Annotated in this window: 93 protein-coding genes, 1 other RNA gene and 2 pseudogenes (2 of these 96 cut by a window edge); 45 read left to right on the top strand and 51 right to left on the bottom strand. The window is 59.4% G+C overall.

The genetic code is table 11. The features are described 5' to 3' along the window. Positions 1 to 106, bottom strand: partial view of a ferric iron uptake transcriptional regulator gene (fur, locus tag T3A99_RS18730; protein WP_076383526.1) — the 5' portion only. The gene continues 305 nt to the left of window position 1, outside the view; the window shows 106 of its 411 coding nt (coding positions 1–106); it begins with the start codon at positions 104 to 106; its stop codon lies off the left edge, out of view. A gap of 97 nt (positions 107 to 203) precedes the next feature. On the opposite strand from fur, the gene T3A99_RS18735 reads away from it, so the two are divergent. Next, complete coding sequence (locus tag T3A99_RS18735) at positions 204 to 731, top strand: outer membrane protein assembly factor BamE (RefSeq protein ID WP_047229070.1); 528 nt, start codon at positions 204 to 206, stop codon at positions 729 to 731. Between the two features lie 58 nt (positions 732 to 789). On the opposite strand, the gene T3A99_RS18740 is transcribed toward T3A99_RS18735, so the two are convergent. The 3 genes from T3A99_RS18740 to T3A99_RS18750 are packed head-to-tail and all read right to left on the bottom strand — an operon-like array spanning position 790 to position 2943. Next, positions 790 to 1092, bottom strand: coding sequence for an RnfH family protein (locus tag T3A99_RS18740; RefSeq protein ID WP_107321859.1), 303 nt, complete (start codon positions 1090 to 1092; stop codon positions 790 to 792). Continuing rightward, complete coding sequence (locus T3A99_RS18745) at positions 1089 to 1532, bottom strand: type II toxin-antitoxin system RatA family toxin (RefSeq protein WP_047229072.1); 444 nt, start codon at positions 1530 to 1532, stop codon at positions 1089 to 1091. Before T3A99_RS18745 ends, T3A99_RS18740 begins: the two co-directional genes overlap by 4 nt. Before the next feature lie 7 nt (positions 1533 to 1539). Continuing rightward, positions 1540 to 2943, bottom strand: coding sequence for a sodium-dependent transporter (locus tag T3A99_RS18750; protein WP_047229088.1), 1404 nt, complete (start codon positions 2941 to 2943; stop codon positions 1540 to 1542). A gap of 118 nt (positions 2944 to 3061) precedes the next feature. Between T3A99_RS18750 and smpB the strand changes: the two genes are divergently transcribed. After that, complete coding sequence (smpB, locus tag T3A99_RS18755; protein ID WP_047229073.1) at positions 3062 to 3544, top strand: SsrA-binding protein SmpB; 483 nt, start codon at positions 3062 to 3064, stop codon at positions 3542 to 3544. A gap of 154 nt (positions 3545 to 3698) precedes the next feature. On the opposite strand, the gene T3A99_RS18760 is transcribed toward smpB, so the two are convergent. Beyond that, positions 3699 to 4466, bottom strand: a complete 768-nt coding sequence (locus tag T3A99_RS18760) for an FCD domain-containing protein (RefSeq protein ID WP_047229074.1) — start codon at positions 4464 to 4466, stop codon at positions 3699 to 3701. A gap of 263 nt (positions 4467 to 4729) precedes the next feature. On the opposite strand from T3A99_RS18760, the gene T3A99_RS18765 reads away from it, so the two are divergent. The 10 genes from T3A99_RS18765 to T3A99_RS18810 all read left to right on the top strand — a co-directional run bounded on the left by T3A99_RS18765 (position 4730) and on the right by T3A99_RS18810 (position 16584). Further along, positions 4730 to 6424: a lactate permease LctP family transporter gene (locus tag T3A99_RS18765; protein WP_107321858.1), complete on the top strand. Its 1695-nt coding sequence runs from the start codon at positions 4730 to 4732 to the stop codon at positions 6422 to 6424. A 151-nt stretch (positions 6425 to 6575) separates the two neighbouring features. Beyond that, positions 6576 to 7400 carry a (Fe-S)-binding protein gene (locus T3A99_RS18770; protein WP_107321857.1) on the top strand — a complete coding sequence of 275 codons (825 nt, stop codon included), beginning with the start codon at positions 6576 to 6578 and terminating at the stop codon, positions 7398 to 7400. Next, the gene (locus T3A99_RS18775; RefSeq protein ID WP_047229077.1) at positions 7397 to 8854 is read left to right on the top strand and encodes a LutB/LldF family L-lactate oxidation iron-sulfur protein; all 1458 of its coding nucleotides are present in this window, start codon (positions 7397 to 7399) and stop codon (positions 8852 to 8854) included. The genes T3A99_RS18770 and T3A99_RS18775 overlap by 4 nt, the downstream gene beginning before the upstream one ends. Further along, positions 8851 to 9522: a LutC/YkgG family protein gene (locus T3A99_RS18780; RefSeq protein WP_076383522.1), complete on the top strand. Its 672-nt coding sequence runs from the start codon at positions 8851 to 8853 to the stop codon at positions 9520 to 9522. The genes T3A99_RS18775 and T3A99_RS18780 overlap by 4 nt, the downstream gene beginning before the upstream one ends. Next, positions 9519 to 12386: an FAD-binding and (Fe-S)-binding domain-containing protein gene (locus T3A99_RS18785; protein ID WP_322834677.1), complete on the top strand. Its 2868-nt coding sequence runs from the start codon at positions 9519 to 9521 to the stop codon at positions 12384 to 12386. Before T3A99_RS18780 ends, T3A99_RS18785 begins: the two co-directional genes overlap by 4 nt. A 96-nt stretch (positions 12387 to 12482) precedes the next feature. Next, positions 12483 to 12770 carry a hypothetical protein gene (locus T3A99_RS18790; protein WP_047229080.1) on the top strand — a complete coding sequence of 96 codons (288 nt, stop codon included), beginning with the start codon at positions 12483 to 12485 and terminating at the stop codon, positions 12768 to 12770. 99 nt (positions 12771 to 12869) lie between these two features. Further along, positions 12870 to 13263, top strand: a transfer-messenger RNA (tmRNA) gene (gene ssrA, locus T3A99_RS18795). Between the two features lie 183 nt (positions 13264 to 13446). Continuing rightward, positions 13447 to 14703, top strand: a complete 1257-nt coding sequence (locus T3A99_RS18800; RefSeq protein WP_322834678.1) for an integrase domain-containing protein — start codon at positions 13447 to 13449, stop codon at positions 14701 to 14703. Positions 14704 to 14868: 165 nt separating this feature from the next. Further along, a complete protein-coding gene (locus T3A99_RS18805; RefSeq protein WP_322834679.1) occupies positions 14869 to 16029 on the top strand; it encodes an STY4528 family pathogenicity island replication protein in 1161 nt (386 codons plus the stop codon). A gap of 309 nt (positions 16030 to 16338) precedes the next feature. Continuing rightward, positions 16339 to 16584: a hypothetical protein gene (locus tag T3A99_RS18810; RefSeq protein WP_322834680.1), complete on the top strand. Its 246-nt coding sequence runs from the start codon at positions 16339 to 16341 to the stop codon at positions 16582 to 16584. 230 nt (positions 16585 to 16814) lie between these two features. On the opposite strand, the gene T3A99_RS18815 is transcribed toward T3A99_RS18810, so the two are convergent. Further along, positions 16815 to 17816 carry a GIY-YIG nuclease family protein gene (locus T3A99_RS18815; protein ID WP_322834681.1) on the bottom strand — a complete coding sequence of 334 codons (1002 nt, stop codon included), beginning with the start codon at positions 17814 to 17816 and terminating at the stop codon, positions 16815 to 16817. 356 nt (positions 17817 to 18172) lie between these two features. Next, positions 18173 to 21898 carry a hypothetical protein gene (locus T3A99_RS18820; protein ID WP_322834682.1) on the bottom strand — a complete coding sequence of 1242 codons (3726 nt, stop codon included), beginning with the start codon at positions 21896 to 21898 and terminating at the stop codon, positions 18173 to 18175. Between the two features lie 676 nt (positions 21899 to 22574). Between T3A99_RS18820 and T3A99_RS18825 the strand changes: the two genes are divergently transcribed. From T3A99_RS18825 to T3A99_RS18840, 4 genes are all read left to right on the top strand, one after another. Further along, positions 22575 to 26318, top strand: a complete 3744-nt coding sequence (locus tag T3A99_RS18825; RefSeq protein ID WP_322834683.1) for a hypothetical protein — start codon at positions 22575 to 22577, stop codon at positions 26316 to 26318. Positions 26319 to 27584: 1266 nt separating this feature from the next. Next, positions 27585 to 28448: an integrase domain-containing protein gene (locus tag T3A99_RS18830; RefSeq protein WP_281459819.1), complete on the top strand. Its 864-nt coding sequence runs from the start codon at positions 27585 to 27587 to the stop codon at positions 28446 to 28448. Positions 28449 to 28796: 348 nt separating this feature from the next. Further along, the gene (locus T3A99_RS18835; RefSeq protein WP_024617742.1) at positions 28797 to 29090 is read left to right on the top strand and encodes a hypothetical protein; all 294 of its coding nucleotides are present in this window, start codon (positions 28797 to 28799) and stop codon (positions 29088 to 29090) included. A 593-nt stretch (positions 29091 to 29683) separates the two neighbouring features. After that, positions 29684 to 31042 (top strand): DUF4041 domain-containing protein, encoded by a 1359-nt coding sequence (locus tag T3A99_RS18840; protein ID WP_092394384.1) that lies wholly within the window; start codon positions 29684 to 29686, stop codon positions 31040 to 31042. A 345-nt stretch (positions 31043 to 31387) separates the two neighbouring features. Here the strand turns inward: T3A99_RS18840 and T3A99_RS18845 are convergent, their stop codons facing one another. From T3A99_RS18845 to T3A99_RS18855, 3 genes are read right to left on the bottom strand one after another with little or no spacing between them, the layout of a single operon-like run. Further along, positions 31388 to 32230 (bottom strand): hypothetical protein, encoded by an 843-nt coding sequence (locus T3A99_RS18845; protein WP_281459818.1) that lies wholly within the window; start codon positions 32228 to 32230, stop codon positions 31388 to 31390. Continuing rightward, on the bottom strand, positions 32227 to 32742 hold the full coding sequence (locus T3A99_RS18850) for a hypothetical protein (RefSeq protein WP_092394390.1): 516 nt from the start codon (positions 32740 to 32742) through the stop codon (positions 32227 to 32229). Before T3A99_RS18850 ends, T3A99_RS18845 begins: the two co-directional genes overlap by 4 nt. After that, positions 32739 to 33416 (bottom strand): GTPase domain-containing protein, encoded by a 678-nt coding sequence (locus tag T3A99_RS18855; protein ID WP_092394393.1) that lies wholly within the window; start codon positions 33414 to 33416, stop codon positions 32739 to 32741. The genes T3A99_RS18850 and T3A99_RS18855 overlap by 4 nt, the downstream gene beginning before the upstream one ends. Positions 33417 to 33970: 554 nt before the next feature. Between T3A99_RS18855 and T3A99_RS18860 the strand changes: the two genes are divergently transcribed. Genes T3A99_RS18860 through T3A99_RS18870 form a run of 3 tightly spaced genes read left to right on the top strand, consistent with a single transcriptional unit; the run spans position 33971 to position 37105 of the window. Next, entirely contained in the window at positions 33971 to 35149 is a 1179-nt protein-coding gene (locus T3A99_RS18860; protein ID WP_092394396.1) for a DUF262 domain-containing protein, read from the top strand. Beyond that, positions 35142 to 36215: an AAA family ATPase gene (locus T3A99_RS18865; protein ID WP_092394399.1), complete on the top strand. Its 1074-nt coding sequence runs from the start codon at positions 35142 to 35144 to the stop codon at positions 36213 to 36215. Before T3A99_RS18860 ends, T3A99_RS18865 begins: the two co-directional genes overlap by 8 nt. Continuing rightward, the gene (locus T3A99_RS18870; protein WP_281459817.1) at positions 36215 to 37105 is read left to right on the top strand and encodes a hypothetical protein; all 891 of its coding nucleotides are present in this window, start codon (positions 36215 to 36217) and stop codon (positions 37103 to 37105) included. The genes T3A99_RS18865 and T3A99_RS18870 overlap by 1 nt, the downstream gene beginning before the upstream one ends. A 636-nt stretch (positions 37106 to 37741) precedes the next feature. On the opposite strand, the gene T3A99_RS18875 is transcribed toward T3A99_RS18870, so the two are convergent. From T3A99_RS18875 to T3A99_RS18920, 10 genes and pseudogenes are all read right to left on the bottom strand, one after another. After that, a complete protein-coding gene (locus T3A99_RS18875; protein ID WP_107321834.1) occupies positions 37742 to 38356 on the bottom strand; it encodes a helix-turn-helix transcriptional regulator in 615 nt (204 codons plus the stop codon). A 108-nt stretch (positions 38357 to 38464) separates the two neighbouring features. Continuing rightward, positions 38465 to 39076 carry a response regulator transcription factor gene (locus T3A99_RS18880; protein WP_416221560.1) on the bottom strand — a complete coding sequence of 204 codons (612 nt, stop codon included), beginning with the start codon at positions 39074 to 39076 and terminating at the stop codon, positions 38465 to 38467. Positions 39077 to 39099: 23 nt separating this feature from the next. After that, positions 39100 to 42273, bottom strand: a complete 3174-nt coding sequence (locus T3A99_RS18885; RefSeq protein ID WP_322834684.1) for a two-component regulator propeller domain-containing protein — start codon at positions 42271 to 42273, stop codon at positions 39100 to 39102. Then, positions 42239 to 43021 carry an alpha/beta hydrolase gene (locus tag T3A99_RS18890; RefSeq protein WP_047230231.1) on the bottom strand — a complete coding sequence of 261 codons (783 nt, stop codon included), beginning with the start codon at positions 43019 to 43021 and terminating at the stop codon, positions 42239 to 42241. The genes T3A99_RS18885 and T3A99_RS18890 overlap by 35 nt, the downstream gene beginning before the upstream one ends. A gap of 11 nt (positions 43022 to 43032) precedes the next feature. Further along, positions 43033 to 43137: pseudogene (locus tag T3A99_RS18895) on the bottom strand (LysR family transcriptional regulator); the annotation flags it as partial. Positions 43138 to 43161: 24 nt separating this feature from the next. Next, on the bottom strand, positions 43162 to 44760 hold the full coding sequence (locus T3A99_RS18900; protein ID WP_322834685.1) for an MFS transporter: 1599 nt from the start codon (positions 44758 to 44760) through the stop codon (positions 43162 to 43164). 2 nt (positions 44761 to 44762) lie between these two features. Continuing rightward, on the bottom strand, positions 44763 to 46601 hold the full coding sequence (locus tag T3A99_RS18905) for an amidohydrolase (RefSeq protein ID WP_322834686.1): 1839 nt from the start codon (positions 46599 to 46601) through the stop codon (positions 44763 to 44765). 272 nt (positions 46602 to 46873) lie between these two features. Continuing rightward, positions 46874 to 47560: a hydrolase gene (locus tag T3A99_RS18910; protein WP_047230248.1), complete on the bottom strand. Its 687-nt coding sequence runs from the start codon at positions 47558 to 47560 to the stop codon at positions 46874 to 46876. 399 nt (positions 47561 to 47959) lie between these two features. After that, positions 47960 to 48988: a homoserine dehydrogenase gene (locus tag T3A99_RS18915; protein WP_322834687.1), complete on the bottom strand. Its 1029-nt coding sequence runs from the start codon at positions 48986 to 48988 to the stop codon at positions 47960 to 47962. 117 nt (positions 48989 to 49105) lie between these two features. Then, positions 49106 to 49696, bottom strand: coding sequence for a hypothetical protein (locus T3A99_RS18920; protein ID WP_274090051.1), 591 nt, complete (start codon positions 49694 to 49696; stop codon positions 49106 to 49108). 362 nt (positions 49697 to 50058) lie between these two features. Between T3A99_RS18920 and katG the strand changes: the two genes are divergently transcribed. The 3 genes and pseudogenes from katG to T3A99_RS27955 all read left to right on the top strand — a co-directional run bounded on the left by katG (position 50059) and on the right by T3A99_RS27955 (position 54609). Further along, positions 50059 to 52323 (top strand): catalase/peroxidase HPI, encoded by a 2265-nt coding sequence (gene katG / locus T3A99_RS18925; protein WP_076383515.1) that lies wholly within the window; start codon positions 50059 to 50061, stop codon positions 52321 to 52323. A 501-nt stretch (positions 52324 to 52824) separates the two neighbouring features. Then, a pseudogene (locus T3A99_RS27950) lies at positions 52825 to 53703 on the top strand (methyl-accepting chemotaxis protein); the annotation flags it as partial. A gap of 201 nt (positions 53704 to 53904) precedes the next feature. After that, the gene (locus T3A99_RS27955) at positions 53905 to 54609 is read left to right on the top strand and encodes a methyl-accepting chemotaxis protein (protein ID WP_371264159.1); all 705 of its coding nucleotides are present in this window, start codon (positions 53905 to 53907) and stop codon (positions 54607 to 54609) included. A 150-nt stretch (positions 54610 to 54759) separates the two neighbouring features. Here the strand turns inward: T3A99_RS27955 and T3A99_RS18935 are convergent, their stop codons facing one another. From T3A99_RS18935 to T3A99_RS18950, 4 genes are all read right to left on the bottom strand, one after another. Then, entirely contained in the window at positions 54760 to 55128 is a 369-nt protein-coding gene (locus tag T3A99_RS18935; RefSeq protein ID WP_047230238.1) for a glyoxalase superfamily protein, read from the bottom strand. A 136-nt stretch (positions 55129 to 55264) separates the two neighbouring features. After that, positions 55265 to 56737, bottom strand: coding sequence for a D-aminoacylase (locus T3A99_RS18940; RefSeq protein ID WP_322834689.1), 1473 nt, complete (start codon positions 56735 to 56737; stop codon positions 55265 to 55267). Between the two features lies 1 nt (position 56738). After that, on the bottom strand, positions 56739 to 57599 hold the full coding sequence (locus T3A99_RS18945; RefSeq protein WP_047230240.1) for a MurR/RpiR family transcriptional regulator: 861 nt from the start codon (positions 57597 to 57599) through the stop codon (positions 56739 to 56741). 27 nt (positions 57600 to 57626) lie between these two features. Next, the gene (locus tag T3A99_RS18950; RefSeq protein ID WP_107321826.1) at positions 57627 to 58976 is read right to left on the bottom strand and encodes a gluconate:H+ symporter; all 1350 of its coding nucleotides are present in this window, start codon (positions 58974 to 58976) and stop codon (positions 57627 to 57629) included. 345 nt (positions 58977 to 59321) lie between these two features. On the opposite strand from T3A99_RS18950, the gene T3A99_RS18955 reads away from it, so the two are divergent. Continuing rightward, positions 59322 to 60767 (top strand): SulP family inorganic anion transporter, encoded by a 1446-nt coding sequence (locus tag T3A99_RS18955; protein WP_173406528.1) that lies wholly within the window; start codon positions 59322 to 59324, stop codon positions 60765 to 60767. Positions 60768 to 60896: 129 nt separating this feature from the next. Next, positions 60897 to 61106 carry a DUF2788 domain-containing protein gene (locus T3A99_RS18960; RefSeq protein WP_047230243.1) on the top strand — a complete coding sequence of 70 codons (210 nt, stop codon included), beginning with the start codon at positions 60897 to 60899 and terminating at the stop codon, positions 61104 to 61106. Here T3A99_RS18960 and T3A99_RS18965 read toward each other — a convergent pair. From T3A99_RS18965 to T3A99_RS18980, 4 genes are all read right to left on the bottom strand, one after another. Next, a complete protein-coding gene (locus tag T3A99_RS18965; protein ID WP_160893474.1) occupies positions 61101 to 61667 on the bottom strand; it encodes a pseudouridine synthase in 567 nt (188 codons plus the stop codon). The genes T3A99_RS18960 and T3A99_RS18965 overlap by 6 nt on opposite strands. 157 nt (positions 61668 to 61824) lie before the next feature. Continuing rightward, a complete protein-coding gene (gene amn / locus T3A99_RS18970) occupies positions 61825 to 63324 on the bottom strand; it encodes an AMP nucleosidase (RefSeq protein ID WP_160893475.1) in 1500 nt (499 codons plus the stop codon). Positions 63325 to 64708: 1384 nt separating this feature from the next. Then, a complete protein-coding gene (locus T3A99_RS18975; protein ID WP_047229515.1) occupies positions 64709 to 66358 on the bottom strand; it encodes an acyl-CoA dehydrogenase family protein in 1650 nt (549 codons plus the stop codon). A gap of 74 nt (positions 66359 to 66432) precedes the next feature. Beyond that, on the bottom strand, positions 66433 to 68817 hold the full coding sequence (locus T3A99_RS18980) for a hybrid sensor histidine kinase/response regulator (protein ID WP_047229514.1): 2385 nt from the start codon (positions 68815 to 68817) through the stop codon (positions 66433 to 66435). 313 nt (positions 68818 to 69130) lie between these two features. Between T3A99_RS18980 and T3A99_RS18985 the strand changes: the two genes are divergently transcribed. The 4 genes from T3A99_RS18985 (at position 69131) to T3A99_RS19000 (ending at position 72652) form a co-directional block, all read left to right on the top strand. Beyond that, positions 69131 to 69928, top strand: coding sequence for a hydroxymethylpyrimidine/phosphomethylpyrimidine kinase (locus tag T3A99_RS18985; RefSeq protein WP_076383510.1), 798 nt, complete (start codon positions 69131 to 69133; stop codon positions 69926 to 69928). Positions 69929 to 69944: 16 nt separating this feature from the next. Further along, the gene (gene thiE / locus T3A99_RS18990; protein ID WP_047229512.1) at positions 69945 to 70571 is read left to right on the top strand and encodes a thiamine phosphate synthase; all 627 of its coding nucleotides are present in this window, start codon (positions 69945 to 69947) and stop codon (positions 70569 to 70571) included. Positions 70572 to 70595: 24 nt separating this feature from the next. Next, entirely contained in the window at positions 70596 to 71879 is a 1284-nt protein-coding gene (gene hemL, locus T3A99_RS18995; protein ID WP_160893615.1) for a glutamate-1-semialdehyde 2,1-aminomutase, read from the top strand. 218 nt (positions 71880 to 72097) lie between these two features. Next, the gene (locus T3A99_RS19000; protein ID WP_047229510.1) at positions 72098 to 72652 is read left to right on the top strand and encodes a tetratricopeptide repeat protein; all 555 of its coding nucleotides are present in this window, start codon (positions 72098 to 72100) and stop codon (positions 72650 to 72652) included. Between the two features lie 140 nt (positions 72653 to 72792). Here the strand turns inward: T3A99_RS19000 and T3A99_RS19005 are convergent, their stop codons facing one another. Then, a complete protein-coding gene (locus T3A99_RS19005; RefSeq protein ID WP_016773045.1) occupies positions 72793 to 73122 on the bottom strand; it encodes a DUF1820 family protein in 330 nt (109 codons plus the stop codon). Positions 73123 to 73255: 133 nt separating this feature from the next. Between T3A99_RS19005 and miaB the strand changes: the two genes are divergently transcribed. The 5 genes from miaB (at position 73256) to lnt (ending at position 78692) form a co-directional block, all read left to right on the top strand. After that, on the top strand, positions 73256 to 74584 hold the full coding sequence (gene miaB, locus T3A99_RS19010) for a tRNA (N6-isopentenyl adenosine(37)-C2)-methylthiotransferase MiaB (protein WP_316912254.1): 1329 nt from the start codon (positions 73256 to 73258) through the stop codon (positions 74582 to 74584). Between the two features lie 215 nt (positions 74585 to 74799). After that, the gene (locus T3A99_RS19015) at positions 74800 to 75810 is read left to right on the top strand and encodes a PhoH family protein (protein ID WP_047229508.1); all 1011 of its coding nucleotides are present in this window, start codon (positions 74800 to 74802) and stop codon (positions 75808 to 75810) included. Next, complete coding sequence (gene ybeY / locus T3A99_RS19020) at positions 75803 to 76261, top strand: rRNA maturation RNase YbeY (RefSeq protein WP_047229507.1); 459 nt, start codon at positions 75803 to 75805, stop codon at positions 76259 to 76261. The genes T3A99_RS19015 and ybeY overlap by 8 nt, the downstream gene beginning before the upstream one ends. Positions 76262 to 76301: 40 nt before the next feature. After that, positions 76302 to 77141 carry an HlyC/CorC family transporter gene (locus tag T3A99_RS19025; protein WP_025215634.1) on the top strand — a complete coding sequence of 280 codons (840 nt, stop codon included), beginning with the start codon at positions 76302 to 76304 and terminating at the stop codon, positions 77139 to 77141. Between the two features lie 27 nt (positions 77142 to 77168). Beyond that, positions 77169 to 78692: an apolipoprotein N-acyltransferase gene (gene lnt / locus T3A99_RS19030; RefSeq protein ID WP_139049087.1), complete on the top strand. Its 1524-nt coding sequence runs from the start codon at positions 77169 to 77171 to the stop codon at positions 78690 to 78692. 140 nt (positions 78693 to 78832) lie between these two features. On the opposite strand, the gene T3A99_RS19035 is transcribed toward lnt, so the two are convergent. Both T3A99_RS19035 and T3A99_RS19040 read right to left on the bottom strand, forming a co-directional pair. Further along, on the bottom strand, positions 78833 to 79594 hold the full coding sequence (locus T3A99_RS19035) for a YdcF family protein (RefSeq protein WP_322834690.1): 762 nt from the start codon (positions 79592 to 79594) through the stop codon (positions 78833 to 78835). A 103-nt stretch (positions 79595 to 79697) separates the two neighbouring features. Further along, positions 79698 to 80018 carry a hypothetical protein gene (locus T3A99_RS19040; RefSeq protein WP_047229504.1) on the bottom strand — a complete coding sequence of 107 codons (321 nt, stop codon included), beginning with the start codon at positions 80016 to 80018 and terminating at the stop codon, positions 79698 to 79700. 293 nt (positions 80019 to 80311) lie between these two features. Here T3A99_RS19040 and leuS point away from each other — a divergent pair, with 293 nt between their 5' ends. The 5 genes from leuS to T3A99_RS19065 all read left to right on the top strand — a co-directional run bounded on the left by leuS (position 80312) and on the right by T3A99_RS19065 (position 86530). Next, a complete protein-coding gene (leuS, locus tag T3A99_RS19045; protein WP_047229503.1) occupies positions 80312 to 82918 on the top strand; it encodes a leucine--tRNA ligase in 2607 nt (868 codons plus the stop codon). A gap of 88 nt (positions 82919 to 83006) precedes the next feature. Then, a complete protein-coding gene (gene lptE / locus T3A99_RS19050) occupies positions 83007 to 83612 on the top strand; it encodes an LPS assembly lipoprotein LptE (protein WP_107321820.1) in 606 nt (201 codons plus the stop codon). A 39-nt stretch (positions 83613 to 83651) separates the two neighbouring features. Next, entirely contained in the window at positions 83652 to 84689 is a 1038-nt protein-coding gene (gene holA, locus T3A99_RS19055) for a DNA polymerase III subunit delta (protein ID WP_139049085.1), read from the top strand. A 280-nt stretch (positions 84690 to 84969) separates the two neighbouring features. Further along, the gene (gene arfA / locus T3A99_RS19060) at positions 84970 to 85134 is read left to right on the top strand and encodes an alternative ribosome rescue factor ArfA (protein WP_047229500.1); all 165 of its coding nucleotides are present in this window, start codon (positions 84970 to 84972) and stop codon (positions 85132 to 85134) included. A 73-nt stretch (positions 85135 to 85207) separates the two neighbouring features. Continuing rightward, positions 85208 to 86530, top strand: coding sequence for a lytic murein transglycosylase (locus T3A99_RS19065; RefSeq protein WP_107321819.1), 1323 nt, complete (start codon positions 85208 to 85210; stop codon positions 86528 to 86530). 130 nt (positions 86531 to 86660) lie between these two features. Here T3A99_RS19065 and T3A99_RS19070 read toward each other — a convergent pair whose 3' ends face one another. The 13 genes from T3A99_RS19070 to T3A99_RS19130 all read right to left on the bottom strand — a co-directional run bounded on the left by T3A99_RS19070 (position 86661) and on the right by T3A99_RS19130 (position 100020). Beyond that, a complete protein-coding gene (locus T3A99_RS19070) occupies positions 86661 to 87605 on the bottom strand; it encodes a S66 peptidase family protein (protein WP_274090057.1) in 945 nt (314 codons plus the stop codon). Between the two features lie 959 nt (positions 87606 to 88564). After that, positions 88565 to 89587 carry a lipoyl synthase gene (lipA, locus tag T3A99_RS19075; RefSeq protein WP_047229497.1) on the bottom strand — a complete coding sequence of 341 codons (1023 nt, stop codon included), beginning with the start codon at positions 89585 to 89587 and terminating at the stop codon, positions 88565 to 88567. A gap of 1 nt (position 89588) precedes the next feature. After that, positions 89589 to 90236: a lipoyl(octanoyl) transferase LipB gene (gene lipB / locus T3A99_RS19080; protein ID WP_107321818.1), complete on the bottom strand. Its 648-nt coding sequence runs from the start codon at positions 90234 to 90236 to the stop codon at positions 89589 to 89591. Continuing rightward, on the bottom strand, positions 90236 to 90511 hold the full coding sequence (locus T3A99_RS19085; RefSeq protein ID WP_047229495.1) for a DUF493 domain-containing protein: 276 nt from the start codon (positions 90509 to 90511) through the stop codon (positions 90236 to 90238). The genes lipB and T3A99_RS19085 overlap by 1 nt, the downstream gene beginning before the upstream one ends. Positions 90512 to 90592: 81 nt before the next feature. After that, complete coding sequence (locus T3A99_RS19090) at positions 90593 to 91750, bottom strand: D-alanyl-D-alanine carboxypeptidase family protein (protein ID WP_107321817.1); 1158 nt, start codon at positions 91748 to 91750, stop codon at positions 90593 to 90595. Positions 91751 to 91921: 171 nt separating this feature from the next. Further along, a complete protein-coding gene (locus T3A99_RS19095; RefSeq protein ID WP_316912257.1) occupies positions 91922 to 92947 on the bottom strand; it encodes a septal ring lytic transglycosylase RlpA family protein in 1026 nt (341 codons plus the stop codon). After that, entirely contained in the window at positions 92947 to 93957 is a 1011-nt protein-coding gene (gene mltB / locus T3A99_RS19100) for a lytic murein transglycosylase B (RefSeq protein ID WP_047229492.1), read from the bottom strand. Before mltB ends, T3A99_RS19095 begins: the two co-directional genes overlap by 1 nt. Positions 93958 to 93974: 17 nt before the next feature. Next, complete coding sequence (gene rodA, locus T3A99_RS19105; protein ID WP_047229517.1) at positions 93975 to 95078, bottom strand: rod shape-determining protein RodA; 1104 nt, start codon at positions 95076 to 95078, stop codon at positions 93975 to 93977. Positions 95079 to 95109: 31 nt separating this feature from the next. Next, entirely contained in the window at positions 95110 to 97005 is a 1896-nt protein-coding gene (mrdA, locus tag T3A99_RS19110) for a penicillin-binding protein 2 (protein WP_047229491.1), read from the bottom strand. A 10-nt stretch (positions 97006 to 97015) separates the two neighbouring features. Beyond that, positions 97016 to 97483: a 23S rRNA (pseudouridine(1915)-N(3))-methyltransferase RlmH gene (rlmH, locus tag T3A99_RS19115; RefSeq protein WP_047229490.1), complete on the bottom strand. Its 468-nt coding sequence runs from the start codon at positions 97481 to 97483 to the stop codon at positions 97016 to 97018. A 9-nt stretch (positions 97484 to 97492) separates the two neighbouring features. Next, on the bottom strand, positions 97493 to 97987 hold the full coding sequence (gene rsfS / locus T3A99_RS19120; RefSeq protein ID WP_014340379.1) for a ribosome silencing factor: 495 nt from the start codon (positions 97985 to 97987) through the stop codon (positions 97493 to 97495). A 73-nt stretch (positions 97988 to 98060) separates the two neighbouring features. Next, positions 98061 to 98747: a nicotinate-nucleotide adenylyltransferase gene (nadD, locus tag T3A99_RS19125; RefSeq protein ID WP_047229489.1), complete on the bottom strand. Its 687-nt coding sequence runs from the start codon at positions 98745 to 98747 to the stop codon at positions 98061 to 98063. A 1-nt stretch (position 98748) separates the two neighbouring features. After that, positions 98749 to 100020, bottom strand: a complete 1272-nt coding sequence (locus tag T3A99_RS19130) for a glutamate-5-semialdehyde dehydrogenase (protein WP_047229488.1) — start codon at positions 100018 to 100020, stop codon at positions 98749 to 98751. 186 nt (positions 100021 to 100206) lie between these two features. On the opposite strand from T3A99_RS19130, the gene T3A99_RS19135 reads away from it, so the two are divergent. Further along, positions 100207 to 100887, top strand: a complete 681-nt coding sequence (locus tag T3A99_RS19135; protein ID WP_047229487.1) for a DNA-3-methyladenine glycosylase — start codon at positions 100207 to 100209, stop codon at positions 100885 to 100887. A 157-nt stretch (positions 100888 to 101044) separates the two neighbouring features. After that, positions 101045 to 102361: a bifunctional DedA family/phosphatase PAP2 family protein gene (locus T3A99_RS19140; protein WP_107321814.1), complete on the top strand. Its 1317-nt coding sequence runs from the start codon at positions 101045 to 101047 to the stop codon at positions 102359 to 102361. Positions 102362 to 102564: 203 nt separating this feature from the next. Here T3A99_RS19140 and T3A99_RS19145 read toward each other — a convergent pair whose 3' ends face one another. From T3A99_RS19145 to T3A99_RS19155, 3 genes are read right to left on the bottom strand one after another with little or no spacing between them, the layout of a single operon-like run. Beyond that, positions 102565 to 103155 (bottom strand): LON peptidase substrate-binding domain-containing protein, encoded by a 591-nt coding sequence (locus T3A99_RS19145; RefSeq protein WP_047229485.1) that lies wholly within the window; start codon positions 103153 to 103155, stop codon positions 102565 to 102567. 10 nt (positions 103156 to 103165) lie between these two features. Further along, on the bottom strand, positions 103166 to 103882 hold the full coding sequence (locus tag T3A99_RS19150; protein ID WP_047229484.1) for an LrgB family protein: 717 nt from the start codon (positions 103880 to 103882) through the stop codon (positions 103166 to 103168). Next, positions 103879 to 104244 carry a CidA/LrgA family protein gene (locus tag T3A99_RS19155; protein ID WP_047229483.1) on the bottom strand — a complete coding sequence of 122 codons (366 nt, stop codon included), beginning with the start codon at positions 104242 to 104244 and terminating at the stop codon, positions 103879 to 103881. The genes T3A99_RS19150 and T3A99_RS19155 overlap by 4 nt, the downstream gene beginning before the upstream one ends. A gap of 193 nt (positions 104245 to 104437) precedes the next feature. On the opposite strand from T3A99_RS19155, the gene T3A99_RS19160 reads away from it, so the two are divergent. From T3A99_RS19160 to T3A99_RS19170, 3 genes are all read left to right on the top strand, one after another. Next, on the top strand, positions 104438 to 104893 hold the full coding sequence (locus tag T3A99_RS19160; protein WP_047229482.1) for a MaoC family dehydratase: 456 nt from the start codon (positions 104438 to 104440) through the stop codon (positions 104891 to 104893). 97 nt (positions 104894 to 104990) lie between these two features. Further along, complete coding sequence (locus T3A99_RS19165; protein ID WP_076383498.1) at positions 104991 to 106709, top strand: C13 family peptidase; 1719 nt, start codon at positions 104991 to 104993, stop codon at positions 106707 to 106709. Positions 106710 to 106736: 27 nt separating this feature from the next. Then, complete coding sequence (locus T3A99_RS19170) at positions 106737 to 107378, top strand: oxidoreductase (protein ID WP_047229480.1); 642 nt, start codon at positions 106737 to 106739, stop codon at positions 107376 to 107378. A gap of 146 nt (positions 107379 to 107524) precedes the next feature. Here T3A99_RS19170 and T3A99_RS19175 read toward each other — a convergent pair whose 3' ends face one another. The 4 genes from T3A99_RS19175 to T3A99_RS19190 form a co-directional block, all read right to left on the bottom strand. Then, positions 107525 to 107809 (bottom strand): YceK/YidQ family lipoprotein, encoded by a 285-nt coding sequence (locus T3A99_RS19175; RefSeq protein WP_322834691.1) that lies wholly within the window; start codon positions 107807 to 107809, stop codon positions 107525 to 107527. Next, positions 107802 to 108449 carry a flavin prenyltransferase UbiX gene (gene ubiX, locus T3A99_RS19180; protein WP_047229478.1) on the bottom strand — a complete coding sequence of 216 codons (648 nt, stop codon included), beginning with the start codon at positions 108447 to 108449 and terminating at the stop codon, positions 107802 to 107804. The genes T3A99_RS19175 and ubiX overlap by 8 nt, the downstream gene beginning before the upstream one ends. Continuing rightward, a complete protein-coding gene (gene mpl, locus T3A99_RS19185; protein WP_288914979.1) occupies positions 108446 to 109795 on the bottom strand; it encodes a UDP-N-acetylmuramate:L-alanyl-gamma-D-glutamyl-meso-diaminopimelate ligase in 1350 nt (449 codons plus the stop codon). The genes ubiX and mpl overlap by 4 nt, the downstream gene beginning before the upstream one ends. 260 nt (positions 109796 to 110055) lie before the next feature. Next, positions 110056 to 111960: a sigma-54-dependent Fis family transcriptional regulator gene (locus T3A99_RS19190; protein WP_047229476.1), complete on the bottom strand. Its 1905-nt coding sequence runs from the start codon at positions 111958 to 111960 to the stop codon at positions 110056 to 110058. A 498-nt stretch (positions 111961 to 112458) separates the two neighbouring features. On the opposite strand from T3A99_RS19190, the gene T3A99_RS19195 reads away from it, so the two are divergent. Both T3A99_RS19195 and eat read left to right on the top strand, forming a co-directional pair. Then, a complete protein-coding gene (locus tag T3A99_RS19195; RefSeq protein ID WP_076383493.1) occupies positions 112459 to 113979 on the top strand; it encodes an aldehyde dehydrogenase family protein in 1521 nt (506 codons plus the stop codon). A gap of 224 nt (positions 113980 to 114203) precedes the next feature. Further along, positions 114204 to 115343, top strand: partial view of an ethanolamine permease gene (gene eat, locus T3A99_RS19200; protein WP_047229474.1) — the 5' portion only. It continues 309 nt past the right edge of the window; 1140 of the gene's 1449 nt are visible here — the first part of the coding sequence; it begins with the start codon at positions 114204 to 114206; its stop codon lies beyond the right edge, outside the window.

Below are 115343 nucleotides of genomic sequence, written 5' to 3' on the forward strand. Positions count from 1 at the left end.
CGGCACTCATGTGGCGTTGCTCGGCGGAATCGAGCATCTGCAGAATTTTGACCCGTGGCAGGGTCACTTTGAGGCCGGCTTTGCGTAGTTCGCTATTTTCAACCATGGTCAGCTTTCTCGCGATGCTGCTTCGCAGCTTCTCTTAATGCGGGTATGATCGGCGTTTACGTTGTCCCAGCCAAGATAGTGGAAGTCGCCCACCGATGCAAAACACCAAGCTCTTGCTAACCAGTTTCACCTTTGTGGGACTGCTCGCACTCGCCGGTTGTTCATTCCCCGGGGTTTACAAAATCGACATCCAGCAGGGCAATGTCGTCACGCAGGACATGATAGACCAGTTACGCCCGGGAATGACCCGTCGGCAAGTACGGTTTATCATGGGCAACCCTCTGCTGACCGACACGTTCCATGCCGATCGCTGGGATTATTTGTACAGCCTGCAACCAGGTGGTGGTGAACGCCAACAGGAACGCATCAGCGTTATCTTCAACGCCAATGACCAACTTGTCAGCCTGTCTGGCGATTTCATGCCCGGCGTGAGCCGCGACGAGGCCATTATGGGCCAGGACAGCGGCACTACGGTGACCGACCCAACCCAGAATGCCGAGCAGCCGAAACCGGAAAAACCGGTCAAGCCAGGCTCGTTGCTCGATCAGATCCAGAAGGACGTGGACAACGTCGAGACCGTACCGGTCCCGACGCCAGAACCACTGGATACTTCGCCGCAATAAATTGCTCAATAAAAAACCCGGCTTACCGGGTTTTTTATTGCCTGCAATTCAGAGCTGACTATTGATCAGCTTGGCGCGCCTGGGCGGCCTTGGCGGCACGCAGCCGCCGAATCTCTTTTGGATCTGCCAATAACGGTCGATAAATTTCAAGTCGATCAGCCGCCCGCACCACCTGGCGATCCGGATCGGCAACCACCTTGCCAAAAATCCCCACCGGGCAAGTGGCCAGATCCAGTTGCGGAAACTCAGCAGCAATGCCGGACGCCTCTAACGCCGCCCGAACACTGGTGCCTTCCGGCACGGAAAATACGCGCAAGACCTGACGATCGACGCCGGCATACACCACTTCCAGCTCAATCAACGGGCAAGCTCGGCGTTTTGCTTGGCGCGCTGGCAGAACGCGTCGACCAGGGTATTGGCCGCCTGATTGAACAACGGCCCCAGCGTGGCTCGCACCAACGGACCTGCATAGTCGAACGACAGATCCAGGCTGATCTTGCAGGCCTTCTCTCCCAGCGCCTTGAACACCCAGACGCCGTGGAGCTGATTGAAAGGCCCCTCTTCCAGGTTCATTTCAATGGACTGTCCAGGCACCAGGGTGTTGCGCGTGACAAAGTGCTGGCTCAATCCGCCCTTGGCGACATTGAGCCTGGCGCGCATATGGGCTTCAGAGCTTTCGAGCACTTCGGCGGACGAGCACCAAGGCAAAAATTGCGGGTAACTTGCCACATCGTTGACCAGGTCGTACAACGCCTGCGCCGGATAGGGCAGCAAGGCCGAGCGTTGAATATGTGTCGTCATGTAAGCGTCACTTCCACAGCTGGGCGGCAAACACTACAAGAATGCCGATGGGCGCTACATAGCGCATCAAGAACAGGCTCAAGGTAAACAGTACAGGGCTGCGCAACGACAATTCGTCACGCACCGCCTCACGCCCCATGACCCATCCTGCAAACACCACGAAACACAAACCACCCAGCGGCAGCATGATCCGTGATGTGAAGAAATCAATCACGCCGAAGAAATCCAGCCCTCCGGTTGCTCCCCACTGGTAGAGATGGAACATCCCGCCTTCGTTCACGAAAAACTTCGCTTGCTTCCATATATTGAAGGAAAACACCGTCCCCAGGCCAACGAACCAACAGGTAAAGGCCAGCCAGAACGTCACCCAGGCGCGACTGAGCCGGGTTCGCTCCACCAGATAAGCGACCATGGGTTCCAGCAGGGAAATGGCCGAACTCCAGGCAGCAATGGCCACCAGGAGAAAAAATACCACCCCCATGAATTGACCAAATGCCATGTTGCCGAAAGCGAATGGCAGGCTGACGAACATCAGCCCCGGCCCTTCGCTGGGGTTCAGGCCGGCGGCGAAGACAATCGGAAACAACGCCAGCCCGGCCAGCAACGATACAAAGGTATCCAGCAGCGCGACACCTACAACGGTCTTGGTCAGCGAGGCGCTCTTGGGCATGTAGGCACCATAGATCATGATCGAGCCCACCCCCACGCTCAGGGAGAAAAACGCATGCCCCATGGCCGGCAGCAGGCCATCCATGACTTTCTCCGGCTGGAAATCGAACATGAAGTGAACGCCTTCCATGAAGTGCCCGGTGGTCATGCTGTAGCCCAGCAATACCAGGATCATCACGAACAGCAGCGGCATCATTATTCGCAGGCTGCGCTCAAGCCCCGCAACCACCCCGCGGGCAATCACTACCGCAGAAAGCAGCATGAAAATCGTATGCCAAAGTGTCAGCCGCCAGGGATCGGAGATCACATCACCAAAGTAGGCGCCGACCTGATCGGGTGTCACCCCCTGAAAGTCCCCACGCCCCATATCGATGATGTAGTCCAGCGACCAACCGCCGACCACACTGTAGAAAGACAGGATCAGCAGCGCCGTGATCATTCCGGCAAACGCGCCCCACGACCACTTGGCCGAGTGCCCGGCCTCCACTGCCAGCACCTTCAGGGCATTGGCCGGGCTTTGCCGGGCGCGACGACCGATGAGGGTTTCGGCCAGCATCACCGGCGCGCCGATGAGCGCGATACACGCCAGAAACATCAATACAAAGGCACCGCCACCATAGACGCCGACCATGTAGGGAAATTTCCAGATACTGCCCAACCCCACGGCCGAACCGGTTGCGGCAAATATGAAGACCCAGCGGCTAGCCCAACTGCCGTGGACAGAAACCTTGTCTGTCGACATCGTGATCACGCCCAAGCGTTCGAAAAAGAGGCCGCATTGTCCGGGATTCATTCAACCTGCTCAAGCACGTAGCTTCACCGTAGCCGACACGCCCGCAACTGCCTATAATGCCGCCCCTATGGCTAAACAGAAGAAACACCCCACAGGGACCATCGCGCAAAATAAAAAAGCGCGACACGACTACTTCATCGAACAACGTTTCGAGGCTGGCATGGTCCTGGCCGGCTGGGAAGTAAAGAGCTTACGTGCAGGCAAGGCGCAACTGGTCGACAGTTATGTGCTGCTCAAGGACGGCGAGGCCTGGCTGCTGGGCAGCCATATCACGCCCCTGACCACCGCCAGCACCCACGTGATCGCCGATCCGACACGCTCGCGCAAGCTGCTGCTCAACAAGCGCGAGCTGGAAAAGCTCTTCGCGTCCGTGCAGCAAAAAGGCTATGCCTGCGTCTGCACGTCGTTGTACTGGAGCAAGCATTTGATCAAATGCGAAATTGCACTGGGCAAAGGCAAGAAGGAATACGACAAGCGTGATACCGAGCGCGAACGCGACGCCGGTCGCGAGCTGCAACGCGCGGTACGCAACAAGGGCAAGGAAGACTGATTCTTTCGCCTGGGTTATGCGTTCGCTGAAGATCCAATGTGGGAGCGAGCCTGCTCGCGATGACGGAGGCACATGCAACCTTGATGTGTCAGACAGACCGCTTTCGCGAGCAGGCTCGCTCCCACAGGGGTCCAATCACTATAGAACCCACTGACTACATCCCCTTGCGCCGCTCTGCCCGCGCCACCCGCTGCACTTCCTGACGCACCTCTTCCAACACCTCCTGCACATACAGAATATGCCGGCTGGAGACTTCCCGCGCCTGCTCGGCGTGCCCGCCCATAATGGCCTGGTACAACTCCCGATGCTGACTGATCAGCATGTCTCGGGTTTCGCTGCGCTGTTTGTACATGCCGCCAATGTTGGTGACGACGTTGCGCCTGAGCAGATCGAACAGACCCCGAATCGTATGCAGCAACACTGCATTGTGACTGGCTTCGGCGATGGCCAGGTGAAACCGCGCATCCGCCGCGCCCTCCTCAGCCCGACTCACATTTTCATGGCGTGAATAGCAATCCTGAAGCTCCTCGAACGCCGCCGTCAGCCGCTCGCGGTCCACGTCCGTGGCCCGCTGTGCCGCGTAGTAAGCGCAGGAAGCTTCCAGCGTATGGCGAAACTCCAGCAAATCACGTTGCGCTTCAGGATTGCTTTCCAACAACTGCAACAGGGGATCACTGAAGGTTGAGCCCAGCGACTCCACCACATAGTTGCCACCGCCCTGGCGGCTGACCAGCAAGCCCTTGGCCGCCAGTTTCTGAATCGCTTCGCGCAACGAAGGGCGTGACACGCCGAACTGCTCGGCCAAGGCACGCTCGGCGGGCAGGCGTTCGCCGGACTTCAGCGTGCCTTCAAGGATCATTCCTTCAAGCCGCTCGACAATATCGTCAGACAAACGGCGCTGACGAATCTGATCAAACCCCATAACTCGACTCTCCACGATCCCGACGGCTCGCCGGGCTCTCTATTCTCGCCTATCCGCGCCCCGCCGACACCCTCCACAAGCCACTTCGACCCACAGATCAGATGCCATCGGCCGCACTCATTCGACGAAAGTTTCAGAGCGGCAAATTGACATGCGACAACCAAGGCTTTTACCCTAGCCGACAGCGCTTGTAAATTGGTCTTACCAATTATCCAAAATCGCTGACCAGTGCCTGACCAACAACAATTAGGGGCCCACCCACTATGCAAACCTGGCAACAGCTCTACAGCCCGCTCGGCAGCCTCGGCTTGTCCGCACTTGCGGCCGTCATCCCCATCGTATTTTTCTTCCTGGCCCTGGCGGTGTTTCGCCTCAAGGGACATGTGGCCGGCAGCATCACCCTGGCCTTGGCGATTGCCGTGGCGATCTTCGCGTTTCAAATGCCGGCGGACATGGCGTTCGCTGCTGCCGGTTATGGTTTTGCCTATGGCCTGTGGCCTATCGCCTGGATCATCGTCGCGGCGGTGTTTCTGTACAAACTGACCGTCAAGAGCGGCCAGTTCGAAGTGATCCGCAGCTCGGTGCTGTCGATCACCGATGACCAGCGCCTTCAGGTGCTGTTGATCGGCTTTTGCTTCGGGGCATTTCTGGAAGGTGCCGCCGGCTTCGGCGCGCCGGTAGCGATTACCGCGGCGCTGCTGGTCGGCCTGGGCTTCAATCCCCTGTACGCCGCCGGCCTTTGCTTGATCGCCAACACCGCCCCCGTGGCCTTCGGCGCCCTGGGCATTCCGATTATCGTGGCCGGCCAGGTCACCGGGATCGACGCGTTCAAGATCGGCGCCATGACGGGCCGTCAATTGCCATTGCTGTCGCTGTTTGTACCGTTCTGGCTGGTGTTCATGATGGATGGCCTGCGCGGCGTTCGGGAAACCTGGCCGGCGGCGCTAGTGGCAGGCTTGAGCTTCGCCATCACCCAATACTTCACCTCCAACTTCATCGGCCCGGAACTGCCGGACATCACATCTGCCCTGGCCAGCCTGGTTTCCCTGACTCTGTTCCTGAAAATCTGGCAGCCAAAACGCACCGCAGGTGCCCAGATTGCCGGCGCCACCTCCAGCGCAACCATTACCGCCAGCGTCGGCGGTTTCGGCCAGCCACGCAGCACCGTGGCGTCCCCTTACAGCCTGGGAGAAATCCTCAAGGCCTGGTCACCGTTCCTGATCCTCACCGTGCTGGTGACGATCTGGACGCTCAAACCGTTCAAGGCGATGTTCGCCCCGGGCGGATCGATGTACGGCTGGGTGTTCAATTTCGCCATCCCACACCTGGATCAGATGGTGATCAAGGTCGCGCCGATCGTGACCAATCCAACAGCCATCCCGGCGATCTTCAAACTTGATCCGATTTCCGCCACCGGTACGGCGATTTTCTTTTCCGCATTGATCTCGATGCTGGTGCTGAAGATCAACCTCAGAACTGGTCTTACCACTTTAAAAGAAACCTTCTACGAGCTGCGTTGGCCTATCCTGTCCATTGGCATGGTGTTGGCGTTCGCCTTCGTCACCAACTTCTCGGGCATGTCGTCCACCATGGCCCTGGTGTTGGCCGGCACGGGCGCGGCGTTCCCGTTCTTCTCGCCCTTCCTGGGGTGGCTGGGAGTATTCCTGACCGGTTCCGACACCTCCTCCAACGCGCTGTTCGGCTCGCTGCAAGCCACCACCGCGCACCAGATCGGCGTCAACGACACATTGCTGGTGGCAGCCAATACCAGCGGCGGCGTGACCGGCAAAATGATTTCGCCACAGTCCATTGCCGTGGCCTGCGCTGCGACCGGCCTGGTGGGCAAGGAATCGGATCTGTTCCGTTTCACCCTGAAACACAGCCTATTCTTTGCAACGATCGTAGGCTTGATCACCTTGGCCCAGGCCTACTGGTTCACCGGCATGCTGGTGCACTAAGCACAACAGCTAACACCGAAAAAGAACGACGCCGAACCACGATTCGGCGTCTGCTATTGATAACCGGGTCTGCAAGGCTGCTGAAAGATTCCTTATCTATATTCAGCAGCCTCAGCGGACGGATAACCGGGACCACCCGGAGACACGCCTGATGAGCGAGCTTTTTTACAACGCCGTGCCGAATGCGACCCGTGTCGCCCCGCCATTGCCCGAGCCTCGGCAGTACCCCAGCAACAAGCCCGAACGGGTTTACCTGTTCGGAACCTGCGTGGTGGACCTGTTCTATCCCGAAGCCGGGATGGATGCGATTCATCTTCTGGAGCGCGAAGGGATCCGGGTGGACTACCCGCAAGGGCAGACCTGTTGCGGGCAACCGGCATACACCTCCGGTTACACCGAGCAGGCCCGGACGGTAGCGCGGGCGCAATTGGCGTTGTTTGCCGGAGATTATCCGGTGGTGGTGCCGTCGGGCTCCTGTGCCGGCATGCTGCGCGAGCATTATGCCGACCTGTTCAAGGACGAGCCCGATACGCTCAAACAGGTCCAGGCCCTGGCGGCCAGAACCTATGAATTGGCCGAGTTTCTGCTGTTTGTCTGCAAGGTGCAGTTGAACGACAGTGGCGAACCGGTGAAGGTCGCGCTGCACACCTCCTGCTCGGCACGACGGGAAATGAACACCCACCTGCATGGCCGCGCCTTGCTGGCGCAGCTGGACAACGTGGAGCGCGTCGAACACAGCCATGAAAGTGAATGCTGTGGGTTTGGTGGGACGTTCAGCGTTCGCATGCCGGATATTTCCGGCGCGATGGTGGCCGACAAGACCCGCGCGCTGAAGGAATCCGGCGCGCACCAGGTCGTCAGTGCCGACTGCGGTTGCCTGATGAATATCAATGGCGCCCTGGAGAAACAGCAGCAAGCATTACGCGGGCAGCACCTGGCGAGCTTCCTCTGGCAGCGCACCGGGGGTGTCGTATGAGCACACCGACGCTGATTCCAACCGTTGAGGTGCAGGAAGATTTTCGCGCCCGGGCCCACAAGGCGCTGGACGACACGCAACTGCGAAACAACTTTCGCACAGCGATGGATTCACTGATGACCAAGCGGGCAGCGTCCTTCAGCGATGCCCACGAAAGAGAACATCTGCGAGTGCTGGGCAATGCCGTCCGCGCTCGTGCGTTATCGAAGTTGCCCGACCTGCTCGAGCAGCTTGAAACCAACCTGACCCGCAACGGTGTGAAAGTACACTGGGCGGAAACGGTGGACGAAGCCAATGGCATCGTCCTCTCGATCATCCGCGCTCACGAGGCGCGGCAAGTGATCAAGGGCAAATCGATGGTCAGCGAAGAGATGGAGATGAACCATTTCCTCGAGGGTCGGGACATCGAATGTCTCGAGTCCGACATGGGGGAATACATCGTCCAGCTCGACCACGAGAAGCCTTCACACATCATTATGCCGGCGATCCACAAGAACGCCGGTCAGGTCGCGTCCTTGTTCCACGACAAACTTGGCGTGGAGTACACCAAGGACGTTGACCAACTCATTCAGATCGGTCGCAAGGTCTTGCGGCAGAAATTCTTCGAGGCTGACATCGGCGTATCCGGCGTCAACTTCGCCGTGGCCGAAACCGGCACGTTGCTGCTGGTGGAAAACGAAGGCAACGGGCGGATGTCCACCACCGTGCCACCGGTTCACATTGCCGTGACCGGCATCGAAAAAGTCGTGGAGAACCTGCGGGACGTGGTGCCGCTGCTCTCGCTGCTGACCCGCTCGGCCCTCGGCCAGCCGATCACCACCTACGTCAACATGATCTCCGGCCCACGCAAGGCCGACGAACTGGACGGCCCCCAGCAAGTGCACCTGGTCCTGCTGGACAACGGGCGCAGCCAGGCATTTGCCGACAGCGAACTGCGCCAGACCCTGAACTGCATTCGTTGCGGCGCCTGCATGAATCATTGCCCGGTCTACACCCGCATCGGTGGTCATGCCTATGGCGAGGTTTACCCGGGGCCTATCGGAAAAATCATCACGCCGCACATGGTGGGCCTGGCCAAAGTGCCGGACCACCCAAGCGCCTCTTCACTGTGCGGTGCCTGCGGCGAAGTGTGCCCGGTGAAGATTCCAATTCCGGCGCTGTTGCGGCGCCTGCGCGAAGAAAACGTCAAGGCACCGGACAGTCCGAACCCGGTGATGCGTGGCCAGGGCAGTAAGTATTCGCCCAAGGAGCGCTTCATCTGGAATGCCTGGGCCCGACTCAACAGTTCGCCGCGCCTGTATCGGCTGTTCGCTTTCCTCGCCACGCGCCTGCGCGCCCTGACGCCCGACAACGTCGGCCCATGGACGCAGAACCACAGCGCCCCCAAACCCGCCGCCCGCTCATTGCATGACCTGGCCCGCGAACACCTGAACCAGCAGGGAGACCGTCGATGAGCGCCAAGGACAATATCCTCGCCAAGCTGCGTAAAAGTCTGACCGGCACCACACCAGTGGCCGACAACTTCGATGTCGACCTGGTGACGAAAACCTATCGCTACGCCCCCGAGGAGCGCATCGCTCAACTGCGCAAACTGATGGAAGCGGTGCACACCGAGATCCATCTGACGTCTGGCGAAGGTTGGCCGGCGCTGCTGGCGCAGTTGCTGCGCGACCGTCAATTACCCAGCCTGCTCATCGCCCCGACGACGCCTCACGGGCAAAAAATCACACAGTTCTGGGCGAACAATCCCGAGCTGCCAACGCTCAAGGCCTACGACCGGCCTGTCGAGCAATGGAAAGCCGAACTGTTCAACGACACCCCCGCCAGCCTGACCGGGACCCTGGGTGCCATCGCGGCAACCGGCAGCCTGATTCTCTGGCCGACGCGGGAAGAACCGCGGTTGATGAGCCTCGTTCCGCCGGTGCATTTCGCTTTGCTCAAGGCCAGCGAAATCCGCGACAACTTCTATGAAGTGCAACAGGAATTCGCCTGGGCCCAGGGCATGCCCACCAACGCGCTGCTGGTCTCGGGTCCCTCCAAGACGGCCGACATCGAACAGGTGCTGGCCTATGGCGCCCATGGTCCGAAGGATCTGGTGGTTCTGATTCTGGAGGACCAATGACGCTTCCGGCCCCTTTCCTGCGCGACGTACAGCAGCTGATCCCGCAAAAGCGCCGTTTCGACGACCCGCTGTCGACCTTGGCCTTCGGCACCGACGCCAGTTTCTATCGGCTGATTCCGAAACTGGTGGTACGCGTCGAATCCGAAGATGAAGTGGTAGCACTGCTGCAACTGGCCCAACGCGACCAGGTCCCAGTCACCTTCCGCGCCGCCGGCACCAGCCTGTCCGGGCAAGCCATCAGCGACTCGGTACTGATCGTGCTGGGGGATAACTGGAACGCTCGCGAAATTCGCGGCGAGGGCATGCAGATCCGCTTGCAGCCCGGCGTGATCGGCGCCCAGGCCAATGCCTGGCTGGCACCGTTCGGCCGCAAGATCGGTCCCGATCCGGCATCGATCAACGCCTGCAAAATCGGCGGCATCGTCGCCAACAATGCCAGCGGCATGTGCTGCGGCACAGCGCAAAACACCTATCACACCCTCGCCGGCATCCGCCTGGTACTGGCCGATGGCACCCGTCTGGACACTGAAGATGAAACCAGCGTGGCGGCCTTTCGTACAAGCCATGGCGAACTGCTGGAACGTCTGGCAACCCTTGGCCGCGAGACCCGCGCCAACACCGAGCTGGCGGCTCGAATTCGCCACAAATACCGTCTGAAAAATACCACTGGCCTGTCGCTCAATGCCTTGGTGGATTACGACGAGCCTGTGGATATCTTGAGCCACCTGTTGGTGGGTTCCGAAGGCACGCTCGGCTTCATCAGCGCGGTGACCTACAACACCGTCATCGATCACCCGAACAAAGCCTCGGCGCTGATCGTCTTCCCGGACGTGGAAACCTGCTGCAACGCGGTCACGGTGTTGAAAAGCCAGCCGGTATCGGCGGTGGAGTTGCTGGACCGGCGCAGCTTGCGTTCGGTGCAGGACAAACCGGGCATGCCGGATTTCGTACAGCATCTGTCGACAAATGCCTGCGCCCTGCTGATTGAATCCCGCGCGGCTTCGTCATCTTTGCTGCAAGAGCAACTGGCCCGGATCATGGCATCGCTGGCCGGTTTCCCTGTGGAAAAACAGGTCGACTTCACCGAAGACCCGCGAGAAAACGCGCGACTCTGGGCCATCCGCAAAGACACTTTCCCTGCGGTGGGCGCGGTACGCAAAACCGGGACCACGGTGATCATCGAAGACGTGACCTTCCCGGTCGAGCAACTGGCCCTTGGCGTGAACCGCCTGATCGAGTTGTTCGACAAACATCACTACGACGAGGCGATTCTTTTCGGACACGCCCTGGAAGGCAATCTGCATTTCGTCTTCACCCAAGGCTTCAACAACGCCGAAGAAGTTGCGCGCTATCAAGCATTCATGGATGACGTGGCGCAGTTGGTGGCGGTGGAGTTCGGCGGTTCGTTGAAGGCCGAACACGGCACCGGCCGCAACATGGCGCCATTCGTCGAACTGGAGTGGGGCAGCGACGCCTACCAGTTGATGTGGCAACTCAAACGCCTGCTCGACCCTAACGGCATCCTCAACCCGGACGTGGTGCTCAGCGAAGATCCACAAATCCACCTCAAGCACCTCAAGCCGCTGCCGGCGGCCGACGAGATAGTGGACAAGTGCATCGAGTGCGGCTTCTGCGAGCCGGTCTGTCCGTCCAAAGACCTGACCTTAAGCCCGCGCCAGCGCATCGTGATCTGGCGGGACATCCAGGCGAAAAAGCGCGCAGGCATCGACACTTCAGCGCTGGAAACGGCCTACCAATATCACGGCATCGACACCTGCGCTGCCACCGGGTTATGCGCACAACGTTGCCCGGTCGGCATCAACACCGGCGAGTTGGTGAAAAAACTCCGTAGCCGCAGCGCAACGCGTACGAAAACCGCCGATTGGCTGGCAAGCAATTTCGCCATCGCCCTGCAAGGCGCACGCTTTACCCTGCACGTCGCCAACGGTGCCCGAATGCTGCTGGGCGCGCCGCGACTGGCCCGCCTGTCAGCCGGCCTGACCCGGCTGTCGAAGGGTCAGGTTCCCCAGTGGGACAACGCCATGCCGCAGCCGGAAAAAGCCATCCGCTTCAGCCCGGCCGTCTGCGACGAACGCCCGCGCGTGGTCTATCTGGCCGCGTGTGTGTCGCGCGCCATGGCGCCGGCGGCGGGTGACAAAGAACAGATGTCGCTGTACGAAAAAACCCAACGACTGCTGGAAAAAGCCGGTTATCAAGTGGTCTTTCCAGACAACGTGGACAGCCTGTGCTGCGGCCAGCCTTTCGCATCCAAAGGCTACGCGGAACAGGCCGAGCACAAGCGCCAGGAGTTGATCGGCGCCCTGCTCCACGCCAGCCGTGGCGGGATCGACCCGATCTACTGCGACACCAGCCCTTGCACGCTGCGCCTGGTCCAGGACCTGGGAAATGTTCGACTGGACCTGTACGACCCGGTGCGTTTCATTCGTACGCACTTAATGGACCGTCTCGAATTCACCCCGCAGGATGCACCGATTGCCGTACACGTCACCTGCAGCACCCAGCACCTGGGCGAGAGCCAGGCGCTGATCGACTTGGCGCGCAAATGCAGCAAGCAAGTCGTGATCCCCGAAGGCATCCACTGCTGTGGTTTTGCCGGAGACAAAGGCTTCACCACACCCGAGCTCAATGCCCACTCACTGCGAACCCTCAAGGATGCGGTGCAGTATTGCAGCGAAGGCGTCTCCACCAGCCGCACCTGCGAGATCGGTCTGACGCGCCATGGCGAAATCGACTACCACAGCCTGGTGTATCTGGTGGATCGCGTCACCCGGCCCAAATTCGCCGACGCTGAGGGGCTCCCCATCGCACCCGAAGAAAAATCGAATTCCTGCGTTTCGCTGTAGTCACTTGAATAGGCCCGACGCCGTCGGGCCCTTTATTGACTCGGGCCTGGCGGCGATGTCCGGCAGCACCGAGACCAAACGTTCAAGGAGATACACATGAAGCACACTGCATTTGCTGGCTTGTTCATTTCCGCTGCGCTGTTGGCCTCTCCGGTGTTCGCAGATAACCAGGCAGACCTTTGCCAGATCAATCTGCAGAAAATCAAAGACGCCCAGGTCAGCACCGAGCAGATGAGCGAAGGCATGAAAACCGAAATTGACGCCACCGTCGGACAAGCCACGGCGGAACAGGCCAAAGGCACCGAGGAAGGCACCAAGAACTGCATCTCGCTGACCACTCAGGCCATTCAGAAATTGCAGAACAACACCAAAGGCGATCAGTAGTAACCTCGCGTCAGGCCAACCTTCGGGTTGGCCTCAGCCGCGTATTGGCGTACACTGCACAGGCTTGTCGCTCCAGCTGATTCACGGAGCTACAGGCTCGGGGCCGTTTAGGATTCGACGCCGGTTGCGAAACTTTAGGTGCATGCCGAGTTGGTAACAGAACTCGTAAATCCACTGTTGCAACTTCCTATAGTTGCCAATGACGAAACCTACGGGGAATACGCTCTCGCTGCGTAAGCAGCCTTAGCCCTTCCCTTCTGGTACCTTCGGGTCCAGCAATCATCAGGGGATGTCCGTAAACCCAAAGTGATTGTCATATAGAACGGAATCGCCGTGCAGTACGTTGTGGACGAATCGGCTAAAACTTACACAACTCGCCCAAAGCACCCTGCCCGTCGGGTCGCTGAGGGTTAACTTAATAGACACGGCTAAGCATGTAGTACCGACAGCGGAGTACTGGCGGACGGGGGTTCAAATCCCCCCGGCTCCACCACTTCATCATCTAAAGACGTCCACGGACGTCTTTTTTTGTGCCTGAAATCCAGTAAATACGGGGGTTTCAGCGCCATTGAGCTCCACAGCGCTTCAGGCAGATCCATTTTGAAATGTATTCCAAGGCGTATTCCAAGCCCGTGACTGGTAAATTTTGGAATACACAAACAGCGTTGGAGTACCCATGGGAGCCCGAGCCACACGCCTTTCAGACCTGAAAATCAAAGCCGCCAAGCCCAAGGACAAGGACTACACATTGACCGACGGCGACGGCCTTCAGTTACGAGTCCGAACCAACGGTTCGAGGCTTTGGAATTTCAACTACATCCATCCCGTGACCAAGAAACGGATCAACATGGGACTGGGGACGTTCCCGGAACTCAGCCTGGCTCATGCGCGAAAACGCACGGTTGAGGCCAGAGAGCTGGTTGCCCAAGGACTGGACCCGAAAGAGCAACGCGATGCAGATCGCCAAGCGAAAAAAGCTGCGACAGAGCACACCTTTCAAAACGTGGCGACGGCATGGTTTGAACTGAAGAAAGATTCAGTGACAACCGCCTACGCTGAAGACATTTGGCGATCACTCACGCTTCACGTCTTCCCCGATTTGCACGCGACCCCAATTTCTGAAATCAGCGCTCCTCAGGTCATCAAATTGCTTAAGCCACTTGAGACCAAAGGCAGCTTGGAAACGGTCAAGCGCCTGACCCAACGCCTCAACGAAATCATGACTTACGGGGTGAACTACGGACTCATTCATGCCAACCCCCTGAGCGGAATACGATCGGTCTTCAAAAAACCAAAGAAGAAAAACATGGCGGCACTGCCCCCCGATGAGCTCAATGAACTCATGATGGCGATTGCCAACGCCAGCATCAAAAGAACCACCCGATGCCTCATCGAGTGGCAGCTCCACACAATGACTCGGCCAGCAGAAGCTGCGACCACCCGATGGGCTGACATCGACCTCAAGAAGAAGATCTGGACGATTCCACCTGAGCGAATGAAGAAACGTCGCACACACATCATCCCGCTCACGGAGCACGCTTTGGCGCTCCTGGAGACCATCAAGCCCTATAGCGGACACAGGGAGTACGTGTTTCCCTCCGACCGTAATCCGCGCACCCATTGCAACAGCCAGACCGCCAACATGGCGCTGAAACGGATGGGCTTCGAAGGGCGCCTGGTCAGTCATGGAATGCGCTCAATGGCGAGCACTATCCTCAATGAAAAGGGTTGGGACCCTGAGCTGATTGAGGTTGCACTTGCCCACGTCGATAAGGATGAGGTGCGTAGCGCCTATAACCGAGCGGACTACATTGAGCGCAGACGGCCTATGATGAAATGGTGGAGTGAGCACATACAGGGAGCAGCTACCGGCAATCTCTCGGTATCAGCAACCATCGAGAGCAGCGACCGGAAAGTAGTTGCCATACGCTGATGAAGGAGTGCCATCGGCTGATACGGAATAGCTTTTCACAATCGAACTGTCAGCCCTCAAACAAAACGGTGGTGATGCAAATCGCATTGTCGACTTACACGCAGGGTGATCCGCGATGAGATGTAGGGGAACGGGCCGTCGTGGTCCATACCTCGGAGTCATCTCATGGCAGACCAACGCACTCACCAGAACTCGCAAGACCAAGATGCTCTGCGCACCACCTTGACGGCGCTAATGCTCGATGTGCGCCTCACCCCCTTGGAGCGCAATGGCTGGCAGGTCTTGCACATGCTTCGCACTGCAGATGGCCTCAGCCCACTAGTGAACATGGGGCAACTGCGCCGTTACCTCACATGCACTCCCTGTGGGCAGCGCGCTGGCGCTGCAACGGCTTGGCGCGCTTTAGCGGTGCTGCGACTTACAGGATGGGTCAGCTTCGTGAGGCAACATTGCGATCTCCTGACTGGCAATGTTCAAAGCGTGTTGTATCGGGTCAATGAGCGCGCTCTAAGCTTCCATGAAGCTTGTGCTCTCGACGACAGCCTGGAGGAACTGATGGCTACCTGCATCGGCCATGAGAACAAACAGATCAAGCATCTTGCCGAGCACATTCTGGCGACCTCTGAGAACACGCCTGAACATCTCCCCATTGCCATCCGGGAGCAACGGAACAAAGACGATGAACCACCGCCCTCCGCGCCATCGCGGAAGCGTCCAACGGTCAATCGAACATCCACACCTAGTACTTTCACAGACAGATCGACCGTTACGCAGCAGACCAAACAGACTCGCCAGATACCTCGGGAGCAAGACCGTACGTATAAGCCGTATTTGTATAAAAAAGAACGTACGTACCGCGCGCATACGCGTGAGGAAAGCGATTCACCATCAGAGCCGCTGGCATTGCCGCCATGCCTGGCCAGCGCCAAAGCAGACCAGCAACGAGACGTGCTGGCGGCCTTGAAACGGTTGCCGTCACACCATCGCCAGGACGTGCTGGATGAACTACAAGCACGCAGCCAAAGCGGCACAGTACGCAATGTCGTCGCCTATTTCTTCGCCCTGGTGAAGCGTGTGTTGATCGGCGAGTTTCGCTTGTGGGCTGGCCGCAAAAAACAGGACCCGGCTGGCGAACCCGTCGTGATTCAGCCCGCACCTCGCGTTTACACAGATGTCCGCAAGAAGCCACCAGCGCACTCGGCATGGCGCGAAATTGGCCGGCCACACATTGCCAACATGCGCAAAATCCTGGCCGGTCCGAGGAACGCTGGAGATTTGGCTGCACAGGTGATGAAAAGCAAAGAGTGGCAGCCGTGCCCTGCCTAGAGGGCGCGTATTCAACGCCTGTAAACTCATGAATGCCCGGTGCTATTACCCAACATCAGGTAACACTCGATAGCCGGTTTGTGGATTGACAGCAAAACGTCCGCGGATGCATTTTTACAAGCGCATACCAGCCGTCAGGATCATCAAGACGGCGCTGCGGTTTTCCGCAGGATCCTCCCCATGACCGCATCGCTTCCGGCTACGCGGACAGTCGACTTGAGTGTCGATGGAAGCACGCTATTCCCACCCCACCCACGACGGGCCTTTCCCCGTCCGGGGGCAGGCCTTTCTTTGTTTTTGGAGGCCTTAATGAAAATTCGACTGGCAATGTATGAAGCACTGAAAGCGATTGACGTGCCTGAGCCGAAAATCGAAGCAGTAATCCAAGCCATGGAGCCGGCTCTGCCCCCATCTCCGGCAGTTAAATTCGATTCCGACATTGCACAATTTCGGGCAGCGTTATCTCAGATTGAGGTGAGTCTTACTATGAATATTGGCGTGATGATTTTCCTCGCGGTGGCGATTCTGTTCGCCGCAGTCGCGTTTATTCGTTAACGAGACCATCTTCTCCGTTGGTACCAGGAGCCACCTGTTCTAGGGCAGGTGGTTTTTTCTTGTGTACCAGTCGCTGGATTGCGTAGGCCATGTTTTCTAGGTGCTGGCGTTAGACCAGGTACAGACCTTCGGCCAAGGGCGGCTATCCGCCAGAAGCAGCCATTGCCGATTGGCAGACTTCGATTCAGAGTGAGCGGTAATGACATCTGTAAAACCGGAGCCGATTCAATTCAGTCACCGTTCAAGGGGCTCAGTTCAGTCAGCCCAGCTTCACGGTGAGCCTGCATCAAGCGCTCTGCTGCAAGTTCGCTTTCCTCTCCCTTTAAATCGGTGTCGTGCAGGAATTCAATTGGAAAAATCGCATCCAGCCAAACCTCGGGAATCTCCCGCAAATTCCATATCCAGGTGAGTTCGTCTTGAAAAACATGATAAATGACACGATCCGTACTGAAGGGGGAATCCTCTTGCAGTTCCAGTCGAGGCATAGAGACGATGCAGATCGTTCCTTCCGATCGGGCCAGCTGCTTGTAGCCAGTAATTAGTGAGCCCCCACCATAGTGATACTTGTACTGAGTATCCTGAAGCTCGAGTCGCCACAACACCTCTTTAGTTGGAAGAGACTTTGCGTTAGCCAGCACTAAGAACGGGCCATAGCGGCCGTGGCAGACGCCTACGACGTTGCGCTCCCGTCGATGATGCTCAAGCTCCTCAACCAGTTTTGCCCGGACCAAGCGCAAGCTTTGCTCTAACGCAACCATTTGCTCGCGGCGGAAGGCGAGTAGTGCTTCTTGGCGCTCGATGCGACGGGCTTCCTTTGCCTTCTTCAACTGCGCTCGGGCAAGAGCGGCTTCTGTAGGCTGCAAGAGTTTATTCACGAGAAGTGCAAGTGACTTACCACTGACGATCTCATGCGGATGCAAGTCGCGGTTATCTTCTAAATAGCGCATGAGACGCGACCAGCAACTGACGTCAAACCATTCGCTTGCGCCATCACGACTACCTCCACTTGCAATTACTTGGCCTACGTCCACGCTGGCGTGTCGGAAGATGCGCTGTAATATTTTCTCTAAAGCATACGCATCCATCTCCGATGCTACCGAAAGACCAAGTGAGTTCGAGAAGTCGATTGCCTCCAAGCGGAAATTACGTGCTCGATCAATGATGTTGTTGGCCTTGCCGATCTTGAAGCGTGGATGTTGAACATGACGGAGGATGTAGACATGCGATGTCAATTGTTGCTCCTGGGCATTGGTTGATTTCTTCGAAGCTTATCGCGATCCATCACTTGATCAGTTACTCGAGCAGCACTCCTCCTGTTCACACAAAATTTAGTGTATTGCATCGACCGGCAGGTTTGGGTCGACTACTGCCGGTCGTGACGGATCGGAGTCGATCCGAGGTGGCCGGTTGCGACAGGCTATAACCGGCCAGGAGCAGTCCTCCAGTGCAGCCTTCCTGACGACAGCTTTAGGCGATAAGGCGGAAGTTCAGCAATGGCTGCTTTGCAGCAGATCAGTCCTGGGCAGGAATCCAAAGGGCTCCGCCGCGCCAGAACCCACCTTGGGCACGAGGGTGTAGGTCATGGTTGTCATTGCTGAATTTGTGCACTGCGCTCACCTGTGCGCTGACAGTCGAACAAAGTAAGCCCTAGGACGAATGACTCGATGATATCGATAGTCTGGGTCCGCTCGCCGTGCAACAGCCTTGAGGCGGCATTCGCAATCGGGAACTCGCCTTGAAGAGCGGCATCCACGAGCTGCAGGCCAACCCCCTTGATGTCATCCGTGAGCGCCAAGTTGCTCCAAGCCTCCCTCGCTTCGTCGAGAGTCTCGGAGACCGCCCGATAGATGCGCTCCTCCCCGGGCGTCCTGGTTCCCTTGCTGCTCCAGTACGCATCAATGCCCTGGAGCTCTGCCAACGGGTTGGTGAGACGAGTAAATACGTTTAGCGAATCCAGCGGAGCTGCCTCGAGTCCTGCGACGGCGCACCAGGGTTGCGCCAGGTCATTTGGTAGAACCGGGAGTAGCCTGTCGAAGCCATATGTAGCGAGGTTCGTCAATCCGAGCCTGTTCATGACGGGCAGGACGCAAATCTTGCGCCCGTCTTCAACGAGAGCACGCCAGGCTGGCCAGCCACTCGCCAAGTCCACGCCTGTTCCATCGGAGTTCACAGGCAAGGTGACCAGCACATCCGCAGGCGGCCACACCACGGGAATGGTGGCCTCAGCCAGCAGATGAACGCCGATGCCAGGGCTAATTGCGGTCAGCTCGGTCCTTAGCCTAGCTTCCAAGTTGTTGAACTCGGCTTCGCGATATCGGCGCGCGGCGAGTGCCGCCTTGCCAAGCGCACTCCCCTTTGGTGCCGTCCGATAACGGTGGGTGAGGAACGGCTGCCGCCCTCTTTTCTCAGACTCACCGGCCATCGTCTGCAATATTTCTACGAGGCGCCGTAGCTCATCCAACTCTTTCGGAGCCTCGATTGACAATACATCCCATGACTCCTCGGACGCCGCAGTCACGATGCTCTTCTGTATGTCGGCAAGCCAGCCCATGTAGGCCGGAGCACCCTGCGGCAGCGCAAGAAACCTCCGGACGAGATCCGTGGAGCAACTGGACAGGATCGATGGCAGCCTCGACCACCTCTGGACCCCAGCAGTTGGCTGCTCTTCCTTTGGCGCCACCAAGCTGATAGCTGCGTCGTATACGCGCCCCAAGACTTTGAGCGCCGTGGCATCTGTCTTCCCTCTGAACTGCCCGTCAAGAAGCGCTCTGAGGTTCGGGACGAGCAGATTGAGCAGATCCAAGCATTGCGCTAGATAGGCGGTGTAACTCTCAGTAGCCAAGTACGCGTTGAGTATGGCCAGCCAAGCACGATTGCGGGCGACCTGCTCGGGCGCGGGAACGTTCGCCCTGGGCATGCGTTTGCGCGCAAGCGGGTAGTCTTCGACTGTGGACGGGACGATGGCCCCGTCAGATCCGAGCGCGTTGCTGGACACAATATCTGCTGCAGGTGTCAGCGCCAGCAAGGTCTCACAAGTCTGATACACGTCGTGGTTAAGGTCGGTCTGCACGGAGGTTGCTACAAACCAGATGTCTGAGCGAACCTCCTGACCTTCCTCACATGGGCCCAGACTCGGTGCCTCAGCCCAGGCCACATTGTCGGAGAAGCGCTGGAACAATGCGTCTTGCCCGACTGCATTGACCCAGCTGATCGCCAGCGCCCTGTCGACCCTTGCTGTGACTTGGAGTAGCGAAACTACGGCTTGAAAGTCCGCGTCGACGAGCGGGGGGGAAAAAGTGGCCAGCTCACCCAAGTGCGAAGTCGGGATGACTTGACCGAGTAGCGAAGCCATGAGCCGGGTCAAGTCTCCCACGCTGCTCGCCGCCTGGAGCACGCGGCGTAGATCGCTTGGAGCTAACCGAGCCAAAAAGCGAGCGGTCAAACCTGAAGCGATAACGTCAGTCCTGATTTCAGTGAAGCGTCGGGATGCAGGTATCGTCGGACCGATATCCGGTGGTTCGATGTCGCCAATCGCGAGTCCAGCAGGCGTTCCCTGCAACGACTTCGCCATCGCTTGTGCTTCGGCGGTCTGGAGCCAGAGTCTGATCACCCGATGCGCGTTCGTACGGTCCAGCCCCGTCAGAATCGAGCTCAGGAGCGCCGGTGTCGGTGCTGCCTTCAATCTAAGCGCCAGACTTTCAATTACTTCATCATCGCATCCCTCGTGCCTAGAGAGAGTGCGCTCGAGGAACCGAGACATCTCGGATGCCGGCACCAGCCAAACCGCAGTTGCGGCCGTAGTCGACAACAAGGGCGGTGGGAACTCGTGAGACAGGCGAAGGAGCTCTGCAGATCTCAACTCATGCAGCCCCACCATCCTGCCGTCATGTGCGTCTTGAACTAGGTGCTCATCCTTGAGTCTGGTCAGCGCGAGCGAGACCGTGGTCGCGGGCTTGGACAAGACGCGAGGCAGCTCTGACACCTCGGCACTGCAACCAGCTGCGTTCACACAAGCCACCGTTCTCAAGACATCCAGCTCGTCGTGTCGAGTGACGTCGTTAATACGCGCCGCAACCTGCGCGTGCAGCGTCTCGCTCAGTCGATGCCCCTGGGTAAGAACGTGGGTGTACTCAAGCAGGTGGCCAGCCGCTAGACTCCAAGGTTCTCGCCATCCTTGCCAAGCGGTTTGCCCTCTATCCCTCAGCTCTCGCCACACTCGTTCAGCCAGAGTGTCGTCGCCCTGAACCTTGACCTGGGCAGCACGACGGCTATCTACCAGCGGGTAGCGATCCTCCTCTCGTACAGATGCCAAGAGCAGCAGCCCGGGAGTGCGATTTACCTCCGCAGTCAACGCGGTCCAACCCTCCGAGAACCCTCGGCCCACGTCATCGATAATGAAGCCGACGGGGGCATCTGCAGTCGCTCGTCTGGAGCGCGCAAGTTGGACAAGTGACGCAATGGCTGCCGGCGGCAGGCGCTGAACCTGAAACCAACGCACTGCGTGGCGACTGGCGTACGCGGCTTCCCAAAGGACTGCTGACTTTCCTGAGCCGGAAGCGCCGTGAATGAGCGCGTTTCTGCGGCTCTCCAGTCCTTCTAGAACGGCTGCACGGAGCTCAGGGCGTTCCACAACGAGTCCTGCGGCTACGTGCGATGCCTGCGCATCGACACCCAGGTAGAACAGCGGATCCTCATCGGGCGTCAGGAAATCCACAGCTGAACAAAACCCCTCGGTTAGCGCTGCCTCGACTACCGTTGATGTCATAAGCGGCTGTAGCGCGTCGAACCGCCGCTGAATATCAGACACGGCAAGCCCGAGATAGGCGTTCGCCGCGCGAGTGCCGTTTTCATCAGAAAGATGCCCCAGCACGCCCAGGAGGTCCGCGAAGTACATCTCGGCTTCGACGGAGGTGCAGGCCTGCCTGGCCGAAATCTGGGCTACTGCGCTTCCGCGAGGGTCAGGCAGCACAAGCACCTTGGTTCGCGCAATGAGGCCAGCCAGCCCCTTGCGTCCCTTCAGCTCGACTACGACGGTCGGATAGGCGGAAAGGTCCTGCAGCTGGCGGACGGCAGCGCGGCGTTCACCAACATTGCTCTCGAGCACCAGCAAAAATTGGTCGTCCGGTTGAAGCCCCTTTCCGTCCCACATTTTCATGACGAAGCCCGCCACTGAGCGAGCTGAAAACGGGCCCATGTGGTCGCGTCGTGACTTGACCTGCGCGAGCGTTCTAGCGCTGGCCGTTCGGAGCTCAAGATCGTCGCCCCCTTCAGGGACGATGCTGCCGTAACCAAACTGGCCGACAAAGCCTTCCACGGCAAGGCTTGCCGCAACCGCATCTTGATATCGGAACCCACGCCCCGCATGAGAGCCAGCTCTTGTCGCCAAAGCAAACCTCCCTTTTCGATGGCCAAACAAATTCGTCGCGCGCTCGTTCCAAGCGGCGGCTAGAGGACGATATCTCGTGAAGACGTTACCCCAGGACGTGCAAGTTCTGGAACAGGGAACGCGGGGAACATGATGCCTTTTAGCCCTTCATCGAGCGGTAATCCACACAGCGAGCCGGCTCCGTCTACTCATGTCAAGCATTGAACGGGAGTTTACAGGCTCTAGTTTGAACAGGTGAGAGGCCACTCCCGCTGCAAAGCAGATGTCAGCAACCTGAGGATGAACGTCCGCTATGGGTCGACTGCAGCCATTCGCAAGAGGCAGCAATCGGCCAAAAGCAGCCACTCGTGACCGGTATAGATCAACCTGTAACGTCAATTGAAAAATCCTATTCGAGCATCGAAACCGCCTGTCCTCAACCATGGAAACTGCCGAACCGTGAGATCGCTAGACGCGCCACCTACAAGAAAGGGCGAGCGATTTACTATTAAATCGACGTCTTTCTTAAGGACTTTTACTTCCAAGTATCTCAGGCATAATCGGATTAAATATGCTCGGTGATTGAGTTTTTAAGTCTGTTCGTCATGTGAAAAAGGATTGCGACATGCAGTGGATCGATGAGGCGCGTTTGGCTGAATGGGCTAAGAGGATTGATGCTCGCGCACGTCTTCCTGACCTGATAGCTGACTTGATAAGGGCGTCCATCACCGATGCCAGTCGATTTCGGTTTCCAGGAGGGGACGCGGGACAAGTTCGAGGCTGGGATGGTGTGCTGGAGACGGTCGAAGCGTCAGAGTTTGTGCCTGCTGGTAAATCCAAATGGGAGTTTGGGGCCGGGGCGGGGGCAGCGAAAGCGACCGCTGACTACAACAAGCGTACAGCTAAAACGGATCCTGCCGAGATGGCCGAAAGCACTCTGGTGCTGGTTAATCTAGAAAAATGGGATACACCCCGACACCTTCTCATCCAGTGGGAAAACGACAGAACTAACGAGGAAAAATGGAAAAAGGTCATATACCTCGACGCCGTCGAGCTGGTCCACTGGCTTGATCTCCATCCCGCGGTTGCTGCGTTGTACGCCAGAGAGGTCTTGGGTTCGGCCCCTCGAAATGGTGCGCTAAGCACGGATGAGTTCTGGGATATTTATAGCTCGCGCTTTAAGCCTCGTCTCCACGAGAAGGTTGTTCTGGGAGACCGTAACGAAGTTGCCGACGAGTTGCTGCGTAGCCTCACCGGGCCAGCCCAACCAATCATGCTTGGCGCGGAGACGGCCATTGAAGTCGTGGCTTTTGCAGTCGCGGCGATCCGTATGGCGCCTCCTGAGATCAAAAGGGCCTTAGAGGTCAAAACTCTCATTGTTGAGACTGAGTCCGCAGCACGGTTTCTGAGCAGGCACACAAACCTGACATTCATCACCACTCAAGAGGGGAGCGACGTATCAGGTATTCTTGCCAGCGTGGGACCCACTCTATCTGCAGTAACAGGGGTTCAGGCCAGAAGGCACACTACCCTTAAACGATCTTCAGCTACAGGCATGGTTGAAGGCTTTATGGCGATGGGAATTGAGCGCGAAGTAGGTTATGAACTGGCGCACAGGTGTGGGCGTAGTCTCACGATCCTCGAACGACTCATACCGAATCAAGCTTATCGCCCGCCTGAGTGGGTAAGGGATGCAGGGATTATAAAAGCAGCATTCCTAGCTGGTGGCTGGTCTGTAAAGCAGGATCTTGACAGGCTTTTGGTTGCGGATCTTTCCGGGCTTGGAAACTACACTGAAGTGGAGGAAAAACTGCTTCCAACGATCATGTTGGCTGACCCTCCATTTGATCGCGTTGGCGAATTTTGGCAAGTGCGAGCCCCTGTTGATGCATTCAGTTTCTATGGGCATCTGGTAGGAGAGCAAGACTTACAGCGTCTTAAAGCTGCGGTGTTGAAGGTTTTCAGCCATATCGTGGAAGAGCCATCCCGTGATGAAAAATTCAGCCTCCACTACGTCTCACCTGCGGATTATAGCCGGTGGCTAAGAGAAGGGCTTGCGCTGACACTACTGATCATTGCGACTATGGATAAAGTTGGCGGGCTGCATATGAATCAGGCATCCCCCCAGCAATTCGTTGACGAAGTAATCAGTTCATTACCTGAGTGGGGGAAAAACCATCGAGCCCTTATAGGGCTATCAGATCAGACAGCACTACTAGCGGAGGCTGCGCCTAGCCCTTTTTTGAAGGCCCTCGAATGTATGTTCGAGGGCGAGCAGAGTGGGATCGTTGGGCTGTTTACTGACAGAGATGATTGGTCGTTTTCGGCATCAGGTCCGTATATTCAAATTCTATGGGCGCTTGAGGTTTTGGCTTGGGATCCGAAGCTACTAAATCGAACTGCGATAATTTTGGCAAAGCTCGCCGAACTGGATCCGACACCTGACTCAAACAAAGTCAACCGCCCTATTAACAGCTTAAGAGACATTCTGCTCACCTGGTCGCCTAACACTCATGCGAATCTTCGCCAGCGTATCGCTTGTATTGATATTGTTCTTTCTGAGGTTCCAGCGGTAGGCTGGCAGCTCTTGGTCAAGCTACTTCCCCGATCGCATGACTCTTTCTCACCCACTCAAAAACCCAAGCTTCGTGATGTGGCATCTGTACATCAAGAAGAGCTTACATTCGGAGTAGTTTGGGACGCACAGCATGCAGTGGTCAGCCGTGCGATTGCACTGGCTGCTGATAATGAAGAAAGAGCGATAGTGTTGGTTAACTCTTTCTCAGCCTTCAGGCCGAACGATCGAGAGTTGGTGCTTGAGTATATTGATTCGTATTTGATCGCACATCGATCGGATGAAGCCGATCCAGTCTGGGGTGCGCTTCAAGCGATGGCAGCCAAACACGAATTCTATGCGGACAGTGAATGGGCAATGCAGGGCGAGGAACTCCAGAGGATTCGAGACCTTCTCGATAGACATCGTCCTGCCGACCCGCTTTATGAGGATAAGCAGCTGTTTGATGAATGGTTGCCACACGTTGGGCGATACAACGAGAGTGTAGATATAGAACCCGAAGCACTTCGAAAAGAAGCTTTGGCTCGTGTGTTGGAGCGTGATGGTCCTCTTGGTATATTGGAACTCTCAAAAAAGGCCGCCATTCCTTCCCTGGTCGCTCAAGCAATCGACATTGAGCAGATCACTCAAGAACATTTGATTACGCTTCTTGAAGCGGCTGCGCAGCGGCCTCCCATTGGAGATTTAGCTCTTTATGCGTCAGCATTAGGAGCTCGGCGATATGGAGACGTTTGGAGTCATCTGATAAAGGAAAAGATATTTCCTTTGATCCCTGACGCTGGAGAGAGATGTTATTTACTCCTTGGCTGGCCGGTTAATAGCCGGACTTGGGATTTTGTAGAACTTCAGGGGGAAGAGATTCATGCGCAGTACTGGCGACGTCTCAACATATTTCCCCAAGGAGATTCACATGACGAACTAATGAGAGCGGTTAAGGAGTTTCGTACTTTTGGACGTAGCATTGAAGCTTTGTATCTAGGGCACCGACGACTAGCTGAATTTTCCTCCGAGATCATCATAACTTTGCTTTCGGAAGGGTTACAACAGCCTGAAAGCAAACAAAGTGGGACGATGCAGTCTTATTACTTGGAGTCCGCTTTCAAGGAACTTGACGGGCGTGGTGACGTTGAACGTTTTGATATTGCGCGACTGGAGTACTCATATCTGCCCGTCATTCAAGATCAACAACGCCCGTTGGTTATCTATGAGCAAATTGCCGAAGATCCACTTCTTTTTGTGGAAATTCTGTCTCACGTATTCCGAGGTAAAAACTCACCTGCTAGGGAGAATGTAACAGATCGAGAAAAGAATATTGCGAACATTTCATTCAGGTTGCTTTCTTCCTTCAAGAAGTTGCCAGGAGCTAGCGAAGAAAGTGTTGATTTGGCGAAGCTTGAATCTTGGATTGCTGATGTCCGTATGGCGGCGGCTGAACGAGACCTTGCAGAAATTGCAGATCAGTATATAGGGCAGACTCTCGCGCACTCCCCTCGATTTGAGGCAGGGGCAATCTGGCCTCCGACTGAGGTGTGTGTGGTTATAGAGAACTTCGCATCTGAGCAGATCGAGACGGGGTTTGAGGTGGAATGCTTCAACAAGCGAGGGGCTTACATGAAGTCGATGGGGGAAGGAGGAGCCCAGGAGCGTGCGCTTGCTGAGGAATACTCATACTGGGCTGCGCAGGTTGTGGAATTCGGCCGAACGTCCGCCATGCTTGAGAGGATTTCAGAATCGTGGAATAGAATGGCAGAGCGGGAAGATCTTCGTGCGGAGATCGATAAGTTAAAGCGATGATTGCTGAGATGGTATGTGCTTCTAGCAATTTAGGTTTGCTGCCATACAGCTATTCCCCCACGTTCAGATGAGCGCAGCGGTGAGCCGGTCGGAGTGTTTAAATAACTCCGTTTCCGAGCGGCAGCAAATGGCCGTTTTCTGCCTTTGGTAAACGTCAGATACAGATCGATTGCTGCCCAACGCAATGGATCGTAACCGACCCATTGCGGCTGTTAATTATCAGCCACTTCAAACCTCCGACAGAAAGCTCTCGGTCAACCCAGATACCAACGTCGCCGACCTGCTCGCCCATGCCTGCAAGCCACTGGCATTGGCTAATGTTATGCATGGAATCTGGTAGATCAGTTGGAGGATATCAGTCGCAATACCCTGCCGGGCATTTGCGCAGATCATCAAGCTGCGCGAGTTGGCGCTGAACCGCACGCGGGGCCAGCTCGACCCGACATCGTCGATACGGCTCGGTGACAAGCGACATACTGTGCCGCTCACATGGCGCACATGGACGACGTAGTTCCTCGCCCCACTTTTCACACAAGCTCCCTGCGCAGGCGTGGCATGGGGACCATGCCGCACCTACGTAGGGAGCCGACAAGGCCGAAGGCCGCGTCAGTGCCAAAGGCAATGGATAAATATGCACCTGCCGTAGAGCCCCTCTCTGCCCGGATGCACACAAGTCATGAGCCGGGCCGTCACTGCAATCCGCAGTGACGGCCCAGCCGACGCCCCAACATCACGGGCAAATCCTGAACCCTAAAGAGTGCGGCATACATGATGATGCCCCCATACACTGGCCCAGCAAAAACCTAAGACGACAGGTTCGAACGTCGTTATCCCAACAGCGCAAGACTCCTGCAAGCGCTGATCCAGCAGGATGGAGTTAGCCAGGTAAGCAAGGCTCCAAAAGCATACCGACCCATACCCGATGGGGCGGAGCCACTTTTGTTCTATAGGATTTATTCCGTGATGTGCCGCTACTGCACCGTCCTAGGCAGCGGTCCTTTGTGCAACGCCGACTGCTTCCATTTAACTATCCCATCCATTTCTTTGGAGTACTCATCGACGCTAAAAACTCGTTCATCCCGCTCCATCTCCGTATGACCTTCCAGCAGGAAGAAAGACGGACGTTTCAGTCGAGACACCGGTGTTTCCTGAACACCATGCCCCTGCCCTTCGGGGATCTCGCCTAGCGAGTTGGCACCAACACTTACCAATGATTTTCAGGACAGAACAACAACACAAATCAAAGCCCGTGAGCGTAAATGGGATATGGACGATTTGACCTACACCCTGCGACAACTTTGCCGACGCAATCGCGATGGCAGTCACAACACTCAGGCCGACCGTATCCGCTCACTGGGACTGATCGCCCGCCAACTGCGCGAGTCTGGTTTCCGGCAGATGAAAGCGCCCTCGCTCAAGGGCAAACACGTACTGGCACTGCTGGATCGCTGGCAAGGCGAAGGCCTGTCACCTGGCACCATCAAAAATCGCCTTGCGCACCTTCGATGGTGGGCTGAAAAAATCGGCAAGGCTGGCATTCTCCCCGCGGACAACGCGCAACTGGGAGTGGCCGACCGGCGCTTCGTCACTAACGTCAGCAAAGCCCAGGAACTGGGAACAGGCCTTGGCAAGATCACCGACGCTCATGTGCACATGAGCCTCCAGCTTCAGTCGGCGTTTGGACTACGCCGTGAGGAAGCGATCAAATTTCAGCCTAAGTATGCGGATCAAGGAGATCACATTCTCCTTAAGGGCTCATGGACGAAGGGTGGGCGTGATCGCTCTGTGCCGGTCACCACTTCGCTACAGCGCGAGGTATTGAACGCGGCGCATCGTCTAGCGGGAGCCGGCTCATTAATCCCAGCTCAGAAAACGTATATCCAGCAGAGAAACACTTACGACGGTCAGTGCAAGGCAGCAGGCCTGAGCCACATGCATGGGCTACGTCATCATTATGCACAAAGCCGTTACGTTGCTTTGACAGGGTGGAAGGCACCGGCGGCAGGAGGAATCTCTTCCAGGGAACTGAGTTCAGTGCAGCGCTCTCAAGACAGTGTCGCTCGACAAATTATCAGCCGTGAACTTGGGCATGAGAGAACACAAATTACTGCGACTTACCTCGGGCGATAATTCAGGGCGTTCGACGTCGATCCTCAACAATCCGAATCTGAAGGTGGTGGTGACCACAGGCAGTGAGACGCCTCACACAACATTAGGAAACAGTCGAAAACCGATTTCCGGATTGACAGCAAAAGGCCTCAGGGGCATTTTTGCTATGCATCTAGCTGATTCGTTCAGCACCCCAGCCGCCAGGATCTTCAAGACGGCGCTGCGGCTCTCCGCAGGATCCACCATATGACCGCATAGCTTCCGGCAGCGCGGACAGTCGACTTGAATGTCGATGGAAGCATGACTTTCCCACCCACGACGGGCCTTTCCCGTCGTGGGGAAGGCCTTTTTTTGTTTTTGGAGGCCTTAATGAAAATGGAACTGGCGATGTATCAGGCACTGCGCGCAATCGACGTGCCTGAGCTCAAAGCCGAAGCTGTTATCCAAGCATTGGAATCTGACATGCTCACACTACTCGCGACGAAAAGTGATCTCGCAAGTCTCGCTGCTGAAATCGGCAAGGCGACTGCTGAAATCGCTAATACTAATCATCGGCTGACTGCAGAGATCGCTAAATCTGATCTCAAGTTGTCCATTCGTATGGCTTCCATGCTCGCCGTGACGATCGGCATCTTGATCGGGGCGATGAAAGTCTTCTTATAGTTTTCTTAGCGATTACTGAAGCCACTAAAATCACCTGTCCTTCGACAGGTGATTTTTTTTGCGGTTCTTGGCAACGGGCAAGACAGCTCACTTGCCCCTCCCACAGCGGACGTCAACCAGCAAATTTCCGACCCCTTCCCTGCCTTTGATCGGACGCCGCTTTTTTGGTGTACCTCCTACCTCTTCTGCATCCGCATCCCATGCGTTATCTACCAATTTTTTAAGAGCTTCTCCTGCCGTTGAGTAATTTGGGCTGGGCAACGTTCCCGGTCGGGAGTCAACCTGAAAACTTGCTTGCTGCGTCGCGCATTCAATCATGGAAGTCGGTCAGCCCCGAGCACATCAACGATTTGCACGAATGACTGTTTCAGCTCATTCTAGCCAGGGATGGCCTAATAATGGCTCACTACACAAGGAAAGAAGTCTCTGCATTTTCGCCTTCCTTCCTAGCGAGCCCCACCCCGACCCGATGCATATCAACGCTGAAAGCGATTGAATCACTACGCAGCCGGCCTTCACGCTTTGCGCTTTAAAGGCGCCTGCGTTGGTTTGGAACTGAACGACCATTTGATTCAGGAACGAGGAAGGAACCCGTGTCCCTTAGCGACTATTGGAAAGGCCCCGCCCACCGGCAACGCGCGGATGATTTGGAAGCCCGGCTTTCGGATCTCCAAACGCATTATGCGCAGCTCCAAGCGCTCACTACGAAGATCGGCGCCATGGACGTCTTGGAAGTTCAGAAACTAATCGAACAAGAGAAAGAGAAGCTTGCTGCCGCCCGCCAAGAAACTCAGCGCTCTGAGCGGGAGGTGGCTGCGCTAGCGCAACGCTCCTCTGATCTGCAGGGGCAGATACTCGTATGGGAGGAGACGTTACTGCTGGAAAGCTTTGCTCTCTATGAACCCAAGTTCAAGCTAACCACCAGCCAAGAATACAAGTCCCGACTGGAAAGTGTCCGCGAGCGTCAGAAAGCGATGATTAAGGGCGGGGAGGCAGCGACCGGGAACATGGACTGGACAGTCAACGACAGCAAGGCTCAAGGTCGGAAGCTCGTTAACGACATGATCAAGCTGGTGATTCGCTCGTTCAACAACGAAGCCGATGTCTGTGTGGACAACGTTAAATTTGACAACGTCGAACTGGGCGAGAAACGAATTCTCAAATCGTTCGAAACCTGCAACCGCCTTGGCAAGATTATGAGCGTAGAGATATCGCGCGCTTATCTGAGCCTCAAGCTCGATGAACTGCACCTTGCCCAAGAGTTTCAGATCAAGAAGCAAGAGGAAAAGGAAGAAGCAAAGCGCGCCCGAGAAGAGTTGCGAGAACAACAGAAGCTGGAGCAGGAGATTCGCGCAGCCCGGGAGAAGATAGCCAAGGAGCGCAAACACTTTACGACCGCCATGCGCGACCTCCAGGCTCGCCTGGACAAAGTAGAATCTGAAGAAGAGCGTGCCGCCTTGCTGGCGAAGCTAGCCGAGGTCGAAGCGGGCCGAGCCGAGCTAGAGAGCGAAGAAAAGCTCATTGACTATCGCGAACAGAATGCTAAGGCCGGCTATGTGTACGTGATCTCCAACCTAGGGGCATTCGGGGAAGGAATTTACAAGATCGGTATGACGCGCCGCTTAGAGCCCATGGATCGAGTTGATGAGCTGGGTGATGCGTCGGTACCGTTTTGGTTTGACGTGCATGCGATGGTCTTCTCGAATAACGCTCCCGCATTGGAAGCAAAACTGCACGAACGCTTTGCCGTAGGTCGCCTCAACAAGGTTAACGGGCGCAAGGAGTTCTTCCGCGCGGATATTGCTGAGATTGAGTCGGTCATTCGAGAAAATTACGATTCTGTTGTCGAGGTTACCCACGAAGCGCCGGCGGAACAGTATCGCGAAAGCCTGCGCATGGCATTGCCAAAACCCGCAATCCAGCAATCGGAACGACTTGCGGCACAAAGCTGAAATTACCGATTGGAAGCACGTTTGTCGGGTTCGGATTGCGATGGGCCCATCCAACAAGCACAAAGACGGAAACGTGCCCTTTCGGCCAAAGCGGCCCGTGGCGAGCTAACAGTTAGCTGCGTAGAAATTATCTGCGCGCCTTGGACCGCATCATCTTCTGAAGGGCTGCTGCCGGACGCACAACGGCTTAGTAAATCTCCGGATCACCTCAAGCAGTCCTGCGACACCAAACAGCGATAATATCTGTTTTACACCGCCAACATCATAAAAAGCCCCACTAATGCATGGCTCGTCAGTCCAATTCCAGTACTGCTAACTTATCTCGGAGACTTTGGCGGCATGTCTCTACAATCTATCGGTTTCAGGGGCGTCAAACTTCACCGTCAAGGTCAGAAGGTACTCTACGCTGGACTGAGCGCTGGCCAAATAGCTTGCCGTCAGTCCAAGTCCCTTGGCTGGCAGGTGGAGCTTGGCCACTACGCCTAAGGTACGCTTCGACTCGCTCGACAGGCTGATAGTCACCTTCTGTTCAAGGATCTGGTTGTCTTCATCAGCGCACTGCTCGACCAGGCTGCGCATCACCACGTCGCCCCAGAGCTGTTTGCCGCGTAAGTAATTTTCGGCGGCATCGGTGTTGGGCCTGCCTCCGCGAAATGCGGTATTGATAGAAAACTTTCTGGCCAGTGAACTGCTCGCCTTGTTTTCGACCTTGAAATCGAGGTTGGCAACAGGTGCTTTACCGTTCAACTCGTACACTTCGGACGATGAGTCCTTGCTGACCTCGACTTGCTCAACGGTTACGTCCCGAGCCCCCAGGTATTGGCAGAGCCGCGAAAAATGCCGGAGCTTCTCTATTGCGAACTGATCGGTTGCCTGGCTCAGGTCCACGTAGGCGTTGCGGTCATACGGGCTCTGCAAGAGCACCGCGCCTGGCCGCAGCAAGTCGGCATCGATAATGTTCTGCAGCGCCTGACTATCCGGCTCATCGGCCGCCAGGGGGAACTGTACGATGTGAGACTGGGGATCGAATAGAAACCCTCTGGCCTCTGGCTCAAGGTCGTACAAGCACTCATTGATTGTGTTTTCATCCAACACCAGCATGACCCTGCGCGCGCTATGGTCCAGCGGAATCCTACCTGTTGTCACATTGCTCCCCTTGCGCGCGATGCGCGTGTTCTGTTCGTTCACTTGCCGAAATTCTTCAATGCCGCCAGCACGCGTTTGAGCCACGCTGCCCATTCGCGCTGCAGAAGTGCTATCGCCAGAGCTATCAAGCTCTGGCTCGGCTGCTTTTTTGCGAGTAGCTCAAGCGCCTCCCGCGCGGCCAACCGTTTGGGCTCGGAAAAGCTGCGCCCGATGGCGGTAGCGAACTGCTCAAGCGACGCCCACACCGCATCGACACCACCTGCTTCTGAACCCTGTTCAGTATCATGCTCGACCCAGCACACGACTGGCGCCAACCGGCCCGCATGGTCGCGTTCCTCGGCGACAACTTGCAATACAGCTGCGTTGCCTTTGACGAACAGCTTCACGCCATCCTGTGCGAACAGGACGGTGCCTTGGGCACTGATGCTGGCCATTCCGGAATATGTCTGCTCTCGGATCGGGCTGCGAAGCTCGACGCTATGCTCCGCCAAGCGCAAATGGTCCGAAGAGCTGTTGTCCAGCGCTTGAGCCTGAAAAACCTTCGCGTGCATCATGCCGTCACCGTCTTGATCAACGTCGCGACGAGTTTGGCCGCCTGGTCTCGATTCACCAGACTGCCGAGAATGATTGGCGGCCTATGGCTGAGTTTCGACAGGCCCGCGTCAAGGTTGAGTTTGACAAAGCGATCACGGAAATGCCCAAGACCGGACGCCGGTGTGGCGACGTACGTCGGGTCGAGATCCATATGCGTGACGATCACGACCAGTGTGGGCTGGGGCGCCCGTGCCTTGCTCCAGCTTTCAAGCTTTTCGAGGTCGCGCCTGATGCGTTGCTGATTCACCTGTTGAGCATTGACCAGATAAACGACGATGTCAGCTTCATCGTGCAGTGCTTTCCATTCCTCGATTGCATCATGCCCACCGGAAACGTCTCGTGTCTCTTTCAGATCCAGCTTCAGGTCACCCATCGCAAACCGTTTTCGTTCGACTTTCTCGGTCAACATGGTTTGCTCGGGGTGCATGTATTCGTCGGGAACCTCGCCACTGGCAAGGAACCTCAATAGGACTGTCTTGCCGACATTCCGCTCTCCCAACACCGCCACGCGCTTGCCTTTGAGGCTGATGATCAGGCTCTCCCAGACATCTTTGATTTCGTCACGTTTCCAGTAAGCAACACTAGCCGCGACCGCAGCTGCGGCTCCAGCAACGATCAGTTTCTCCCAACCCATACGAGCAATCCTTGTGTGTGGTGTTCTCGAGTGGCCAGCGTTGCGGCCCACTTACTCATTGCGTGTGCGTAATCATGGAGAGGCTATCGGCCACCAAGTGCCGTACTTAAGTAAGCTTCCGGGGTGCGCTTTGCGAAGGTCATACGGGAGACCATTGATGCGGTAGCAATTGGCCGATTTCTACCCGTCGCGTGAGGTAGAAAATGGCCAGAACCTTTCCGACACGCAGTCCGCGTTTGGAGGGAGGGGTCTACAAATGCGAGAACCGTGATTAAATTGGTCGCCAATTAATCGCTGTGGTATACGGCCTGGACGGCGATAGCAAAGGCTTCTCGTTCGGTTCAACCGTGTGTAAGGTTAACCGAGTTACTTTCGAGTTACGTTGAAGCTCATCGCAGACAACTCATGGGCTGCATCATTGCGGAGTTTTAATGGCTTTAGGGGTGCCAAAGCGTCCCTGCCGAGGGGACGAGCGCTTCGTATGAGGCGGCTGATGCTTAGACTCCACAAAATGTGGCGAACTGGAGAAATTACCGCGATGCAAGGACATATTAATGGCCGTTGATATTCAAGAGGATCTGGCGGACGAAGGAGTTGGGTCCGGCGTTGAGAGGGAACTAGAGGGAAATCAATTTGACGCGGGAGAACCATTTGATCCGGCATCCATCTCGCTATCGTCAAAGGTTGTGGCTCTAGATACTGTTCTAAGAAGAATCCGCAATAACACTATAAAGCTAGCTCCAAATTTTCAACGGAATTTCGTCTGGGATGTTAAACGAAAGAGCCTGCTTATAGAGTCTATGATGCTAAGGATTCCGTTGCCGATGTTTTATGTGTCCGAGGATAAGGATGGAAGGTGGGAAGTAGTTGATGGGCTGCAGCGATTAACTACTATAAAGGATTTTGTCTTAGGAGAAGATGACGACGGCAAAGGCTTTAAGCTTAGAGGCTTGGAGTTTTGGAGTGGGCCATTTGATGGGAAAGACTTCTACACAATCGACCGAAAGCTTAACGCGGCGCGCATTGTAAACAATATTATGGAGGCTGAGCTTTCCTTTACGATTATAAATCCAGACACCCCAGAAAAAGTTAAAAGAAACATCTTCAAAAGAATTAATACTGGTGGGATGAGGCTGTCCACTCAGGAAATCAGGCACGCCCTTTACCAAGGTGAAGCATCAGACTTACTGAAAGAATTAGTTGAAAGCCCAACCTACTTAAAGGTCGTTGGCAAAACAGTTAAAGATGACCGAATGGCTGGCCGAGAACTGGTCTTACGATTTATGTCTTTTTACTTAAGAAAAAGAGCTGACTTTAAAGGCGATATGGATGGGTTTCTAGCAGATACCATGAGGCACATAAATAGAGAACACACGGTACCTGTTAGGGTAACCTACAATAAGGCCATGTTAGCTGAGGCATTCAAGCGTGCGCTTCTCAGAAGTTATTCGTTGTTTGGCGAGCATGCATTTAGAAGGTCGCATGATAACCGCAGAAAGACTCCGATAAATAAATCGCTATTTGAGATGTGGACTGTATTACTTGCGCGAATCTCCCAGTCAACATATGAAACCATTATTGCGAACAAAGAAGAATTCTTGCAGCAGTACTATGAAATTTTAGATGATGATGCGTTCTCTGATGCTATCGGTAAGTACGGCAGCGAACCTGCCGGCGTGCGAGACAGGTACTCAAGGGTGATTTCGCTACTTAAGGAATACCAACGTGCTTAAAAGTATAGATATAAAAAAATTTAAGTCTTTCGAACTCCAGACTCTTGAACTAAAAAAATTAACGGTTTTTACCGGATTGAATAACACAGGGAAAAGCACTGCCATTCAAGCACTCAGAATGTGCTTATCAGAGCATGTTGTCGGCGGACCATATATAAATGGGCTTGGCGGCTATTCCGAACTTCGCTCTCGGCTGGCCGGAGCCAATGATTCAATAGAAATTGAGGTAGCAAAGTTAGACGGCACTGATATCTCGTTAAACATATCAAAAAACTCTTTTTCTCATGTGCGGAAAACCCCTCCGCCTTTAATCCAATTTATATCTGCGGATAGGTTTGGTCCTCGCGTCGGCCTTCCTACATTGGGGGATGATGTATCTTCTTTATCCATAGGTCAAAATGGTGAGTACTCAGCTCATTTCACTGCGCTCATGGAGGGATGCATCATACCGGAGCCCCTGAGGCACCCGAGTGCTCCGGGGAATACGCTTAAGACTCAATTGAGCTGGTGGATGAGTGATATTGCTCCAGGTGTCAGATTAGATTATGGCGTGCAAGAAAAATTTGATATGTCACATCTTTCAATTGATGGTTACAGGCCAACGAACTCTGGGTATGGGATAAGCTATGCACTGCCTATTGTGCTTTCGCTTCTTACTATGCCTGCCAGTGTAGTTGATGATTCCGATCCAAGAGTGGTGCATTGGTTCGAGCGAATTAAAAAATCCGGCGCTTTCCTAATCCTAGAAAATCCGGAGGCTCATTTGCATCCTCGCGGTCAAACCAGCCTAGGCATTCTAGCGGCGATGGCTTCGTTTTCTGGTGTTCAGGTGTTAATTGAAACCCACAGTGATCACGTGCTGGATGGGATCAGATTGGCCGTTAAACTAAGAGAGAATGTTCTTGCTGAAGACATCCAGCTTTATTTCTTTACCAAGCATTCAAACGAGTCAACACACGCCGAACAAGTGGTGATTCGAGCTGATGGTAAGCTTGACAGATGGCCTGAGGGGTTCTTTGACCAGCACTCTAAAAATCTCCGAGCCTTAGCAACTGGAAAATTATAATGAACTTCTTCATGGACGAAAGTTTCGTTGCTGGATGTCTCGATAATTTAACCGATCGCCTGTCGACATTTGAACGATTTGTAGATGCCCTGGACAAGATTGCATCTTCAGAATTCACCAAGTTGTATTACATCCGCGATCTGCATTCTTTAGAGTTCGATGGGGTATTATTTGCAGACCTTTTGTATGCACATTGCGCCGATGGCGACTATCGAGATCTAATTCTTCGTTTTGACATGGCAATCGAAAGAAGCGAGAGCGAATTTATCGAATGTGGTAGGTCTCTTGATTCTGGTGTCATTGAACTGGCGAGACTTGGAGTTGGCGGATGTGTAACTGGATTAGATTATAGCGCCGAAGGTTGGTGGCGTAGCGGCAAAATGTGTACCGTGTTTGATTTGACGAGTTTTCAACTGGCGCTCCGCTTCCTGTTCAATGCATTGGAGATGCAACCAGAACATTTAGATAGATTTAGTGAGCTTATGTTTCCTAACATCTACTTTCATGCGGACCCTAGTGATCTTAAACGGATGGGGATAGGTTATAGGGAATATTCCAGCGCTATTATTTGTCATCTGTCTTACTTGAATGATTTTGCTATACTTGATTTTGAAGAAAATCTTCCCACTCAAATCATTCAGCTGGCTGCCAGCAGAGGAGTAGAAATTTCTCCTGAGAGCGCCAATACGCACGGCAATAGACGTGCTATGGCGAGAAGACGTATTGAGATTAATGACAGCCCGCTAGTTTGCGAGTGGCATACAAAATTTACCTTCAATCGTGGTAGAATTCATTTTCATGCTCGCCCCAGCGTTTATCATGATGATATTAAACAAGTGACAGGCTCAAAAGTAATTATTGGTATTATCGCAGAGCATTTGCCAACTTAATTAGTTATTGTTATTTGCTCTTAAAGCATATTCGTTCCGTGAAGGCTCTTGGTATAGGCATCACCTGTAAGGTATAGGTATTTTCAAAGAGAGATGCTGGCAGACGCTTCAAAATTCGAGTTTACTCTCGATATTTCATGTCCCTTAAAGAGATGAACAGTCTCCTTAAATCGCCGCAAAGTTCCTAAACGCTTCCAATTTTCAGTTTTCGGTTGTAAATCTCCTCCTACGAAGGACCGCTTCTGACCGTTTTCTACCTTTGGCAAACGTCAGATACGGATCGGTTGCTGCCGACAACGGGTCCTTCTAGGCGACGTACCTTGGGAGATAATGGTGCCCTCTTGCGAGCATGCCATCGTAGCCATTATTAGTTACACAACCACAGCGCGCTCAGTGGTATTCCATAACGTATTCCATCAAAAAAATCTTACCCAATTTTTTACTCAAAATCAGATAGATACACGATCAGTTCAGATTACCCCGGCCATACTCACCCTGATGGCATACGATTTCCAACTCACAGTCATCCGCCTGCCGCAGCGAAGGCCTCTAGGCTCATTGTTTCGAACTCCGCAATTTGAATGAGCGCTGGCGGCAAGCCCCTGCGCTTCGATATCCGAGGGCGATAGCCCTGCGCTATGCGTTGCACGCTGAGGCCCTGACAATGGCCAGTGTTCTGGGGGTGGAACTGGTCTGTTCCTCGTATAACCCGGCATCGCACAAACGTCGCCAGGCCTGAGGTGTAACCCCGATCTGGCGGCGGAAGGTACGGATGAAATGGGATTGGTCACAGAATCCGTGGCTGTGGGCGATGTCGGTCAGCGAGGAGTCGGTCGTGAGCATGATCTGACGCGCAGATTCGATGCGACGACGTGCGACGTAGACCAGCGGCGTTACACCAAAGGTATTTTTGAAAGCATGCGAGAAGTAACTGACACTCAAGCTGAGAACAGCGGCCAACTGATTTGTGCGTATTGATGAGTCGAGGTTAGCGTCGATGTAGTCAACCACCCGTTTGGCTTGCCAACTGGATAGGCAGCCATGACGGCTTTTTAACTGACTATCGCTCTTTTGCAACATGACCAGGGCGCGGGTCAGGCATAGGCAGGCTGAGTCACGGTCAATGCTCAGGTGCGCTTGAGCATCTCTAAGCAATTGCATGACGCCGTCATAAGCCTCGTCGGAAATACAGCGCTGAGTCTGGCTGTCTACTGCAGTTGCCGGGGTAACGGCATGCAAGGTGGCACGCATGGCGGTGCTCCACTGTGGATCTTTATGTCCATGGCACCATGCTACGCCGTGCTCTGATCGCACATAAGACAACAATGGGGGGCGCGCGCCCCCCTCAAAAGTGGGGTATTACACAGTGATGATGCCGCGCTGAATGCCGAGAGTGACCGCATGGGTGCGATTGCTGGCACCCAACTTGTCCATGATATTTCTTAAATGCCCCTTGATGGTGTCTTCCGTGATCATGAGTTCCACGGCGATTTGCTTGTTGGGTTTACCCATTGCCACACATTGCAGAACCTGGATTTCACGAGCGGTCAGGCAGTCGTGGCTTAGGTGATCAGCCAGTTCAACAGCTATCTCTGCCGGGAAATGGTTGTTGCCTGCAGCAATAGAGCGGATGGCATCCAGCAACTCCTTGCGTAGACTACTTTTCAATAAGTAGCCGATAGCTCCCGCCTTGATCGCATGTAATGCCCGTACATCACCCCGATAGGTGGTCAGAATGGCAATGCGTGCGCAAGGAAACTCGGCGCGAATGGCATGAATCGCCTCGATGCCATCCATCTCGGGCATTTGTAGATCCATCAGGGTGACGTCCGGGCGCAGCGAGCGAAATAGCTGAAGCGCTTCGTGCCCATTGGTCGCCTCCCCGACCAGCGCTATGTCTGATTGGGCTTCAAGGACGGCGGCTATACCCTCGCGCAGCAGAGGGTGGTCATCGACGACCAGCACGCGTATCTGTTCATTCTCTGGGTGCACACTCAGGGCCTCAATTGGGTCAATACACGTAGCCACTGGCTAAGTCGTCGCGGGATACGTCGATAGGCCGTTGCCGCGGGTACAGTCAGTTGAATTTCAGTGCCACTGTGGGCTCCTCTTTGAATAGACAGCCGTCCGCCGATTTTTTCGGCCCGCTCCAGCATGCCGTGTAAGCCCCAGTGATTGGGGCGGATATTGGGCGGCAGATACTGTGGGTTGATGCCGCTACCATTATCGCCAACGCTCAGCTGAAATGCGTGTTTGGTGTAGACGATCTGGATTTCCACGTTCTGCGCATTGGCATGTCGAAAGGCGTTCATGATCGCTTCACAGCCTATCCGGTAGCTTTCTTCACCGACTATAGGGTGCAGCGGCAGTGGCGTGCCGTGGCTGCTCAGGGTAAAGCGCGTACTGCCTTCTAGTTGCAACTCACTCGTGACAGCGACAAATGCATCGATCAGGTTCAGAGCCGGCTCGTTCAGATCACGCAGATTATTCACCCGCTCTCGTGCCTCCACCAAAACCTGATCTGCACGGTCTAGCGCTCTCTCCATTCTGCCTCGAGCCGGATGAGTACTGGGTATTTGCTCAGTGGCGGCTTGGAAACTCAACATAAGGCCCTGCACACCCTGAAGTAGGGTGTCATGCAGTTCACGGGCGATTCGCTCGCGCTCGGCGTGTCGCTCCTCAAGGCGGTCCCGCAGATTCTGGGCCGAACGGCGAATATTGAAGCGATGCAGCATCCACAAAACGCTTACCACTGCTAGACCGCTCAATACGATAAACAGTGGGGTGTGGTAGAAAACGGGTCGAATACTGAAGCTCAGCACGGCCTCTTCGGTGCTCAGTAGCCCATCCTGATTGGAGGCTAATACGCGGAACCTGTAATCTCCGGGGCCGAGCCCCGTGTAGATGGCGCTACGTTTTGAACCCGCCTGCTGCCAGTCTGTGTCGAACCCCTCCAACAAATAGCGAAAGTGCAAGCCTTGCATGCCTGAGAGACTGAGCGCTGTGTAAGAGATTTCGATGCTTCTTGGCTCTGCTCCCAGCCGCGACAACTCACTGGGTGGGGGTTCCTTACCATCGACATTGAATGATTGGATAACTACCTTGGGGGCGGCTTTACTCTGCACGTAGCGAGTTGGATCGATCCAGGTCACGCCCTTACTGGTGCTAAACCATAGACGTCCATCCGTACTACGCACTGCAGTGGGTAATGGGAGTACTTGGTGGGGGTCGTTGGCCAGGCCACCAATCACCTCATAGCTGCGGTAACCTATCTGGTATAGCGGGTCAGCGATGGCGCGCTTTAATTCACGAGCGGTCAACTGATAGACCCCGGCTTTGCCGTGGAGCCAGAGATCATAGCTACCGTCACCTTCAGGTTCTCTGGGAGGTACGGCTAGAATCGCGTAGATATTGTCGAACAGTCCATTGTCCGGTAGGTGAAGGCTGTGGAAGCGCTCACCATCGAAGAAGGCCACTCCACGCTGGCCACCAACCCAGGTGAGATGGCCCTGATGTAGCATCGCGGTGACATGACCAACCTTTAAGCCTTCGTCCGCCCCCCAGTGTCGTTGTACCTTGCCGTCGTGAGTCACAATCAGGTTATTGCGGTAGCCGAACCAGAGCCTGCCAAGAGGATCAGTGGTAGCGCTGACAGGCATTAACTGGCTTGGATCAGCATTAGGCGGGGCAACGATTGACCAACGTCCGTCTCGAAGAACGAACAACCCTTTGCGGTTGATCGAAACCCACAGGTCGCCCGCCTGATCGAGAGTCATCGCGCGTACGGCTGAGTCAAGCGCATCCTGAGTTGGTAATGAGGCAACTCGCTCGATTTTGTCTCCTTGCGCACGCCAGATACCATTGCTGCCAGCCATCCAGATATCACCGTTAGCATCACCAAAGGCATTACTAATCGGTGCCGGTATATCCAGAGTGGTCAGCCCCGTACTGCTCAGGCGCATTGCAGGTAGGTTGCTGGTACCTGCCCAGACACTGCCTGCCGCACCGGCAACCAATGCGAAATTCTGGGCGTTGTGTGGAAATGCGGCCGAGACCATAGCACTTGGCCGAAAACGGTCTAGTCCGGCGCTAGTGCCCACCCAAATATTGCCGTCGACATCTTCGAGTATTGGAAGAACGTTATCTGCACTCAAGCCATCCTTGGCCATAAACGCTTCTTGGTGATCGAAGGCGTCAGTTATCGATAGCGCGTTGAGGCTGGCAGAGGCTGGCACATAGCGAACGCCCTTACCGCTGGTACCCACCCATATCGCCCCGGCGCTGTCGAATAACAAACCATTAGCACCGTCGATTACGGTCACCTGGGTCGCCGCATCGCCTTCGCTTGGCACGATTCGGCGCAGCGAACCGCCATATCGTTCGGCCATCCAGATGGCCCCATCTGGAGCCTGAGCCATTTGACTCACCCAACCCACCGCAATGCCTGCATCGACAAACGCTCGGGCACCCGACGGCAGGTAGAACAGGCGATCTTCATTGGCTGCCCATAGCGTCCCATCGCGGTCGAGGAGTACCGCGCGAGCATGTCGTCCCGGAAAGTTCCAGTCGGTACCGATACGTTGCCAGGCGTTACCGTCAAACCGTGCCAAGCCATCATTTGCGGCGATCCAGACTGCGCCACTGTGATCCTTGGCGATGCTATAGACCACTCCGCCAGGCAACCCAGCGCTGACTGGGTAAGTGGTTATGCCCGTGTCGGTGATCAGGCTTATGCCCCCAGTACGGAGACCGGCCCACAGGCCCTCATCCTCCGCCTTGAGTACGGAAATGATGCCAAGCGGGTTACCGTCTGGCGGGGTATAGCGCGCGAAGTCCAGACCATCAAAGCGATAGAGCGAATCGTTGGTTCCGAGCCAGAGATAACCGTCTCGGGTCTGGGCCAAAGCCCCTACCTGGCTAGGTCCCTCATCAGCGACGGTCCAACGGTGGTGCTCCAGCGTGTCCAGTAAGTAGTCGGAGGCCGTTGCCGTCGTACTGAACCATGGCAGGCAAACCAACAGCATATGGATTGCCAACGCCGTGCATGTGCGCCAGCGATTTCCTGGGGTGAACATCTGCTGTTTGGTTGGGTAAGATCCCAATACGCTAATCACCGCGCGAACCTGAAAAAAATCAAAAACGACCCAGCTGAGTTTGCGCCCATTCAATTGTGTAGTCAGCTACTTGCTCCCAACCTGGTTCGGTGATGAGCCAATGGCTGTACCCGGCAAAGCACTTGAGCGAGGTGCTGGCCGCAGACCGGTTGTAGTGCCGATAGTTCGACGTCACCACGCATGGCCGTACGCTGTGATCGTTCTCGGCGGCGATCAACAGCAGCGGTGCTCTGCGGTCATTGGCAAAATCGACATAGGTGCCAATACCGAAAGCCGCTTCAAAGAAAATCCGCCCCGGTGCTGGCACGATATGGTTTGCATATAGCAGCGCAATATCCTGGATCGCCATAGCCTGGGTAAATTGTTGGGTAAATTCTGGTAGCGGAAAATACATGACTCGCTTCCAACTGCCCCAAGCCATGCGCATGGGTATCGCCCTGGAGAGAACGCTCAAGCGCGGTATTACCCCGCGAGGGGGTATCGCTGCAATCGAAATGCCGGCACAGCCAAGACCACGATCCAACAGCATCTGAACGAGCAGACCGCCCAGCGAGTGGCCAATCAGCAAGGGCGGCTGAGGCATGCGCCGAATCAGCGCTGCATAGTGCTCAATAATTTGTCTGATCCCAAGCCGTGGGAAATCGGTATGTGGCGCGCTGCGCAGCCTCTCTGGCGGCCCCTCCGATAAGGGCCAAGGTGGCGCAATACAGGTGTAGCCGCATGCCCGATAGCGACTGGAGAAATTATCCCAGGCGGCGGCAGACAGCCATTCGCCATGTATGAATAGCACGGTTGTATTCATCCCTGATCCCATAAGAAGCGTTTTTCCGAGGCGCGAGTGAGATTGCGCTCGTGCATCAACGCCTCAATAAGAATCAGCAGATTGAGATCCACCTTGCGCATGTCACTGCGGCTCATGCGTTGACTCCTTTGTGAATGCGCTCAGGTGTGGGACTTAGCGGGGGCCAGGTAGTGATGAATGCGTATGGCGACCCCGACCGCTTGGAACTGGCGAGCCGCAGCCTCGACGCGTTGTTCGGCACGGGTTACCCGGCCGTGGTGGCGCAGATGTTCAAGCCAGGACTCATCAAAGAAAAACTCCAGCCAACGTTGCGGATGCTCACTGTCCTGGACCAGCCCCCAGGAAAAGGCACCATTGCGCATTCGCATGCTGCGTACATCCTGCATGGCAAGGCGAAACTGTTCTGCCTGCGACGGATAGACTTGGTATTCAAGAGTGACCATTACTGGACCGCGTTCCTGGTCCTGGTCATCGGCAAGGATCGGTGCAGGCCAGTGCAGGGACGGGGCCAGGTCTTCGGTCTCGGTGACCGGCAAATGGAAGTGCAGGGTCAGTACGATGCCCACCAGCAGAACCCCGCCTGCGATCAGCAGGGTGAGGCTGATCGACAGGTGGCTGGCGACGAAGCCCCACAGCGCGCCGCCGGCCGCCATGCTGCCGAAGAACACCAGGATGTATACCGACAGTGCCCGCGCCCGCACCCAGTTGGGTACGGAAGTCTGTGCTGCCATTTGCAGGCTCGACAACACGGCGATCCAGGCCGCGCCACTGATCATCATCACCGGTATCAGCCAGTACAGGTTGCGCACCCCGGCCAGCGCGCAAAGCACCAGGGCGTAGAGCAGGCTGGAGCCGGCCACCAGGTGATCGGGGTTCACCGCATCACGGATGCGCGGCAGTAAAGTAGCGCCGAGCACTGCACCGACGCCGACACTGCCGAGCAGCAGACCGAAATCGCTGGCGCTGCCGTTCAGTTCAGCGCGTACGATCAGCGGCAGCAGCGACATGCCGGCACTGGCACCGACGAAGAACGCCGCCGACCGCACCAGCACCGCTTGCAACGGCTGGGAGCTGCGGCTGTAGCGCCAGCCTGCGCGCATGGCACCGAGCAGCCGTTCCGCCGGGAACAACGCAGGTGTCTGCTCGCGCTTCCAGGTATACAGCACCGCCATCACCGCGAGGAACGATACGGCGTTCAGCGCGAAGGTGGCCCAGGGGCCGGTGAGGCTGACCAGTACCCCGGCAATCGCCGGTCCGATGGCCCGGGCGACGTTGATGCCAAGGCTGGACAGGGCGATGGCCGAACCGAGGTCGCGCTTGTCGACCAGTTCGGGCGTCAAAGCTGACCAGGCCGGCATCATCAGAGCAGTCCCCACACCCATGCTCAGGGTCAGGAGGAGCAGCAGCGCGACGGTCATCATGCCGTTTAGCGTGAGCAGAGCCAGGAGCATCGCCACCGCCGCCATCCACACTTGCACCATAAGCAGGTAGCGACGCTTGTCGACGATGTCGGCCATGGCTCCCGCTGGAAGAGCAAGAAAGAACATCGGCGCGGAGCCTGCAACCTGCACCAAGGCAACGTGCATGGGGCTGGCTGACAGCGTCGTCATCAACCAGCCGGCCCCTACTTCGTGCATCCAAGTGCCGATGTTGGAGGCAATGCTGGCCAGCCATAGCCAGCGGAAAGTGCTATGGCGCAGCGCGCTCCAGGGGGAGCGCTTTTCGATAGTCGTGTCCATGTTCAGAAAGCGAAACAGGAGCAGCCGAAGGCACCCCAGAAACCTTGGTAGTTACTGACGGGGACGGATGACCGACGCACCTTGTCATGGCTATGCGCATGCACCGCGCAAGGGCCTGAGCATTGATGCACCTGAGTCAGCAGCGGTGAAGCGGGACGCCAGTGGCCGGGGACCTTGGCAACCGGTGACCAGTCCGGCATGACCGGCAGGCTCGGCGGCGACAGCTGGTCGAATTCCGCAGCGCCGTAGACCACTTTGCCGTCGACGACGGTCAGCACCGACTCGATCCACTTGATCGCCTCTTCCTCGACACTGAAGAAGTCCGCCGACAGGGCCGTGAGGTCAGCCAGTTGCCCGACCTTGATCTGGCCCTTCTTGCCTTGCTCTGACGAAAACCAGGCACTGCCATGGGTAAAGAGCTGCAGGGCGGTGTCACGCGAAAGACCGTTGGGGTACAGCTCCAGCCCTCCAACGGTTCGGCCGCTGACCAGCCAATAAAGCGAGGTCCAGGGGTTGTAGCTGGAGACGCGAGTTGCATCAGTCCCTGCACCAACTGGTACGCCTTCAGCCAGCATGCGTTGAATTGGCGGGGTCTGTTCGGCGGCCTTGCTGCCGTAGCGGTCGACGAAATACTCGCCTTGGAAGGCCATGCGGTCCTGAATGGCAATGCCACCGCCAAGGGCGCGTACCCGCTCGATGTTCTTCGGACTGATGGTTTCAGCATGATCGAAGAACCATGGCAGGCCATTGAACGGAATGTCGCGATTGACTCGCTCGAACACATCGAGCATTCGCGAAATGGATTCGTCGTAGGTCGCGTGCAGCCGGAACGGCCAGCGCTGCTCGACCAAGTGACGGACCACGGGTTCCAGGTCCTGCTCCATAGTCGGCGCAAGGTCTGGCCGAGGTTCGAGGAAGTCTTCGAAGTCTGCGGCAGAGAACACCAGCATTTCACCGGCACCGTTGTGCCGGAAGAAGTTATCGCCATCGCCAGGCTTGACCATGGCGCTCCAGTTCTTGAAGTCGGCCAGCTCTTCCTTGGGTTTCTGGGTGAACAGGTTGTAGGCGATGCGCACGCTCAACTGGTTGTGCTTGGCCAGCTCGCGGACCACTTCATAGTCGTCCGGATAGTTCTGAAAACCACCACCAGCATCGATGGCACTGGTCACGCCAAGGCGGTTGAGTTCGCGCATGAACTGGCGTGTCGAGTTGACCTGGTATTCCAGCGGCAGCTTTGGCCCCTTGGCCAGGGTCGAATAGAGAATCATCGCGTTGGGTTTGGCTACCAGCATGCCGGTGGGTTCGCCATTGCTGTCGCGGACAATCTCTCCGCCTGGCGGATTAGGCGTATCGCGGGTATAGCCGACAACGCGCAGTGCCGCCCGATTCAGGAGGGCGCGGTCATAAAGGTGCAGAACGAATACCGGCGTATCTGGTGCGGCCTTGTTCAATTCGTCCAGAGTAGGCAGGCGGCGCTCGGCAAACTGGAATTCATTCCAGCCCCCCACGACCCGAACCCACTGCGGAGCAGGCGTGCGATCAGCCTGATCCTTGAGCATCCGCAACGCGTCAGCGAGAGATGGAACACCCTCCCAGCGCAGTTCCAGGTTGTAATTCAGGCCACCACGGATCAGGTGCAGGTGCGAGTCATTGAGACCTGGGATCACCGTACGCTTTTGCAAGTCGACAACCTGGGTCGCATCACCTCGGACCGCCATGGCCTCTGCGTCGCTGCCCACGGCGATGAACTTTCCGTCCTTAATGGCCACAGCTGTTGCTTGCGGCTTTTCACGATCCACGGTGTGCAGACGGCCGTTGTAAAGAATCAGATCGGCTTCCATGGAACCTCCCGCAGGGTTGGCGAAAGAGCTGCCGGCGGAGCCGGCAAAAGGCAGGGCAGACCAGAGTGCTCCCGCGGCTCCGAGAACGGAGCTGGTAGCGAGAAACCGGCGACGGCCTTTGTCTGACAGATCTTCACTCATGATCATTCCTCGTGGCGTTGTGGGTTGAGCCAGGCGCCTGGCGATCACTCGAATCCAGCCAGCTCCGTTACGGCGGGTAGACCCGAACTGATTTGAAGTCGGGTCGACCTATAGTGCCGACCCGACAGAGGTCAGATCTTCGCCGCAACAGGCTCCAGCGTCGGCCCGTGTGTTACCCGCTCAGGAGCCTTGTGCACCATGGTGTAGGCGTAGTCGACGCCCATGCCATATGCGCCAGAGTGCTCTTTGACCAATGCCATAACGGCGTCGTAGGTATCGCGATTCTTCCAGTCACGCTGCCACTCCAGCAGAACTTGCTGCCAGGTCACTGGGACAACTCCAGCCTGAATCATGCGTTGCATGGAGTAATCGTGCGCAGCTTGGCTGGTACCGCCAGAGGCATCGGCCACCATATAAATTTCATAGCCGGCATCATGCATCGCGGACAGTGCGAAAGTCGTATTGCAGACTTCGGTCCACAAGCCAGAGACGATCACCTTGTTACGGCCATTCTTTTTCAGCGCATCGCGTACTTTCTGGTCGTCCCAGGAGTTCATCGAGGTACGCTCAAGGATCGGTGCCTCAGGAAAAACGGCCAGTAATTCCGGATAGGTATGACCCGAAAAGCTTTCTGTTTCGACCGTGGTGATGATGGTTGGAATAGAGAAAATCTTCGCGGCCTTGGCCAGGCCCACGGTGTTGTTCTTCAATGTCTGCCGATCAATGCTTTGTACCCCAAATGCCATTTGCGGCTGTTGATCGATGAAGATCACTTGGCAATTGCTTGGTGTCAGCACTTCGAGTTTTGGATTGGTCATTTCAATCACCTGGTGTGTTCGTGCGTGAATGCTGATGATCGCCATGGCGTAAACGCAGTGCTGCAGTCATGGCGATGTCGTAGATAGGCCAATTTTTAGTAGGCCCTCAGTCCCTCAATCTTGCTGAAAGCCATGGGTACTATCTCCAGAGCGGCTGTCTGCGAATTGGACAGGCTTACGGTTCTGGAACATTTATGCGGTGAATGTGTGGCTTTAGGGCCGTTGGTTTCTACGGGCCCTTCTTGACAGGGTCGATGCCTGACGTGGCCAGCTCACTCGCATGCCCCAGTAACCAGTGCTCGAATCGTGCGCCACGGACTTCGTGATGAAACTGCAGACCGATTACGCTTGGCCCACGGGAGAAGGCCTGATTGCGGCATAGTGGCAAGGTACGCAGGGTCAGGATGGTGGTTGCGAAAGAGATGAGTACCGAGCAGTCCTGGCCATGAGGATGTGTTCGAGGTCCTTCAGCGCGGCCGCTGCGGTGGCGATCGGCTCAGCGCCACAGCCGATTGCCAGCGTCTCGCCCATTGCGTCGCTGCTGATACGGATCGCTTTGCTCTTTGCGCTGACGTGGGCGAACGGGTCGGACAGCGGATAGGCCTTGATGCCGACGCTGGCGCGGATAACACCGTCTGCGCAGGTGAGGCTGGCGATCAGCTTGGGAACGAGCCCCCTCTCGCGCCACGCCTCGATGCGCTCTGCCGTGACCGACTGAATACCTTCGACCACCAGGTCGTCCATCGTCAGATCGGCACCAAGACCGAAGTTGGCCAGTAGCAGGAGCTTGCACGCGGTATCCCAGCCTTCCGTGTCGTTGCGCGGGTCAGCTTCGGCGAACCCTCCTGCCTGCGCTTCACGCAACGCCGCATCGAAGCTGAGGCCCTGTGTGCCCATGGCGTCAAGCAGGTAGTTGGTCGTGGCGTTGAGGATGCCCTCGAGGGCGAGCACCTTGCAGCCGGCCAGGCTATGGTCGAGAAGATCGAGTGTCGGCAGGGCGGCAGCGGCTGCACCACTGAGTTTGAGCATCGCCCCCGAGGCCTGCGCGAGTTCGCGCAATTGTCGCCCGCTGTGGACCAGAGCGCCCTTCGATATAACGATGCAGTCCAGACCGGCCGACAGCGCCGTACGAAGGTAGGCAAGACCCGGCTCGCCGCTGCGAAAATCGCTCGGCCCTGCCTCGATAAGAACGTCTGCGCCGCTCGCCATCACGAAATCCGGCCCTGAAAGACCCGCCTGCAGTGCATTCAACTGATGCGGGTGCAGGCCGTTCGCGTCAGCCAGGCCTGCACGTGATCCGCACACCGCGACCAGGCTAACGTCCACGCCGTAAACCTGGCGATAGCGCTCGTGTCGGGACAGGAGCAGGTCGGCTGTGGCACGTCCGACGCCGCCGAATCCGGCGATTGCAACTTTGAGCGTTTGCATGAGTTCGCTCCCTTGGCCTCTGCTTGGCATGGTAAGCCGCTCGGTTGGCGCTTGCCACAGCCAACGCTTCCCCCACAAACCCCGGCATCACCAAGCTTTTGCATCATCCGCTACAACTCAAGCATCAAGGCTCCTCACCTCATTCCCCAACCGCACCGGCGCCTCCCCAGTAATCTCGTGCAGCAGTGCGGTGACGGTCTCTCCCTCGATCGCCCCCTGCTCCTGCAAAAGGTCCGCCACCGCGCGGACGGCAAACCAGTAACGATGCACAAGGCAACTGCTACGGGCGATGGCTCGGGATTCGGCGTTGAGCAACAGGCGTGGGGGCAGCAGGCTGATCAGTTCATGCCCGCGGACGAGGTCTGCGCGGCCACTGCTTCGGAACAGCCGGTCGGATTGGCGATGTCGGTAGATCGCTTCGGCCACAGGCCCTGAAAAGCAATGGATCAGGTCGCGCTCAATAAAGTCGACCATCGATGGCAAATATTCAGCAATTCCCCGGGCGGTGAAGGCCGGGCGCAGGACGAGGTAATCGGCCTCCACTAACCCTTCGGCGTGTTGCGGGTGACCGAGCAGGTCGAACATCGGTCCCGCGCGGGCTTCAGCCCGGGTGCGTACGGTGACGCGTTTTATAGGCTGGCCGTTCCACCAAAAAGCCAAGGCGTGGCCGGCTTCGTGGATGGCCGTGCTGCGGGGGCGTTCGTTCATGGTCCGGTCCTCTCCCGTAACCAAGCGCTGGCCCTATCATCTGCCTCGACCGGCAAGCCGGGTAAAAGAATCTGCCTATTAACCATTAATACTGCGGCTATTAGCGATCTGCCACAGAAGGACTAGCCTTGATTCAGCGCCAGCGTAAGCTGGCCGGATCAGACCTGATAAGAGATACGAAAGCGTTCGAAACGTACTGGGCTTGCCGTGGGCCACGATGCGGGCAATCGACGTCGATTGCCGGAAGGCCGAACGATCAATGAGCGAACTGTGAGCCCTGCATCTACGTATTGATTTTCACCTGTCGCTATAGAGCCCGCTCGGGCTGGATAGCTGGATGAATACGACCAAGGTAGCTCCTCATGGCAAACGAATCGAAATGCCCGTTCAATCATGCTGCGGGTGGTGGCACCACGAACCGTGACTGGTGGCCCAACCAGCTGAATCTGAAAATCCTGCACCAACACTCCCCGCTGTCCGACCCCATGGGCGAGGATTTCAACTACGCCGAAGCATTCAAAAGCCTGGATTTCCAGGCCCTGAAAAATGACCTGAATGCGTTGATGACCGACTCCCAGGACTGGTGGCCGGCGGACTTCGGGCACTACGGCCCGCTCTTTGTCCGTATGGCCTGGCACAGCGCCGGCACTTACCGCACCGGCGACGGGCGCGGTGGCGCAGGCTCCGGCCAACAGCGTTTTGCGCCCCTCAACAGCTGGCCGGACAACGTCAGCCTCGACAAGGCGCGCCGGCTGTTATGGCCGATCAAGCAGAAGTACGGTCGCAACATATCCTGGGCCGACCTGATCGTGCTCACCGGCAACGTCGCGCTGGAATCCATGGGCTTCAAGACCTTCGGTTTTTCCGGCGGTCGTCCCGACGTCTGGGAGCCGGACGAAGACGTCTACTGGGGTTCCGAAAACAAATGGTTGGGCGGCGACACCCGCTACGGCAAGCCGGATAAAGCCGCGATGCAAGATCCCGGCGAAGGACAACTGGTGGCCGAGCCGGGCAATGAAGAAAGCCGTACCGATCTGGGGCGCAATCTGGAGAACCCGCTGGCCGCCGTGCAGATGGGGCTGATCTACGTCAACCCGGAAGGCCCCGAGGGTCAACCTGACCCGGTCGCTGCCGGGCTGGATATCCGCGAAACCTTTGGCCGCATGGCGATGAACGATGAAGAGACCGTGGCCCTGATTGCCGGCGGCCATGCCTTTGGCAAGACCCACGGCGCAGGGCCTGCGGACAATGTCGGCGCCGAGCCTGAAGCCGCCGGCCTGGAACAACAGGGCCTGGGCTGGAAGAACGCATTCGGCACCGGCAAAGGCCCCGATACCATCACCAGTGGTCTGGAAGTGACCTGGACCACCACACCCACCCGCTGGAGCAACAATTATCTGGAGAACCTGTTCGGGTTTGAGTGGGAGCTGACCAAGAGCCCGGCCGGTGCCCATCAGTGGACCCCGAAAAACGGTGCTGGCGCGGGTATCATTCCAGACGCCCATGATCCGTCCAAGCGTCGCAATCCAACCATGCTGACCACCGACCTGGCGCTGCGCTTCGACCCGATCTACGAAAAAATCTCACGGCGCTTCCTGGAGAACCCGGACCAATTGGCCGACGCCTTCGCCCGGGCCTGGTTCAAGCTGATCCACCGCGATATGGGCCCGCTCTCGCGCTACCTCGGCCCGGAACTGCCCAACGAAGAGCTGCTCTGGCAGGACCCTATCCCGGCAGTGGACCATGCCCTGGTCAACGACAGCGACATCGCATCCCTCAAAGGCAAGCTGTTGGCCTCGGGCCTGTCGGTTTCACAACTGGTGTCCACCGCCTGGGCGGCCGCGTCCAGTTTCCGTGGCTCCGACAAGCGCGGCGGTGCCAACGGTGGCCGGCTGCGTCTGGCCCCGCAGAAAGATTGGCCGGCCAACCAGCCGGAACAATTGGCGCAGGTGCTGGCGACTCTCGAAAAAATCCGGGACGAGTTCAACGGGGCCCAGTCCGGTGGTAAAAAAATCTCCCTGGCGGACCTGATCGTGCTGGCTGGCAGCGCCGGCATTGAACAGGCGGCGAAGAATGCCGGGCTCAGCGTGACGGTGCCTTTCTCGCCGGGGCGTATGGACGCCAGCCAAGAGCAGACCGACGTCGAGTCGTTCGGCTTTCTTGAACCCATCGCCGATGGCTTTCGCAACTACCTAAAGGGCAGGTATCGCGTATCCGCCGAGGCACTGCTGATCGACAAGGCGCAACTGCTGACCCTCAGTGCACCGGAAATGACCGCACTGATCGGCGGCCTGCGCGTACTCGATACCAATGTCGGCCAAACCCGGCATGGGGTTTTCACCCAACGGCCAGGTGCGTTGACCAACGACTTCTTCGTCAACCTGCTGGACATGGGCGTGGAATGGAAACCGCTCTCAGACGACCAGCAAACGTTCGAAGCCCGCGACCGCAAGACCGGTCAGGTCAAATGGACCGGCACTCGTGTCGATCTGGTCTTCGGCTCCAACGCCCAACTACGGGCCCTGGCCGAAGTGTATGCCAGCGCAGATGCGCAGGAGCAGTTCGTCAGCGACTTCATCGCGGCGTGGGTCAAGGTGATGAACCTGGATCGGTTTGATCTGAGGTGAGGTTGTCAGGCGCAGAGAAGCCCTCAGTCTGATCCAGGTTGAGGGCTTCGTTCTCTGCTCATTGCCACCCGCCTCTCATGAACTTTTCTTCACCCCACGCGTTCGCGTGATTGGGTAAAGTCCCCTCGCTCATTCAAGAAACTAAGGTTTTAGCCCGCCCTCCCGCGGGCTTTTTTTTGCCTGGAATTCAGGATAACCCTGAGGCGCGCAGCAAGTTCTCCAGCCAATGCCTGACACTCCAAAAAAATCCTTTCAGATCCAGAGTCGGCAGCCGATACAGCCCTGTTACACGTTTTAGCTGGCTCAAAAACAACAATCTTCCAGCGTACCGACGATCAAGCAGCACAACGTTCCTGGAGGAATATGATGAATAGCTGGTTTGGCAACATTAGCGTCAACATGAAACTGGGCCTGGGCTTTGGCCTGGTGCTGGTACTGACCTGCGTCCTGGCACTGACCAGTTGGACCAGCCTGGGAGGGCTGATCGACCGCAGCAACTGGATGAGCGACATCACCAAGCTCAATGCCGGCTTGACCAAGCTTCGGGTCGTGCGCCTGCAATACATGCTCACCAATGGCGACGAGACCGCCGCACAGAATGTGCAAACCACCCTCGATAGTTTCGTTGCGCAACAGAACGCGCTGCTGAGCAGCTTCAAGAGCCCGGAAAACGTCAAGCTGCTCAAGGAGCAGAGCGCGACGATCAGCGCCTATCAGGCGTCCCTGAACAAAATGCGCAACGCCTACCGCAGCGCCAACACCGCCCGCGACGCGATGACTGCCAACGCCGGGACCGCTTACCAGCTGATCGAGACGATCAATACCGACGTTCAGCAAATGCTCTCGAGCGACCAGCGCCTGGAACAGTACCAGGCAATCACCGAGGCCAAGCAGGCGTTCATGTTGGCCCGCTATGAAGTGCGCGGCTACACCGCCAACAGCAACCCCGAAAACGAACGCAAGGCCGTCGCCCAACTGGATGCCGCCCTCGCTTCGCTCCAACCGCTGAATGCGTATTTCGCCAGCACCCGGCAAGGTGAGCTGCGTCAGCTCGAAGCTGCCCTGACTCAATACCGCAGCTCCGTCCAGGCTTTCACCCTGGCCATTGCCGAGGCGGCGCAGGCCCGCAAGGAAATGACCGACCAGGGCACGACCATCGTCTCCCTGAGCGAACAGCTGTATCAGATCCAGCTCGACCGTCGCGATGCCGAAAGCGCCCAGGCCCGCACCCTGCAACTGGTCAGCACGTTGTTGGCGTTGCTGGTAGGCATCATCGCGGCGGTCATCATCACTCGCCAGATCACCCGACCGCTGCGCGAAACCCTGGCCGTGGTCGATCGCATTGCCAGTGGCGACCTCTCGCACAACCTCATCGTTACCCGTCGCGATGAGCTGGGCGTACTGCAACAGGGCATCGCACGCATGGGCGTGACCCTGCGCGATTTGATCAGCGGCATCCGTGATGGCGTGACCCAGATCGCCAGTGCTGCCGAACAATTGTCCGCAGTAACCGAGCAGACCAGCGCCGGCGTCAACAGCCAGAAAGTCGAGACCGATCAGGTGGCGACCGCCATGCACGAGATGACCGCCACGGTTCAGGAAGTTGCCCGCAACGCCGAAGAGGCATCCCAGGCAGCCGCCGCGGCAGACGGTGAAGCCCGTGCCGGCGACCAGGTGGTCAACGAAGCCATCGCCCAGATCGAGCGCCTGGCCAGTGAAGTGGAGCGCTCCACCGACGCCATGACCGTGCTGCAACAGGAAAGCGACAAGATCGGCAGTGTCATGGACGTGATCAAGGCCGTCGCCGAACAAACCAACCTGTTGGCCCTGAACGCGGCAATCGAAGCGGCGCGCGCCGGTGAAGCCGGTCGTGGCTTCGCGGTGGTTGCCGACGAAGTCCGTGGCCTGGCCCAGCGCACACAAAAGTCCACCGAGGAAATCGAAGGCCTGGTGGCCGGTCTGCAGAACGGCACCCAACAAGTGGCCGCCGTGATGAACAACAGCCGCAGCCTTACCGACAGCAGCGTAGCCCTGACCCGCAAGGCCGGTGTATCACTGGAAAACATCACCCGCACGGTGTCGAACATCCAGTCGATGAACCAGCAGATCGCCGCCGCCGCCGAAGAGCAAAGCGCCGTGGCCGAGGAGATCAGCCGCAGCATCATCAACGTACGCGACGTGTCCGAACAGACCGCCGCCGCCAGCGAAGAAACCGCAGCGTCCAGTGTTGAACTGGCCCGCTTGGGTAATCAGTTGCAGATGATGGTGAGTCACTTCCGGGTTTGATCATGACAAGCGCCCATTTCCCGGAAGAAATGGGCGCTTTGCGCAATGTCATTACAATCAGTCAAAAAGATCCATCACCTTGGCTCTTTCGTCACGTGGCGGCAGATCTAGCCCAACGCCCCCGCTCGCCCATCAATGTATCCAACCTCGTTACACACTAATCCCATTGGTAAACACCAACCGATTGCCAAACGGATCGACCACCGTCATGTCCTGGCTACCCCACGGCATGGCCTGAATCTGAGGGCGGGCGAAGGGGTATTGCTTGGCCAGCAGTTGCGCCTGGAAAGCTTCCAGTTCATCCGTTTCGATACGCAGTGCCGAGCCCGGGGTGCAGTCGCCATGATGTTCGGACAGGTGCAGCACGCATCCGTCGCGAGAGACTTGCAGGTACAGCGGAAAATCGTCACCAAAGCGATGTTGCCAGTCGACGGTAAATCCCAGGAAGTCGACATAGAACGCCAATGCCTTGGTTTCATCGAAGATCCGCAGGATCGGGGTGGTTTTACCGAAGCTCATGGGTTGCTCCCTGGCTGAAAAGACCCAGTTTAGATGGGTTGAACTCATTGCTTCGGCTATATCACCGGCTTCTTTAATATCGCAATGCCACCACTGAGAAGCAGATCACAAGGGCATTCCATTGTGTTTCCACCTCTCAAGCGCCGGGTGACGAACTGAATCCACGGCGTAGATCCCCTTCTCGCGCCAGAAACCGCCCGTGCCTGCGCCCATTCGCCCGGCCCTCGCGGTAGCTCAAGACGCCGTTGACCCAAACCCCATCGATACCTTCGGCGGCCCGTTGCGGCTCGTTGAAATCGGCGACATCCCTGATGGTATGAGGATCGAACAACACCAGATCCGCCCAATGCCCTTCCCGAATTTCCCCACGGTCCTTCAGGCCGAAGCGCGCCGCCGACAGGCCGGTCATCTTGTGCACGGCGGTGTGCAACGCAAACAGCCCGATGTCTCGGCTGAAATGCCCCAGCACCCGCGGGAAAGCCCCCCACAAGCGCGGATGCGGAAACGGATCCTCCGGCAAACCGTCGGAGCCGACCATGGACAACGGGTGGGCGAGGATTCGTCGTACGTCGCTTTCGTCCATGCCGTAGTACACCGCGCCGGCCGGTTGCAGGCGCCGCGCGGCCTCCAGCAGCGGCACATCCCATTCGGCGGCGATGTCAGCCAGATCGCGCCCTCCCATGTGCGGATGAGGCGTCGACCAGGTGATGGTGATGCGATGGGCATCGGTCACCTGCTTGAGATCCAGGGTCGAGGAGCTGGCCGCATAGGGGTAGCAATCACAACCGACCGGATGGGTTTTCGCCGCATTCTCCAGCGCCGCGAGCACCTGCGGACTGCGCCCCCAATTACCGGCACCCGCACATTTGAGGTGGGAAATGATCACCGGGCTGCGGGCGTGACGGCCGATCTGGAACGCTTCGTCCATGGCCTCAAGCACCGGTTCGAATTCGCTGCGCAGATGGGTGGTGTAGACCGCATCGAATGCGCTCAGCTCTTGGGTCAGTTGCATGACTTCGTCGGTGGAGGCCGAAAAGGCGTTGGCGTAGGCCAGGCCTGTGGATAACCCCAGTGCGCCGGCCTCCAGGCTTTCGCGCAGTTGCTGACGCATGGCGGCGATTTCTCTCACACTGGCGGTGCGCAACAAATCATCCATGTGGTTGCTGCGCAGCGCCGTGTGCCCCACCAGCGCCGCCACGTTGACCGCCGGCGTGGCTGCTTCCACCGCCGAACGATAATCATCGAAACGCGGATAGACGAACGCTTGGGCCGTGCCGAGCAAATTCATCGGGTCCGGCGGCTCGCCCCGCAAACTCACCGGCGAAGCGCTGATACCGCAATTGCCGACAATCACCGTGGTCACGCCCTGGCTGAGTTTGGGCAGCATCTGCGGCTGGCGAATGACCACCGTGTCGTCGTGGGTGTGCACATCGATGAACCCTGGAGCCAGCACCCGGCCGGCGGCGTCTATTTCTTCGATTGCCCGGGCATCGCGCAGGTCGGCGATGCGCTCGATGCGACCGGCACGGATCGCCACGTCGGCGCTGTAACCGGGGGTGTTGCTGCCATCGATGACCCGTGCGTTGCGGATAAGCGTGTCGTACAGCATCTCAGTCTCCCAGCGGCAAGTGATCGTCGCCGCCGCGGTAATCGTCCAGGGCGAGTTTGACTCGCCGCAGACGCTCTTGATTGTCTTCGGGGTGGGCCAGCGCAAGCTCGGTGGCGAGCACATCGATGGCCAGCAACATGCCGTAGCGCGCCGCCGTGGGCTTATAAATGAACGAGGTTTCCGCGCCTTGCAGCGGCAACACTACATCGGCCAGTCGGGCCAACGGTGAGTCGGCGCGGGTGATGGCCAGGATGGGCGCACCATAACTGCGCGCCAGTTCAACCGCGCCGAGCAGTTCCGGAGTGATGCCGGTGAGTGAACAGGCGATGACCAAGTGCTCCTGGCTCAATGAGGTGGCGGTGATGCGCATCATCACCGGATCCCGGCAGGCGGCAATCGAGTAGCCGAAACGCACCAGCCGTACCTGCAACTCCTCGCCGCACAACGCCGACCAACCGCCGAGCCCGAACGCGTGAATCATCCGCGCCTTGCCGAGCATCCGCACCGCGTCGCTGAACCGAGACTCTTCGAATGCCGACAGGTGCTGACGCAGGGTCGTCTCGATATCGCCGACGATCTGCCCATAAAACGCCGACTGCTCGGGCGCGCCGGCGGGGTCGAGAAACCGGCTGCCGACGCCACTGGCCTGGGCCAGTTGCAGGCGCAAGTCCCGCAGGTCGCGGCAGCCAACGGTACGGGCAAACCGTGACAGCGTGGCGCTGCTCACTTCGGCCCGCTGGGCCAGTTCATCCAGGCTGGCCGAGGCGGCGAACCCTACGTCGTCGAGCATCAGCCGGGCGATTCTTCCTTCGCCGGCGCTGAAGGAATCCTGACGGGAGCGAATCTGGTAAAGGATGTCCATGACGGCACCTGTGTTGGAGCGCTGCGATTAAAGCAAGCGCGCAAGTCCTAGGGTCAGGCCGAACGCAACCAGGGAGATCAGCGTTTCGAGTACGGTCCAGGTCTTGAAAGTTTGAGTGACGGTCATATTGAAGTATTCCTTGATCAGCCAGAAGCCGCCGTCGTTGACGTGGGAAAAGATCACCGACCCGGCGCCGGTGGCCAGCACTAGCAGCTCGGGATGGGGATAGCCCAGACCGATCGCCACGGGGGCGACGATACCGGAGGCCGTGGTCATCGCCACCGTGGCCGAGCCGGTGGCGACACGCATCAGGGCGGCGAACAGCCAGCCCATGACCAGTGGTGATAGTTGAAATTCCTGGGCCAGGCCGACGATTTGTTGAGTGACCCCGGCGTCCACCAGGATCCGGTTCAAACCACCGCCAGCGCCCACCAGCAACGTAATACTGGCCGTTGGCGCCAGGCATTCATTGGTGAACTTGAGGATCGACTCACGGTTGAAGCCCTGGGCAAGGCCCAGCGTCCAGAAGCTGAGAAGGGTCGCCAGCAGCAAGGCAATCACCGAGTTGCCGATGAACAGCAGGAACTGATTGAAGCCGCTACCCGGCTCGGAGATCAGGTTGGCCCAACCGCCGATCAACATCAGCACCACCGGCAACAGGATGGTCCCCAGGGTTATCCCGAAACCTGGCAGATTGGCGCGGGGTTCGCGGTCGAGGAATTGTCGCGCCAGCGGGTTATCGTCCGGCAGTTGGATGCGCGGCACGATGAACTTGGCATACACAGGGCCGGCAATGATCGCGGTAGGAATACCGATCAGGATCGCGTACAGCAAGGTCTGCCCCACCGAGGCCTGGAACGCCTGCACCGCCAGCATCGCTGCCGGGTGCGGCGGCACCAGGGCATGCACCACCGAGAGACCGGCGACCATCGGCAACCCCACCATCAGGATCGACACGCCCACGCGCCGGGCAATGGTGAACGCGATGGGCACCAGCAGCACGAAGCCGACTTCGAAAAACAACGGCAGCCCCACCAGGAAGGCAATACACACCATCGCCCAATGGGCGTTGCGCTCGCCGAAGCGCTCGATCAGCGTTTGCGCCATGCGCTCGGCCCCGCCGGACTCGGCCATCATCTTGCCGAGCATCGTGCCCAAGGCCACCACCAGCGCGATGTGCCCCAGGGTCTTGCCCACGCCCGCCTCATACGCCCCGACCACACTGGACGGCGGCATCCCGGCCAGCAGCGCCAGGCCAATGGACACCAGCGTAATGACAATGAACGGATTAAGCCGATATCGGGCGATCAAAACGATCAGCGCAATGATGGCGATGGCCGCGTAGACCAACAGCCAATAACCGAATGCAGGGGCCATGCGTTACTCCTCGAATGGGGTCACGTCGTTGTGTTTGTGAAACTCATAAATCATTTCGAGGAGCAATCTTCAAACGTACTGAAAGTAATTTTCGTACACAGACAAGAAATGTCGCTGACGGACATCGCTCACCACCTGCCATGTAAATTCAGCGCAGGATTTTCATCCCTGGCCGTCTCCCGTGGCGAGGAAGCGTGCGCCTTGCGCACTGCGAAGCCGCCCCGAAATCATCCACACGACGACCAACCACTGGCCGCACCGCACTCAATTCCGTACCATCCCCACCCTGTTTTTGCACCACGCCCACGGCAGTCGACTCTCAGGCGCTGCCCCGCCAGGACAATCATGAAACCAGCACGTCTTCGCGCCGACGCCCTCGCCGGCCTCACCACTTCTTTTGCCTTGCTGCCCGAATGCATCGCGTTCGCCCTGGTGGCTCATCTCAACCCACTGATGGGGTTGTACGGCGCTTTCATCATCTGCACGCTGACCGCGCTGTTCGGCGGGCGGCCAGGCATGGTGTCTGGCGCGGCGGGATCGATGGCCGTGGTGATTGTCGCGCTGGTGGTGCAACACGGCGTGCAATACCTGCTGGCGACTGTGCTGCTGGGCGGGTTGATCATGATGGCGTTCGGGCTGTTGCGGCTGGGCAAACTGGTGCGCATGGTGCCGCACCCGGTGATGCTCGGTTTCGTCAACGGCCTGGCGATCATCATCGCCCTGGCGCAACTGGAGCACTTCAAGAGCGGCGAGACCTGGCTCAGCGGCGGCCCGTTGTACCTGATGATCGGCCTGGTGGCGCTGACCATGGCCATCGTCTACCTGTTGCCACGCCTGACCCGCAGTGTTCCGCCGGCCCTGGTGGCGATCCTGGGGGTTGGCCTGGCGGTGTACTTTTTCGGGCTGCCGACCCGCACCCTGGGTGATATGGCGCATATCGCTGGCGGCCTGCCGGCTTTTGTCTGGCCGGACATTCCCTGGAACCTGGATACCTTACGGATCATCGCGCCCTATGCGGTGGTGATGGCGATGGTCGGCCTGCTGGAAACCCTGCTGACCCTGAACCTGACCGACGAGATCACCGAGAGCCGCGGCTACCCGGACCGCGAGTGCGTAGCGTTGGGCGCGGCCAACATGGCCTCCGGACTGTTCGGCGGCATGGGCGGTTGCGCAATGATCGGCCAGACCGTGATCAACCTGAGTTCGGGCGGGCGCGGCCGGTTATCCGGCGTGGTGGCCGGGGTGATGGTTCTGCTGTTCGTGTTGTTTCTGTCGCCGTTGATCGAACGCATCCCATTGGCCGCGCTGGTAGGCGTGATGTTCGTGGTGTCCCAGCAGACCTTTGCCTGGGCCTCGCTGCGGGTGATCAACAAAGTGCCCGTCAATGACGTGTTGGTGATCATCGCGGTGACGACCATCACGGTATTCACTGATCTGGCCACCGCCGTGCTGTGCGGCATTATCATTGCGGCGCTCAACTTTGCCTGGCAACAGGCCCGGGAACTGTATGCCGATGCGCATCTGGAAGCGGACGGCAGCAAGCTCTATCGCCTGCACGGCACCCTGTTCTTCGCCTCGACCACGCCGTTTCTCAACCAGTTCGACCCGGCCAACGATCCGTCCCAGGTGACCCTGGACTGCCGTCACTTGAGCTTTGTCGACTATTCGGCCATCGCGGCGCTCAAGACCCTGCGTGAACGCTATAGCAAGGCCGGCAAGCACCTGCGGGTGTTTCACTTGTCCGAACGCTGCAAACAGATGCTCAAGCGGGCCGGTGTCCACCACGACTGAAGAGAACACCGCTGCGTCAGCCCAGGCGATGAATAGCTGCGACACACCGTCGCAGCCCAATCCTTCGCCCTCTTTCCATGCCGTATACTCGCCCCGCCTTTTCAACCTCGCCCACGCCGGAGTGTTTCGATGGATCCTGTGGTTTTCGAAGAGTGGATGATGACTGGCCTTGTCAGCATCCTGATCATTTTCATGGGTTTCATCGTCTGGGATCTGGCGAAGAAGTCCAAGGCCGGGCGTTTTGGCTCGTTCATCCTGTTTTTTGTGCTGGGACTGGGCGTGGCGGCATTCGTCATCAAGAGCGTGGTGATCGGCCTGATCGAGACGGGCACCTTATAAACGCGCCGGCACTTCCTTCCACTGTCCCTGATCCAGCCCTTCAAGCGTCCAGTCACCGATCCTGACCCGCACCAGACGCAATGTCGGCAAGCCCACCGCGGCGGTCATGCGCCGTACCTGACGGTTGCGCCCTTCGCGAATCACCAGTTCCAGCCAACTGGTCGGCACGCTTTTACGAAAGCGCACCGGCGGGTTGCGCGGCCATAGCTGCGGCTCATCCAGTTGCCGCGCTTGTGCGGGCAAGGTCATGCCGTCGTTCAGTTCCACGCCAGCGCACAGTCGCTGTAATTGCTCGGCACTGGGCTCACCTTCTACTTGCACCCAATAGGTCTTGGCCAGTTTGTGTCGGGGGTCGGCGATGCGGGCCTGCAACTGCCCGTCGTTGGTGAGCAGCAGCAACCCTTCGCTGTCGCGATCCAGCCTCCCGGCGGGATAAATGCCGGGCACGTCGATAAAGTCCTTGAGCGTCGCCCGCCCTTGATCGTCACTGAACTGCGTCAGCACATCGAAGGGTTTGTTGAACAGGATCAGCCTCGGCTCGGCCGGCGGGGCCTTGGCCACACGACGCGGGGCGGATGCGGGAGGTTTCGCGCCAGGGCGGCGGGAAGCGGGACGTGGCGGACGAGGCATGGCAAACACAACATCTAACGGTCTGGGCCGACCATGCTAGTGGCCCGACCGTTAAATAACCACTGCCCCTTCAACCGGGATCAGTTCATCAGCGGAACGGCGGCTCGTCGAAGCTGCGCAACTTGCGCGAGTGCAGCGAGTTGAGTTCGTTGCGCAACAGGTCCAGCGCCGCGATGCCGATCTTCAGGTGCTGGTTGACCGCCCGTTCGTAAAACGCGTTGGCCGAACCCGGCAATTTGATCTCGCTGTGCAGCGGTTTGTCCGAGACACAAAGCAACGTGCCGTACGGCACACGCAAGCGGTATCCCTGAGCGGCGATGGTGCCGCTTTCCATGTCCACCGCCACGGCGCGGGACAGGTTGATCAACGGACGCTCCTGAGCCCAGCGCAATTCCCAGTTGCGGTCGTCGTAGGTCAGCACAGTGCCGGTGCGCAGGCGTTTCTTCAGCTCGTCGCCCTTTTCACCGGTGACATTGGCCGCCGCTTGCTGCAAGGCCATCTGCACTTCAGCCAGGGCCGGGATCGGAATATTCGGCGGCACGACCCGGTCGAGGATGCCGTCGCGACGCATGTAAGCGTGGGCCAGCACGTAGTCGCCGATGGTCTGGGACTGCCGCAGCCCACCGCAGTGACCGATCATCAGCCAGCAGTGGGGGCGCAGCACGGCCAGGTGGTCGGTGATGTTCTTGGCGTTGGACGGCCCGACGCCGATGTTCACCAGCGTCACGCCGTGGCCGTCGCTGGCCTGCAGGTGATAGGCCGGCATCTGGTAGCGGTGCCAGACCACGCCCGCGGCGATCGCCGAGGCTTCACCGTGGTCCATGCTCTTTTCGATGATCACGTTGCCCGGCAGGACCATGCGCACAAAACGCGGGTCACTGCGCAGTTGCTCCAAGCCATGGACAATGAACTGATCCACATAACGGTGATAGTTGGTCAGCAGGATCCACGGCTGCACATGGCGCCAGTCGCTGCCGGTGTAATGCACCAGCCGACGCAGGGAAAAGTCCACCCGCGCCGCGTCAAACAACGCCAGCGGCAGCGGGTCGGTGTTTTCCCAGTCGTAGAGGCCGTCGGCAATGCCATCGGTGGCGGCCGACAGGTCGGTACTGGGGAACACTCGGGCCAGCACCGCGGCAGTCACACCGGAGCCGGCCAGTTCATCACCCTGCTCCACCACGTAGGGATAGGGAATGTTCTGCTCGCTGACACCCACTTCGACGGTGACGGTAAAGTCGTGCATCAGCGGGACCAACTGCTCCAGCAGGTATTTACGGAACGCAGCCGGATGGGTGACGGTGACACTGTAGGTGCCCGGCAACTGGACCTTGGCGTAGGCGCGGGTGGTTTGCGGGACTTCGCCATGGCAGTGATAGGTCAGGCGCAGGGCGGGATAGCGAAACAACGCCCGCTGTTCGGCATCCGGCTCGATACGATCCTTGAGGTACCGCTTGAGCGCCTGGTTCAGCGCAGTGGTCGCACGCTCGTGCAGGGCCGCCAAACGATCCACGGCTTGTTCGGCGGTTTGAACGACAATAAACGCTTCGGTCACGATCAGCTTCCTGTGTTCTGACTTGCAGGCCTTCATCTTGCCTGCATCGTCGGCCGACGGGAACAGTGGCGTATTGGGCGCGATCGATCATCCACCACAAATCCCCATGTAGGAGCGAGCCTGCTCGCGATAGCGCTGTATCAGTCACCAGAGATGTGAATGTGCCGCCGCCATCGCGAGCAAGCTCGCTCCCACCCTTGATCACCACCAGCCGCAGATTCTTCACTCGCCGCAGATCCCCTGTGGGAGCGAGCTTGCTCGCGATAGCGCTGTGTCAGTCAGCAAAGCTGTTGAATGTGCCGACGCCTTCGCGAGCAGGCTCGCTCCCACCCTTGATCACCACCAGCCGCAGGTTCTTCATTCACCGCAGATCCCCTGTGGGAGCGAGCCTGCTCGCGATAGCGGTGTATCAGTCAGCAAAGATGTTGAATGTGCCGACGCCATCGCGAGCAAGCTCGCTCCCACCCTTGATCACCACCAGCCGCAGATTCTTCATTCACCGCAGATCCCTGTGGGAGCGAGCCTGCTCGCGATAGCGGTGTATCAGTCACCAGAGATGTTGGATGTGCCTACGCCTTCGCGAGCAGGCTCGCTCCCACCCTTGATCACCACCAGCCGCAGATTCTTCATTCACCGCAGCTTCCCTGTGGGAGCGGGCTTGCTCGCGATAGCGGTGTATCAGTCAGCAAAGATGTTGGATGTGCCTACGCCATCGCGAGCAAGCTCGCTCCCACCCTTGATCACCACCAGCCGCAGATTCTTCACTCGCCGCAGATCCCCTGCGGGAGCGAGCCTGCTCGCGATAGCGCTGTGTCAGTCAGCAAAGATGTTGGATGTGCCGCCGCCATCGCGAGCAAGCTCGCTCCCACCCTTGATCACCACCAGTCGCAGATTCTTCATTCACCGCAGATCCCCTGTGGGAGCGGGCTTGCTCGCGATAGCGGTGTATCCGTCAGCAAAGATGTTGGATGTGCCGCCGCCATCGCGAGCAAGCTCGCTCCCACCCTTGATCGCCGCCAGCCGCAGATTCTTCATTCACCGCAGATCCCCTGTGGGAGCGAGCTTGCTCGCGATAGCGGTGTATCAGTCAGCAAAGATGTTGAATGTGCCGCCGCCATCGCGAGCAAGCTCGCTCCCACCCTTGATCGCCGCCAGCCGCAGATTCTTCATTCACCACAGATCCCCTGTGGGAGCGAGCTTGCTCGCGATAGCGGTGTATCAGTCAGCAAAGATGTTGAATGTACCTACGCCATCGCGAGCAAGCTCGCTCCCACCCTTGATCACCACCAGTCGCAGATTCTTCACTCGTCACAGATCCCCTGTGGGAGCGAGCCTGCTCGCGATAGCGGTGTACCAGTCACCAGAGATGTTGGATGTGCCTACGCCTTCGCGAGCAAGCTCGCTCCCACAGGTTCGGCGTTTAGAAACCTTGGGGCGTGGAGCGTGTCACGATGGCCTCGACATTCAGGCCTCGGGGCAAGGCGCCGTATGCCCGGCCAGCCGAACCCAGGCGGCTGGCGATGAAGGCATCGCTGACGTCGCTGTTGCCCGCTTCCAGCAGCAGCTTGGCTTGCAGGCCGATGGCGATCTCTTCAGTCAATTGCCGGGCGCGGTACTGGATGTCAGCGGTATCCTTGAACGCCGCCTGCAACCGATCGATGTGGGCAGCCAGGCGTTTGTCGCCGTGGCCGTCACCCAGCTCGGTGAACAGCACTTCAAGCACGCCCGGTTCCTTGGACAGGGCCCGCAACACATCCAGGCACTGTACATTGCCGGAGCCTTCCCAGGTCGAGTTCACCGGTGCTTCACGATAGAGGCGCGGCAGGATGCTGTCTTCGACATAACCCGCGCCGCCCATGCATTCGGCGGCTTCGTTGATCATCGCGGGGGCGCGTTTGCAGATCCAGTATTTGCCCACCGCAGTCACCAGCCGCGCGAACTTGGCCTCGTGTTCGTCACTCAAGTGGTCCAGCGCCCGGCCCATGCGCAGGCTCAGGGCCAGGGCGGCTTCGCTTTCCAGCGCCAGGTCGGCCAGCACGTTTTGCATCAGTGGCTGTTCGCTCAACAACTTGCCACCGACCTGGCGATGCGCGCAGTGATGGCTGGCCTGGGTCAGGGCCTGGCGCATCAGAGCACTGGAACCGACCATGCAATCGAAGCGGGTCATGGCGACCATCTCGATGATGGTCGGCACGCCTCGCCCTTCCTCACCGACCATCCAGGCCAGTGCACCACGGAATTCAACTTCGCTGGAGGCGTTGGAACAGTTGCCCAGCTTGTTCTTCAGCCGCTGGATATAGAACTGATTACGGGTGTCGTCCGGGCGATGGCGCGGCAGCAGGAAACAGCTCAGGCCCTTGTCGGTCTGGGCCAGGGTCAGGAAGGCATCGCACATCGGCGCCGAGCAGAACCACTTGTGGCCCACCAGCTCATAGGCCTGGCCCGGACCGCTGGCGCCCACCGGATAAGCCTTGGTGGTGTTGGCCCGCACGTCGGTGCCGCCCTGCTTTTCAGTCATCGCCATGCCGAGGGTCACCCCGGCCTTGTGGGCCATGCCGACGTTTCGCGGGTCGTACTCGGTGGCGAGCGCTTTGGGCACCCAGAGCTCGGCCAGGTCCGGTTGCAAACGCAACGCCGGGACGCTGGCGAAGGTCATGGTCAGCGGACAACCGGTGCCGGCTTCAGCCTGGCTGTGCAGATAAGTCATCGAGGCTCGGGCGACGTGGGCGCCGGGTTGCGGCTGGGCCCATGGCAGGCTGGGCAAGCCATGCTCGACGGCGGTGCGCATCAACTGGTGGTAAGCGGGATGGAATTCCACCAGATCGATGCGATGGCCGTAGCGGTCGTGGCTGGAAAACACCGGCTTGTTCTGGTTCGCCAGAAACCCCGCTTCCATCAGCGGCCCGCCGGCCAGTGCGCCATACGCATCGATCCGCCCTTGCGCCCAACCCGCACCAAAACGCTGCGACCACTGTTGCAGCGGCAGGTCGATGCGATAGAGGTTGGCGCCATCCAGGGACGGTGGCTGATTGGTGACCTCGTGGGTCTCGGCGAACTGGTGCAGGTTCATGATAGGGCTCCTTGGTCGGCCAGCAGAGGTTCAGTTAAGCACCGCCCCAAGGTCGAACAAAGTGTCATACCCGCCTAAATATCGGCGCTTTCACCCTGTTTTGGACAAAGTACCCGCCGTTGCAGAATCGTGCGCAACACCTCGAATTTCACCGGTTTGCTCAGGTAATCGGTCAACGCGCCCGACGTGCAGCGCTCGTGATTCGGATTGGGACTGACCACAAACACCGGCAGGTCCTCGCAGCCGGCGAGCGTACGGATCTGACAGCAGACCGACACCCCGTCCAGCGGTGGCGACTGGCAATCGAGCAGCACGGCATCAACACTCTCGCCCTGCAGCATATCCAGTGCCGCGCGGCCGCTGTCGGCGGTACGCACCCGGTAACCGAGCTTGAGCAACATGCCGCGCATCACCAGCAGATCAATGCTGTTGTCGTCAGCCAGCAACACCGTGCAATCCTGGGGCAACCGCGCGCTTTCTCGCGGGCTGAACGAAAATGGCGTGGGCGCCTCCACGGGCACGGCCATTTCCACCTCGACATCCAACTGGAATCGGCTGCCGCGACCGGGTTCGGAGGTGTGAGTCAGGCGTCCGCCCAGCAACTCCACCAGCTGCCGACAGATCGCCAGCCCCACGCCGAGACCGCCGTATTCCCGAGTCATGGAACCGTCCAGCTGGAAGAAGCGCTGGTACAAGCTCGCCTCTCCAAGGTCCGTGAAACCAATACCGGTGTCGATCACGGCAAAGGACAGCACCAGCCGATCGAGCCCCGACGGCCTGCCACTGACCCGCAGCGCCAGGCCCCCTGTACGGGTGAACTTGACGGCGTTGTCCAGCAGGCATTCCAGGCATTGAGCCAGCTTGCCACTGTCACCGATCAGCCGGTCCGTCAGGCCGGGTGCCACGTCGACCTTGAAATCCAGGCTCTTGACCGCCGCATTGGCACCGAACTGCACCTGCAAGGCGTCGACCATCGCCCGCAGACTGAACGGCGCCGGGTAGGCCTTGAGCTTGCCGGCCTGCAACTCGGTAAGGGTGAGGATGCCGTTGACCATGCGCATCATGTCCCGCGCAGAACCTGCGGCGGTCTGTTGATACTGGGTCAGCTCCTCATTCATTTCGACGGTTTCCATCAACTCCAGCGAACCGATCACGCCATTCATCGGCGTGCGCAGCTCATGGGTCAAGGTGGCGAGGAATTCATCCTTGAGTTTGTTGCCATGGGCCAATTGCTGGTTGAGCACTTCAAGTTTCTGCCCGGCGTCGAACAGCGTCTGGGCCTGCTGCTCGCGCATGGCATTGATACGGTCGGCCAGGGCCAGGGACAACAGCGCTACTTCGATGGCCGAGCCAATCTGGCTGGCGTACATGGTCAGGAATACGTTCGGCAGATAACCGAGCACCATCATCGTGTTGACCACGCCCCCCAGCAGAAACGCCGACCAGGCGATGATGAAATAACGCGCCACCCGCAGGCCACGCCACCAGGCGAACAGCCCGGCGGCGAAAATCACCACGGTAAACACCAGCGCCAATGCCGTCGCCAGGCGCAAGGCCAAGGCGTAACTGGTCATCAGCGACAGGCCCACCACTACCGCGCTGTAGGCGATCAGCGCCAGCAGCAGCCGGTCAAGCCAACGACTGTGTTGAGCGGTTTGCAGGAAGCTGCGCGCAAACTGGCTGCCGAACAGACCCGCACAGCCGATGAAAAAGGGTGTTGCGGCATTGGCCCACCAAGGGTTGTCCGGCCAGAAATACTCCACGGCCGCTCCGTTGACCGACAACTGATACAAGCCGAACGAGGCGATATAAACGATGTAATAAAGGTAACTGGTGTCCCGCACGCTCAGGTAAATGAACAGGTTGTAGACCAGCATCCCCAGCAGTACGCCATAGATGGTGCCCAACACGTACAAGCGCACAGGTTGTTGCTCAAGATAGGCCGTGCTCGACCACAACGTCAGCGGCGCCTGGATCGAACCCTGGCTTTGCAGGCGCAGGTACACGGCCTGGCGTTGTTCAGGTTTGAAGTCCAGGCTGAACAGGTAGTTGTTCTGGCGAATTTCACGGCTGGCGAACGGCAAGGCATCGCCGGTCTGGCGAACCAGGCGATACGCCCCGGCGCTGTCAGGCAGATACAAGTCCAAATGGTCCAGCGGCGGATAGGCCAGCTCCAACAACCAGGTGCGTTGGGCGTCCGGATTGCCGGGACGGTAGTGCAGGTCTATTTTCAGCCAGAATGCCGAGCGCGAATAACCAGCGTTCAGCGTGGCTTTGTCATGGGGCTTGAAGTGACCCGCCGCGGCCTCTGCCAGGACATCGTCGATGGTGGCCGTACCGTGGGTGTCTTCGAACACCTGCAGGGCATGACCCAAGGGCAGGCTTTGGGTGAATTCATCGAATTCGAGGGCGCTTGCCAAAGCGGGCAAGCACAGCAGCAACATCAGCAAATAGCGCATTTAAGCCCCAGCGTGGCCTGTCCGGTTGAATCAGGAAGCCCCCCATTCCCTGAGTAGACGTAAAACCGGCATTACCTGTTATTGGTTGGATCCATTTCTAGCATAGCCGCTGATGGCCAATTTGCACCATTGAAATTTTTCCTACAGATGGCTCTAGAACGGGCGTTCCAGCGCCAAGCATTGAGATAGAGCTGTTGCTTTGGTCAGGTCGGCAACGGGTGGATCAAAAGCAATCATCAGAGCAAGCAGTCCAGCATAAAACCCTCAGAGTCCGACCACCGACAAAACAGGTTTGGTGGTAAGCTCGCGCACCATGAATATCTACAGCTCTCGCCCCGTTGTCCTCTGTCTCTCCGGCCACGATCCCAGTGGTGGCGCCGGTTTGCAGGCAGATATCGAAGCCCTGCTCGCCCAGGGTTGTCATGCCGCCCCGGCCGTTACCGCGTTGACCGTGCAGGACACGGTTAACGTGAGCGATTTCCGCGTGCTCGATCGGGAGTGGGTGCTGGCGCAAGCCAATGCCGTGCTCAACGATTCGCAGGTAGCGGCGGTCAAGCTGGGGATGCTCGGCTCACTGGAAATGGTCGACACGGTGGTCGAACTGCTGCAGGCGCACCCGCACTTGCCCATGGTCTGCGACCCAGTGCTGCGAGCCGGTGGCGGCGGACGATTGGGCAAGGATGAAGTCGGCTACGCCATGCGCGAACGCCTGTTACCCCTGGCAATCATCGCCACCCCCAATCTGCCGGAAGCACGCATCCTCGCCGAACTGCCCGAGGGCAGCGCCGATGAATGCGCCGAAAAACTGCTGCCCTTCGTCAAGCACCTGTTGATCACCGGTGGTCACGGCGACGAACATGAAGTCCACAATCGCCTGTACAGCCGCGATGGTCGCCGCGAAACCTTCACCTGCCAGCGCTTGCCCGGCAGCTACCATGGTTCCGGCTGCACCCTGGCCAGCGCCCTGGCTGGACGACTGGCCCAGGGCGAACACCTCGCCAGCGCGGTCAAGACAGCACTGGATTACACCTGGCGCACCCTGCGCGATGCCGAACAGCTGGGCAAAGGCCAGTTCGTCCCGCGTCGCCTGCCGCTGGATTTCTGCTCGTAGCTCCGGAGGCTGTGGAATGAAACTACGTGGCCTTTACGCCATCACCGATAGCCAACTGCTGGCCGGCAAATTCCTCGCGTATGTGCAAGCGGCACTGGAAGGTGGCGTCACCCTGCTGCAATACCGTGATAAAAGCAGCGACGAAGCCCGCCGCCTGCGCGAAGCCGAAGCGCTGCGCAATCTGTGCGAGCGCTACAAGACCCGATTGATCATCAACGACGACGCCGAACTGGCCGCGCGCCTGGGCGTCGGCGTTCACCTGGGCCAGACCGATGGCCCGCTGGCGCCGGTACGGGCACTGCTGGGGCGCGACGCAATCATTGGCTCCACCTGCCACTCCAGCCTGGAACTGGCCGAACAGGCAGCCAGCGAGGGCGCCAGCTATGTGGCGTTCGGACGCTTCTTCAACTCCAACACCAAGCCCGGCGCACCCAGTGCAAACCTTGAACTGCTCGACCAGGCCCGGATCAAACTGCATATACCGGTGTGCGCCATCGGCGGCATCACGCTGGACAACGCCGCCCCGCTGGTGGCTCACGGTGTCGACCTGCTGGCCGTGGTCCATGGTCTGTTCGGCGCCGACAGCCCCCAGGAAGTGACGCGCCGCGCCCGTGCCTTCAACGATCTGTTGCAGATCAAATAATTTTTCGATTTCGAGAGCCCAACCATGTCCCGTTCCGAAACCCTGTTTGCCAATGCCCAAAAGCACATCCCCGGCGGCGTGAACTCCCCCGTTCGTGCGTTCAAGAGCGTTGGCGGCACCCCGCTGTTCTTCAAACACGCCGAAGGCGCGTACGTGACGGACGAAGATGACAAGCGCTATGTGGACTACGTCGGTTCGTGGGGCCCGATGATCCTCGGCCACAGCCATCCGGACGTGCTGGAAGCGGTGCGCAACCAGTTGCAGCATGGCCTGTCCTACGGTGCCCCGACCGCCATGGAAACCGAGATGGCCGACCTGGTTTGCTCGATCGTGCCGTCGATGGAAATGGTGCGCATGGTCAGCTCCGGCACCGAGGCAACGATGAGTGCGATTCGCCTGGCGCGGGGCTTCACCGGTCGCGACAGCATCATCAAGTTCGAAGGCTGCTACCACGGCCACTCCGACAGCCTGCTGGTCAAGGCCGGATCCGGCGCGCTGACCCAAGGCGTACCGAGTTCGGCCGGCGTGCCCGCAGCGTTTGCCAAGCACACCCTGACCCTGCCGTTCAACGACCTCGAAGAAGTCGAGAAGATGCTCAGCGAAGTCGGCCAGGAAGTGGCCTGCATCATCGTCGAGCCTGTGGCTGGCAACATGAACTGCGTACCGCCGGCGCCGGGTTTCCTCGAAGGCCTGCGCAGCCTGTGCGACCAGCACGGCGTGGTGCTGATTTTCGACGAAGTGATGACCGGTTTCCGCGTAGCCCTCGGCGGCGCCCAGGCCCACTACGGCGTGACACCGGACCTGAGCACCTTCGGCAAGATCATCGGCGGCGGCATGCCGGTCGGTTGCTTCGGCGGCAAGCGTGCCATCATGGAATGCATCGCGCCGCTGGGTCCGGTCTACCAGGCCGGTACGCTGTCAGGCAATCCGCTGGCCATGGCCGCCGGCCTGACCACCCTGCGTCTGATCAGCCGCCCGGGCTTTCACGCCGAGCTGACCGACTACACCACCCGTCTGCTCGACGGTTTGCAGATTCGTGCCGACGCAGCGGGCATTCCGTTCGTGACCACCCAGGCCGGTGGCATGTTCGGCCTGTACTTCAGTGGCGCCGATGACATCGTGACCTTCGAAGATGTGATGGCCAGCGACGCTGACCGCTTCAAGCGTTTCTTCCACCTGATGCTCGACGGTGGCGTGTACCTGGCACCGAGCGCGTTCGAAGCCGGCTTTACCTCCATCGCCCATGGCGAGGCCGAGCTGAAGATCACCCTCGACGCAGCCGAGCGGGCCTTCGCCGCATTGAAGTAAGCCTGTGGATAACTGACGCCGGCTGACGCTGGCGTCAGTGATTGACGACAACCTCTTGCCCCTTTTCCTACGTATTACCCCCCGAAGCTGCCGTTAGCGCTCCCTCGCAGCAGAAAAACGAGTAAAGACTTTGTAAGGATGGCCCTGCTTATTTCATAATGCGCGCTTATTGGATCCCCCGGAGGGTCCGCGTGCCCCTCAGAGGTAAGTCGATTCCCATGAACCGCACCGGCCGCACCCTTGCCCTGGGCTGCCTGTTGCTCCTTCAGCCGCTGCTGGCGAACGCACAAGCAGGCGGCAACTCGTTGTTGATCCCGGCGATGGGCCGTTGCACGCTCAACACCCAGCCACAAGATCTCGCACCGGCACTCGACGCCTGTCAAAAAGCGGCGGACGCGGGCGATGCACAAGCGCAATACGAGTTGGGCGAGTTCTACTACGACGGCAAGGCTGCGCCGCGCGACCTCAAACTGGCCCTCAGCTACTTCGAAAAAGCCTCACTGCAAGGCCATGCCCAGGCGCAATACAAGCTGGGCGGCATGTTCTTCCATGGCGAAGGCGTGCCGGCCAACAACGTGCAGGCCTACATTGTCTTGAAGATGGCGGCGGTCAATGGCGCCGAAGAAGCCCTGGACACCGCCGACGAAGTCGCCGAACAGATGCCCCGCGACGAGCTGGAAGTCGCGACCCAGGTGCTGGGGCAGATCTTCCGCAAATACCTGATGGAATTGCAAAACGCCGACGGGCGCACGCCCTTCTCGCCACTGCCCTGAATCCACCACGGCCTTGAGAGCCTAATCGCGAGCAGGCTCGCTCCCACAGTTAATCCCGGGTGTTCACAAATAATGTGCACACAGAAGATCCAGTGTGGGAGCGAGCCCGCTCGCGATTGGGGGCAACTCAGTCTTGGCGCTTACTTCTCAGGCATCGGCATCGGAAACGGCATGACATTGCCGACCGCGCCGCGGGCTTCGCTGATTTTCGGGGTGCCCAGGCGCTCGACCTCGTCGATACGCACGATCGAATGCATCGGCACGAAGCTGCGCACCACACCTTCGAACTGCGCCTTGAGCTTTTCTTCGCTCGGATCGACGACCATTTGCGTGCGCTCGCCAAAGACGAATTCTTCGACTTCCAGGAAGCCCCACAGATCACTTTGATAGATCTGCTTGGCGTACATTTCGAACACCTGGCCCTGGTTGAGGAAAATCACCTTGTAGATTGGAGCTTCACGTTTGGTCATGGCAGGCGAAACACATCGGCGGGTAAAAATGAGGGCGCGAACTATAGCATAGCCACTGCTCGCGCAGCGGTAGGAACCGGGTGACTTGTTCCCTATAATGCGCGGTTCTTTGAATCACGTGATGACTCCGTCCATGGCCAAGAAGCTTTACATCGAAACCCACGGTTGCCAGATGAACGAGTACGACAGCTCGCGCATGGTCGATCTGCTGGGTGAACACCAGGCCCTGGAAGTCACCGCCCGTGCCGAAGACGCCGACGTGATCCTGCTCAATACCTGCTCCATCCGCGAGCGCGCCCAGGACCGGGTGTACTCCCAGCTCGGTCGCTGGCGTGAACTGAAACTGGCCAACCCGGAAATGGTCATCGCCGTGGGCGGTTGCGTGGCCAGCCAGGAAGGCGCTGCCATTCGTGATCGCGCACCGTACGTGGACGTGGTCTTCGGCCCGCAGACCCTGCACCGCCTGCCCGAAATGATCGACGCCGCGCGCAGCACCAAGCTGCCGCAGGTAGACGTCTCGTTCCCGGAAATCGAAAAATTCGACCACCTGCCCGAACCGCGCATCGACGGCCCAAGCGCCTACGTGTCGGTGATGGAAGGTTGCAGCAAGTACTGCACGTTCTGCGTGGTGCCCTACACCCGGGGCGAAGAAGTCAGCCGGCCGTTCGACGACGTGATTGCCGAAATCATCCACCTGGCGGAAAACGGCGTGCGGGAAGTGACGCTGCTGGGGCAGAACGTCAACGGCTATCGCGGCCTGACCCACGATGGGCGCCTGGCCGACCTCGCCGAGCTGATCCGCGTGGTGGCGGCCGTGGAGGGCATCGACCGCATCCGCTACACCACCTCGCACCCGCTGGAGTTCTCCGACAGCCTGATCCAGGCCCATGCCGAAGTGCCTGAACTGGTCAAGCATCTGCACCTGCCGGTGCAATCGGGCTCCGACCGGATCCTGGCGGCCATGAAGCGCAACCACACGGCGCTGGAGTACAAATCCAAGCTGCGCAAACTGCGGGCAGCGGTGCCGGGGATCTGCATCAGTTCGGACTTTATCGTGGGTTTCCCCGGCGAAACCGAGAAGGATTTCCAGCAGACCATGAAGCTGATCGAAGACGTGGGTTTCGATTTTTCCTATTCCTTCGTCTACAGCCAGCGTCCCGGCACTCCGGCCGCCGATTTGGCGGACGAGACACCAGAAGAGGTGAAAAAAGAACGGCTCAACGCCTTGCAACATCGCTTGAACCAGCAAGGTTTCGAGATCAGCCGACAGATGGTCGGCTCCGTCCAGCGGATTCTGGTGACCGATTACTCGAAAAAAGACCCGGGCGAATTGCAAGGGCGGACCGAAAACAACCGCATCGTCAACTTCCGCTGCGACACTCCGGCCCTGATCGGTCAGTTCGCCGACGTCCACATCGATGCCGCGCAACCGCACTCCCTGCGCGGCTCGTTGGTCCAGTAACACAAAGTTTCCTGTGGGAGCGAGCCTGCTCGCGATAGCTGCGTGACAGTCAATATCGATGTTGAATGTGACGCCGCTATCGCGAGCAGGCTCGCTCCCACAATGGGTTGTGCCAACCCTGTGATCAGATTCGCCTCTTTAAGAGCTTTCGCACCCAGCCTACTGGCGTTATCCTTGATTTCATCTTAATTGCCCCAGGGCGGCTAAAAACGACCTTGAACGCACCCATCGAACCACATCGTTTCATTCTCGAGCCCTTTGAGGCTCGCCGCTTCGCCAATCTGTGCGGGCAATTCGACGAGCATCTGCGCTTGATCGAACAGCGCCTGGCCATCGAGATCCGCAACCGCGGAAACCAGTTCGAACTGATCGGCGAACCCAAGCACACCTCCTCCGCGGAAAACCTGCTGCGCCGCCTCTATCGGGAAACCAAGGGAAGCGAGTTGTCGCCGGACACCGTCCACCTGTTCCTGCAGGAGTCGGCCCTCGAAGAACTCGAGAACCACGCTCCGTCGGAACCTGCCGTGGCCTTGCGCACGAAAAAAGGCATGATTCGCCCTCGCGGCTTGAATCAGCAGCGCTACGTGAAGGAAATCCTGGGCAACGACATCAACTTCGGCATCGGTCCGGCCGGTACCGGCAAGACCTATCTGGCCGTGGCCTGCGCCGTCGATGCGCTGGAACGCGAACAGGTGCGCCGCATCCTGCTGGTGCGTCCGGCGGTTGAAGCGGGGGAAAAACTCGGTTTCCTGCCCGGCGACCTGGCCCAGAAAATCGACCCGTACTTGCGTCCGCTGTATGACGCACTGTACGAAATGCTCGGCTTCGAATACGTCGCCAAGCTGATCGAACGCCAGGTCATCGAGGTCGCGCCGCTGGCCTATATGCGTGGCCGTACGCTGAACAACAGCTTCATCATCCTCGACGAAAGCCAGAACACTACGGTCGAGCAGATGAAAATGTTCCTGACCCGGATCGGCTTCGGCTCCACCGCGGTGATCACCGGGGACATCACCCAGGTCGACCTGCCCCGCGGCACCAAGTCCGGGCTGAACCATGTGATCCAGGTGCTCAAGGACGTGCCGGGCATCAGTTTCACGCATTTCATGCCCAAGGACGTCGTGCGCCATCCATTGGTGCAGCGCATCGTCGAAGCCTACGAGCGCTTCGAGAATCATCAGGATGAGCTGGCGACCGCTGAGAAGGGCAATCGCCACGATGCTTGAACTTGACCTGCAACTGGCCAGCGAACGCCCCGCCCCCAGCGAGGCTCAGTTACGCCAATGGTGCGAGCTGGCCCTGCGCCAGCGCAGCGCCGACTCGGAACTGACCATCCGCCTGGTGGACGAGCCCGAAGGCCGCGAGCTGAACCACACCTGGCGGCAGAAAGACTACGCCACCAATGTGTTGTCGTTCCCCGCCGACGTGCCCGACGAACTGCTCGACATTCCGCTGCTGGGCGATCTGGTGATCTGCATCCCGGTGGTGGAGCGCGAAGCGGCCGAACAAGGCAAGACCGCTGAGGCCCACTGGGCCCATCTGGTGATTCACGGCTGCTTGCATCTATTGGGTTACGACCATATAGAAGATGACGAAGCCGAGGAAATGGAATCGCTGGAACGAACGTTGCTTGCAGAGCTGGGTCACCCCGACCCCTACGCCGGCGACGAACACTGATACATCAACCTGTAACGACAAAGGATTCAGAGTAATCGCTATGAGCGAAGATCGATCGAGCAACGGGCAGAAGTCATGGCTGGGCAAGCTCACCCAGGCTTTTGCCCATGAGCCGAAAAACCGCCAGGAGCTGCTGGAGCTGCTGCGCGATGCACACCAGAACAAACTGCTGGACAGCGAAGCGCTGGCCATCGTCGAAGGCGCCATCCAGGTCGCTGACCTGCAAGTGCGGGACATCATGGTCCCCCGTTCGCAGATGGTCAGCATCAAGGCGACCCAGACACCTCGCGAATTCCTGCCCGCCGTGGTCGATTCCGCGCACTCGCGCTACCCGGTAGTCGGCGAGAGCCATGACGACGTCATGGGCGTGCTGCTGGCCAAGGATCTGCTGCCGCTGATCCTTCAGGAGAACGGCGACAGTTTCAACATCAAGGACTTGCTGCGCCCGGCCACCTTCGTGCCCGAGTCCAAGCGCTTGAACGTGCTGCTGCGTGAATTCCGCGCCAATCACAACCACATGGCCATCGTCATCGACGAATACGGCGGCGTGGCCGGACTGGTCACCATCGAAGACGTGCTCGAGCAGATCGTCGGCGACATCGAAGACGAGCACGACGTCGAGGAAGACAGCTACATCAAGCCGCTGCCCAGCGGCGACTTCCTGATCAAGGCCCTGACGCCGATCGAGAACTTCAACGAGTTTTTCGACAGTCAATTCTCCGACGATGAGTTCGACACCGTCGGTGGCCTGGTGATGAGTGCTTTCGGGCACCTGCCCAAGCGCAATGAAACCACGGAGATCGGTTCCTGGCGCTTTCGCATCCTGAACGCCGACAGCCGTCGGATTCACTTGCTGCGCCTGTCACCCATTGCCCGATAAACCCTGCGAGACCCGCTAAGGACACACATGCGCTGGACAACCCGCCCCGGCTGGCCCGGTAACCTGCTGGCCATGGCGGCTGGCGCGATCACCACCCTGGCCCTGGCGCCGTTCGACATCTGGCCGCTGGCACTGCTGGCGGTCGGACTGTTCTATGCCGGTCTGCGCGAGCTTTCACCGCGCCAGGCCCTCGGCCGTGGCTGGTGCTTCGGTTTCGGCCTGTTTGGCGCCGGCACCAGCTGGATCTACGTCAGCATTCACAACTTCGGCGGCGCCTCGGTGCTGCTCGCCGGTTTCTTGATGCTGCTGTTCATCGCCGCCATTGCCTGGTTTTTCGCCCTGCCCGCCTGGCTCTGGGCCCGATGGTTGCGGCGTAACGAAGCCCCGCTGGCCGACGCCTTGGCCTTCGCCGCCCTGTGGCTGGGCCAGGAAGCCTTTCGCGGCTGGTTCCTCACCGGGTTTCCGTGGCTGTATTCCGGTTACAGCCAACTTGACGGCCCCTTGGCCGGCCTCGCGCCGCTGGGCGGGATGTGGCTGATTTCCTTCACCCTGGCCCTGACCGCCGCGCTGCTGTACAACGCGCCACGGTTGATCCGCGCCGGGCGCAAAGGCTTTATCGCAGCGGGCGTGGTCCTGCTGATCGGCCCGTGGGTCGCCGGCATGGCGCTCAAAGACCATGCCTGGACCAGCCCTTCGGGTGATCCGCTGAGCGTCGCGGCGATCCAGGGCAACATCGAACAAAGCATGAAGTGGGACCCCGAGCAGCTCAACGCGCAACTGGCGTTGTACCGCGACATGAGTTTTGCCTCCAAACGGGTCGACCTGCTGATCTGGCCGGAAACAGCTGTGCCGGTGCTCAAGGAATCTGCCCAGGGCTATCTGGACATGATGGGCACCTTCGCCGCCGAGCGAAATTCGGCGCTGATTACCGGCGTTCCGATTCGCCAACTGGTGCACCAGCAGAAGCGTTACTTCAACGGCATCACCGTGACCGGTGAAGGTGACGGCACTTATCTGAAGCAAAAACTGGTGCCATTTGGCGAATATGTGCCGTTGCAGGACATTCTGCGGGGGTTGATCGCGTTCTTCGATCTCCCCATGTCGGACTTTGCCCGGGGCCCGGCCGACCAGTCTTTGCTGCAAGCCAAGGGTTACCAGATCGCGCCGTTCATCTGCTATGAAGTGGTCTACCCGGAGTTCGCCGCTGGCCTCTCGGCGCGCAGCGACCTGCTGCTGACCATCAGCAACGACACCTGGTTCGGCACCTCGATCGGCCCGCTGCAACACCTGCAAATGGCACAGATGCGCGCCCTGGAAGCCGGTCGCTGGATGATCCGCTCCACCAACAACGGCGTCACCGGCCTGATCAACCCCTTCGGCCAGATCACCGTACAGATCCCGCAATTCGAACGTGGCGTGCTGTACGGCGAAGTCGTGCCGATGCACGGGCTGACGCCCTACCTGCAATGGCGCTCGTGGCCGCTGATCATCGTGTGCGTGTTGCTGCTGGGCTGGGCGTTGATGGCGGGACGGATGGCCAAGACGGTTTAAGGTTGCTCGTTCCCACGCTCCGCGTGGGAATGCAGCCCGTGACGCTCCGCGTCATTGGTGGCCAACGCCAGCCCGCCTTGGAAAGCAGAGCGTCCCTTGAGGCGTGCCCACCAGGAGCGTGGGAACGATCCGGGAACACTTCAGCGATAGAACAACCTATACCCCACCTGCCCCACTGCTTCGTTCATCAGCTGCCCCGATTGCCAGATCGACTTGAACTCCGGCATCCAGCCGCCCAGCGGGCGGGCATTGTCCTGCCCCAGAAAGCCCACCGGTGCAGGAACCACTTCAAACCCCGAGCGCTCGAAACTCCAGACTGCCCGTGGCATGTGCGACGCATGGGTCACCACCACGACTCGTCTGATGCCCTGCGGCAGCAACATCTCGGCGCTCATCTGGGCGTTTTCCCAGGTCGTGCGACTGCGCCCTTCCTGCCAGCGCACGGTGACACCAAAATCATCGAGCATCGAATCAGCCATCAATTTCGCTTCACTCGGCGGGGAGCCATAGTGCAAGCCGCCGCTGGTCAGCACCGGCAATCCCGATGCCTTGGCCAGTCGCGCCGCATACCGCTGGCGCTCCAGACCGATGCCGGTGGGCTGGTCGGTACCCCAGGCCAGGTCACCGCGATCGCGGCCCGAACCAAGCACCACGATGGCATCGGCACGTTGCGGCAGCGTCACCCATTCGCTGCGAGGCAGCGGTGGCTCGCGCTCCAGCGCCTTGGCGCTCCATTGCACCACCACAGGCAAACTCATCAGCCAGAAACCGCCCACCCCTGCAATGAAACACAGGCGAGCCAGGCGCGGCCGGGAGTGGCGCCACCACCAGGCAAGCACCAACAGCAGCAAAAGAATGCCGGGCGGCAATAAAAGTTGTTTGATGAAATAGCGAAACGGCATCGGGCATCTCCATAGATGCCCGAAGCCTAGGTGGGTTGACGCAAAGCGACAACAGATTCGAAATAACCTTGAACCAAAAAAAGCGACAAGCGTGAATCCGGCTTTACTTGAACTGCAGTGACCGGACTTTTACAGCATCCCTGGTGGGCGTCCGATCCTTGAGCCATACAACCTTGGCCGAACGGGGCGTATCGAGGCGCTTGAGTAGCTGAGCCCCACTTGTGGGGGCTTGATGCCCGACCTGCTCAAGGTAAGCCTTGACCAGCTCGAACTCTGCGGGGGTCAAGCCACGCAGTTCCAGCTCTGCCGGGCGTTCATCGCGCAAGCGACCGGCGGTTCTTGCAGCGTCCAGGGCCACCCCGAGACGATCGATCAGTTTTTCGTACAACTCAGGTGTAGTTACTTTACGTTGTGATTCAACCATCCCTCACCTCATTGAAGATAAGACTCACTCCCCATTGAGAAGCTTAGCTTCGCTGGGCAAACCGGCAGGGCGCCGCGACCAACGGCCCTGAACAGCGGCCGTCACCGGGTATCGACAATGCCCCGGCACGCAATCAGGGTTTCCCTCGGCAGAGCACGGTCATGTATGCTACGGCGCTTCCTGTAACTCCACTTCCAGCTCGGCTGGGCATCGAAAACGCCGCATCAGGCGTCGTCTGCGTCCAGCATGGCAACGAAGAGGATTGGGCCACCCCATTCAGTACAAAAGTAGCCATGCACGAACACTATCAGCCCCGTGAAATCGAAGCCGCCGCCCAGTCGTTCTGGGACGAGCAAAAGTCCTTTGAAGTCAGTGAACAGCCAGGCAAGGAGACTTACTATTGCCTGTCGATGTTCCCTTACCCCAGCGGCAAGCTACACATGGGGCATGTGCGCAACTACACCATCGGCGATGTGATCTCCCGCTACCAGCGCATGCAAGGCAAGAATGTCCTGCAACCCATGGGTTGGGACGCTTTCGGCATGCCGGCGGAAAACGCCGCGATGAAGAACAACGTGGCCCCCGCCAAGTGGACCTACGAAAACATCGCCTACATGAAGACCCAGCTGCGCAGCCTGGGCCTGGCGGTGGACTGGTCCCGCGAGGTCACCACCTGCAAGCCTGATTACTACCGCTGGGAACAATGGCTGTTCACCCGCCTGTTCGAAAAAGGTGTGATCTACCGCAAGAACGGCACCGTGAACTGGGACCCGGTGGACCAGACCGTACTGGCCAACGAGCAGGTGATCGACGGTCGCGGCTGGCGCTCCGGCGCGCTGATCGAAAAGCGCGAAATCCCGATGTACTACTTCAAGATCACCGCCTACGCGGATGAACTGCTGGAGAGTCTCGACGAGCTGACCGGCTGGCCTGAACAGGTCAAGACCATGCAGCGCAACTGGATCGGCAAGTCCCGGGGCATGGAAGTGCAGTTCCCCTACGACGTCGCCTCCATTGGCGAAGCGGGCAATCTGAAAGTCTTCACCACCCGTCCGGATACCCTGATGGGCGCCACCTATGTCGCCGTGGCCGCCGAGCATCCGCTGGCGACCCTGGCCGCCCGCAACAACCCCGAGCTGCAGGCGTTCATTGCCGAATGCAAAGGTGGCAGCGTCGCTGAAGCCGATGTCGCCACTCAAGAGAAGAAAGGCCTGCCGACCTCGCTGTTCGTCGAGCATCCGCTCACCGGCGAAAAACTCCCGGTGTGGGTCGCCAACTATGTGCTGATGCACTATGGCGACGGCGCCGTCATGGCTGTTCCGGCCCACGACGAGCGCGATTTCGAATTCGCCCACAAGTACAACCTGCCGATCAAGGCCGTGGTGCGTACCAGCGCCGGTGACCAGACCCCGGCGCCATGGCAGGACGCTTATGGCGAACACGGCGAACTGATCAACTCCGGCGAGTTTGACGGCCTGGACTTCCCCGGCGCGTTCGACGCCATCGAAGTGGCCCTGATCAAGAAAAACCTCGGTGCCTCCCGCACCCAGTTCCGCCTGCGGGACTGGGGCATCAGCCGCCAGCGCTACTGGGGCTGCCCGATTCCGATCGTGCACTGCGATACTTGCGGTGACGTACCGGTACCGGAAGATCAACTGCCCGTGGTCCTGCCCGAAGACGTGGTACCCGACGGCGCCGGCTCGCCCCTGGCGCGCATGCCCGAGTTCTACGAGTGCAGTTGCCCGAAATGCGGCGCGCCGGCCCGCCGTGAAACCGACACCATGGACACGTTCGTCGAGTCCTCGTGGTACTACGCCCGCTACGCCTCGCCGCACTATGAAGGCGGCCTGGTGGAAAAATCCGCGGCTGACCACTGGTTGCCGGTGGATCAGTACATCGGCGGCATCGAACACGCCATTCTCCACCTGCTCTACGCGCGCTTCTTCCACAAGCTGATGCGTGACGAAGGCCTGGTGAGCTCCAACGAGCCGTTCAAGAACCTGCTGACCCAAGGCATGGTGATCGCCGAGACTTACTATCGTCGCGAAGCCAACGGTGCCTACACCTGGTACAACCCGGCCGACGTCGAACTCGAACGCGACAGCAAAGCCAAGGTCATCAGCGCCAAACTGATCGCCGACGGCCTGCCGGTGGAAATCGGCGGCACCGAGAAGATGGCCAAGTCGAAGAACAACGGCGTCGACCCGCAGTCGATGATCGACCAGTTCGGCGCCGACACCTGCCGCCTGTTCATGATGTTCGCCTCGCCACCCGACATGAGCGCGGAATGGTCCGACTCCGGCGTCGAAGGTTCGCACCGCTTCCTCAAGCGCGTCTGGCGTCTGGCTCAAGCCCACGTCACTCAGGGCCTGCCGGGCAAACTGGACGTCGCCGGCCTGAACGACGAGCAGAAAGCCGTTCGCCGTTCGATCCACCTGGCCATCAAGCAGGCCAGCCATGACGTCGGCCAGAACCACAAATTCAACACCGCCATCGCCCAGGTGATGACGCTGATGAATGTCCTGGAAAAAGCCGCGCAAGGCACCGAACAGGATCGCGCACTGGTTCACGAAGGTCTGGAAGCCGTGACGCTGCTGCTGGCTCCGATCACGCCGCACATCAGCCACGAGCTGTGGAACCGCCTGGGCCACGCTGACCCGGTGATTGACGCCAGCTGGCCGGTGGTGGACGAAACCGCGCTGGTGCAGGACAGCCTGACCCTGGTCATCCAGGTCAACGGCAAGCTGCGCGGCCAGATCGAAATGCCGGCCGCCGCCACTCGCGAAGAAATCGAAGCCGCCGCACGGGCCAATGAAAACGTGTTGCGCTTCGTCGATGGCCTGACGATCCGCAAAGTGATCGTCGTGCCCGGCAAACTGGTCAACATCGTCGCAAGCTAATTGGATCGGGCGCCGGCTTGGGCCGGGCGCCGAATATAACCAGCGGGGCCGCACTGTCGAGCCATAGGGTTTCAAGGGGAGCAACAAGATGATCAAACGTAATCTGCTGGTAATGGGCCTGGCGGTCCTGTTGAGCGCCTGCGGCTTCCAGCTGCGCGGCACCGGCACCACCGAGCTGGCCATCACGGAGCTGGACCTCAGCGCCCGGGACGCTTATGGCGAGACCGTGAAGATGCTGCGCGACTCACTGGAAAACAGCGGCGTGAAGGTCTACAACGGCGCGCCGTACAAACTGGTGCTGACCAGTGAACAGCAAAGCCAGCGCAGCCTGAGTTACGCCGGTGCCGGTCGCTCGGCCGAGTACGAACTCAACAACGTCCTGAGCTATGAGATCCGCGGCCAGAACAACCTGGTGCTGCTGGACGACAAACTGCAAGTGCAGAAGGTCTACCTGCACGATGGCAACAACATCACCGGTTCCGACCAGGAGTCGAGCGAAGTGCGTGTCGAAATGCGTCGTGACCTCGTGCAACGCATGATGCTGCGCCTGCAACAACTGAGCCCAGCCCAACTGGACCAGTTGCAGCAGACCGCCGACGCCCGCGCCAAGGCAGAAGCCGACGCACTGGAAGCGGCACGCAAGGCTGAAGCGGAAACCCCGCAACAGTCGCCGATGCAAATCCCGTCTGAATAAGCCTTGCGGGGCGCTCCGGCGCCCCGCTCGCCTTCTCTTATGAAGCTCGCTCCCGCCCAACTCGGCAAACACCTGCAAGGCGCCCTCGCGCCGGTCTACATCATCAGTGGCGATGATCCGCTGCTGTGCCAGGAAGCCGCCGACGCCATTCGCTCTGCCGCCCGTCAGCAAGGCTTCGACGAACGCCAGGTGTTCGCCGCCGACGCCAGTTTCGACTGGGGCACGCTGTTGCAGGCTGGGGCGAGCATGTCGCTGTTCGCGGAAAAACGCCTGCTGGAGCTGCGCTTGCCATCCGGCAAACCCGGTGACAAGGGCGCCGCTGCGCTGATCGAATATTGCTCACGGCCGGCTGAAGACACGGTGTTGCTCATCAGCCTGCCAAAACTCGACGGCAGCGCGCAAAAAACCAAATGGGGCAAGGCCCTGGTCGAAGGTCAGCAGACCCAGTTCGTACAGATCTGGCCGGTGGACGTCAGCCAGTTGCCCAGCTGGATCCGCCAGCGCCTGTCCCAGGCCGGCCTGTCGGCCAGCCAGGATGCGGTGGAACTGATCGCCGCCCGGGTCGAAGGCAACCTGCTGGCCGCCGCTCAGGAAATCGAAAAACTCAAGCTGATGGCCGAGGGTGGGCAGATCACCGTAGAAACGGTACAGGCCGCCGTGGCCGACAGTGCGCGTTTCGATGTGTTCGGGCTGACCGATGCGATCCTCAACGGTGAAGCCGCCCACGCCCTGCGCATGCTCGAGGGCTTGCGGGGCGAAGGCGTCGAGCCCCCGGTGATCCTCTGGGCCCTGGCCCGAGAGTTGCGCCTGCTGGCCAACCTCTCATTGCAATACAGCCAGGGTGTACCGTTGGACAAGGCTTTCAGCCAAGCCCGTCCGCCGGTGTGGGACAAACGCAAGCCGCTGATGAGCAAGGCCCTGCAACGCTACTCGGCACCGCGCTGGGCACAACTGCTGCTCGAAGCCCAGCGCATCGATGCGCAGATCAAAGGTCAGGCGGCAGGGTCGCCATGGATGAGCCTGAGCCGCTTGTCGCTGTTGATGGCTGGGCAGCGGTTGGCCTTACCTGCCGAGTAAGCCATTTCTTCCGACCCACAGAGCTTTTTGTGGGGAGGATGTTTTCTGTGGCAAAGATGCTTTTGTGGCGAGGGAGCTTGCTCCCGCTGGGGCGCGTAGCGGCCCTGTTTTTTGGGGCTGCTGCGCAGCCCAGCGGGAGCAAGCTCCCTCGCCACAAAAGCTCTCCAGCCACAATTCCCCTCGCCATCCTTGAAATTTCCTACGCAAAGCAGGGACTGGACAGCCCCCCAACTCTGCCGCATGATTTGCTCCACAAAACCACCCCACGAGAGATCCCATCATGAGCAAAAAGCCATCCAAGCATGGCCCCAACAAGGCCAAATCCATCATCGCCCAGCCCCTGTTCCGCAGCCGCCAGGAACGACCCGCCAAGGGCAAAGGCAGCTACCGCCGCGAAGCCTTCCAGTCTGACAACTGGGAGGCTTCTTGCTTTGTGGCGGCTTGAAACACCCGGACCAGCCCTATTCTCCTTTGCGCATGATAAGGTCAGCATCTGATTTGTTTATCTGGACCCGTGCATGCCCTTTTGTCTTTCCCGTCGTTGGCCCCTGCGCCAATTGATTGCAGCCACAAGCGTCGTTCTGCTTGTCGCCTGCGCAGAAAAACCTACCGCCGCCGACGCCCAACCGCTCAAGACCGTCCCTGCCGTGCCTGCTCCAGCCATCGTGCCGCCCGTGGTCCCGACCGGTGACAACCTGGTCATCGCCCCCACGCAAACTTTCGCCGAATGGCAAGCCGGTTTTCGCAAGCAAGCCCTGGCCGCGGGAATCCGTGCCGACCTGTTTGATCGCGCCTTTATCGGCGTCAGCCCGGACATGAGCGTCATCAAAGCCGACCGCAGCCAGCCGGAATTCAGCCGTCCGGTGTGGGAATACCTCGATGGAGCGCTGTCGCCGCTGCGAGTACGCCGGGGCCAGACACTGGTCCAACAGCATGCCGACATCCTGCAAAGCATCGAGCAGCGCTATGGCGTCGACCGCCAGGCCTTGGTTGCGGTGTGGGGCATGGAAAGCAACTTCGGTCAGTTCCAGGGCACCAAGTCGGTGATCAACTCCCTGGCGACCCTGGCCTATGAAGGGCGGCGCCCGGGGTTTGCCCATGCGCAGCTGATCGCCGCACTGCAGATCCTGCAAGACGGCGACATCGCTCCGGAAAAAATGCTCGGTTCCTGGGCCGGAGCCATGGGCCAGACCCAGTTCATTCCCACCACGTACAACACCCACGCGGTGGACTTCGATGGTGACGGCCGCCGCGATATCTGGGGCAGCGCCACCGATGCCCTGGCCTCGACCGCGCACTACCTGCAAAGCTCGGGCTGGCAGCGCGGGCAGCCGTGGGGCTTCGAGGTACAGCTCAAAGAAGGGTTCGACTACCCGCTGGCTGACGGCGCGATCCGCAAACCCGTCTCCGAATGGCTGCAACTGGGCGTCAGCCTGCCCAACGGCAGCCAGGTCCCAGCCGGCGCCGAACACTTGTCGGCAGCCCTGCTGCTGCCGGCCGGCTATCGCGGGCCGGCCTTCCTGGTGCTCGATAACTTCCGCGCCATCCTCAAGTACAACAATTCCTCGTCGTACGCCCTGGCGGTGAGTTTGCTGTCAGAACGCTTCGCCGGCGCGGGGCTGATCAGCGGGCAATGGCCAAAGGACGATCTGCCCTTGAGCCGTAGCGAGCGCTTCGAACTGCAAACCTTGCTGGGCAAACACAACTTCGACGCAGGCACGCCCGACGGCATCATCGGCGCCAACACCCGCAAAGCCATACGCAGCGCCCAGCAGTCGTTCGGCTGGCCCGCGGATGGGTATCCGACGCACAAGCTGCTGGAAGGGTTGCGTAACCGCTGATTTGCCTTATGGCGGCTACCGCCATCGCGAGCAAGCTCGCTCCCACAGTTGACCGCGTTCTTTCAGAGAAACGCGGGGCCAATGTGGGAGCGAGCTTGCTCGCGATGACTGACCATCAGGCAACAAAAATCTAACCCCTGACCACCACATCCTGCTCCAGCACCAACCTCTTCTCCCCCGCATCCAGCGTCACCAACGCGCCCATAGGCAGCGTCAGGTTCGGATCGCAATGCCCACTGCGCCAGCCGGACAACACCGGGATACCAAACGGCTCGAAGGTCTGCTGGAACAGTTTGTTCAACGCCTCGACGTCCACCCCGGCGACATCCCCCAGCAATACACCCCGCAGCTTTGCCAGCGTGCCAGCCAGCCGTAACTGGGTCAGCAGACGGTCGATGCGGTAAAGCGGCTCGTTGATGTCTTCCACCAACAGGATCACGCCTTCGGCGTCGATTTCGTAGGGCGTGCCCATGGTCGCGGCAATCATCGACAGATTGCCCCCCAGCAAACGCCCGCAGGCGATGCCGGGTGCGACGGTAGTCAATGGATAAGCTGCGGGATGGCTCAGCACACTGCCGGCCTTCAACTGCCCGCGCAACAGGCTGAAAAAAGAAGTGACGGTGGAGGGTTCCTTGTCGCCGAGAAGATCGGCGTTGAGCAACGGGCCATGAAAGGTGACAAACCCTGCATATCGGCTGATGGCCAGGTGCAAGGCGGTGATGTCGCTGTAGCCGACGAAGGGCTTGGCGTTGCGCCGCAACAGGTCGAAATCGATGCGGTCCAGCAAACGCGGGGTGCCGTAGCCGCCGCGCAGGCAAATGATCGCTTTTACTTCTGGGTCGGCGAAGGCGGCATGCAGGTCGTTGAGGCGTACTTCGTCGCTGCCGGCCAGGTAGCCGTCCTTTTCGTACACACCTGGGAATATACGCAGCTCATGGCCCCGGGCGCGCATCCATTGGATGGCTTTGTCCGTTTCCAGGTTTGCTGGACCGGCGGGGGCGATCACGGCGATCAGGCCTTCGGTCGGGAGTGCTGGGACGGGGTGATGTGGATTTAGGGTGTGAGTGGGTTCCATGAGTCTCCCGGTTTTTAGGCATGCTTATGGGTGTATATCCGTTTTTTGCGTAACGGCGGCTGGCGGTTCCGCTCTTACAGCGGGTCACTTTTGGAAGAGCGCCAAAAGTAACCAAAAACGCTTTGCCCCACCACTCGGCACCTCGCTTAGGCTCGGTGTGCCCGAACGCAGGCATTGCTCCGTGGGCCCGCCGCGAAGGGCCATCCATGGCCCAGCGCGGCTATCCCGGCATCCATGCCGGGATGCCCACTGCGCAATACCTGCGTTCGGCCAGCGTGGTTTAACGGGGCGTCAAGATCAAGATCAAGATCAAGATCAAGATCAAGATCCAAAGCAAAGCAAAGCAAAGCAAAGCAAAGCAAAGCAAAGCAAAGCAAAGCAAAGCAAAGCAAAGCAAAGCAAAGCAAAGCAAGAGCTGGGCATGTCCAGCATCTATGTGGCTGAACCACCGCTATCGCGAGCAGGCTCGCTCCCACACTTGATCTTCAGCAGCCACAACGCTCATATAACCCCCAGCCCCCCTGTGGGAGCGAGCCTGCTCGCGATGAGGCCAGCAAAGCCAGTATCCATGCAACTGAACCACCGCTTTCGCGAGCAAACCCGCTCCCACAGGGGAAACGCGATACCCCCAAACCAGGCCGGCTGTCAGGCCGCCTCGCGGTGGACGTTGATCTGGGGCGCCCCGTTAACCACGCTGGCTGAACGCAGGCATTGGTTCGTGGGTAACCCGGCATGGATGCCGGGTTAGCCGCGCTGGGCCATGGATGGCCCTTCGCGGCGGGCCCACGAACCAATGCCGGAGTGAAGGCATGCCGAGCCTAGGCGAGGCACCGAGTGGTGGGGCAAAGCGTTTTTGGTTACTTTTGGCGCTCTTCCAAAAGTGACCCGCTGTAAGAGCGGAACCATAAGAGGCCATTACCGCAGCAACGGATATGTACCCGCCCCAAAAAACTAAAGGATCAAGACCCGAGCAACTCAGCCTTGACCAACTTAGCCTGCTCATCCGCATGATACGAAGACCGCACCAACGGCCCGGAAGCAACGTTCTTGAAGCCCATCTTGTACCCTTCCTCAGCAAACCAGGCAAAGGTATCCGGGTGCACAAAACGCTGCACCGGCAGGTGACTACGCGAAGGCTGCAGATACTGACCCAGGGTCAGCATGTCGATGTCATGCTCACGCATGCGCTTCATGACCTCGATGACTTCTTCGTCAGTTTCCCCCAGGCCCAGCATCAAGCCGGATTTGGTCGGAATGTGCGGCATCATCTGCTTGAAGCGTTGCAGCAAGGTCAGCGACCACTGGTAGTCCGAACCCGGACGCGCAGCCTTGTACAGGCGCGGTACGGTTTCCAGGTTGTGGTTGAAGACATCCGGCGGCTCGGCGGCGGTGATTTGCAGTGCGATGTCCATGCGACCGCGATAGTCCGGCACCAACGTCTCAAGCTGCACGTTCGGTGACAGCTTGCGGATTTCGCGGATGCAATCGGCAAAGTGCTGGGCACCGCCGTCACGCAGGTCGTCGCGGTCCACCGAGGTGATGACCACGTACTTGAGCTTCAGGTCGGCAATGGCGATGGCCAGGCTTTCGGGTTCGTTCACGTCCAATGGCTTCGGCCGACCATGGCCGACGTCACAGAACGGGCAGCGACGGGTGCAGATGTCGCCCATGATCATGAACGTAGCGGTGCCGCCGGAGAAGCATTCCCCCAGGTTCGGGCAGGACGCTTCTTCACAGACGCTGTGCAGTTTGTGTTTGCGCAGCAGCGCCTTGATGCGGTCGACTTCCGGCGAAACCGGGATGCGCACGCGGATCCAGTCGGGTTTCTTCGGCAGTTCGGTGGTTGGGATGATCTTGACCGGGATGCGTGCAACTTTCTCGGCGCCGCGCAGCTTTACGCCGGCCTCGACCTTGGCACGCGGGGCCGGACGCTCGGTAACATCCAGCGTCGGGATCATGGTTTGCACAGCATCAGTAGTCATATCAGTCGATTCCGCCCGTGAGGGTCGTCTGCTCAGCGTAGTCGAGGTGTTTGACGAGCTGCGCGCGCAGCCGGGCACTTACCTCGGCAAATTCAATCGATCCTGTGTGATCGCACAGCTGGGTCATCGCCAGCCCCGCATAGCCACAGGGATTAATCCGTCGAAACGGCTCCATGTCCATGTCCACGTTCAACGCCAGGCCATGAAACGAACAACCATGGCGGATACGCAAACCCAGAGAGGCAATTTTCGCTCCGTCGACGTAGACACCCGGAGCATCCGGCTTGGCCGCTGCTGTCACGCCGTAGCTGGCCAGCAGTTCGATCAGGCAGGTCTCCATGCGGGTGACCAGCTCGCGTACGCCGAACCCCAGCTTGCGTACGTCCAGCAACAGATAGGCCACCAATTGACCGGGGCCATGGTAGGTCACTTGGCCACCGCGGTCGGTCTTCACCACCGGGATATTCCCCGGCAGCAACAGGTGTTCGGCTTTGCCGGCCTGGCCCTGGGTGAACACCGGCGGGTGTTGCACCAGCCAGACTTCGTCACCGGCGGTGGTGCCGCGGTCGTTGGTGAAGCGTTGCATGGCATGCCAGACCGGCTCGTAAGCCATCTGGCCCAGCTCGCGAAAGCCCAGCGTGCCCGGCATCACAACACCATGTGCACGAACCCGGTCGCTCGCAACTCGCTGTTGATGTCGTACAGCTGTTCCTGACCGGTGGCAATGATGTGCAACTGAATCGTCGTGTACTTGCCGTTGGTACTCTGGCGTTCGGCCAGGGTCTTGTGATCAACGGTGGCGTGTTTTTCAAGAATCGCGATGATCTTGTCCTTGAATCCCACACCGGTGTCGCCAATTACCTTGATCGGATAATCCTCGCAAGGGAACTCGATCTTTGGCGCCTTTACTTCTGAGTCTGTCATGGCGTAACGGCCTCGTAAGCCGTGGTAACGCACATGGCCCCGCACCGGAAAGGAACGGGGCCATGCAGGTCAACACTTCAATCAGTTGAACAAGCCGTAGAAGAATAGACGGATGCTATCCCAGATGCGGCGGAAGATACCACCTTCCTCGACCGCGTCCAGAGCGATCAGGTCAGCGCTGTGCACCACTTTGTCGTCCAGCTTGACTTCCACCTTGCCGATCACGTCGCCCTTGGCGATTGGCGCGATCATTTGCGGATTCATGGTCATGGTCGCGACCAGCTTTTTGAGCTGGCCTTTTGGCAGGGTCATGGTCAGGTCCTGGGCCAGGCCGGCCTTCACCTGATTGGTGGTGCCTTTCCACACCTGGGCCTGGGCCAGTTCAGTGCCCTTCTGGTAGAAGGTCTGGGTTTCGAAGAAGCGGAAACCGTAGGTCAAAAGCTTCTGGGTTTCGGCGGCACGGGACACTTCGCTGTTGGTGCCGAAAACGACGGCGATCAGGCGCATGCCGTCACGAACGGCCGAAGACACCATGCAATAGCCGGCTTCTTCGGTGTGGCCGGTCTTCAGGCCATCGACGGTCTTGTCGCGCCACAACAGCAGGTTGCGGTTAGGCTGCTTGATGTTGTTCCAGAAGAATTCCTTCTGGGAGTAGATGGCGTAGTGCGCCGGGTCTTCGTGAATGATCGCTCGCGCCAGAATCGCCATGTCGTGAGCCGAAGAGTAGTGCTCCGGGTTCGGCAAGCCGGTCGGGTTCATGAAGTGGCTGTTGGTCAGACCCAGGTCGCTGGCAGTCTTGTTCATCATGTCGGCGAACGCATCTTCGCTGCCGGCGATGTGCTCGGCCAGGGCGACGCTGGCGTCGTTGCCGGACTGGATGATGATGCCGTGCAGCAGGTCGCTGACGGTCACTTGCGAACCGACCTTGATGAACATCCGCGAACCGCCGGTGCGCCAGGCGTTTTCGCTGACGGTCACCGGATCGTTTTCACCGATCTGGCCACGACGGATTTCCAGGGTGGCGATGTAGGCGGTCATCAGTTTGGTCAGGCTGGCCGGTGGCAGGCGCTGGTCACCATTGTTCTCCACCAGGACCTCGCCGCTGCTGGCATCCATGAGCACAAAGGATTTGGCGGCCAGTTGAGGGGGCGCAGGCATCATCTCGACCGCGAACGCGGCAGGTGAGAGCAGCAGCGGGACTAGCAGGCAAAGGCGTTTGGCAAAGGTGGTGATGTTCATCCGTCTCTCGAAATCGCTAATGGAAACTGCCCGAAGGGCAATACTAAACAGGCCACCTTCTAACGGGTCGCCGCGTATTTAAGTTGCTCACTCACATCCCTTGCCGGGCTTTTGTTATTCGTAGAGCCAACAACCTGGCCCGCTCCAACCGCTAGCGGACCTTCAATCAAATCATTCCGCGCTGACCACGCTCGGCGAACCGAGATTGGCCAGGCGTACACTGTTCTGCACCTGCTGGACTTCATCCGGAGAACCGATCGGCCCCAGGCGCACCCGATGCAGTGTCTGCTGGTTGCGCACGATGGAGCTGATGAAGACCGGCGCGCTGACCATCGAGCTGAGCTTGGATCTCAACAGTTCGGCAGCGTCCGGGTTGGCGAACGCGCCGACTTGCAGATACTGGCCAGACGCTGTTGCAGAAGCGTTTTTTTTTGCGTCGAGCGGCACGGGCACCACGGCGGCGGCGTGTTGCTGCGGCGGCGGGGACCATTGCTCGACCGTGCCAGTGGAAGCCGTCACGGTCGGCGCGGCATTTTGCGCCACTTTTGGCTCGTTGAGCATCAAAGGCGCCGGACGGCCTCGCTGGGCCCACCATTCCTGCGGATCGATGCCTTCGACCTTGACTCGCGCGGTGCCGCTTTCAGCGTAACCGAGTTTTTTCGCCGCCGCATACGACAGGTCGATGATGCGGTCGGAATAGAACGGCCCGCGGTCATTGACCCGCAGGATCACAGCCTTGTTGTTGTCCAGGTTGGTCACCCGCACATAGCTGGGCAGCGGCAAGGTCTTGTGGGCCGCGCTCATGCCATACAGGTCATAAACCTCGCCATTGGCGGTGTTCTGGCCGTGGAACTTGGTGCCATACCAGGACGCCGTGCCCGAAGCGACGTAACGCTTGGATTCGGCCATCGGGAAATACGTCTTGCCCAGCACCGTGTACGGATTGGCCTTGTACGGGCCGGTGTGCAGGGTTGGCGTGGCGTCGGGAATGCGCGAAACATCCACGTCCCACCACGGCGCGCCGTCCTTGTGGGCCCGGTTGATGTCCAGGCCTGGCGTGGCGCGCACGGCAGTAGAGGTTTTCTGGGCCGGCGGGCGACTGGTGGAGCAACTGACGACCAGCAACGACAGTGCAGCCAGCGCTACCAGCTTCAGGGGTCCGGCTTTCAGGGGTTGATAGGTAGGCAATGCCTGCATTATTTGACGCCCCGTGCTTTGACCAGCTCTTCAGACAGCTGATGCACGGCCATGGCGTACATCACACTGCGGTTATAACGCGTAATCGCGTAGAAATTCTTCAGGCCCATCCAGTACTCAGGGCCTTGTTCGCCTTCCAGGCGAATCGCGGTGACTGGCATGTCGTCACGCAGCGCATCATGACTCGACCACCCCAGCGCCCGCAACTCCCCGACGGTCTTCGTCGGCTCGATGCCTGTGGTCAGGCCTTCGTCTACCTGGTCGCCACGCACGTCTGCACGGCTGACCACCGGCTCGCCAGGCTCCCAGCCGTGGCGCTTGAAGTAGCTGGCAACACTGCCGATGGCATCGGTCGGGTTGGTCCAGATATTAATGTGGCCATCGCCGTCGAAGTCCACCGCATAGGCGCGGAAACTGCTGGGCATGAACTGCGGCAAGCCCATGGCTCCGGCATAGGAGCCCTTGAGGGTCAACGGATCGACCTGTTCCTCGCGAGCCAGCAGCAAGAACTCGCGCAGCTCCTTGCGGAAGAACTCGGCGCGCGGCGGATAATCGAAGCCCAGGGTCGACAGCGCATCGACCACCCGGAAATTCCCGGTATTACGACCAAAAAACGTCTCGACACCAATAATAGACACGATGACCTGAGCCGGCACGCCATACTCCTGCTCGGCGCGAGCCAGCACGGCCTCGTGCTGGCGCCAGAAGTCCACGCCCCGGGCGATGCGCGCCTCGGAGATGAACATCGGCCGATACTCGCTCCACTGCTTGACCCGCTCGGCGGGCCGGGAGATCGCGTCGAGAATCGACTGCTTGCGCTGGGCCTCGCGGAACACCCCCATCAGCTGTTCACCGGCAAAACCGTAGTCGCGGGTCATTTCACCGACGAATTCGGCCACTTGCGGCGAGCCTTCATATTCGCCGGCCAGGGCGTGCGACGCACCGCCCAGGAGGCCGAACAGGCCGACCCACGGCGCAAATCGCGTCGACCAGCCACGCATTGCTTGCATTGAACTCTTCACCTTATTCAAACCTGCGCGATCCACTTGCGATGGGTATGGATCGACATCAAAACCCCAAACGCTGACAGTAGCGTCACCAGCGAAGTTCCTCCGTAGCTAATGAATGGCAACGGCACCCCCACGACCGGCAACAGGCCACTGACCATACCGATATTGACGAAAACATAAACAAAAAACGTCATGGTCAGACTGCCCGCGAGCAATTTGCCGAACAATGTCTGGGCCTGGGCGGTAATCACCAGGCCACGGCCGATCAACAACAGGTAGATCAGCAGCAGCACGCAAATACCCACCAGACCGAACTCTTCGCCCAACACGGCGATGATGAAGTCGGTGTGGCTTTCCGGCAGAAAGTCCAGGTGCGACTGGGTACCCAGCAACCACCCTTTGCCGAACACACCGCCGGAGCCGATGGCGGCCTTGGACTGGATGATGTTCCAGCCGGTGCCCAGCGGATCGCTCTCCGGGTCGAGGAACGTCAGGACCCGCTGCTTCTGGTAGTCGTGCATCACGAAGTACCACATGGCCACGGACACCGGCACGGCGGCAGCGATCACGCTGAGGATCCAGCGCCAGCGCAACCCGCCCATGAACAGCACGAAGGCGCCGCCGGCCAGGATCAGCAACGAGGTGCCGAGATCGGGCTGGCGCACGATCAGGATAAACGGGACCCCAATCAGCAGCAGGCTGATGCCCACATGCTTGAGCTGTGGCGGCAAGGTGCGCTTGGACAGATACCAGGCGATGGTCGCCGGCATGATGATTTTCAGGAACTCGGAAGGCTGGAAGCGGATCACCCCGGGGATGTTGATCCAGCGTGTCGCCCCCATGGCGTTGTGGCCCATGATGTCCACGATCACCAACAAGACCACGCCGCCCACATAGGCCAGCGGCACCCAGCGCGCCATGAACCGAGGCTCCAGTTGGGCGATAAAGATCATCGATACCAGGCCGATGCCGAATGAAGTGGCCTGCTTGGCCAGCAGGTCCCAATTCTTGCCGCTGGCCGAATACAGCACGAACAGACTGCCGGCGGCCAGTGTCAGCAACAGGATCAACAACGGACCGTCGATGTGCATGCGCTGCAACAGAGTGGCGCGACGACGCATCACATCTTCGCTGGAGAGGATCCGGTCGAAATTATTCTTCACGGGCCGTAGCCTCCGCAGTGATGGGGCTTGCGTATTCGGGCTTGAGCTGGCCGTGTTCATCCAGCAGCCAGGCGTCCATGATCTGGCGCACCACCGGCGCGGCAACGCCGGAGCCGGACTCGCCGTTCTCGACCATGACCGACACGACGATCTTCGGGTTTTCGGCCGGTGCGAAACCAACGAACAAGGCGTGGTCGCGGTGGCGCTCCTGAACCTTGGAACGGTCGTACTTTTCGCCCTGCTTGATCGCGACCACCTGGGCCGTACCACTCTTGCCGGCAATCCGGTATTGCGCGCCGATGGCAGCCTTGCGCGCGGTGCCCCGGGCGCCGTGCATCACCTGCTGCATGCCGATATTGACCTTCTGCCAGTCCGACGGATTACGCAGGATGATGTCCGGCACCGGGTTGGGGTCCACGGGCTTCTGGCCTTCGATGGTCTTGGCCAGATGCGGGCGATACCACTTGCCTTTGCTCGCCACCAGGGCTGTGGCCTGGGCCAGTTGCAGCGGCGTCGCCTGCATGTAGCCCTGGCCGATCCCCAGGATCAACGTCTCACCCGGGAACCACGGCTGGCGGCGGGTCGCCCGCTTCCACTCGCGGGATGGCATCAGGCCCGGCGACTCTTCGAACATGTCCAGGGACACTTTCTGACCGAGACCGAACTTGCCCATGTAGGACGCCAGCCGGTCGATCCCCAGCTTGTGGGCCAGGTCATAGAAGTAGGTGTCGTTGGACCGCATGATCGCCGTTTCCAGATCCACGTACCCGTCGCCGGAGCGATTCCAGTTGCGGTACTTGTGGTCGTAGTTCGGCAGTTGGTAATAACCGGGGTCGTAGACCCGGCTGGAAGCGGTGATCACACCCGCGTCCAGCCCGGCAATCGCTACCGCCGGCTTGATGGTCGAACCCGGCGGATAGAGGCCGCGCAACACGCGGTTGAACAGTGGCCGATCGATGGAATCGCGCAACTCGGCGTAGGCCTTGAAACTGATGCCGGTGACGAACAGGTTCGGGTCGAAACTCGGCTGGCTGACCATCGCCAGGACCTCGCCGGTGTTCGGGTCCAGCGCCACGACAGCGCCGCGTCGGCCGCCCAACGCCGCTTCGGCGGCTTCCTGCAATTTGATGTCCAGGCTCAGGACGATGTCCTTGCCGGGGATCGGGTCGGTGCGCTTGAGCACCCGCAACACGCGGCCACGGGCATTGGTCTCGACTTCCTCGTAGCCCACCTGGCCGTGCAGCTCGGCCTCGTAGAAGCGTTCGATGCCCGTCTTGCCGATGTGGTGGGTACCGCTGTAATTGACCGGGTCGAGGTTCTTGAGCTCTTTTTCGTTGATCCGCCCCATGTAGCCCACCGAATGGGCGAAGTGCGCGCCCTGGGGGTAGTGACGCACCAACTGCGCCACCACCTCAACGCCCGGCAGGCGGAACTGGTTCACGGCGATCAGGGCGATCTGCTCTTCGGTCAGCTCGAACAGGATCGGCACCGGCTCGAACGGGCGCCGGCCCTGGCGCATGCGCTTCTCGAAAATCGCCCGGTCCTCGGGGGTCAGTTGCAGCACTTCGACGATCACGTCGAGCACCTTCTGCCAATCCCCGGACCGCTCACGGGTCATGCTCAGGCTGAAGCTGGGCCGGTTATCGGCCACCACCACGCCGTTGCGGTCGAAAATCAACCCGCGAGTCGGCGGAATCGGCTGCACGTGCACGCGATTGTTTTCCGACAGGGTCGAGTGGTACTCGTACTGAATCACCTGGAGGAAATACAGGCGCGCGATCAGCACACCAATCAGCGCCACGACCGCAATTGCACCGAACACGACGCGACCACGCACCAGGCGGGCGTCTTTTTCGTGGTCCTTGATGCGGATCGGCTGAGGCATGAGGGCAGGATTACTTGTGGTAAGGGTGCCCGGACAGGACTGTCCAGGCACGATACAACTGTTCGCCGATCAGAATCCGCACCAGCGGGTGCGGCAACGTCAAAGGCGACAACGACCAGCGTTGATCGGCCCGGGCACAGACTTCCGGTGCCAACCCTTCCGGGCCACCCACCATGAAGTTGACCGTGCGCGCGTCCAGCCGCCAGCGATCGAGCTCGACCGCCAGTTGCTCGGTGCTCCAAGGCTTGCCGTGCACTTCGAGCGTGACGATCCGCTCGTTCGGCCCGACCTTGGCCAACATGGCTTCGCCTTCCTGACGGATAAAGCGCGCCACATCGGCGTTCTTGCCGCGGGTGTTGAGCGGAATTTCCACCAGTTCCAGGGCCAGCTCGGAAGGAAGACGCTTGGCATATTCATGCCAGCCTTCTTCCACCCACTTGGGCATGCGGGAACCGACGGCGATCAGGCGCAGTCGCACAGCGATCCCTTATTGCTGGTCTTTGTTGAGCTTGGTGAAGTGCTCATGGGTGTTTTCCGGGCTGTGGTGCGCGGCGCTGGCCGAACGGCTTTGCTCGGCACCGGCCCACAGGCGCTCCAGGTCATAGAACTGGCGCGCCGAGGCGGTCATCATGTGCACGATGACGTCGTCCATATCCAGCAACACCCAGTCGCTGTCGCCCTTGCCTTCTTCACCCAGTGGCTTGACGCCCTGGGCCTTGACCGCTTCGCGAACCTTATCCAGCATCGCGCCGATCTGGCGGTTGGAGGTACCGGTGGCGATGATCATGTAGTCCGTGATGCTCTGCTTCTCGCGAACGTCGATCACCTGGATGTCCTGGGCCTTGACGTCTTCCAGGGCCGCCACGGCAACCTTGACCAGCTCTTCGCCGGCCAGTACCACGCCAGTATGAGCTTCTACGGGAAGCGGGGCGCTCTTGAATGTGCCCTTGCGCTTTACTTTGTTTACGTCTTTGTCAGTCATATAAAACTCGTTTTGCTCGTATGTTCGGGCGCTTCGCTACACGCATTCACGTGCCTTGAAGCGCGCCCTTTTTTCAGTTCGACGCACGGTACAGCCCGTGCGCATCGATGTAGGCCAGGACCGCGTCGGGCACCAGGAAACGTACCGACTTACCGCTGGCCAGCAGTTGACGGATCTGGGTGGCGGATACCGCGAGCGGCGTCTGCCAGACGAATGCAATCTGTCCGCTCGGCCCTTTCAGGGCCAGCGGGTCGCTCACCGAACGCGCCGCCAGCAGGTTGCGCAAGGCATCCGGCGGCTCGCTGTCGGCATCCGGGCGTTGCAACACCAGGATGTGGCAATGCTGGAGCAACTCTTCCCAGCGATGCCAAGTGGGCAGGCCGCAAAATGCGTCCCAGCCCAAAAGCAGAAAAACCTGGGCGTCGGCGGCCAGTTCGGCGCGCATCAGCTCCAGGGTATCAATGGTGTAGGACGGTTTGTCCCGCAGCAATTCGCGGGCGTCCACCACCAACGGCGCCACACCGGCCACCGCGCACTCGACCATCGCCAGACGGTCCTGGGCCGATACCTGCGGCGTATCCCGGTGAGGCGGCCTGGCGCTGGGCGTCAGGCGTAGCTCATCGAGGGCCAGGGCATCAGCGACTTCCAGCGCACCGCGCAAATGGCCGATGTGCACTGGGTCGAACGTGCCGCCCAGGATACCGATGCGCTGGGGCGCAGTTGTCGTCGTCACTGCGGCTGACGGGTCAAGGTCGCCCAAGTCAGACCGGCTCCTGTCCGCGCAACTGGCCGTCACCGACCACGATGTACTTCTCGCAGGTCAAGCCTTCGAGGCCCACCGGGCCACGGGCGTGCAGCTTATCAGTAGAAATGCCGATCTCGGCACCCAATCCGTATTCGAAGCCGTCGGCGAAACAGGTCGGGGTGTTGATCATCACCGACGCCGAGTCCACTTCGGCCACGAAACGCCGGGTTTCGCCCTGGTGTTCGCTGACGATGGAGTCGGTGTGGTGGGAACCATGGCGATTGATGTGCTCGATGGCCTGGTCCAGCCCGTCGACCACGCGGATCGACAGGATCGGCGCCAGGTACTCGGTGTTCCAGTCTTCTTCGGTGGCCTCGGCCGCCTCAATGATTGCCCGGGTACGCTGGCAACCGCGCAGCTCGACGCCTTTTTCGCGGAACTGGGCGGCCATCGCCGGCAGGAAGTCCTGGGCAACGGCCTGGTCCACCAGCAGGGTTTCCATCGCGCCGCAGATACCATAGCGGTAAGTCTTGGCGTTGAAGGCAATGCGCTGGGCCTTGGGCAACTCGGCGTGGGCACTGACGTAAACGTGGCAGATGCCGTCCAGGTGCTTGATCACCGGCACGCGGGCGTCGCGGCTGACTCGTTCGATCAGGCCCTTGCCGCCACGGGGCACGATGACGTCGACGAACTCGGGCATGGTGATCAGTGCGCCGACCGCGGCGCGGTCGGTGGTTTCCACCACTTGCACCACGGCCGCCGGCAGATCGGCTTCGGCCAGACCGCGCTGGATGCAGGCGGCAATCGCGCGGTTGGAATGAATGGCCTCGGAACCACCGCGCAGGATGGTCGCGTTGCCCGACTTCAGGCACAGGCTCGCAGCATCGATGGTCACGTTCGGCCGCGACTCGTAGATGATGCCGACCACGCCCAGGGGCACGCGCATCTTGCCGACCTGGATACCCGACGGCCGATAGCTCATGTCCCGGATCGCCCCGACCGGGTCCGGCAGCGCCGCGACTTGGCGCAGACCGACGATCATGCCGTCGATGCGTGCCGGGGTCAGCGCCAGGCGTTCGAGCATGGCCGGCTCGAGGCCGTTGGCCCGGCCGGCGGCCAGGTCCAGCTCATTGGCGGCGGACAACTCGGCGCGAGCAGCGTCCAGCGCATTGGCGGCGGCCAGCAGGGCGCGGTTTTTCTGCGCGGTGCTGGCACGGCCGATGATGCGCGACGCCTGGCGAGCGGCGCGACCCAGGCGGGTCATGTAGTCAAGAACGGACTCAGTCATGGTCTGTGTGGTCTTGGCAAAGGGGAAAGCGGCAGATTATAGCTGTCGTATCCCTCGACTAACAGCGTGGACTCACAGTGGTGACCGGCGGAAGAGCAAAACCTGCGCAAATAGTCGCTGTTCAGCGCCGATTAAGCTTTCCATTGCTATCATCGCGCTTCCTTTGGCCTCCCTTCGTCTCACGCCATGACCGATTCGCCCCCACTGCCAAACGCCCTGCCCGACGGTTTTTTTGATCGCGATGCCCAGGTGCTCGCCCGGGACCTGCTGGGCAAAGTCATTCGCCACAAGGTCGGTGACCTGTGGCTCAGCGCGCGGATCATCGAAACCGAAGCCTATTACTTCGCTGAAAAGGGCAGCCACGCTTCGCTGGGCTACACGGAAAAACGTAAGGCTTTGTTTCTGGATGGCGGCCACATCTATATGTATTACGCCCGGGGTGGCGATTCGCTGAATTTCAGCGCCCATGGCCCCGGCAATGCGGTGCTGATCAAATCGGCATACCCGTGGGTCGATACTGTTTCCGGCCCGGCAAGCCTGGCGCAGATGCTGCTCAACAACCCCGACGCCCAAGGCCGCCCGCGCCCCTCGCAAAAGCTTTGCGCCGGCCAGACGTTGTTGTGCAAGGCCCTGGGGCTGAAAGTGCCGCAGTGGGATGCCAAACGCTTCGACCCGGAACGCTTGCTGGTGGAAGACGTGGGCGTGCCGACAGTCAATGTGATCCAGACCACCCGCCTGGGCATCCCACTGGGACGGGATGAACACCTGCTCTACCGCTTCGTCGACGCGGCCTACGCCCCCTGGTGCACGCGGAACCCGCTGCGTCGCGGACAGGTCGAAGGGCGGGATTATTTTTTGCTTTCCTGAACGCCACACTGCCCAACCCTGTGGGAGCGAGCCTGCTCGCGATGGCGCCAGGTCAGTCGAATCAGAGGTTGGCTGATACACCGCTATCGCGAGCAGGCTCGCTCCCACAGTAAATAATGCATGCCGCTTAATGCTCAATGGAAATGGAGTTGTTTTTATGGGCCCATGGCTCGATAGCATCACTGGCTGGCTGACCGCCAACCCGCAATGGCTGGCGGCGGCGGTGTTTATCGTCGCGTGTGTAGAGTGCCTGGCCATCGCTGGGTTGCTCGTGCCGGGTACGGTGCTGTTGTTTGCGGTCGCGGTCCTGGCCGGCAGCGGCGCGTTGTCCCTGGGCGAGACTTTGCTGCTGGGCCTGCTGGGCGGTTTGCTGGGGGACTTGGTGTCGTATTTCCTGGGCAGGCATTTTCACCAGAACATCCGGCGCCTGCCGGGGCTGCGGCATCACCCCGAATGGATGAGCGCGGCGGAAAGCTATTTCCAGCGCTACGGCATCGCCAGCCTGCTGGTAGGGCGCTTCATTGGCCCGCTGCGACCCATGTTGCCGATGGTGGCCGGGATGTTCGACATGCCCTTCCCGCGCTTCGCCGCCGTCAGCCTGTTGGCCGCCGCCGGCTGGAGCGTGGCGTACCTGCTGCCCGGCTGGGCCACTGGCGCAGCGATCCGCCTGCCGTTGCCCGAGGGTTTCTGGCCACAGGCCGGTGTCGTGATTGGCAGCATCGCGGTGATGATCGCATTGAGCGTCAACAGCAGCCTGCGGCGCCATCGACATGCCTCAGCGCTGATCGCAGGTCTGGGCCTGGTGATCCTGATCGGGCTGTTCATCGGCTTTCGCTACCTCACAGCTTTCGATCAGGGGCTGGTGGCGCTGGTCCAGGAACATCGCAGCCCGACAATGGACGAAATCGCCGTGACCTTCACGCTGATCGGCGAATTCCACTACATGCTGATTTTCAGCGCCCTGCTGACCGGGTTGCTATTGCTGGCGCGCCAATGGCGCCAGGCAATCTTTGCCGGGGCCACGATGCTGTTCACCGCATTGGCCAATACCGGCACCAAGCACTTTTTCGCCCGTGTACGCCCGGAAGTCCTGAGCGAGCCGCTGACCAGCTACAGCATGCCCAGCGGTCATGCCTCCGGCGCCTTTGCCCTGTTCCTGGCGCTGGCCATCCTGGCCGGTCGTGGGCAACCGCCACGCCTGCGCCTGACCTGGCTGTTGCTGGGCTGTTTGCCAGCGCTGGCCATTGCCCTGTCGCGGGTGTACCTGGGTGCCCATTGGCCGAGCGACATCGTCGCCGGCGCCATGCTCGCTGCCTGTGTCTGCGCGGCGATGCTCTGGCTGAGCCAGCGCCAGACCCCGCTGCCGGCCATGCCGCCGAAAATCTGGTGGTTGATTCTGCCGGCGATGGTGGCAGCGTTCAGCTTCTTCGCACTGCGCCACCTGCCCAATGGGATGCTGCGGTATGCCTATTGAGGCCGGCAGCCAGCTATCGCGAGCAGGCTCACTCCCACAGGGAATCGGCAGTGAAACGCCCCTTTGTGGTCACTGAAGATCAACTGTGGGAGCGAGCCTGCTCGCGATGACGTCGGTACATTCAGCATTGATGCAAACTGAGCCACCGTTATCGCGAGCAAGCTCGCTCCCACAAGAGATCAGCCTGGTCAGTGATGAGCGCCTCAGGCGAACAGTTCGCCCTGCAACTCATCAAGCAACGCCTGGATTGCATCCAGCCGCTGCTGAGGATCATCGAGTTGCAGCAGGTCGAGCTTGTCCAGTTCATTGAAGGGCAGCAGGTAGGCCAGTTGATTGGCGAGCGACTGCTGGCCGGTGGCTTCGGTGCCCATGTTCAGGGCCTCGACCATCGGGTGTTCGGCCAGGGCCTTGAGCAACGCCACCAGATCGGCATCCTCATCCTGCAGCGGCTGTTCCGGCTCATCCTCCAGCCACTCGACTTCAGCGACGGTCAGTTGATCGGCCTGGACACTGCTGCTGTGTACGATAAAACGTCGTCCACCCTGCACACGAATGCCCAGCAGCCCGTTGTCCTGCTGGGAGAAATCGGTGATTCGCGCTTCACAGCCCACCCGCGCAAAGCCGTCGGGGGCGATACCGACTTCCTCGCCATCGAGGATGCACACCACGCCGAACCCCTCGCCCATTTTCATGCAGCGACCGATCATATCGAGGTAACGCGCCTCGAAAATCTGCAAATCGAGGATGCAACCGGGGAACAGTACCGTGTTCAACGGAAAAAGCGGCAAGCTCATAAGCAGTTCCTTAAACCGTCATCGACACCACCAACGGCAGCAACACCGCCGTGGCCACGCCCATCAGACTCATCGCCAGCGCCGCAAAGGCGCCGGACTCTTCGCTTTCCTGCAACGCCACGGACGTGCCGACCGCGTGAGCGGTCAGGCCCAGGGCCATGCCACGGGCTTCAGGGCTATGGACCCCAAGCCTAGTCAGAATGCTCGGACCCAGAATCGCCCCGAGCACCCCGGTGATCAACACAAACACCGCCGCCATGGCCGCTACGCCGCCGATCTGCTCGGCCACCAGCATGGCGATCGGTGAAGTCACCGACTTGGGCGCCATGGTCATCAGGATCATGTGTTCGGCGCCAAAAGCCCAGCCCAACACCACCGCAGAGCCCGTGGCGAACACCCCACCTATCACCAGCGTAGTAAAAATCGGCCAGAACAATTGCCGGATCCGTCGCAGGTTCAGGTACAAGGGCACCGCCAGCGCGACGGTGGCCGGCCCCAGCAGAATGCTGAGAATTTCCGTGCTCTCACGGTACTCGGCGTAGCTGATGCCGCAGCCGACCAGCACACCGATCAGCAGCAACATCGACATCAGCACCGGCTGCAGAAACACCCAGCGGGTCTTTTCGAACGCCGCCAGCACCAGTTGATAGGCGCCCAGGGTGATGCCGATACCAAACAGCGGATGATGGATCACCGAACTCCAGGCGCCCTGCCAATCAAGCATCATTGCCCATCCTCCGACTCGGGGGCGTGACGCCGGGCCAGGCGTTGCATCAGCACACCGGTAAACGCCATGGACAGGATCAACGACAGCACCAACGCACCGACAATGGCCCAGAAATCGGCAGCGATGGCCCGGGCGTACACCATCACCCCCACCGCCGGCGGCACCAGCAGCAACGGCAAGTAGCGCAACAGGCTGCCGGCCGCCAGGTTCAATGGCTCGCCGACTTCACCACGGATGACCAGATAGCCCAGCAGCAACAGCAGGCCAATGATCGGCCCCGGCAGCACCGGCAGGAACAAATGATTGATGGCGGTGCCCAGCAATTGGAACAGCACCAGCCAGGTCAGGCCCCGTAGCAACATCCTTCATCCTCCCCAGCAACACGTACGCAAACAATGCGCGCGCATTATAAGCACGCCCGCGCTATGGGTCGGCATTCGTAAAAAGCATGGTCGATGACCTGCCCTGCCCGTCATGTTGATCTACAGTGGTTCTCCGGGGACGCCGATCCCCGTTCCAAAAAAGACAAAACCGATGAACCCAAGGAGAGTCTCAATGCCCTACGTTCCCGTTGCAGCGCTCAAAGATTATGTCGGCAAGGAACTTGGACGTTCCGAATGGCTTACCATCGATCAGGATCGCATTAACCTGTTCGCCGAAGCCACTGGCGACTTTCAGTTCATCCACGTCGATCCGGTCAAGGCCGCGCAGACACCGTTCGGCAGCACCATCGCCCACGGTTTCCTGTCGCTGTCGCTGATGCCCAAACTCATGGAAGACATCCTGATCCTGCCCGAAGGCGTGAAGATGGTCGTCAACTACGGGTTGGACAGCGTGCGCTTCATTCAGCCCGTGAAAGTCGACTCCAAGGTCCGCCTCAAGGTCGACCTGGTGGACGTGACCGAGAAGAAACCCGGCCAATGGCTGCTCAAGGCCACCGCTACCCTGGAAATCGAAGGTTCGGACAAACCGGCCTACATCGCTGAGCCCCTGTCGCTCTGCTTCGTGTAGCCCCTCGCGGATGCGAAGCCGCTGCGGCAGTTTCGCATCGCTTCTCCTGACGCGCATTGCTACGGCATACTCGTGACCTGATTATCTGGATCCCGTTATGCGCTCATTTCTCCCTTTGGCCCTGACCCTGCTGCTCACCGCTTGCGGCGACGGCGAATCGCTGTTGCCTCCCGACGCGCGCCTGCCCGACGGCGGACGCTATCGCGGCGACCTGGTGGACGGTTTGCTGCAAGGCCAGGGGCGTGTCGACTACCCCAACGGCAGTTGGTACGCCGGGCAGTTCGACAAAGGCCAGTGGCACGGCACCGGGGAATGGCACGGCAGCAATGGCGAGGTCTATCGCGGCCAGTTCCAGCAGGGCCTGTTCAACGGCCAGGGTAGCCTGACCACGCCCACCAGCAGCTACACCGGCGGCTTCAAGCAAGGCCGGCGCGACGGTGAAGGCACGCTCAAAGAACACGGCATGATCTACCGCGGCGAATTCAAGGCCGACCGCTATTCCGGTTTCGGGCGCCTGGAGCTTGAGGACGGCAGCCAATACCAGGGGCCGTTCGTCAACGGCAAACCCAACGGCGAGGGCCAGCGCTTCGATGCCAGTGGCAACCAGTTCACCGGCAATTTCGTCGACGGCCAGCTCCAGGGCAAAGGCACCTTCAACAGCGCCGAGGGCGATGTCTACATCGGCGGGTTCAAGAACAACCAGCTCAGCGGTCGCGGTCGTTATGAAAATGCCGACGGCGATGTCTGGATCGGCCAGTTCAAGGAAGGCGCGCTCACCGGCAAGGGCCAACTGATCGGCGCCGACGGCAGCCACTACCTCGGTCAATTCAATGACTGGCGCTTTAGCGGCGAGGGCCGGCTGAACCTGCCCGACGGCAGCTTTTATATCGGCCAGTTCGAGAACGACACCTACCACGGACGCGGCACCCTGGCGCTGACCGATGGCACCGTGCAAAGCGGCACCTGGGCCAACGGCCTGCGAGTACGCGACGCTGGCGGGCGGCTGCTGCCGGATGTGCTCGAGCTCGGCCTTTTGGCCCAGGGGCGCCTGTTGGAAAATGCCCTGGCAAATATCCCGGCCTCGACCCCTGCGGTGGAGCTGTACAGCCTGACGGTGGGCGGCGACGGCAAGCAGAGTGTGTTCCTGCGCGAGTCCGACTACGTCGCCAATATGCTCACCAGCCGTTTTGGCGCGTTCGGCCAGATCCGCCTGGTCAACCACCGCGATCACCTCGGTGACCGGCCCATGGCCACTCGCGAAAGCCTGCGCCGCGCCGCCAGCGCCCTGGCCGAACGCAGCGGCCCGGAAGACCTGATCTTCATCTACCTGACCAGCCACGGCACCAGCGAACACGAACTGGTGCTCGACCAGCCGCGCATGGAACTGGCCGACCTGCCCGCCGATGAACTGGCCGTGGTGCTGGCGCCGCTGAAGGATCGCGACAAGATCGTGGTGATTTCAGCCTGTTACTCCGGCGGCTTCATCCCGGCGCTCAAGGATGAACGCACCTTGATCATGACCGCTTCCCGCGCCGATCGGGTGTCGTTCGGCTGCTCCGAGGAGGCCAACTTCACCTACTTCGGCGACGCGCTGTTCGCCCAGGCACTGAACCAGACCGACGATCTTGAGCAAGCCTTCAAGCGTGCCAAGGCCACCGTGGCCGAGCGGGAACAGGCGGACAATTTCGAAGCCTCCGAGCCGCAGATCTGGGCGCCCAGGACCGTCCTTTCCCATTGGCAGCTATTGCGCAAGCAACAGGCGCGAAAAGCATTACAAAGTACGGCATTGAACGACGAGGCCCAAAAGAGCAACTAAGCTGAATCGTATCAAGGGGGAAACACTATGTACTTGACGCCTCAGCATGTTTTGCTTGCCGGAGCTTCCGGGTTGACCGGGGAACATCTACTGGACCGGCTGCTCAACGAGCCGACCATCACACGTGTATTGGCGCCTTCACGCCGGCCGCTGGCCGAGCATCCACACCTGGAAAACCCGGTCGGTGAAACGGCCGAACTGCTGCCCCGCCTCAGTGGCCAGGTGGACATCGCATTTTGCTGCCTTGGCACGACCATCAAGAAGGCCGGCTCAGAACAGGCGTTTCGCGCGGTGGACCTGGACCTGGTGGTGGCCTTCGCCAAGCGCGCCCGGGAGCTGGGCGCAAGGCACCTGATCGTGATCAGCGCGCTGGGGGCAGACCCGAGCTCTTCGATTTTCTACAACCGGGTCAAAGGCGAAATGGAAGCCGCCCTCAAGGCCCAGGACTGGCCACAGCTGACCCTCTGCCGCCCTTCCCTGCTACTGGGCGAACGCACCGAACCGCGGTTGGCCGAACAATTGGCCGGCCCCTTGTCGAGGCTGATCCCCGGCAAGTACCACGGCATCGAAGCCTGCCAACTGGCCCGCGCCATGTGGCGCCTGGCCCTGGAAGAACAGGAAGGGGTGCGGGTGGTGGAGTCGGATGAGTTGCGTAAGTTGGGCAAATAATTGCGGCGCCTGGGCGGACGCCATCGCGAGCAGGCTCGCTCCCACAGTTGACCGAGTTCTTCAGAAGGAATGCGTACCAATGTGGGAACGAGCCTGCTCGCGATAGCGGTGGACCAGCTTACATTCATGTTGGATTGTAGCGCTGGTTACAACCCACCCGTAGCCTGAAACCCCACGCCAATCACCGTCAGCAACGACAACGGCAATAACAAGGTATCGAGCACCGCACTGGCCGGCAGATCCACGCCTGGGTAACGCGGCGCTTCGGCGCCAAAGCGGTCCTTGGCGCAACAGCCACCGTTAAGCGCATACAAGTCCAGGCGCGTGCCCGCATACACCACCGGCGCGCCGGGTTTGGCGGCGTCCAGGGTACGGGCGGTGGCGCAGCCGGTCAGTTGCAGCGCCAGCAGCACCACCAGCAGCTTATTCATCACTGCTCAAATGGTACTCGCCCCAGCGCGGCAGCATGTCCTGGGGGATGTTCAGCAGATTGAGAATCCGCGCGACCACAAAATCGATCAGGTCATCGATAGTCTGTGGCTGGTGATAAAAACCCGGAGAGGCCGGCAGAATCGTCACGCCCATGTTCGACAGCTTGAGCATGTGCTCCAGATGAATACTCGAATACGGCGCCTCACGCGGTACCAGGATCAACTGGCGGCGCTCCTTGAGCGTCACGTCGGCGGCGCGCTCGATCAGGTTGTTGCAGGCACCGGTGGCAATCGCCGAGAGCGTACCGGTGGAACACGGCACCACCACCATCGCCGCCGGCGCCCCGGAGCCCGAAGCCACCGGAGACATCCAGTCTTCCTTGCCATACACACGTATCTGCCCCGCCGCTGCACCGGTGTATTCGGTGAGGAAGGCCTGCATCATCTGGGTCTTGGCCGGCAGGGTGACGTCGGTCTCGGTGGCCATCACCAATTGCGCCGCCTTGGAGATGAGGAAATGCACCTCGCGGTCTTCCCGCACCAGGCAATCGAGCAGGCGCAAGCCGTACTGGGCGCCGGAAGCACCGGTCATGGCCAGGGTGATGCGGTCGGGGCCATTGCTCTCCAGGCGCGTGTTCATTTCAGTGCCTCGGCCAGCTTGCCGTGCAGGCCGCCGAAGCCGCCGTTGCTCATGATCACCACGTGAGTACCGGGCTGGGCCTGGCTCTTCACGCGCTCGATGATGCCTTCCAGGGAATCGCTGACAATCGACGGCACCGTGCACGACGCGGCGGTGGCGCCCAGGTCCCAGCCCAGGTTGGCCGGCGCGTACCAGATCACCTGATCGGCATCCACCACGCTTTCCGGCAGGCCGTCTCGGTGGGCGCCGAGTTTCATGGAGTTGGAACGCGGCTCGATGATGGCAATCAGCGGTGCATCGCCGATGCGCTTGCGCAAACCGTCGAGGGTGGTGGCGATGGCCGTCGGGTGGTGGGCGAAGTCGTCATAGATGGTGATGCCGCGCACTTCCGCGACCTTTTCCATCCGCCGCTTCACGCTTTTGAACGCACTCAGCGCGGCAATGCCCATGGACGGCACCACACCGACATGACGGGCCGCCGCCAGGGTCGCCAGGGCGTTGGCGACGTTGTGCTGGCCGGTCATGTCCCAATCGACCACACCTTGGGCCACGCCTTCGAACATGACTTCGAACTGCGAACCGTCGTCCTTGAGCAACTTCACTTGCCACTGCCCGCCGGCGCCGGTGGTTTGCACCGGGGTCCAGCAGCCCATTTCGATCACCCGCTGCAACGCGGGCTCGGTGGTCGGATGGATGACCAGGCCTTCACTTGGAATGGTGCGCACCAAATGGTGGAACTGCCGCTCGATGGCCGGCAGATCGGGGAAGATGTCCGCGTGATCGAACTCAAGGTTGTTGAGGATCGCGGTGCGCGGGCGGTAGTGGACGAATTTCGAGCGTTTGTCGAAAAACGCGCTGTCGTATTCATCGGCCTCGATCACGAAGAACGGCGTGCCGCCCAGGCGCGCCGACACCGAGAAATTCTGCGGCACGCCGCCGATCAGGAAGCCCGGGCTCATGCCCGCGTGCTCCAGCACCCAGGCGAGCATGCTGCTGGTGGTGGTCTTGCCATGGGTGCCGGCCACAGCCAGGACCCAACGGCCCTGCAACACATGGTCGGCCAGCCATTGCGGGCCGGACACGTAAGGCAGGCCTTTGTTGAGCACGTATTCAACCGCCGGATTGCCACGGGACATGGCGTTGCCGATGACCACCAGGTCCGGCGCCGGGTCCAGTTGCGCTGGGTCGTAGCCTTGGGTCAGCTCAATGCCCTGGGCCTCCAGCTGCGTGCTCATCGGCGGGTAGACGTTGGCGTCGGAACCGGTCACGTGATGGCCCAGCTCCTTGGCCAATACCGCCATCGAGCCCATGAAAGTGCCGCAAATACCGAGAATATGGATGTGCATAGTCGACCTCGTAAACATGGCCGCAGGTTAGCGTAGGGAGGGGGAAATCGCACCTTGTGTTTCGAACTGCAACCATCAGGACACCGCAAATCCTCTGTGGGAGCGAGCTTGCTCGCGATAGCGGTGGGTCAGTTTGCATTGATGCTGAATGTGCTGCCGCCATCGCGAGCAGGCTCGCTCCCACAGTTGACCGAGTTCTTTCAGGAAGAATGCGGTCAGAATGTGGGAGCGGGCTTGCTCGCGAATGGCCGCGACGCGGTTCAGCGGGCGATGGCGTGCTTGCGCAGCTTCCGGTAGAGGGTATTGCGGCTGATGCCCAGTTGTTCGGCGGTGTGGGTCATGTGCCAGCGCTGGCGCTCAAGTGCATCGAGCAGCGCCAATCGCTCGGCATCTTCCAGCGGGCGTTCCGCCACGGTTTCAACCAACGCCACCGGACACTGGCGAATCATCGCCGGCAGATCCTCCAGCCCGATCCGCCCGCCGTCGCACAACGCAGCAAGGGTGCGCAGCACATTGCGCAGTTGCCGCACGTTGCCCGGCCAATCAAAACTCAGCAATGCCTGGCGCGCCGGTTCGTCGATGGACACCGCTTCGGCGCCCGCCTCCTCGGCCAACAGAAAATCCAGCAACTGGGACTTGTCGCTGCGCTCGCGCAACGCCGGCAAAGGGATCTCCAGGCCGTTGAGGCGATAGTACAAGTCCTCGCGAAAACTGCCGTCGCGCACCCGATCAAGCAACTGACGGTGGGTGGCGCTGATGATGCGCACGTTCACCGCTTCGGGTTCGCCACCGATGGGCACCACCTGGCGATCTTCCAGCACCCGCAGCAAACGGGTCTGCAAGGCCAGGGGCATGTCACCGATCTCATCCAGAAACAGCGTGCCACCGTCGGCCTGTTGCAGCTTGCCGCGCATGCCTTCCTTGCGCGCGCCGGTGAAGCTGCCGCCGCGATAACCGAACAGCTCACTCTCGATCAGGCTTTCCGGGATCGCTGCGCAGTTAAGCGCCACGAAGTTTTTCCCGGCACGCTGGCTGGCGTGATGCACGGCTTTGGCGAAGGCTTCTTTACCAGAGCCGGTTTCGCCATGGATCAGCAGCGGCACATCGCGCTCAAACACCCGCAGCGCCTTGCGAAAATGCTCTTGCAACACCGCATCCCCCAGGCAGATGCCCGGTAACCGGGCGGGCTCGATGGTTTTAAATGCCGGGACGACCGGGACCGGCACACTGCGCGGCTGCCCCCGCAGCACGGCAAACAAATGCCGCCCGTCACGGGTGCGCAACGGCCAACTGGCGCTGGCCTGGGTGCTGGCCCGTCCGAGCAGCTCATCCAGTGAACAATCGAAAAAGTCTTCCACCCGCTGCCCCAGCAAGCCACCGCGAATATGCCCCAACAGGTTCAGCGCGCTCTGGTTGACCGCGCTGATCCGTCCTTCGCCGTCGAACGCCAGCAGCCCTTCGCTGAACAACCCCACGGACTCGGCCTGCAAGTGAAAACGCAGCAGCCATTGATTGTCGAAGCAGCGCAGGAAATAGCAGCTCTCGATCATCTTCGCCGAGAGGTTGACCAGGGCCATGGTGTGGAACTGGCTCTGGCGCGACACGTCCGGCCGGGCCGATGACACATCCAGCACCGCGAGCAGTTCGCCATGGGGATCGAAAACCGGGCTCGCCGAGCAGGTCAGGCCGGTGTGGCGGCCGCGAAAGTGTTCTTCCTGGTGAATCGTCAGGGCCTGGCGCTCCACCAGGCAGGTGCCGATGCCGTTGGTGCCTTCGCAGGCTTCGCTCCAGTCGGCGCCGAGCCAGAGGCCGGCCCGTTCGAAAATCTTGCGCTCGCTGGGGGCGGTGACACAGTTGAGGATCACGCCGCGCGCGTCAGTCAGCAGCACCGCGTGGCCGGCGCCGGAGAGTTGTTGATGCAGGCTGGTCATTTCCGTGCCGGCGATGTGCAGCACCTGTTGCAGGCGCTCGCGGCTTTCCAGCACCCGGCCATGCTCAAGCACCGTCGGCGCCAGGTTTTGCGCCGGGTCGAGGTGATAGTCCTCAAGGCAGCGCAGCCAGGAACGGGCAATCGACGGATCGCTGCCAGGGCCCTGCAAATGGGCCTTGCCCTGGGTGACCGTCAGGACTTGTTGGGCATGGCGACTCAAGTGGTTGCTGTGCATTTCTTATTATTTCTCCCCGAAGGACCTGCCTCACTGGAGCAACTGTTTAACATTTAACCAATGTTCAACACTTAACCTGTGGCGAGGGGATTTATCCCCGCTGGGCTGCGAAGCAGCCCTGAAACCTAAGCATGCGGTGTATCAGATTGATCGAGTTGGCTGCTTTGGGGGCTGCTTCGCAGCCCAACGGGGATAAATCCCCTCACCACAACTTTGCTGGGCAGGCCAACTGGTGAGGCCCAGCATCCTCCAGCCCACCCACCTTTGCAATGCTGGCGCGACCTGTCAGTCACAGACTGTCTCGCATCTGGCACAAACTGTCACACCCGCTGTATCGCTATCGTCACGCAGGGCATCCGTTTGTCCGACGAACTGCTCCTAAAGTCTTGATTTACGGGCCCTGCAAGGCAGTGGCCCGACCTTTGCTCTAGGCTTAATTACCAGCGCTCAATTTTGCGCGGCCTCCCGTATAAGCACAAAAGCCAAGGAGAACTCATCATGCGTTACGCTCACCCCGGTACTGAAGGCGCTATCGTTTCGTTCAAGAGCAAATACGGTAACTACATCGGCGGCGAGTTCGTCGCGCCTGTCAAAGGTCAGTACTTCACCAATACTTCCCCGGTCAATGGCCAGCCCATTGCCGAATTCCCGCGTTCCACGGCCGAAGACATTGAAAAAGCCCTGGACGCCGCCCACGCCGCTGCCGATGCCTGGGGCGCCACGTCCGCCCAGGCCCGTTCGCTGGTCCTGCTGAAAATCGCCGACCGCATCGAAGCAAACCTTGAGGTTCTGGCGATCACCGAATCCTGGGACAACGGCAAGGCCGTGCGCGAAACCCTCAACGCCGACATCCCCCTGGCCGCCGACCATTTCCGTTACTTCGCCGGTTGCCTGCGCGCCCAGGAAGGCAGCGCCGCCGAGATCGACGGCAACACCGTGGCCTATCACATCCATGAACCGCTGGGCGTGGTCGGGCAGATCATCCCGTGGAACTTCCCGCTGCTGATGGCCGCGTGGAAACTCGCCCCGGCCCTGGCCGCCGGTAACTGCGTGGTGCTCAAGCCCGCCGAGCAAACCCCATTGGGCATTTGCGTGCTGATGGAGCTGATCGGCGACCTGCTGCCACCTGGCGTACTGAACGTGGTGCAAGGCTTCGGCAAGGAAGCCGGTGAAGCCCTGGCCACCAGCAAGCGCATCGCCAAGATCGCCTTCACCGGCTCGACCCCGGTCGGCTCGCACATCATGAAATGCGCGGCCGAGAACATCATCCCGTCCACCGTGGAACTGGGCGGCAAGTCGCCGAACATCTTCTTCGAAGACATCATGCAGGCCGAGCCGAGCTTCATTGAGAAAGCGGCCGAAGGTCTGGTGCTGGCGTTCTTCAACCAGGGTGAAGTCTGCACTTGCCCTTCCCGCGCCCTGGTGCAGGAGTCGATCTACGACGAGTTCATGAAAGTTGTGATGAACAAAGTCCTGCAGATCAAGCGCGGCGACCCGTTGGACACCGACACCATGGTCGGCGCCCAGGCGTCCGAGCAGCAATTCGACAAGATTCTTTCGTACCTGGAAATCGCCAAGGGCGAAGGCGCAGAACTGCTGACCGGCGGCCGGGTGGAAAAACTCGAGGGCAACCTGGCCACGGGTTATTACATCCAGCCCACCCTGCTCAAGGGCACCAACAAGATGCGCGTGTTCCAGGAAGAAATCTTCGGCCCAGTGGTGAGCATCACCACCTTCAAGGATGAAGCCGAAGCCTTGGCGATCGCCAACGACACCGAGTTCGGCCTCGGCGCCGGTCTCTGGACCCGCGACATCAACCGCGCCTATCGCATGGGCCGGGCGATCAAGGCCGGTCGCGTCTGGACCAACTGCTACCACCTCTACCCGGCTCATGCGGCGTTTGGTGGTTACAAGAAGTCCGGCGTGGGTCGTGAAACCCACAAGATGATGCTTGACCATTACCAGCAGACCAAGAACCTGCTGGTGAGCTACGACATCAATCCGTTGGGGTTCTTCTAACCTGCGGGAAATTTGTGCCCGGCCGATCGTTCCCACGCTCTGCGTGGGAACGCCTCTACGGACGCTCCGCGTTCGGCTCTTTGGGACGCGGAGCGTCCCTGGCTGTGTTCCCACGCAGAGCGTGGGAACAATCAAGCTTGCATCCCTGCTGTATGCAACACACCGGTTCCAAGAGCAGCCCCGCTCCAACAGGGCCAAAAAACAATAAAAACAGGTAAACCCTTATGCCAAGCGATCAAGCAAACCCGCAACCGGCAACGTCCTCGGTCGACTTTGAAAAAGTCGGCTCCGAATACTTCCAACAACGCGAACTGAAAAAAGGCGCGGCGGGCTGGGTCCTGCTGGTGGGCCTGGGGGTGGCGTATGTCATTTCCGGGGACTACGCCGGCTGGAACTTCGGCCTGGCCCAGGGCGGTTGGGGCGGGATGTTTCTTGCCACGCTGCTGATGGCCGCGATGTACCTGTGCATGTGCTTTTCCCTGGCCGAGCTGTCCTCGATGATTCCTACCGCTGGCGGCGGCTATGGCTTTGCCCGTAGCGCATTCGGGCCCTGGGGCGGGTTTCTCACGGGCACGGCGATCCTCATCGAATACGCCATCGCCCCGGCGGCGATTGCCGTGTTCATCGGCGCGTATTGCCAATCGCTATTCGGCATTGGCGGCTGGATGATCTACCTGGCGTTCTACATCATCTTCATCGCCATCCACATATTCGGCGTGGGTGAAGCCCTCAAACTGATGTTCATCATCACCGCCGTCGCCGCCCTGGCATTGGGCGTGTTTCTGGTGGCGATGGTGCCGCACTTCGACGTCGCCAACCTGCTGGACATCCCGGTCACCGCAGCCACGGGCGCCAGCCCATTCCTGCCGTTCGGCTATGTCGGCGTGTGGGCAGCCATTCCGTATGCCATCTGGTTTTTCCTGGCCGTGGAAGGCGTACCGCTGGCGGCTGAAGAAACCAAGAACCCCAAGCGCGACCTGCCGCGCGGCCTGATCGGCGCCATGCTGGTGCTGGTGGCGTTTGCCCTGCTGATTCTGGTGATCGGCCCAGGCGGCGCGGGTTCCAATGCGCTGATGGCTTCGGGCAACCCGCTGGTGGAAGCCCTGGCCAAGGCCTACGGCGGCTCGACCTGGATGGGCAACTTCGTCAACCTCGTGGGCCTGGCGGGCCTGATCGCCAGTTTCTTCTCGATCATCTACGCCTACTCGCGGCAGATCTTCGCGTTGTCTCGCGCCGGTTACCTGCCACGCAAGCTCTCCGAAACCAATAAAAGCAAAGCACCGGTATTGGCGCTGGTCATCCCCGGCATCATCGGTTTCGGGCTGTCCCTGACCGGCCAGGGCGATCTGCTGATTCTGGTGGCG

The organism is Pseudomonas sp. N-137 (assembly GCF_034555295.1).
GTDB classification, from domain to species: domain Bacteria; phylum Pseudomonadota; class Gammaproteobacteria; order Pseudomonadales; family Pseudomonadaceae; genus Aquipseudomonas; species Aquipseudomonas rhizophila.

Coding starts and splice junctions, on each gene's coding strand:
- T3A99_RS18735 (WP_047229070.1), top strand. CDS start 204: ATGCAAAACACCAAGCTCTTGCTAACCAGTTTCACCTTTGTGGGACTG.
- T3A99_RS18745 (WP_047229072.1), bottom strand. CDS start 1,532: ATGACGACACATATTCAACGCTCGGCCTTGCTGCCCTATCCGGCGCAG.
- T3A99_RS18750 (WP_047229088.1), bottom strand. CDS start 2,943: ATGTCGACAGACAAGGTTTCTGTCCACGGCAGTTGGGCTAGCCGCTGG.
- smpB (WP_047229073.1), top strand. CDS start 3,062: ATGGCTAAACAGAAGAAACACCCCACAGGGACCATCGCGCAAAATAAA.
- T3A99_RS18760 (WP_047229074.1), bottom strand. CDS start 4,466: ATGGGGTTTGATCAGATTCGTCAGCGCCGTTTGTCTGACGATATTGTC.
- T3A99_RS18765 (WP_107321858.1), top strand. CDS start 4,730: ATGCAAACCTGGCAACAGCTCTACAGCCCGCTCGGCAGCCTCGGCTTG.
- T3A99_RS18770 (WP_107321857.1), top strand. CDS start 6,576: ATGAGCGAGCTTTTTTACAACGCCGTGCCGAATGCGACCCGTGTCGCC.
- T3A99_RS18775 (WP_047229077.1), top strand. CDS start 7,397: ATGAGCACACCGACGCTGATTCCAACCGTTGAGGTGCAGGAAGATTTT.
- T3A99_RS18780 (WP_076383522.1), top strand. CDS start 8,851: ATGAGCGCCAAGGACAATATCCTCGCCAAGCTGCGTAAAAGTCTGACC.
- T3A99_RS18785 (WP_322834677.1), top strand. CDS start 9,519: ATGACGCTTCCGGCCCCTTTCCTGCGCGACGTACAGCAGCTGATCCCG.
- T3A99_RS18790 (WP_047229080.1), top strand. CDS start 12,483: ATGAAGCACACTGCATTTGCTGGCTTGTTCATTTCCGCTGCGCTGTTG.
- T3A99_RS18800 (WP_322834678.1), top strand. CDS start 13,447: ATGGGAGCCCGAGCCACACGCCTTTCAGACCTGAAAATCAAAGCCGCC.
- T3A99_RS18805 (WP_322834679.1), top strand. CDS start 14,869: ATGGCAGACCAACGCACTCACCAGAACTCGCAAGACCAAGATGCTCTG.
- T3A99_RS18810 (WP_322834680.1), top strand. CDS start 16,339: ATGAAAATTCGACTGGCAATGTATGAAGCACTGAAAGCGATTGACGTG.
- T3A99_RS18825 (WP_322834683.1), top strand. CDS start 22,575: ATGCAGTGGATCGATGAGGCGCGTTTGGCTGAATGGGCTAAGAGGATT.
- T3A99_RS18830 (WP_281459819.1), top strand. CDS start 27,585: ATGGACGATTTGACCTACACCCTGCGACAACTTTGCCGACGCAATCGC.
- T3A99_RS18835 (WP_024617742.1), top strand. CDS start 28,797: ATGAAAATGGAACTGGCGATGTATCAGGCACTGCGCGCAATCGACGTG.
- T3A99_RS18850 (WP_092394390.1), bottom strand. CDS start 32,742: ATGATGCACGCGAAGGTTTTTCAGGCTCAAGCGCTGGACAACAGCTCT.
- T3A99_RS18855 (WP_092394393.1), bottom strand. CDS start 33,416: ATGGGTTGGGAGAAACTGATCGTTGCTGGAGCCGCAGCTGCGGTCGCG.
- T3A99_RS18860 (WP_092394396.1), top strand. CDS start 33,971: ATGGCCGTTGATATTCAAGAGGATCTGGCGGACGAAGGAGTTGGGTCC.
- T3A99_RS18870 (WP_281459817.1), top strand. CDS start 36,215: ATGAACTTCTTCATGGACGAAAGTTTCGTTGCTGGATGTCTCGATAAT.
- T3A99_RS18875 (WP_107321834.1), bottom strand. CDS start 38,356: ATGCGTGCCACCTTGCATGCCGTTACCCCGGCAACTGCAGTAGACAGC.
- T3A99_RS18890 (WP_047230231.1), bottom strand. CDS start 43,021: ATGAATACAACCGTGCTATTCATACATGGCGAATGGCTGTCTGCCGCC.
- T3A99_RS18900 (WP_322834685.1), bottom strand. CDS start 44,760: ATGGACACGACTATCGAAAAGCGCTCCCCCTGGAGCGCGCTGCGCCAT.
- T3A99_RS18905 (WP_322834686.1), bottom strand. CDS start 46,601: ATGGAAGCCGATCTGATTCTTTACAACGGCCGTCTGCACACCGTGGAT.
- T3A99_RS18910 (WP_047230248.1), bottom strand. CDS start 47,560: ATGACCAATCCAAAACTCGAAGTGCTGACACCAAGCAATTGCCAAGTG.
- T3A99_RS18915 (WP_322834687.1), bottom strand. CDS start 48,988: ATGCAAACGCTCAAAGTTGCAATCGCCGGATTCGGCGGCGTCGGACGT.
- T3A99_RS18920 (WP_274090051.1), bottom strand. CDS start 49,696: ATGAACGAACGCCCCCGCAGCACGGCCATCCACGAAGCCGGCCACGCC.
- katG (WP_076383515.1), top strand. CDS start 50,059: ATGGCAAACGAATCGAAATGCCCGTTCAATCATGCTGCGGGTGGTGGC.
- T3A99_RS27955 (WP_371264159.1), top strand. CDS start 53,905: ATGACCGCCACGGTTCAGGAAGTTGCCCGCAACGCCGAAGAGGCATCC.
- T3A99_RS18935 (WP_047230238.1), bottom strand. CDS start 55,128: ATGAGCTTCGGTAAAACCACCCCGATCCTGCGGATCTTCGATGAAACC.
- T3A99_RS18940 (WP_322834689.1), bottom strand. CDS start 56,737: ATGCTGTACGACACGCTTATCCGCAACGCACGGGTCATCGATGGCAGC.
- T3A99_RS18945 (WP_047230240.1), bottom strand. CDS start 57,599: ATGGACATCCTTTACCAGATTCGCTCCCGTCAGGATTCCTTCAGCGCC.
- T3A99_RS18950 (WP_107321826.1), bottom strand. CDS start 58,976: ATGGCCCCTGCATTCGGTTATTGGCTGTTGGTCTACGCGGCCATCGCC.
- T3A99_RS18955 (WP_173406528.1), top strand. CDS start 59,322: ATGAAACCAGCACGTCTTCGCGCCGACGCCCTCGCCGGCCTCACCACT.
- T3A99_RS18960 (WP_047230243.1), top strand. CDS start 60,897: ATGGATCCTGTGGTTTTCGAAGAGTGGATGATGACTGGCCTTGTCAGC.
- amn (WP_160893475.1), bottom strand. CDS start 63,324: ATGAAGGCCTGCAAGTCAGAACACAGGAAGCTGATCGTGACCGAAGCG.
- T3A99_RS18975 (WP_047229515.1), bottom strand. CDS start 66,358: ATGAACCTGCACCAGTTCGCCGAGACCCACGAGGTCACCAATCAGCCA.
- T3A99_RS18980 (WP_047229514.1), bottom strand. CDS start 68,817: ATGCGCTATTTGCTGATGTTGCTGCTGTGCTTGCCCGCTTTGGCAAGC.
- T3A99_RS18985 (WP_076383510.1), top strand. CDS start 69,131: ATGAATATCTACAGCTCTCGCCCCGTTGTCCTCTGTCTCTCCGGCCAC.
- thiE (WP_047229512.1), top strand. CDS start 69,945: ATGAAACTACGTGGCCTTTACGCCATCACCGATAGCCAACTGCTGGCC.
- hemL (WP_160893615.1), top strand. CDS start 70,596: ATGTCCCGTTCCGAAACCCTGTTTGCCAATGCCCAAAAGCACATCCCC.
- T3A99_RS19000 (WP_047229510.1), top strand. CDS start 72,098: ATGAACCGCACCGGCCGCACCCTTGCCCTGGGCTGCCTGTTGCTCCTT.
- T3A99_RS19005 (WP_016773045.1), bottom strand. CDS start 73,122: ATGACCAAACGTGAAGCTCCAATCTACAAGGTGATTTTCCTCAACCAG.
- miaB (WP_316912254.1), top strand. CDS start 73,256: ATGGCCAAGAAGCTTTACATCGAAACCCACGGTTGCCAGATGAACGAG.
- ybeY (WP_047229507.1), top strand. CDS start 75,803: ATGCTTGAACTTGACCTGCAACTGGCCAGCGAACGCCCCGCCCCCAGC.
- T3A99_RS19025 (WP_025215634.1), top strand. CDS start 76,302: ATGAGCGAAGATCGATCGAGCAACGGGCAGAAGTCATGGCTGGGCAAG.
- lnt (WP_139049087.1), top strand. CDS start 77,169: ATGCGCTGGACAACCCGCCCCGGCTGGCCCGGTAACCTGCTGGCCATG.
- T3A99_RS19035 (WP_322834690.1), bottom strand. CDS start 79,594: ATGCCGTTTCGCTATTTCATCAAACAACTTTTATTGCCGCCCGGCATT.
- T3A99_RS19040 (WP_047229504.1), bottom strand. CDS start 80,018: ATGGTTGAATCACAACGTAAAGTAACTACACCTGAGTTGTACGAAAAA.
- leuS (WP_047229503.1), top strand. CDS start 80,312: ATGCACGAACACTATCAGCCCCGTGAAATCGAAGCCGCCGCCCAGTCG.
- lptE (WP_107321820.1), top strand. CDS start 83,007: ATGATCAAACGTAATCTGCTGGTAATGGGCCTGGCGGTCCTGTTGAGC.
- holA (WP_139049085.1), top strand. CDS start 83,652: ATGAAGCTCGCTCCCGCCCAACTCGGCAAACACCTGCAAGGCGCCCTC.
- arfA (WP_047229500.1), top strand. CDS start 84,970: ATGAGCAAAAAGCCATCCAAGCATGGCCCCAACAAGGCCAAATCCATC.
- T3A99_RS19065 (WP_107321819.1), top strand. CDS start 85,208: ATGCCCTTTTGTCTTTCCCGTCGTTGGCCCCTGCGCCAATTGATTGCA.
- T3A99_RS19070 (WP_274090057.1), bottom strand. CDS start 87,605: ATGGAACCCACTCACACCCTAAATCCACATCACCCCGTCCCAGCACTC.
- lipA (WP_047229497.1), bottom strand. CDS start 89,587: ATGACTACTGATGCTGTGCAAACCATGATCCCGACGCTGGATGTTACC.
- lipB (WP_107321818.1), bottom strand. CDS start 90,236: ATGCCGGGCACGCTGGGCTTTCGCGAGCTGGGCCAGATGGCTTACGAG.
- T3A99_RS19085 (WP_047229495.1), bottom strand. CDS start 90,511: ATGACAGACTCAGAAGTAAAGGCGCCAAAGATCGAGTTCCCTTGCGAG.
- T3A99_RS19090 (WP_107321817.1), bottom strand. CDS start 91,750: ATGAACATCACCACCTTTGCCAAACGCCTTTGCCTGCTAGTCCCGCTG.
- T3A99_RS19095 (WP_316912257.1), bottom strand. CDS start 92,947: ATGCAGGCATTGCCTACCTATCAACCCCTGAAAGCCGGACCCCTGAAG.
- mltB (WP_047229492.1), bottom strand. CDS start 93,957: ATGCAAGCAATGCGTGGCTGGTCGACGCGATTTGCGCCGTGGGTCGGC.
- rodA (WP_047229517.1), bottom strand. CDS start 95,078: ATGCGTCGTCGCGCCACTCTGTTGCAGCGCATGCACATCGACGGTCCG.
- mrdA (WP_047229491.1), bottom strand. CDS start 97,005: ATGCCTCAGCCGATCCGCATCAAGGACCACGAAAAAGACGCCCGCCTG.
- rsfS (WP_014340379.1), bottom strand. CDS start 97,987: ATGACTGACAAAGACGTAAACAAAGTAAAGCGCAAGGGCACATTCAAG.
- T3A99_RS19130 (WP_047229488.1), bottom strand. CDS start 100,020: ATGACTGAGTCCGTTCTTGACTACATGACCCGCCTGGGTCGCGCCGCT.
- T3A99_RS19135 (WP_047229487.1), top strand. CDS start 100,207: ATGACCGATTCGCCCCCACTGCCAAACGCCCTGCCCGACGGTTTTTTT.
- T3A99_RS19140 (WP_107321814.1), top strand. CDS start 101,045: ATGGGCCCATGGCTCGATAGCATCACTGGCTGGCTGACCGCCAACCCG.
- T3A99_RS19145 (WP_047229485.1), bottom strand. CDS start 103,155: ATGAGCTTGCCGCTTTTTCCGTTGAACACGGTACTGTTCCCCGGTTGC.
- T3A99_RS19150 (WP_047229484.1), bottom strand. CDS start 103,882: ATGATGCTTGATTGGCAGGGCGCCTGGAGTTCGGTGATCCATCATCCG.
- T3A99_RS19155 (WP_047229483.1), bottom strand. CDS start 104,244: ATGTTGCTACGGGGCCTGACCTGGCTGGTGCTGTTCCAATTGCTGGGC.
- T3A99_RS19160 (WP_047229482.1), top strand. CDS start 104,438: ATGCCCTACGTTCCCGTTGCAGCGCTCAAAGATTATGTCGGCAAGGAA.
- T3A99_RS19165 (WP_076383498.1), top strand. CDS start 104,991: ATGCGCTCATTTCTCCCTTTGGCCCTGACCCTGCTGCTCACCGCTTGC.
- T3A99_RS19170 (WP_047229480.1), top strand. CDS start 106,737: ATGTACTTGACGCCTCAGCATGTTTTGCTTGCCGGAGCTTCCGGGTTG.
- T3A99_RS19175 (WP_322834691.1), bottom strand. CDS start 107,809: ATGAATAAGCTGCTGGTGGTGCTGCTGGCGCTGCAACTGACCGGCTGC.
- ubiX (WP_047229478.1), bottom strand. CDS start 108,449: ATGAACACGCGCCTGGAGAGCAATGGCCCCGACCGCATCACCCTGGCC.
- mpl (WP_288914979.1), bottom strand. CDS start 109,795: ATGCACATCCATATTCTCGGTATTTGCGGCACTTTCATGGGCTCGATG.
- T3A99_RS19190 (WP_047229476.1), bottom strand. CDS start 111,960: ATGCACAGCAACCACTTGAGTCGCCATGCCCAACAAGTCCTGACGGTC.
- T3A99_RS19195 (WP_076383493.1), top strand. CDS start 112,459: ATGCGTTACGCTCACCCCGGTACTGAAGGCGCTATCGTTTCGTTCAAG.